The sequence below is a fragment of the Levilactobacillus paucivorans genome, from assembly GCF_001437125.1.
GTDB lineage: Bacteria > Bacillota > Bacilli > Lactobacillales > Lactobacillaceae > Levilactobacillus > Levilactobacillus paucivorans.
In genome coordinates this window covers 1-115,343 of sequence record NZ_JQCA01000043.1, presented here as the reverse complement: position 1 = coordinate 115,343, position 115,343 = coordinate 1, and the positions used below count along the sequence as shown (strand labels likewise).

Sequence of the window (115,343 nt, the reverse complement as noted above, 5' to 3'; positions counted from 1 at the left end):
GGTTGTCGTCGCGTCAAGGTCAAGCTAAAATGGAAATTAAAATAAATCGGATTCATCCCCGCCACGTTAAGGTTTCATCCGGTTAGCCAGGTCTTTGTGATTGTCACCGAATGTGATAAAATAAGGGTATTATTTGTAACTTTTAAGCCCGCTAATTTTCAGAAGCTGTTTTAGTGGGCGAACACAAATTTTTCCAGATGAATCAGATGAGGAGCAAAATGAATAAATTATTTTCGCGATCCAACATCCCCGAATTCTTACAGAATCGGCGCTTGCGCGGTATCGCTATTATGACCGCTGCTCTGGCCATCCTCGGCATCGTCCTATCCTTCCTATTGAATTGGATCTTTGGGATTGTCATTCTTGTTCTGGTGGGGATTGCCACGCTGGTTGTGTTCAATACCATGGCGGAAATTGGTGACGACACCACGCAATATATTTCCGACCTGGCATTTCGCATTCAGCAAGGTGAGCAAGAGGCCTTACTGCGCATGCCACCGGGTGTGATGATTCTGGGGGACAACGACCAAGTGGAATGGGTCAATCCCTACCTGCAGAATTACTTCGGGGACACCGACGTTTTGAGTCGGCCCATTAAAGAAGTCGACCCCGAGTTGGCAGACCTGATTAGCACGGCCGAACCGCAGACAATGACCACGATTAAATGGCAAGACCAGCGATTCACGATGTACGTGCAACCAGATTTTCATGCCGTTTACCTGTATGACATCACGCATTACCAGTTGATTCAAGAGCAGTACGACAACGAGAAGATCGCTATCGGTCAAATTTTCTTGGATAACTATGATGAGATTACCCAGTCGATGACCGACCAGGATATTTCCAATCTACGAAACTACGTGACCAATGAGCTGTCGGCCTGGGTTCAACAGTTTGATATGTACCTCAAACAGTTGGACGATGACCACTACTTCGTCCTGGCCTACGCCAAGTCGCTGGCCGCGATTGAAGCCGATAAATTCAAGATTCTCGATACAATTCGTGAGACGACGTCCAAGCAAAACTTCCCGTTAACCTTGAGTATGGGGATTGCTTACGGCGATCCCAACCTCAACAAGCTGGCTGACCAAGCCCAGAGTAATCTGGACCTGGCGCTGGGTCGGGGTGGGGACCAGGTCGTGGTGAAGGCCGCTGACCAGGCCGCCCGCTACTATGGTGGGAAGACCAACCCGATGGAGAAACGGACGCGGGTTCGGGCCCGGATGATTTCACAAGCCCTGCAAGAGCTGATGAACGAGTCCGACCAGATCTTCGTTCAGGGCCATTCGCAACCCGACATGGACTCGCTGGGGGCCTGTCTAGGGATTCGGCGGATTGCCAAGATGAACAACAAGACCTGTTGGATTGTCTTGGATAAGGAAACGGTCCACTCCGATGTTCAGCGCTTGCTGGATAACCTGAAGGACTACCCATCGATCGATGCTGCCATCATCTCGCCGGAAGAGGCGTTGGAGAAGGCCACCGACCAGAGTATGTTGCTGATGGTGGACCACTCGAAGCCGTCGATTTCCATTTCCTCGGCGCTCTACGACCGGTTGGAAAACCGCGTGATGATCATTGACCATCACCGGCGAGGCGAAGAGTTCCCTGAAAACCCACTGCTGGTCTACATCGAACCATATGCCAGCTCGACTTGTGAACTGATTACCGAAATGTTTGAGTATCAGTCGCAGGAGGGTGAGCCCATCAACAAGCTGGAAGCCACGGCCATGTTGGCGGGGATCTTCGTGGATACGAAGCACTTCTCGATGCGGACAGGGACGCGAACCTTTGATGCCGCCAGTTACCTCCGTTCTGCGGGGGCCGATGCGCTCGAGATGCAACGTTACATGAAGGAAAACGTCGACAGCTACCTGAAACGCAACCACCTGATTGAAATGGTGGAATTCGTCAATGAAGACATGGCCCTGATTGCCGGGGAAGAGGATCAAACCTATGATCCAGTCACCGCGGCGCAGGCCGCCGATGATCTCCTGAATATGTCCGGCGTGGATGCCTCGTATGTCATCACACGCAGAGACGATGGCCGTGTCGGCATTTCCGCGCGGTCGCTGGGTGAAATTAACGTCCAGCTCACCATGGAAGCCATGGGTGGTGGGGGTCACCTGTCTAATGCGGCGACCCAGATTAGCGACAAGTCCGTCGCCGAGGTTAAGCAACAGCTGATTGAGCTGCTCAACCACAGCGGCGAACCGGAACCGGCCACCACATAGTTAATTGATTCTGGTGGGGTTTCGGCGTAGGATTAAAGTTAGCATATTAAATGAGGAGTGACCGACGTGAGAGTTATTTTTACCAAAGATGTCCGGGGTAAGGGTAAGCGCGGAGAAATTAAGAACGTTCCCGATGGCTACGCCCAAAACTTCCTGATTAAGCGGGGATTAGCCAAGGAGGCTAACCAAGCTGCCATGAGTCAACTCAAGGCAGAAAAGAAGGCAGAAGACCGACGCGAGGCTGAAAACTTAGCCGAGGCCCAGGAACTCCAAAAGCACTTGGAAGACGACAAGACAGTCGTTGAAATCGTCGCCAAGGCGGGGGAAGATGGCCGGCTGTTCGGGTCAATTCCTAGCAAGCAGATTACGCAGGCCCTCCAGAAGCAATTTGGTCTGAAGCTCGACAAGCGTAAGGTGGAGCTCCCAGAACCCATTCGGGTCTTGGGCTACACGAACGTTCCCGTTAAGTTACACAGCCAAGTGACCGCGAAGATTCGCGTTCACGTGACGCAAAAGTAAGACAAGTGTTTCGGAAAGGTCGCCAGTCATGGTGGCCTTTTTATTTACGATTCTGATGGCGGGAAAACTCGGGTCACTTTTCCCCTTGGGTCGTGATACTATGGTAAAATAGAAACCTGATGTTGAACTGGTGTCCGATAAAGAGGTAAATAACCAAGCATGGATAATAACGTATTAACAGACCATACACCACCACAGAACCTCGATGCCGAAAAGGCGGTCCTCGGGGCTATCTTTTTGAGTACCGACGCGTTGGTGGATGCGTTAGAATTTTTAGAGCCGGAAGACTTTTATCGCCGGGAACACCAGATTATCTTCCAGGCGATGATCGAACTGAACGACCGAGACGAAGCCATTGATGTGGTGACGATCACGGACCGACTGACGGCTAAGAATCAGTTGGATGACGTGGGGGGCATTACGTATATCGCCGAGTTAGCCGGGGCCGTTCCGACCGCCGCTAACGCCACGTACTATGCCAAGATCGTCCAGGAAAAGTCCCTGTTACGTAAGCTGATTCAGACGGCCACGAACATCGCCACCCAGGGTTATCAACAAGATGGGGATGTTACCGACCTCCTCGATAACGCCGAACGTGACATCATGAATGTGGCGGAAACGCGGAACCAATCGGGTTTCAAACCGATCAGAGACGTGCTGAACAACTCCTTTGAAGAAATTAACAAACTCTCCGAACAGGGAGACGTGATTACCGGACTGTCGACGGGCTACGCCGAGTTGGACAAGATGACCACGGGGCTTCACGACGATGAATTAATGATTCTCGCCGCTCGGCCAGCTGTGGGGAAGACCGCCTTTGCCTTGAATATCGCGCAGAACGTGGGGACTAAGACCGACAAGACCGTGGCTATTTTCAGTTTGGAAATGAGCGCGGAGTCCCTGGTTAACCGGATGTTGTGTGCGGAAGGGTCGATCGACGCCAATCACCTGCGGACGGGGCAACTCTCCGAGGATGAATGGCAGAACCTGATCGTGGCCATGGGGAGTTTGGCCAAGGCCAGCATCTATATCGATGACACCGCCGGGAATAAGATTACTGAAATTCGGGCCAAGTGTCGTCGGCTCGCTAAGGAAAAGGGAAATCTTGGCCTCATCGTGATTGATTACCTCCAACTGATTGAAGGGACCAACCACGAAAGTCGGCAACAAGAAGTTTCCGATATTTCACGGCAATTAAAGAAGCTGGCTAAGGAACTCCACGTGCCTGTCATTGCGTTGTCCCAACTCTCTCGTGGGGTGGAACAGCGGCAAGACAAGCGGCCTGTGCTGTCCGATATTCGGGAATCCGGATCGATCGAACAAGATGCCGATATCGTGTCGTTCCTGTACCGTGACGATTACTACGAACGTGACGGGGATGAGGATGACAATAATGACAGCGACCCCCGTGATGAGGGTGACCAGGACGTGGGGGAAGTCGAAGTCATTATCGAAAAGAACCGTTCGGGTCCACGAGGAACGGTCAAATTACTCTTCGTGAAGTCATATAATAAGTTTTCATCGGTGGCCTATGTCCCCGATGGTCACTAAATCAAATTGAATTGAACTCATTTAGCCCCGTGATCATGGTGATTATGGGGCTAATTAGCATTTAAATAGTGTTTATGTGCAAAATTCATAGTGGCGTGCCAAAAAGTTCACATTTTCATCATATTTTCCGATTAGTATGTACAGTATAGAAGTTAACCGAGTGGTTGCTTCTACCAAAGATTAACAATCTTTTTTCATGTACTCCTCCTCCCCTGGAATAATGAAAAAATAGTTAACGTCATTCTTATAAATGGCGTTACCCCTACTCCGATGATCATCGCTTTCCCCGAGCGGTGGTCTTTTTTTATGGCCATTTTGGTTCAGGGGGTCGTTCAATCGGGCTGACAAACAATGTTTCACATGAAACATTGTGGTCGGCGATGATGGTTGTGGCAGGTGAGCCGGGAGTCATATTTTCGCGAAGAACGACCGGTGGCGTGGTATCTGTGGGAATGGTGACGGATCAAGGGTTCGTCTAACCAGAAGCGGGTGGCATGACATCTCGTCTTTTAGAGCATTGGCCAACCGGTGAGTGCCAAATAGTCATGAAACCAGGGCTACCGATGAATCAGGACGGCCCCCTCAGGGGATTGGGGCGGTGTTAACAAAATTTGGTGGGGTGTCTTATTAGTTTAAAGGGGGGACTGGTGGAGGCCCCCCTTCTAGTGCTAGAATAAGGCTTAACATGTTTCTGGAAAGGAGAGGCTGTATAGTATATGCAAAAAGAAATTCGGTTGCGTTGGTTAGTCGTGGGCGCTTTGTTCAGCAGTATCGGCATGAGTTTTATTTGGCCGCTGACGACCATTTACCTGCATAACCGACTGGGCGCATCACTGACAAAAGTTGGGGTGATCCTATTATTTTATTCCCTAGCAAACGTTGTCGGGAGTGTCCTCGGGGGCCGGTTGTTTGACCGCCGAAACCCTTATTATTTAACGATTGGTGGGATTTTGCTCTCACTGATCACTTTAGGGGGACTTATCATTAACCATGGTTGGCCGGCCTTCCCGATTGCGCTGATCTTCTTGGGATTGGCATCGGGCTGGACGTTGACCATGGTGAACTCCCTCGGGACGACGATTCATAGCCGCGATGGACGCTACATCTTCAACATGCTGTATTTCGCACAGAACTTAGGGGTGGTCTTGGGGACAGCCCTGGTGGGGTACGTGTACAGCACCAGTGTCACGCTATTATTTGCAATTGCCTTTGCACTTTTCGTTCTATTTCTCATCGTGGTGGTTCAACACTACAAAGCGCCTGCCGTGACGCAACCCAAGGTGGTCTCAGCCAAAGAAAAGGTTCGGATCAAGATTCCACGGCCTAATCAGCGAATTATGCTGACGTTCTTTTTCTCGTTAATGGTCATCTGGATTATGTACACGCAGTGGGAGTCTAACCTGTCCGTTTATATGACGGGAATGGGAATTCCAATGAAGAGTTATAGTCTGTTATGGACCTTAAATGGGGGACTGATTGTGGTGCTACAGGTCTTTATTAATTGGCTTGGGAACTACTTCAGTAACCTGTATCTACAGGTCTACGCGGGGATTTTCTTCCTGGCGGTTTCCTTTGTGACGTTGATCTTTGCCAAGGACTATGCCCACTTCACCATTGCCATGATTATCCTGACGATGGGTGAAGCGACGGCGTTTCCGGCAATCCCAGCGATCGTCAATAATCTCACGCCCGCCGCGGTTAAAGGGAAGTACCAGGGGATGTCCAATGCCTGGACGTCCGTTGGGAAAGCCATTGGACCGCTGATGGGGGGGATCATCATCGACCAGACTTCCTATACGTTGCTGTTCATTATTGCTGCGGCAACGATTATGGTTATTCTAGGATTGAATGTTTTCGTGGTGACGGTCAACCGGCGCCGCGTGAAAACTTTTAAATGAGTTTTCACCTGAATGGTGTATAATGTCTGATAGTAGGAGATTAATCGTACACTAGGGAAATCAGGGGAAGGCTCATGAACAGAAGAATACGGGGAATTAGCGGCCTGCTGATTGGTTTAATTGTGGGGCTCATCATTTTGGGGCACCCATCAGGAAACCGGTCAACCATTACGGATTCCGTCGTGCAGCCCACTTCGGGGCAAACGGTGGTGCAGGTTACCAATAAGAAGACAACGGGTCATGGTCACGTTGAGATTAAGACGCAGACCACGACTAGTCAAGCGGGGAAGACGGTTAGTCGTCAGACAACCACTTCACCGCAAGTACAGCAACAGACTCGGGGAAAGTAACGTTTGTATAAAAAAATAATTTAACGGCGACTTTATGCAAATAAGGTCGACGATGAGAAGAGCTAGCCATACAGCCGTATGGACTAGCTCTTTTTTTAGATTCCCAATCCATAATATACATGAAAATGAATGTTTATAAAAGGATTGACAATGAAAATGAATGATGATAAATTTAATAACAATATTTGAGACCAAGCAAAGAAGAGTAACGTCGAGGGCGGGACTAGCGAGTTCGGGAAGATGGAAGCCGAATCGACCCCTCGACGTGAAGCGCATCGGAGCGTCGTCGTCATGAAGAGAGTAGTGATGACTGGGTCGTGCCCATTACCGCACGTCGCGTTGGCTGAAGGCCGCGCGTTGAGAGATAAAACAAGGTGGTACCGCGAGTCGTTCGCCCTTGTTGGTTGTGATTAACCAGCAGGGACGGGCGACTCTTTTGATCGGGCCGGATAAGTGAGGGACTTTAAAATGAAAAAATTATTGGGATTGAGTTTTGGCTTGTTAGCAGTGGCGACTTTGGCCGGATGTGGGACGACACAGGCGGAGAGTAGTACTGACCGGACGTTAAAGGTCACCATGGTGGGTAACCCGGCAACGGCGAACCCCGCTATTTCTGGGGACAGTAACAGTTCAAGTCTGATTGCACAGACGGAAGAGGGGCTGTATACCCTGGATAAGAACGGAAAGGTAGCCCCAGGCGTAGCGGAGAAGGTGGTTAAGCCAACCCATAACGGAACGGTGTATACCTTCAAGATTAAGCAAAACGCCAAGTGGCAGAATGGCGACCCCGTAACGGCGCAGGACTTTGTCACCTCCTTTCAGTGGCAGGTCAATCCGCAATCCAAGTCCCAGGTGGCCGATAAGCTGAAATTTTTGAAGAACTACGATGCCGTTCAATCTGGCAAGGCCAAGCCGGCGACACTAGGTGTGAAGGCCCTCAACCAGAAGACCTTGCAGTTAACCTTGTCAAAGCCGCAACCTTGGCTGGGTGATATCCTGGCGACGGCAGAATACCCCATGAAGACGAGCCTTTTTAAGCAATACGGCAGTCAGTACGGGACTTCCGCCGACAAGACCTTGTCCGATGGGGCCTATAAGCTGGTTAATTGGAGTGGGACCACGGACAGTTGGTCTTATGAAAAGAACGATCAATATTGGAATGCCAAGAATGTCAAGATTAGCCAGGTAGATGTTCAGGTGGTTAAGGATCCCGGGACCTCATCAAGTCTCTTCAAATCCGGTGCGGTCCAGGAAACCACGCTGTCGGGTCAATACATTAAACAAAATGCCAATGACCCAGAGATGAAGACCACGTTGAATAGTTCGATGCGGTTCTTGGAATTTAACGACAAGAAAAAAATCACCCACAATACCAAGCTACGTCAGGCCTTCTCCTATGTTGTGAACAGACAAGCCCTTACGAAGAACGTCCTTCAGGATGGGTCCTCAGCCGCTAAGAACCTGATTCCTTATGGGGATGGGAACGACCCGCAAACGGGGAAGGATTTCTCAGAGGATGTTGGTAACCTGCTGAGCTACAATCCAGCCAAGGCCACGAGCCTGTGGAAACAAGCCAAGCAGGAGTTGGGGATTAAGACGGCCAATCTGGAGCTCCTGACGGCCGATACGGACGAACAGAAGCACACGGCCCAGTATTTACAGCAACAGTCCCAGAAATACATGCCAGGGCTTAAAATCACGATTAAATCGATGCCCCTGGCCCAACAGATTGCTAAGGGATCAGCTGGGAACTTTGACATTGACCTAGATGGCTGGAATACCGATTGGCGGGACCCTTCCGACTTCCTCCAAATGGCGGATGGCACGAGTTCGGTCAACTTCACCAAGTGGGACAATGCCCATTACAGTCAACTGATGACGGATATTGACAATACGGCCAAGTACAGCACCCAACAGCGGTGGAACCTGATGAAACAGGCCGACACGTACGTCACCCAGCAGGCGGGCCTAGTCCCTCTGTACCAGCAAGCCAAGGCCCACTTGGTTTCTAGTAAGGTTGGCGGGTTGAAGTATACGATGATGAGTGACGCACAGTATAAGTATGCTTACTGGAAGTAGAGTGCAAAAAAAGGCGCTTAGGTTCTGAGCATTAACGTCATAAAGTTCCGGTTCGGCATAGCCGGACTGGGGCTTTATGGGGTTAAGCGCAGGGACCTGCCTTGTTTTGCACGTTTCGGAAGCTGCCAGTACCAGGATATAAAGGCGAGATAAGCTAGGCTCTCCCTGCCAATGGTCATAACCGTTAATCATCGTTTCTCTCCCAATTTAAGCCCCATACGACCCTGATAACGGGCCACAGTGAATAATTAGTCCAGCGAGGCCAGATTCACGCTGAGCGGCCAATCTGGAATGCCAAAAGCCCCGGGAATTTTCCCGGGGCTTTGTTTGAACAAAATTAAGTAAGGGGTAAAAGGTTAAACGCAAAATTAATTTAAAAAACACCTGAATTTCGCCGAAAGTTTTGTTACGATAAGATTAGACCAACCAGGGGAAAACTAGAACGACCTGCGATTATGGGGAGTGATTGCTGTTCTGATCACGCAAGTGGGTGGCTCTAGACAGGTTAGGTCGGAGGAGGAGATGGCGTGAGTTTTAGAAGGATCTTACGAGATCAGATTAAACAATCGCTGGATTTGGTCGAAATCTTTATTTTCTTATTAATCCCTGTGTTCTTTATTAAGGCATTTGTGGATTTTCTGATGCAAGGGCAAGTCTTTTGGCTCAATGATGCCTTGGTTTTTCTGAGAAGTGCTAGCGGCTTTGTCTTACTCCTCTTTGTGATTGAGGTGGGAGTTGCGCTTCGCCGTTATTGGTCACGATAAGCAAAAAGCTCACGACAATTGTCGTGAGCTTTTGTATTTCTGGGACCTATTTGCCGGTCAGAATTGAAAAACGAGACTCGGCTTGAAAGCCGGCTACGAGCTGTTCCGCAATACTAGTGGCGGCATGAGTCGTTAGGCTTGGTCGAACGGTTCGAACCAGTGCGGCGACGTCAGCAATGGACGTGGGTTGCTGTTTCACAGAACGTTGGATGAGGTCCGCTTCAATCTTCTTGATTTCGCCAGGTTTGAACTCATAGTCGAGAAAAACCAGGGCACTTGATTGCAGGTCAAGCTTTTCGCAGATAGCATCCAGCACCTCAAGTGTGAGGGCATCCTTAGAGAAAACTGAGGACATGGGCGATCCTTCTTTCATATGTAAGAGTGGTTGCGAGTCCAGATTAACAGACGCCTGGCAAAAACACCAGTGGTGGTGAGCCTCCTTGCGGCCGAAAAAAAGGGCCGGCGGGGATGCCGCAATGCAGACCCGCCGATAATGAATAAACATAAGGTAAACGGATAAATATTCTTTTAGGACACAAAAAAATCAGCAACCACGAAGCCATTCCTTCGTGAAAGCTGATTAGTAATTATGGGCAGCCAGGGGATCGAACCCTGGACCCACGGATTAAGAGTCCGTTGCTCTGCCAGCTGAGCTAGCTGCCCATGTGCTAAGTTGTTGCTGTTGTATGTCTTCCATATCAACGAGAACTATCATATCATGAGGATTAGGGGTGCGCAACCCCTTTTTCAAAAAAAGTTGATTTTTATTCAAAAAATTGGTTATTTAAGAAAGCAAATCCCCGGCATTTCAAGGATTAGACGAACTTGAAAAAATAAAAGTTTTTTTACGATTTTTTGTTTAAACAGGGCATTTGGCCTGGAAAAATGGGTGACGGTGACTAAAAATAATTGAAAAAAGTTGAATGATAGACATAATCCAGCTAATTGTTTATGACCACAATGTATTTCCCAGGAAATGGTAAGTTAAAAGCACCTTAAATCCTTTGCGGCCAAGGCCTGAAAGATAGGTCATGATGTGTTATAATTTAGGCAACGTTGCTCTACCGGTCCTGGATTTTTCTCAGGCCGCGCAACGGCCTTTAATTTTTACCGAGCCAACCCGCTAAGGGGGCTCACTTCTAACTTGACTTTAAACGAGAAAAAATTGCAACACTAACTGTAGTGGCCCCGTTGTCGATGGTTTTTTGACATCCAATGGCTGGCCTGCCGATAACCCTGTAATTATCGGATCGGACTGTATTTCCCTTAAGGAGGAAATTTTTAATTATGCCTAAAAAAATTCTAGTTGTCGATGATGAAAAGCCAATCACGGATATTATGAAGTTTAATTTGGAAAAAGAAGGGTACGAAGTCGAAGTTGCCTACGATGGCGAAGCTGCTATCCAGCAGGTTGAGGACGCTGCCCCCGATCTGATTATCCTTGATTTAATGTTACCCAAGGTTGATGGCTTAGACGTTGCTCGTGAAATTCGGAAAAAGCATGACATGCCAATCATCATGGTAACAGCCAAGGATTCGGAATTAGACAAGGTTCTCGGCCTGGAATTAGGGGCTGATGACTACGTGACGAAGCCCTTCTCTAACCGGGAACTGGTCGCACGGGTCAAGGCAAACTTACGGCGCCAGAATACGGCGGCCCATGCCCAACCAGAAGAACCAGAAAACCAGGATATTGAAATTGGGGATTTAACGATTCATCCCGAAGCCTACTCAGTTTCCAAGCGGGGCGCCAACATTGAGTTGACCCACCGTGAGTTTGAATTGCTTCACTACCTGGCCCAACACATTGGCCAAGTCATGACGCGGGAACATCTGCTCCAAACGGTTTGGGGCTACGATTACTTTGGGGACGTGCGGACGGTCGATGTGACTGTGCGTCGTTTACGAGAAAAGATTGAAGATAGTCCAAGTCACCCAACCTGGCTGGTTACGCGGCGTGGTGTGGGTTACTATTTGCGCAACCCTGAAGATCAGGCCTAAGCGAGCGGTTTACCGCTAAATCTCGCATTGGAGGAGTATGTCACTTCGTGAATAGCAAAATTAAATTTTTCCAGTCGATTCACTTTAAAATCGCGCTGGTCTTCGCGCTCCTCCTGTTGTTAACGCTGGAGATCGTGGGGGCCGTGTTCGTCCGGCAATTGGAACGGCAGAACTTGAATACCTTTAAGTCCCAGCAGGTGGTTCAGACCTACATTGTGAACCGCTTGTCTGACGAGCTGTCGACGACGAATACCACGTCCGCAGATAAGAAAATCAAATCGACCCTCTCAGAGATTAACAACACCAACAATGCTCAGATTAGAGTCATTGACAACAAGGGAACCATTCGCGGAACCAACGAAGTCGATAACCAAGGGGTTGTTGGCCAGAAAACCACTGACAATAACATTAAGAATGCCATCTACAATAACCGTGACGTGGTCCGGACAACCTATAATTCTCAGAATAATAGCCGGTACTACACCACCATTACGCGAATAATTCGGACGCAAGGAAACAACAGCGAATTAGTCGGGGTTATTTCGATGCGGTCGAGTTTGGACTCCGTTTATCAGAATATTAATCAAATCACCTTAATTTACGTGTCCGCCACCTTTGTGGCTATTATCTTAGGGCTAGTGATGGCCATTATTATTTCCCGGGCTATCACGAGACCGATTGATGAAATGAAGAAACAAACCTTGCGGATCGCCCGTGGGGACTACTCTGGCCACGTGCGGGTCTATGGGAGTGACGAGTTGGGGCAACTTGCCAGTGCCGTTAACAACCTCTCTGTGCGGGTTGAAGAAGCCCAGGAATCCACGGAATCTGAACGCCGTCGGCTAGACTCCGTCATGGCCCACATGACCGATGGGGTTATCGCCACCGACCGCCGTGGGAATGTCACGATTATTAACGAAACTGCCACGAGCTTCCTGGATACTGATTCCGATGGGGCTGTTGGCAAATCAATTCTGGATTTACTGGATATCCGCGACAACTATACGTTGCGCGAACTGCTAGAGAACCCGGATGATTTAGTCTTGGACTTTTCTACTAAGGAACATGATCTGATTCTGCAAGCCTACTTCTCTTTGATTCAGCGGGAATCCGGCTTTATCTCTGGGTTGGTCTGTGTGCTTCACGATGTCACGGAACAACAGAAGATTGATCAGGATCGTAAGGAATTCGTTTCGAACGTCTCCCATGAGCTGCGGACACCGTTAACCAGTGTGCGGGCTTACATCGAGTCGCTCTCCGAAGGGGCCTGGAAGGATCCTGAGGTAGCGCCGCACTTCTTAAAGGTGACGCAGGAAGAAACAGACCGGATGATCCGCATGATTAACGACCTGTTAACCTTGTCACGGATGGATTCTGGGACCCAGAAGGTTGATCTGGAAATGGTCAACTTGAATGAACTTTTCAACTACGTGTTGGACCGTTTCGACATGATGTTGAAGCAAGATGATCGGCCAGAGAAGACCTATACCATCAAACGGGACTTCACCAAGCGGGATCTGTGGGTTGAAATCGATACCGATCGGTTCACGCAAGTGTTGGAGAATTTGATGAATAATGCCATTAAATACTCGCCAGATGGTGGGGTCATCACCTGCCGGCTGTTAGAGACCCATAACAACGTGATTCTTAGCGTCGCTGACCAAGGTTTGGGGATTCCGCGGGCGGATATTCCACGAATCTTTGATCGGCTCTACCGGGTTGATAAGGCCCGTTCACGGGCCCAAGGTGGGACCGGGCTAGGCCTGGCCATCTCCCGTGAAGTTGTCCAGTTACTGGGCGGTCGAATCTGGGTTGATAGTCGTGAAGGCAGAGGGTCAACGTTCTACATTTCCCTGCCTTACAAGCCATACGAGGAGGATGATCTCTGGGATGAAGATAACTAAAGCTCTCCTACCATTGGGATTGACCGTCGCGGTGGCCGTCAGTGTGGTCCTGTCTGCGATGATTTGGACCAACCCGGCGCAGTATGAACACAGTCGTCAGCAGAGTTCTAATACGCCGGCGACGGACCTGAACACCCGACCACAGAAGGATGTTTACCTCCCGACGCAGGTCATTTATAGCGATGGTACCGGCAAACAAGAACTATTAAACAACCGAAAAGTTAATTTGACGACCGAGATTCGCGAATCCCTGGAAAAATGGGACTTTGGTCGGATGAGTCGGGTTCGTGTGGCGTCCAAGGCGGACTACATGGCTTACCTGACGCGCAAGAACAGCCTGTTGCTGTCGTATGCGAGTCCGATCAATGGTCGGCTCTTCAATACGGTCTTTAACGGTAAACTCACGCGGACCACGACTCAATTTTCACGGATCATGGTGCCACTAGGCAATAGCGACCACATCTACCTGCTAGACGACCGGAAACAGAACGTTTATCAGGTGAAGGTGAAGTCGTCACAGGTCACGGCCATCAAGAAGATTCTGAGGGAAAACCTCTTTCGGATTGACGTTAAGATGCAGTGGCTCGGGGATTCCGCTTCGGCCTACGTCGCCAATAGCGTCACGGTGCCGTCTTACAGCTACTTGGTCAACCAGCAGTCTACGGACTACTTCACGACTCGCCTGCTAAATAAAGGGGAGTCAACCAACGTTTCGGCTAAAAAGAATAAGGAAAGCACCATTTACAGTGATGGCGCCTCGCGGCAACTCACCGTGTACAATAAGAGTGGAACCGCGTTGTTTGAGGATTACAGTGCCTTACAGGCTTCACTGAGCTTCAACCAGGCGTTAAAGGCCGGGTATGATGCGGTGAAGACGATCGGGATTCCGATGGAAAACCTACGTTACTATGGCTACAATGCTAGCAAGTCGACGGTGACCTATCGGAGTTTCGTGGAAGGTTTCCCAATCTTCAACCAAAGCAACTACGGCGCGGCGCGGATCCAGATGCTGTCGCAGGGTGTGCGGCGGTATAACTTCGCGATCTATAGTCTTCAGGTCCCCGTGCCAACCGATAAGAAACCGGTCACGTTGTCGGGGACTCAGAGCGTGATCGATCAGCTGGTCGCGGCCGGTTATCACAAGTCTAAAATTAGTAGCTTACAGATTGGATATCAGTGGCTCGCGTCCGCCTCGTCGGACAAGGTCGTCAACCTGACACCAACCTGGTACGTGCACTACGACGGGAGTTGGAAGACTGCCACGCAGATGCTTAAACAATAAACAAGAGGTAAAGGGGGCCAGTCCGGTATGGATTTTCGACGCATTGAGTGGCTATTTCTAGTCGCGTTCATCGCCATTGATATTTTCCTATTTGCCGCGTTCCAGCGCGACACCACGGGCCAGACCGAGACGGCCTCCAGCCGTTCGGTCGATAGCGACACCACGATCGTGAAGGAAATGCGGGCCGATGACATTAAGTTCTCGACACCATCTAAAAAGAGTGGCGAGGGCTATTACATCTCGACCAGCAACAACGATAGCGTGAAGAGTAGCCTGACCAGTCTGACCGACCAAACGGTGCGTTACCAGTCGGATGGGACCTTCACCTCGACCTTCAAGGCCGCCATTAACGGCGTGGATACCAAGCATCCGGATCAGGTCTTGGATGAGGTGGTCCATAACGGCTCACTGATTCTAAATGGGGATCAGTACAAGTACAACGCTCAGTTGTCCAGTCATAACACCATCGTTTATACCCAGCGCGTCACGGGCGGGCAGATTTACTCCAAGTTTGGGGAGATTCGCTTCAGCCTGACCAATACCGGGTCGGTTACCGGCTACTCGCAAGGGTATCTGCCGGGCGCCAAGACCTTGCGGGAAAAGACGGATACGATTTCTGAACGTAAGGCCCTCATCTGGCTGTATCAATACAACCAGATCGCCAATAACAGTAAGATTGTGTGGACCAAGCTGGCCTACACGCGGTACTTCAACTTGAAGAACAGTAGCGTGTATATTCCAACCTGGATCATCGCGTACAAGGCCGATAGCGGCAATAACGCCGGGGTCCTCCAGCTGAAACGGGTGAACGCCTTTACCGGCGCTATCCTGAACTCGGACAGCAGCGTGAAGTCCGTCAGTGGAACCGGGACCGCCACAACCAGTGAATAAAGATTTCTGAGGGGGCGACTGCGGTCGTCCTTTTTTGATGGCGACGTAGGCAGGCGAGAATGGCCGCTGACGGGCTGCTTGCCAAGGAACCGGTAAATCCTCACAAATGGTGGCGAGGAGGCTATCCGGTGCTGTGACGGCAGCGTAGGCCCACTTTAGCCGGGAAGTGCGGGATCCAATGGGAATGACCCCTGAATATAAGTTGTTTGATACGCGGTTAGTTACAACGGTACGGAAATGCGGTATTATTACGGTATTGAATTTAAGGAGAGGGCAGATGGAATTGCGGACAGATGCAGCAGATGATTTGCGGATCAGTGTCTTATCCAGTGGTAGCACGGGGAACGTGTGCTACGTGGAGAGCCCTAACCAGCGGATCTTAATCGACGCGGGCCTTAGCGGCAAGAAGATTGAAAAATTAATGGGTAACATTGGCCGGGACTTAAATGACGTTAACTCGTTATTGGTCACCCACGAACACTCGGATCACCGCCAAGCGGTAGGGATTCTGGCACGACGGTACCAGCAGCTCAATGTTTATGCCAACGAGGGCACCTGGGATGCGATGAGTTCCAAGATCGGCAAGGTCGACTTGGCTCAGAAACACCTCTTTGCCCCGGACACCGTTCAGACCTTTGGCGACATCGATGTGGAGAGTTTCTCGGTCTCCCACGACGCCGCGGAACCCCAGTTCTACGCCATTCACTACCATGGGAAGACCTTTGTCATCTTGACGGATACCGGCTACGTGTCCGAACACGTGGAGGGCGTCATCAAGGATGCCGACGCCTACCTGTTGGAATGTAACCATGACGTGGAAATGTTGCGGATGGGCGAGTATTCTTGGCCATTGAAGCAACGGATTCTTGGCGATAAGGGTCACTTGTCCAATGAGGAAGGGGCCGACGCCCTGATGGACGTGCTAGGCAACCGGACCAAGAAGATTTACCTGGGGCACCGGAGCCTGCATAACAACATGCAGTCCCTGTGCCACCTGACCGTGGCCTCCATGATGGAGAACCGTGATTTCGGTGTGGGGCATGACTTTCAGTTGATTGATACCAATCCGGAAGAGGCCACGCCGTTAGTCGCCCTGTAAGAAAACTTTAGGATTTCACCATCTATTTATCAAAAAAAATTCACAGGATCCGGGTAACATAGAAGTTACTAAACTAGCGGTCGGTGACCCCCGACCGATGATTGAGGAGGGTTCGCGCTTTTTGCGCAATACGATGGATAATAATAATCAGAATAATCAATCTAATGATAATAACGAAACAACACCAACACCTCAGACTCGTAAACGAGGCGGCTTAACCCTGACAAAGGTTGCCGTGACGGCACTGGTTGCCGGACTGTTAGGTGGAGGTGCGGCCTATGGCGGAATTACTTACTTTAATAATAGTGGGATTAATGATACGGCAGTTCCTAGTGGTAGTAATTCGACCGGGAATACCAAGACCTCGAATGTGACGGTCAACGTCAGCAGTCAATCCACCAAAGCCTTTAACAAGGTGAAGGGGGCCATGGTCTCCGTAGTCAACCTGCAGAAACAAAACAATAACAGCACTTTGGGCCAATTGTTTGGTCAGGAATCCTCGTCTTCGGATTCCAGTTCGTCCAAGGCAGCCTTAGAGGAAGCCTCCGAAGGGTCCGGGGTCGTTTATAAGAAGGACGGCAACACGGCCTACATCGTCACCAATAACCACGTGGTGTCCGGTTCATCCGCACTGCGCGTGGTGACGAGCTCTGGTAAGCAACTTCAGGCGAAGTTGGTCGGGAAAGATTCCGTCACCGACTTGGCAGTGCTGAAGGTTAACGGCGCGTCGCTGAAGACCGTTGCTTCATTTGGGAATTCCGATGACATCAAGGTCGGTGAAACCGCGCTAGCCATCGGGTCGCCACTGGGTAGCCAGTACGCAACGTCCTTAACCGAAGGGATCATTTCCGCTAAGAAACGGACAATTGAAACCACAAACTCCGCGGGAACTCAGACTGGGAATGCCACGGTTATCCAAACCGATGCCGCTATTAACCCTGGGAACTCCGGTGGGGCGCTGATTAACGTCGGTGGCCAGGTTGTCGGGATTACCTCGTCCAAGATTGCCAGTGATGCCGAAGGGACCAGTGTTGAGGGGATGGGCTTTGCCATTCCGTCCAACGAAGTGGTCAACATCATTAATCAACTGGTTAAGAAGGGGAAGGTTGTGCGGCCAGCGTTAGGGATTACCTACGTGGACCTCGCCAACGTTTCCAGCTCGCAACAGAAGTCAGTTCTGAAGTTGCCATCTAGCGTGGATGCCGGGGTTGTCGTGATGAGCGCGTCCGCAGATTCACCCGCTAAGAAGGCCGGATTGGCCAAGTACGACGTCATTACCGAGTTGGGTGGCCACGAGATTTCTGACCAGTCAACGCTGCGAGATCTCCTGTACAAGTACAAGTTGAACGATACCGTTTTGCTGACGTACTACCATAATGGGAAGAAGAAGACCACAAAGGTCAAGCTGACCGAGACGTCCTCACAGTTGAGTAAAACGACGAGTGCCACGTCTGAAAGCTAAACTAAATCTGTGAAATTGAAAACGTCGACGGAGTTTTTCTCCGCTGGCGTTTTTTGCTGTGATAAACTATTAATTGAAAAGCCGAAGTTTCGGGGGTGGCGAACTCGGGTGAAAGCGGTCGTCATTGGATAAGGAGCCGAACGAAGAAGTCACCAAGGCCTTGGGTAATTCAGGGCGGAAAATTTTTGAAATTTCATTTGTGGATAACTTGGGGGATAAGCACGCCAAAGTTGCGGTGGATAACTTATAAACAGGACAACACCGCGGTTGAAACCGGTGTAAAAGTTATCCACAGGTTCGGTGGATAACTGTGGATAGAAACATTTTTATTGAATAATTGATAGTCAAAAGCGCGGTGCGACGGGGATTGTAAGCGGTAGCCCCGAACGCCCGTTTCGGGGGACAACGGTGGATAACTGAAAAAGCATTGACTTTTTTCGAAAAAATAGATGTCGTAGGTCGGACATCGTTTACCCCCAATATCTAGAAACAGTGCTTGTCCACCTGTGGATAACTTTGTGGATAACCTGTGCATAGGAGGATAATTATGAACATCAAGTTTGTCGTCGTCGGAAAGTTAAAGGAAAAGTACTTTAAACAAGGGATCGCGGAGTATGCCAAACGACTCTCCCGTTTCTGTAAATTCAGCATCGTCGAGGTGCCAGATGAAAAGGCCCCAGAAAGCATGTCACAGGCCGAAATGGACCAGGTTATGGCCGCAGAAGGCGAACGTATCCTGAGTAAAATTAAGGACCGCGAATACGTCTACGCATTGGCCATTCTGGGCAAGGAACGGTCATCTGAGGAGTTTGCCAAGGAATTGAAGGACTTGACCACCTACGGCCACTCAGACATCACCTTCGTCATCGGTGGGTCCCTGGGACTGACGCCAGCCGTATTGAAGCGGGCGAACACCCAGATTTCCTTTGGTCGGTTCACGCTGCCTCATCAGTTGATGCGGTTGGTGTTGACGGAGCAGGTTTATCGGGCGTTTATGATTAATGAGGGGTCGCCGTATCATAAGTGATGCGGTTTTGAGGATTAAGTACGTGTGTTTATTCGAAAAAGAAGTCACGGACTAAGAATAGTCGTGGCTTCTTTAGCTTGTAGTTGTTTGTGGTTTCTAACCTACGCTTATTTCACGGTAGTTTGGATATCTAATAAATGTATGTACCCTTTTCTCCCAGTGCATGGGCATACAGATGCCAGTGCTTGTGTGCTTCTCCAAGGCCTTTGACATGTTTTAATTTAAAATCATATACGGGCATGTTGTTGGCATAAACACGAATGTGGTGAGAGCTATACACGCGTGAGAATCCAACTCCGGCTTTCATAGATCGTTTAGACAGATAACCAGCCGAAATGCTGTGCTTAGTCAGTTTAAACCAGTCACCATCCATTCCATACCACTTGTGGCGATATTTTTTTGGAACATATTTTACAACGTGGGAAGCAGATGCAGTAGTGGTACCAGAGTTTAGGGTAATGCCAGTTCCGAGTAGAAGACCAAAGAGCATTAGGAATACGAGTGTAGTTGTTTTTTTCATAGAAATCCTCCTCATTTACAGTTTTAGTATACAAGAGCCAGTAGGTTATTCAAGTGAACAAGCGCACGTTCTTTGCCTTATGAATGACCTAATGAAAATGAATTATCTGTGTTTTCAAATATATATTATTACTATGAAGGCTTAGTGTATCTAGCACTAGGCCTATTTTGTATACACAGGAGGATGTTGAATCATGAGCGAAAATGTCATTTATGATGCTCTGTTTCCAATTTACCAAGAATTAAGTGATCTGATTGGTGAGGAGAATATGCTGAAGGTTTATGGCTATTGGCGGGGGTCACAATTTAGTTTGCCGATGCGGTTGTATGATTCCAAGCAGTTACGACCGATTCTAAAGAAATCAAGAGCTAGCAATCAGGATTTAGCCAGACTATACGGGTACTTTGAGCGCTGGATTCGAGATAATCGTCTGTAAGAAGTGAGTGCGGAATGCAAGGAAAGTACAAGTATCTTTGTAAGGTCGTTATGCAGTTACGAAAAGAGGTGTAATAAACTAAAATTTCAATTGAGAGGTGGCGAGTTAATGGTCAAAGATGTTGAGATTAAAGCCTTACACCAGTTTTACCGGAGTCTAAGTGAAATAGTTGGCACTGAGGCCATGTTGCGTATCCATTCTCAATATAAGGGCACTCAACTGAGTATCCCGATTCATCTGTACGACCGTAGACTGGCCGCACAGTTAGTGAGAGAGGAATTTAATGGGAACAATCAATTGGCATTGGCGCACAAATATGGCTACTCCCAGAAGTGGGTCTACAAGGTCTTGAGACAGGGTGAAGTCACTAAACAAAAGGAGGAATAGGTGATGGGATTTATTTTATTGATTGTTGTCATTGTGGGTGTTTGGATTGCTCATAGTAAATTTGGTTTAGGTTGGGGTAAAATAGGAGCTGGGGTCGCGGCAGGATTCATTCTTCTGACGCGATGGGCATTTAGCCAAGACCATGAACGTAGTCAGAAGATAGATGCGTGTTTTAAGCGGTTGAGTCAACTGACCAATGAAGAGTTGAAGAATTATGCCAACGATTACACAAACTCTCCGGAAGAACGAAGCTCAGCGGCCAGAATGTTGAACACTCGTCGTGAGAATGGAACAGGACCGTTCTGATTGCCTAAATGCTAGGATTCAATATTAATAATTATTAATCTGGAGGTAAGATGATGGGTAAATTTAGTAAGATAGCAGTTACTGCAGTAACAGTTTTATTAGTAGGAGGAGCAGTGCCGACAACGGCTAGTGCAGCATCTTGGCATAAAGGAACGCCTAAGGCACTGAGAGGCTCATGGAAACGGAGCTACAAGCAAAATGGTGCAAAACAAACGATTCATTTTAAAGTGACAGCCAAATCAATTGCCGAATATCGAACTGGTTGGGCAAGTACGAACTTGACGAACGTCAAATATCAGAAGGTTAGTGCTGGTACGTATAAATTAAAAGGAACTTACCATAACGGGAATTTGACTAAGAAAAATTCTCATATGAAAATCAAGAAGAGTCATGGTAAAGTTACATATAAATTTTCTTGGTCAAGTAGCTACTCCTATCTTGGCTGGTATCACAAGTAATAATTAAACTAGTACTCAATATTTTTAAGGCCAACTGACGTTTTCTGTACAACGTCGGTTGGTCTTATTTTTTTTGCCTCTCACATCACCGCACTATCCCCAGCAAAATACCGCTCAAGCTTATGATCAATCACTTTCAGCTGTTCCTGCTTATCCGCAATCGAAGCGATGACTTGCTGACGTTGTTTGCGCATTAACTCAATTCGTTGCGGTAAGCTACTATCGCCTTCACGTACTAAGGTGGTGTAGTGTTGTAATTCAACAATCGACATGCCAGCTTCTCGCAAATAATGGAGATTAGTCATCCAGTGTAGATCTTCATCGTTGAAGATCCGCTGATTATTTTTATTGCGCTTTTCTGGTGGTAATAAGCCACACTCTAAGTAATATCTGACGGTTCGAATCGTGACATTAGCGGCTTTCGCAAACTCACCGATCCGCATCACTTGATTATTCTCCATTTCGACTTGACCTCCCGTTACGTTAGGCTGTTATAGTAAATCCATCATAACAGAAAAGGAAGCTATGGATATGACTATCAAGACATTAATTACTGGTGCTGATCGCGGGATGGGGTACGAATTAGCCCTAGAGCTTGGGTTGAAAGGCCAGTATATCTATGTTGGTTCTAGGAATTTAGCTTGTGGACAGGCCGCTGTTGCCCAGCTCGAGGCTGCTGGTATTCAAGCTCAGGCGGTACAGTTGGATGTAACCGACCATGAGTCGATTGTTGCCGCGAAAATGAGTATTACTAATTTAGATATTCTAATCAATAATGCTGGGATTGCCGTTGATCATGAGACCAAGCCATCAGAATTATCACTAGATGCAATTCGGCAAGATTTTAACGTGAATTATTTCGGTTTGATCGACGTCACGCAGGTCTTCTTACCACTTTTGAAGGCAGCGCCGGCTGGCCGGATTATCAATATTTCCAGTGCAGTAGGGTCATTGACGCTGGCCAGCGATGCCAATACCAGCATTCACAAGTTACAAGCATCTGGCTATCAGGCTTCCAAGTCAGCGGTTAATATGTTCACTATCAAACTCGCTGCCGAACTGGAAGGAACGCCGGTCACAGTAAACGCCGTCAATCCAGGCTGGGTAGACACCAGTTTTGGTGGTGGCGGTGGTAATCGGACCGTGCAAGTTGGTGTGTCGCGGACTGTGGAGTTGGCCACTTCGGATGCGTTAACTGATTCTGGCACGTTTTCAGATATTGATGGTATTGTCCCTTGGTAATCGGCTTAAATCAAGTACGACAAACCAAGCAGACAAAGGCATCTCTAGAAGGGAAAAATCAATCTCCTAGACAAGCTATCTTAACAACTTCAAATTAAAATGAAAACATAAAGTGACATTAGAATAGGCAGACTTGAATCGCAAATTTCGGTTCGAGCCTGCCTATTCTCTTATCTGGGAGAGGACGATACCTGGTAATAATCAAAAAAGACCGCCTCACTAGTTGATTGCCTAGTGAGGTGGTCTTTGATAATTAATGATAACTAAATATCACCGAATTAGTCTTGATTGCGACGGCGACGTGCGCCGAAGAACCAGAAGAAGGCAGCTGCGGCAATGGCGACGACACCACCTAAAATGTAGAGCTGGCGCTTGTCGTTAGCCTTGTTAGCGGCTGATTCATTGTGCTTAGGAGCAGCGGCTTGTTGCGTGGTATTGCTAGTGGTTGAAGTATCTTTGTTCGACTTGGACTGCTTATTAGACTTGACCTTGTTCTTAGAAGCGGTGTCTTTACCAGACTTCTTGGACGTGGTGTCGGTCGTAGCGGCCTTCGCAACGGTTGTCCCCGTGAGTTGGTCGAAACCGTTATTGACGGCTGGAATGAAGGCACTCAGGGCACCTCGGGCTTGGTTACCGGCAAAGGCTAAAATGGATGTCCCTTGGTAATTTCCGGAACGAGAAGTCGTTAATGAGGCACGGCGGCCAGTGCCAGTTGAAGCACCAGTGGCCTTGTTTGCCCTCTTATCGGCCGTGGTGGCCTTTTTAGTAGTCTTCTTGGCTGATTTATTAGTGGCCTTTTTAACCGTCTTAGCGGGCTTCTTAGCCGGGTCAGTAGCTGGCTTGTCAGTGGGGTCTGTTGTTGCCGGGTCAGTTCCAGGGGTGGTTGGCTGAGTCGGCGTCGTGGTCCCGGTTTGACCGCCATTATTGTGATTGTTATTTGCGGCGATCAGGTCGTTCAATACCTTTTGACGAACGGTGGCCAAGTTTTGGTCAGCATCAGTCTTGGCTAGCTTAGCCTTATCGAGGGTGTCATTGGCTGCGGATAAGGTCTTCTGAGCCTCGTTGAGCGTAGAGTTCGCTACAGAGTTAGCAACCTTAGCGTCATTGAGGGTATCTTCAGCAGTAGTAATTGCAGCGTCTGCAGTACTAGCAGCACTCGATGCAGCATCAAACGTATTCTGAGCGTCACCTAAGGCCTTATTGGCTAGAGAAGCAGCTTCATAAGTCTTTGTGACGTTGGCGGCAAGGGCTGCCTGGTTCTGGGTTGCTGTTTGAGCATCAGTAGCTGCTTGGGAACTAACTACAGCTGTACTTTCTGCGTCTAATTGCGCTGCGGCTGCGTCTGATGCTGCCTTGGTGTAGCTACTCAGCTTTGCCTTCAAATCATCAAGGGTTTGTTGATCAGTTTTAGCCTGAGTTTCTTGGTCAGGTAACTTTGCTTTTGATGTATCCAAGGTATCTTGAGCTATTTGGGCTTTGGTTTGCGCATCAGAAGCTGCCTCAGTGGCTATTTCTGCTGCATTGCTTGCCGCGGTTACGGCTGTCTGAGCGTCTGAAACGGCACCTGCTTTGGTTATAGTTAAATCGTCATTGGCATTGTTGTGGGCAGTTGTGGCCTTTGCAAGCACAGTCTGTTTTTCAGTGGCGGCACTTGAAGCAGCATCCATTGCAGTATTATCTGTGTTGGCAGCAATCTGTGCGTCAGAGGCCAAACTGTTAGCATTTGTCTGAGTCACTTTAGCATCGGATAAGGCATCATTAGCTGTTTTTAAGTTTGTTTGGGCAGTTTCTGCGTCCGTGTTTGCTTGGTCTAGAACCTTTTGTTGGTCACTAATCTGGGAGTTTAAGTTAGTGACAGCTTGTTGAGCAGCATCACTATCGACTACAGGTGTTGCGATGATTGTATCGGCAGACGTATCAAACTTAGTCGGGTCAATAATGTAGTCTGATTTGTCTAAAACCTGTTCAAAATGTAATTGATTAAGCGAATCTATTGAGAGACCAAAGTAATCGTTGCTGTAACCGTCGTCCAGAATTCCAATTAAGGAATTGGTATGTGCATAAGCCTTGTTAGCATCCTTGAAAAGCATATCTTCAATTGAATTATAAATGGCTTCTTTAACCCCATCGATACTGGTAACGTCGGTCAATGGTGTTGTGGGAGCATTTTCGTAATAATTAGCCCCTGTTTTAGTAGCTAAGCCCAAAGGACTAGCGGCAGTATTGATTGCAGAAACATCATAGCCTTTGTCGCTGATGGACCAATTATCGGTACCATATTGATTTGCAATGGTTTTAGCAAAATCCATCATTGTTGTGGTTAGCGTCACAGATGGCTCACCAAGCTGTGACCGTACTTGATTAATTAATGTCGTCGCATATCTAGCTAAGTCTTGGTATTGATCATCAGAGAGCGATGCTGCATTGGTATAAGTAATTGCCGCATCCGTTGGGCTAGAAACATAGGTATTATCAGTCAAGCCTTGTTGGCTTGCTGTGGTAAGAACTTTAGCGTCGTCGTCCCGCGCACTTGTTGCTTCGTCAAGTGTTGCTTTAGTAGTGCTTAGGGCATTTTGAGCAGCAACGAATGCAGCAGTTTGTTCAGCGGTAGCTGCTGATGGGGTGGCGGAGCTTACGGCATAGAATGTAGTAACCGCATTGCTGTAAGCATTGTAGGCATCATTATAGGCACTATTAGCGGTTGCCCATGCCTGTAAAGCAGCTACTGTAAAGTCTGCTGGAACTGTAATCTTATTTCTAGTTGAATCCAGAGTTACTTCAGCTGAAGCTAATTGTGCTGAAAGTGAATCAGCTGTTGATTTTGCAGCGGTTTGTGCAGTCGCAGCGTCCGCTGCTACTTGAGCCAAGGAAGAAGCTGCCGAGGCCTTTGCGATGACATCATCATTGGATTTACTTTCAGCAGCTTTCGCGGCCTTGAGAGCAACATTAGCTTGACTAGCTTGTGTGGTGGCGTCATTAAACTTGTCTAATGCAGTATCCACATCTGCCTCAGCAGCCTTCATAGCAGCATCTGTGCTGTTTGCGGTAGTTTGTGCATTAGCATAGTCAGTTTGTGCTTTAGCTAAGGCATCTTTAGCCTCCTGCAAAGCAATGGCCTTGTCACTAGCTGTTTTATTGGCAGCCGTAAGATTGGTATTGGCAGTTTCGACTGCTGTAGTTTGTGTAGAAATGTCGGAATTGGTTTGATTAACGTCAGTGTTGTCTTTGTCGACAATACCGGTTTGTGTTGTGATTTGTTGGTTCAAATCGCTAATATTATCCGGCGTGGCCTCAGAAGCAGCTGTGCTAAGACTTGTTGCGGTTGAACTGGCAGCTGCAGCAACTGAGGCGGCACTACTGGCAGTGGATTGGGCGGCCTTCGTGGACGCCTCGGCGGCTAAACTATCTTGGACGGCAGTCGAACTGGCACTATTGGTTTTTTTGCATCGTCCTGGGCAGTATCTAAAGCTGCCTGAGCCTCTGACTTAGCGCCGGAAGATTCAGTTTGCTTATCGGTCGCGTCACTAAGGGACTTTGCGGCTTTGGTTACGGCTTGTGACGTTTGGTCGGCAGTAGATGAGGCCGATTCGGCATCAGAACTAGCCTTGGTAGCGCCGGACTCGGCATCTGTGACGGCTGCGGCGGCTGAGTCAGCTGCACTGCTGGCAGTTTTGACTTCTGGTGAAGCCTCAACTTGTGGGTTTAACTCGTCTTGTGATCCCTGGTTAACGGTCGTCGCGTCACTGGTAGTGGGTATTGTGGCGGCATTAGCGATCACATTGCTGGTCATCACAGTACCGGCCAGAACGGCGGTTGTTCCCGCGACAATCTGAATAGTCTTCTTCATAAAGAATAATCTCCCTTGGAAATAAAAGTATATAAAACTTACTATTGGGACAGACGGTAACCGTCATTGACCGTTGATTAAGAATGAGTTCAAAGTCAACAATGTTAGCGGTTACAAAACATCTAAAAGTTCTAACTAACTTTGCTAATGGTCTGATGCTCCTGAATCAAATAATTACAGGGCATCTGTCGGCATTACATGAAAAAATCCTGCTTCAGGCAGTTAGTCATCATGACTACCGGCGTCCTAGTCGAGATTCCGAAATGGTCATTGTGCTGCCGTTCTAGCTAATTTATAGACTGAAAACATTTGCACTGTATATTTATTCTTGGATAAATATATTTTGCCCTCAGTCTACACCTTTTATCCCTCATAATAAATACTGTGTTTTTATAACTGGTTGAAGTATTAGCATTCAGGACTGCTTACTATTCGTCTAGGCTATGTGGCCAGGAAAAGCGTACTGGACCAGGATGATGACCAGTTGTATGGATTGTGAAAGTTAAACCGTAATGATAAAAGTCTGTTTTTTGTGATGTTCCCACGGGAACTGATCGTGGGTGGTAGATGTTACTCGCTAAGCTGGTCCATGTTATCAGAACTGAAAAAGCTGAGATGTGGAGGGAGGCACCTAGCCAGAATACTAAATTGTTGAGAGTGCCTACTGAATTGATTACTGGCGGTGTCTGTATCAGATAATCCTAATCTAAAAGCGATCGTCCTAATTTTCGGGCGATCGCTTTTGTTTATTGACGATGTTTTTTAAGAAAGACTATAGAGATTGTGCCTGTCTAGAGGTTTTAATGAGTTGTGCAGGTAGGGGGCATGTTCTGGTAGCGGGAACATTGTTGCTTAAAGGGTTTCAGTTTCTCCTAATGCGAGAATGAGTCGTGGCCTATGCTAAAATCAGCAATTGATATTGTAATTTATCAGGATATGTTGTACTATTTGTTTATAGCCTCTCCCCGAGTCATCGGGGGTGATCCCATATCTTGATAGATTGAGGCGTATTCCCCACGGATGTGGGGATGATTCATTGGTAACATGAGAAGCTCTGAGCTACCTAGCAATCTGCTACAGTGCGGGTTGTTATTTAGCTTGGAGAAAAGAGTCATGGTCGGGTAGAGCTAGCCCTTTATTCGCCAACAGAATAGGAACACCGTCTATGTTTGTGTCTTGGCGAAGCTTTGTCTAAGGTCCTAATTGGTTAGTCAGGCTGAATTCGTGGTGGTTATTAGCCCCAGTGTAGCACATCTGCCGATGGTTGCGGGTGTTTAGCCTTTAGTACCGTGGATAAGTGTCACCAAATGCAAATTTGGACGACAACTTAGATGTATTGGAGGAGAGATTCATGGATCAGGGAACCAAGATTTGTCCAAATTGTGGCACGAAGATGGCAATCGATGCAGAGATTTGTCCTAAGTGTGGGGCAATGCAGGCGCAGCCCATGGGCGGCTACACAACGGGCCCAACGCAGATTCAGTCACAAGTACAATCCCGCAAAAAGACGGGCATGTTTCTTCTTTGGGGATGGCTATCCGCAGTAGTTTCACTCTTTATTCCAATCGTTGGGATTGTTTCGATTGTCCTAGGGTCCTTAACGATTAAGAGTAAACGCGTTGCTGCAGGAGTCGTTTTGATTGTTGCAGCTGTCATCTTTATCTTTTGGGGGATGACAGGGTTTGCGCAAGGTTTCTTTGGGGCCATGTAAAGCGAAAGTCAGTGACTGAGCTTGGGGTAAGCTTAGTCGCTGGCCAATATAAATAATTCCTGCCGATATGGTGGGGTGAATCAAAGAAGGGCGTCCAATTCTACTGGATGGCCTTTATTTTTGTTTACTCGGCATTAGCGGATGAGTCAGGAGTGGCCAAGACCTGGTTGGCTTCCGGCTTGATAGCAACTCTGTGGTAGAAACGAGTGGGGACAGCTAAGTTAATAGGTATATTTAGTCACAATAGATTTAATATATAACACAACAACTAGCTTAATTGTATTACAAAATGCATATGATGTTCATAAGTTTTTCACATTTCACTGTTATTCTGGGACTATTCAAGAAAACGACAGTTCGCAACCCACTCGGATATGGAGGATCGCCCCATGAAAAAATGGCTACGAATTATTTCAATCATCGCTTGTCTCGTTGGTTTGACATCGTTATTGCGCATCCAGGCGCAGCAACGGGGCCCGGTCATGAATAAGGCAACTCTCCGGGATCAGACGGGTCGAGTTGCGAAGACAGTGACCAGCCACCAGCCAGAGGACTTACAACTGGCACTGGACCTGACGCTCCCCGCGGGGGAAACGGTTATCACATTGGCCGAACAGGACCAGGCTAAGCTGGAACCAGGTAAGCTCACTGACCTGGAGGCGGTTGAAGATGGCCAGGTCGACAACATTACGGCAGAAGTTGATGAAAAACACCGTCTTTTGCTCAATAACGATCAAGAAGATACCCAACAGGTGAAGTTGCTGGTGCCAGTGAAGTTAACTGACCCCCTCCTCATCGCGAAGTTCCAACTTGCGTTACGCGTTGCCGACTCGACTGAAGAATACCAGCTCCGTCGAATCAAGGTCGTCGCAGATGAAGAAGCCGAAGAAGCAAAGAAGGCCAAAAAGCGGAAGACTAGTAAAGTCGTGGACAACTCACGGGTAGCCGCGCAAACAGCGGGTAGTGCGGACAAGGTCACGGCCGCCGACAGCCAGACTATCAACAACAAGAAAGCTACTGAGACTGTTGAAAAGGTGACACCAGCAGATGATGTGCCTGACAAGACGGAAGCAAAAGTGAAGACGACTAATAACCATGACCGTTCGGAAAAGCAAGCATCCCTGCCAGCCATTCCCACTGAAAATGGTGCCATCAAGATTAACCGGGCACAGGTAAAATCAAACAACTGGTCCAGTGACTTACTGATTGGTGGGAGCCTGTTAGAGCACGATGGTGTTAAGAAAATAACCAAGGAGCTTGCTAATACTAAACCCAAAGGTTACTACGGCACCAAAAATAATTACTTTGACAACTATGAACATTACTATCACTCGTCCTACATGCAATCAGATACTGCGACAGCCTATGCGATTTCAATGGATGGTGAGAAAGAACCGAAAGCGAATGACAAGCTTGTCATCTACTACGACAATGTCGGGTCTTACACGGATTCACCTACTGAATCAGACCTTGACCAGCAGATGGGAGTCATCGTTGAAATCTCCAATATTGTGTTCAGTGACACTATCCGGGGCGGACGGGCCTACATCGACTTCCCTAACAACTTCTACTCCGGGTTAGTCTACAACGGGATTAAATCTTTCACCATTGATATGACGTTTACCAACTCGGATTGGACGAAGGCCCTCGAATTTCCAGGGAAAAACCAGGATGGCAAATACGACACTTACTTCACTTTCGGGTCACTGAATGGTTATCCAGGAGACCTGAACGAGTGGGCCGGTACCAGTTCAGGGTTAGGCGCTGAAATGGTTGAGGGCGCCTTCATCAAACCACGTGGCGAAGGTTGGTATGAAGGGACTGGTACTGGTTCGCCTAAAGGTGAAGAGACTGAAGAAACAAACTGGGGTGACTACCTCGGGTCTAGTGACTACGAGCTTGGGGCCGTTTCCTTCCCCATGACTGGCGTTAAGCAGCCGTTCAAACTGAGAAGTGATTTCGCGTTTACGTGGCAGTCATTCTCCACGGCAATGCTCACGCCGCTCAAGCCACCAGCACCAACGAAGACGGTCGACAAGGATGCCGAACTTGAACTAGATGACAACGACTTAGATGGTGTGACGATTGACCGGGACGAGGCGGACCAGGACAAGTTGGTCTACACGGTTTACCAGCCAACGTACAATATTCCGGACCAAACGATTGCCAAGCCGAAGAGTATTACGATGACCGACCAGTTGCCAGCAGGGTTAACGGTTAATGCTGCTGACATTAAGCTGTACAACACGGATGGTCAGGAAGTCATCATAAAAGCAGAAGATGGTGAGAAGATACCTGGTGACATCACTGTTTCTGACACAGGTCTGGTAACGTACAAGCTCTCCAAGGCGGAAATCGAAGAGTTGATTTTCGATGGCGGAAGCTTTGCCATCAGAATACGAGCAACTGTTGACGATGACTTCGTCGGAACTTTCGAAAATAAGGCGATAGTTAGCTTCCATCCTGATTGGAAGCAAGAAACGAATGAAGTGGTCACTCACTATATTCGGGGCACGTACCAATTCCAAAAGATTGATGGCACGACTGACAAGTCACTGGCCGGTGCCGAGTTTATTATCGAAAACGAGTTCGGCCAGTACCTGACGTTTGACGACAAGGGCAAGTTCAAAGATGTTGTGGAAGACCAATCAGCGGCGACGCGCCTGAAAGGTGACGAGAACGGAAACTTCAAGGTGACTGGTCTCCCATACGGCAAGTACACGTTGATTGAAACGCAAGCGCCAGATGGCTACGTCATCGGCGATTCACATGACTTCGAGATTTCCAAGGAACAGCAGGGGGCAGATCCAGACCAGATCACGAACGACCCGTACACGCTACCCGTTACTGGGGGCCACGGTATCTTCTGGTTCCTGGCTGGTGGCCTCATCCTCATCCTGATTTCTCTCTCAATTTGGCGCACACACCCTGAAGGAGGTTAAGGCCATGAAATTCACGAGATTACGACAACTAATTGTCGCGACCTTCGCGATTGGCGGTCTCGCGTTAGGTGGCCAAACCGCCGCTCACGCTAGCACCAAGGCACCAGACAAGGTCACGATTCAACTGCACAAGGTGGATAATGAATCAACACAGATGGTACAAAATACTGGGGATGAGCTGACGCTCCAGAGTGGCATGTCCGTCTATGACGCCAACAAGTATGGCGCCGTGACCTATAGCATCTACGACGTGAGTAGCCTCTTGAAGGACCGGGGCGTGGAGACTGGCAAAGTTACCAGCGACGCCTTCACCACCGAACGCGACAAGCTGATTCATGACATCACGGATGGTAAAACGGATCCAGCCGAAGTGCTCAAGGCGCAGCAGGCCTTCGTTGATGCTAATAAGTTGGACGCCGTGGTAACTAAAACGCTGAGCGACAAGAGTGGTTTCCTGACATTTGCCGACCTCCACAATCGGGGCTTTTACCTGATTATGGAAATGGCGGCGCCCACGCACCATTTAACGGGACTCTCAGCTCCGATGATTATCGGGCTTCCTCTGAATGAAAAGTCCGAGATTCACCTGTATCCTAAGAACCTCATCGCCCGAGATGTCGACCCGGAGATTCATAAGGTGGGGATCGACCCGAACGCACCAACCAGCGACACGCACGTCAATCTCGGTCAGGTTGAATTTACCCTGGAGCGCGAAGATGGCAAAGGCGAAACGCGGACGTTAGTCACTGATGACAACGGCGACATCGCCTTCGGTGGCCTGGAAGTGGGGACGGTGTATGTGTTAACGGAATCCTCAAATGCTCAGTACCCTTGGTACTACCAGAGTAGCGGCAAGACCCACAAGATTTCCCTGAAGTTCACGGTTGATAAGGACGGTAATGTCGACCCGCAAGAGATGTTACCCAGCGAGAAAGACTTCAAGATTAGCGGCACGAAGATTGGCATCCTGAATCACCTGATTCTGGGTGGAGCTAAGTTCCAGAAGGTTGACGCGACCGACTCGACGAAAGGCTTGGCGGGGGCCAAGTTCAAGGTTCAAAAGATTGACCACGCCGGCAAGATTTTCTGGGCGGTCTTCGATGGTCAGACTTTCGTCAAATGGGTCAGCGACAAGGATAAGGCTACGGCGCTAACGTCTGACAATGATGGCAAGTTCGATTTTGACGGTGTCCCTTACGTGTACGACCGGCGGGATGGCGCGGTGACTTACAACCTGGTTGAAACGAAGGCACCGAAGGGTTACGCGCTCCTCAAGCGTGCCACGAGCTTTAAGATTAACGAGCAACAAGTGCTGAAGATTAAGAACACGAAGGGCGTAGCAACTGGTCAAGATCAGGGTGGCAGTGGCGGTATCGGCGACAAGATCCGGCGCGGCTTCCTGCCAACGACCGGGGGCATGGGTATCTGGTTCTTCCTGCTTATCGGGGGACTCCTGATGGGTGGGGCCGGCTACCTGTACTACCGGCAGCGGAAGGCAAACTAATGGCAGCAGTCACTGAGATATTGGCAGAAGGAGGACCCTAACATGCGTAAATGGCTAGCAATTCTCATCTTCTGTTTAGGCTTGGGTGTCGTCGGCTACCCGGCCGCCAATAACTTGGTGACTGAATGGCGTCAAGAGGGCGTTCTAACCGCGTATAAGAGTCAATTAAAGACGGCGAGTGCTAGTCAACTCAGAGCACTCAGACGGGCCTTACAGCGACAGGAAACGCTCAATAAGACGCAGGTGAAGGATCCTTTCAAGACGCGAACAGAACGATTTGTGGAAACCACCCCACTGGCTTTAGTCGCGATTCCGAGCGTCGATGTGGAGCTACCAGTCTTTGAGGGTACCAGCGAAAAGGTCCTCCAGAAGTATGCTGGACTGGTTCAGGGAACGGATATCCCCCAGGGCAAGCAGAACCAGCACAGCCTGATCACGGCGCACCGGGGTCTGACGGGTAACCAACTCTTCACCGACCTCTGGCGGGTTGAGAAGGGTGACCGGTTCTACTTGAAAAATGCCTACGGGATGATGACCTATAAGGTCACGAGCATCCGCAAGGTGAAGGCCAATGCGAGCCGGCCCATCCAACGAGACGCTACTAAAAACCAGGTGACGCTGATGACGTGTACGCCGTATATGGTCAACTCCCACCGACTACTGGTGACGGGGCATAAGATTCCCAATGAAGTTGAAAAGATTCCTGAAGGTAAGCTGGTGTGGGACTGGTACAAGGTGATGTTGTTGGTTCTGGTAGGCGTCCTCTTCATTTGGGGGATGTGGGCCGGTATCCGGTACAATCGGCAGGCAAAGGAGGACCTCTAAATGACAACTCGAAAACGTTGGGTTAAATGGGGGTCCCTCGGGCTACTGCTGATGTTTCTGGCCGGATGTGGGCTGGTGACGCTGGGCCTCACGCAGAACTTCTCGGTGACGCATTTAGGAGATAAGGCCAAGCACGCGATGACGGCGACAAGTGTCCAAGAGGCTAACAAGCAGGCGCAAAGACGGGCGGCACGGGGGCAGACAGAGGCATTCGACTATGCCAACACGTCGCAGTTAACGCCGCTCACGGTCGCGCGTTACGGTCTACAAGAATTATTCGGAAAAAGTTCCTATCGCGCGGTCGGCGAGTTACGTGTCCCGGCAGTTGGGCTGGATTTGCCGATTGGGGTGGGCGTGAGCGACGCCGTTCTGGTCCGCGGGGCCGGCACCCTCAAGGTTGACCAGCAGATGGGTGACGGTAATTACGCTCTGGCTGGTCACTATATGACGGCCAAGCGCATCCTGTTTTCGCCACTAGCGGGGGTGCGGGAAGGCAACAACATCTACCTGACTGATAAGCAACAGACGTATCGTTATCAGGTCACGCGAGTTTGGGTGACAAATCGTTATCACGTGGAGGTCATCGACGATGTTCCTGGCAAGAAACTGGTGACGCTGGTGACCTGTGCCACGGCTAAACGGGGTGAGCAGAACCGCTTGGTGATTCGCGGGGAACTCAAATCCGTGAAACGGGTCGCGGCTTAGTCGGAAATGTTTCATGTGAAACATTGGGGCAATTCTGAAGACCGTTAAAAAGCATCGAATGGCCGTTTCGTGGCCGTTCGATGCTTTTTCAATGCGGTAATTTTTAGCGGAACTTGCGAAGCCGGATGATTTCCTGAATACCAATGACGATACCCATGCCGACGCCACTCCAGACGGAGACCCAGATGACATGGGATTGGGTGAGTGACTGGGTCAGGCTGGTGCCGTCAAACCAAAGGTTCACGACGGCCTGTTCCAGGTACATAAATATGGCGAAGTAGACACCCGTTGAAAGGCCCTTGCGGATAATACGGCGGTAGGCTTGCTTGGTTGTTCTGGCATCGATTTCGTTATCGGTTAGGTGTGCGCGACGTGAGGCGAACATGATGTAGGTACAGACGACGAGGACGAAGTAACCGAGTTGACCCAGCAGTAGGACGGCCAACGTCATTTCAGGGTCCTTAATTGCGAAGATCCCGGCGACCACGAGTGACAGTAACATGCCAGGAAAGTACAAGATGAAGGCATTCGCCGCAATTCGGTTGACCTCCTGGTGCTTGTATTCGTCGAATTCCCCGGAAACGCCGAACCAATGCTTGAAAATGTTGTCGCGTAAATTCTCCCCTTTTTCCATGAGCTATTCCTCCCAGAATAAATGATTTAAATCGGTGTTTAAGACCTTGGCCAAACGGATACAGAGATCCAGTGATGGATTATACTTGTCGTTTTCGACAAGATTAATGGTTTGGCGCGCAACCGCAATCGCCTGGGCGAGTTGAAATTGCGTCATCCCCGCGCGCTTCCGATATTCTTTGACTCGATTCAACTCGACACCTCCTAGGTGAGTGGTGGTTGGTATGTCACATATATTTGACATCATTAGCATAGCGCTTGGAGTGTGACGTGTCAACTATATATGACATTTTAAGTGGAAGTGCTTTTGGGTTGACTGTCACGCAACGTTATAGTTTAGGATAGCCTTCAATGAATAAAGTCTGAAGGTAGGTGGCAGCTTATGAAACAGGAATCGTTATTCTCGAGTCAACCAGAGAACACGCCCTTGGCGAGTCGAGTTCGGCCGCAGGACTTGGACCAATTCGTGGGCCAGCAGCATTTGTTAGGATCCGGGAAGATTTTACGTGAGATCATCGAAAATGATCAGGTCTCGTCGATGATTTTCTGGGGTCCGCCGGGTGTGGGCAAGACGACTCTGGCCGAAATCATCGCGCGCAAGACGCAGTCAAGCTTCCTGAGCTTCAGCGCCGTGGATAGCAGCATCAGTAAGATTAAAAAGATTATGAAGCAGGCCGAACTGGATCGCGAGATTGGCCAGCGCACGATGGTCTTCGTGGACGAAATTCATCGGTTTAACAAAGCCCAACAGGACGCCTTTCTCCCGTACGTGGAGCGAGGCAGCATCATCCTCATCGGGGCTACGACCGAGAATCCCTCATTTGAAATCAACTCGGCCTTGCTCTCGCGGTGTAAGGTGTTTGTGCTGAAGACTTTGAAGCAAGCGGATATTGTTCAGTTGCTGAAGAATGCCCTGACGAATCCCGCCGGTTATGGCAAACAGACCATCAAGATTGGTGAGGATGAGATTGACGCGATCGCGAACTTTGCCGATGGGGATGCGCGCATGGCGCTGAATACCCTGGAGATGGCGATCTTAAATGCCGAACCGGTTGATCAGACCACAACGATCACTATGGCCAATTTGAGCCAGTTAATTACTAAAAAATTCGTACTCTACGATAAGAACGGCGAGGAGCACTACAACATTATCTCCGCACTGCATAAGTCCATGCGAAATAGTGACACGGATGCGGCGATCTATTGGCTTTCCCGAATGTTGGAAGGCGGCGAGGACCCGTTGTACATTGCCCGTCGGCTGGTTCGATTTGCCAGTGAGGACGTGGGGTTGGCGGACACCAATGCCTTGAATGTGGCGATTAACGTGTTTCAGGCTTGCCAGTTTCTAGGGATGCCGGAGTGTGATATCCATTTGGTGGAATCCGTGACCTATCTGTCGTTGGCCCCCAAGTCTAATGCCATCTATAAGGCCCGCTTAGCGGCGGCTAAGGACGTGAAGCAGACGGCCAATGACCCAGTGCCGCTCCAAATCCGGAATGCCCCAACGAAGCTGATGAAGGACCTGGGCTATGGCAAGGATTACGAGCTGGCACACTATGCCAAGGATAAGTTAACAACCATGAAGACGATGCCGCCGTCGGTCGAAGGTCATGAGTATTATTTACCGACGAGTGAAGGGCGTGAAAGCCGATTTAAGGATCGGTTGGCTCAGATCAAGGCTTGGCATGAACAGCATGGGTAGAGTGGGACAAAAGGCGGTTAGTCGGTGAGCATTAAGGCTGATAACCGAATAATCCCGGGCTTGGATTGTTTGGTTATCAGGTTTAAGCGGAGCCGGCTGCCTTTAGGCGCACGTTTCAGCTATATTGGAGATAAAAAGGATCTGGGAAATTCCCAGATCCTTTTTAATAATTAAATTTAATTATTAAACCAGTGGCTTGCTATTATCAAACGTGGTGTCCATGGGCCGAATGACGGACCAGGTTGAGTGGATGACCTTCCAGGTTGTGCCTTCGCGCTGAAAAACTTCAATACAGTTGTAGCGCATGTCGTTCAGCGAGGTCTTCGCAAACAGTTGATACGTCAGAACCGCCATGTCATCGGTTGCCTGAACGCGTGGGGATTCGAAGTCGTAGGTGTCGGCGAAGAGCTTGCCTTCCACATTGGCTAAAACGAATTGTTTAATTTCGGCGTAGGTGTCGATTCGCTTGGGCTTGAAGCTGTCGAAGTAGGAGAAGTCCTGTTGGGACCACAGGTTGAGGTATCCGGAAGTGTCGCCTTGGAACCATTTGTCTAAGGCGTTCTTTTCTAGATTAATAATTAATTTTGATAATTCGCTATCTTTAGTTGTCATGAGTCAATCTCCTTTGTTAAGTTTGATAGACCTAGTGTAAACTGTGCCGTTGTGTTACAGTCAAGGCTCATTTTGCTAGCGGTCGTGGCGGACACCGCTTAGGGTGGCAGTGTGTATAATAAATGATAACTAAGATCAAGTGAGGGGGAGATGTCATGATTTTTGTAGGGCTAGTGGTAATTCTATTGTTGGCGGCTGGACTCGTCACAGGGATTCGGCATCGGCAATGGTGGTTGGTTATTCTGACCAGTGTGGTATTGGTGGTGATTGTGGGCTATGCGATTGCGGGCTTTATTGTGTTTAATGTTTTGGATAAATGAATGGGGATAACTTTTTTGTATTTTAGGGCTGTTTTGACAAAATTAAATTGCGAGAATGTTTCATGTGAAACATTAAAAGACACCACGATCGGCTTCCTTGGGGAAGTCAGTCGTGGTGTCTTTTATGATTAGGTTACTTTTTAGTGATTTCTAACAGGCGTTTCCGAAGCGCGTCGTCGTAGGCCGTCAGGTACAGGCCGTACTTTCCCCGCTTCATCAGAACGTTCAAGACGTTGGCGATGAACGTGCGGTACTCGTCCTGTGTAAATTTCATATCCTTACGCTTCTTGAAGATCTCCTTGTGGGAGTACTTCTCGGGGATGATGGTCATGGTGTCCGTCTGTGGGTCGTAGCCAAATGAAGGCCCGATGATCATGCCGACATAGTTCAAGTCGAAACCTTGAAGCGTGTAGATGGTACCGACTTGGGTAATGGAGCCTTCCCGCTTGGCCCAGTGGGTCCGTTGCGGGTCCCATTCGTCCCATGGCAGGTTGAAGGTGTCCATTTCAACGTTGTGGCGGCCGTCGATCCGCGGAAAGCCTGAGGTGGCAACCATCCGACTCATGCCGACCTCTTTGTTGCGCTTCTTGATGGTGTCGAACATCGCGCCAGCGGTAGCAAACATCTTGAAGTCAAAGTCACTGTTTTCGGGGAAGGGCTTCAGTGGCTTTTCAGCGGTCAGATCGTCCATCCAGGCCACTTGTTCGTCACTGGCCACCATCCGGTACTGGAAGTTCATGGTGAACGATTTGTGAGGATGAGAGCCAATCGTCCTAAATAGGAGATCCTTGTCCCAATACATCTTGGATTGGAAGACCTGATCGAAGTCGTAAACCACGACGACAACCTTAGCCAAAGCCATTAGGTCGGTTAGTTGGTTCTGCCCGCGGTAATGGGCGTAGGGTTCTGACTTCGAATAGAGCAGGTGCGCTTCGTCGACGAAAATGATGTCGTACTTCTTGTGGTTCTTTTGCGCGTAGTTAATCAGCGACGTTGGCCGGCGAATCGAGTTGACCTTCATGTTGGGAATTGATTCGGCAATATCCTGGTAAGCCTTGTACAATTCGGGGTGGTTAACCACCAGCGAGGTCTTGTAGCGCTTGTCAGTCATGTATTGGCGAACTAGTTCCATCAGGACAACCGACTTCCCAGTTCCTGCAGCACCTTCGATAATGGCGACGGAAGAGGTGTTGCCTTGCAGGCCTTGCTTGATGTAGTCGTTGATGTTGGTGATGACCCGTTTCTGGTCGTCGGAAAGGTCATCGACGAAGAATTGGGCTTTTAGAATTTCATTCATGGTAGGGCTCCTAATTTAGTTTTTTTAGCGTCATTTGGGCATTAGGCGCCTGGTAAACCTCGATAAATGGGGCATCCGTTTTGACGGCGAATGGACCATTTTGAATTTACTTTCAGCGGTGATTATATCATATTTTGGGGGTGAATAGAGAGTGGGGGAGATGGGTGTTGGCAGGAAGCCGTTGTTAAATGAGCTTATGGGATTTGGGTGAAAAAGGATGGACATATGTTATTTGTCTAGAGTATTTCGTTTGAAAAACCATGTAGGGATTAAATCAGGAAATTTAAGGTGTGTATTGCTCGCGTATTTAGAGACTAATCCTATACGATCGATTCTAGGGTGAAGGACCAAATCAATTATTGTTGGAGAGTTATCGCTAAGGTATGCTTAAAAAAGCAAGTAAAGGTTGAGATGCAAACTAAACAAAACGGACTGTTTCAGAAAATTGAAACGTTGGTGTAGCAGGGATTCTTTAGTGTACTCCCCACGTATGTGGGGATGATCCTATGCCAATAGTGATCGCCTATTACTAGAATGGGTACTCCCCACGTATGTGGGGATGATCCTCGAGGCGATGGGGATCGAGCATGCAGAAAAGGGTACTCCCCACGTATGTGGGGATGATCCTCATCTTAAATGGCGCTTCATCAATATAGTCTGGTACTCCCCACGTATGTGGGGATGATCCCGCTTGTCCTCATCGCTCAGATCTAACTGATCGGTACTCCCCACGTATGTGGGGATGATCCTCACAAAAAACGATTATCCTTCTTCGATCTTTGGTACTCCCCACGTATGTGGGGATGATCCCATGAACTTCCAGTACCGAATGGTGGCCAGTGAGCACTCCCCACGTATGTAGGGATGATTTTTTACGATCCCTTTCGAGTCACAAGAGAGTTACTCACATATGTGGAAAAGCTTAAGAGTATTTATTCATTAAGTGAGAGATGTTTCTAAACAGAAATGTGTAGAAATAGAAGCTAGGTTAGTTGGTACGCTAAATATCTAGAAAGGTGCCGCTACTGTTTAAGGTGTGAGAATGCTCAACCGGGTATCTCTAGATATGATAAAATGAGTGCACATGCCTACAGTGGTTGATAATACTGGGTTTAAGGCTACAAATTTCGATATTAAAATAATTAGAAAACACTACTTATTATTTCGTAAGACGTCTATATTGACTTAAACCGTCTTTATCTGTATCTTCAAAGATACGATGGCATCAGGCTTTCGACGTCTTATTGAACGGCCTACAATCGTTAAAAAGAAATAGTTAAGAGGATGTACATATGGCGATAAAGATATCTGATCGAACATCGGTACTTTGGGCTAAGAAACGTACTGAGGACGGGCATCAATCCTGGTTGCCCTTGATTGTGCATTTAATCGACACACAGAACACGATTAACTATTTATTTGCTAACTGGTTGAGCCCAGACCAGCAGCGGTTATTGACGGGACGATTGTCAGAGGAAGAGACACAGAGACTGGTTAAATTTGTAGGTTTTATACATGATATCGGTAAAGGCACCGCAGCCTTTCAAACTAAGAAATCCTATGATCACGACGATTCGTTGGAGGAGGATCTTAGATCTCGGCTGGCTCAAGGTGGATTTCGAGGACTAGAGGAAGTCGTACTTGCTTCTGCAAGTCAGTCTCCTCACGCCCTAGCTGGTGAGGCTATTATTGAAGGCCTTGGCGTCCCTGAGTCCATCGGGGCTATCATTGGTGGCCATCACGGGAAGCCGGCTAAAGAAGCACCAGAGAACCAAATTGACGATTACACAGCAAACTTCTATCAAGATGATGTCGACCCTAAGGTTCAGGAACCATGGAAAGCTGCGCAGAAAGAGTTATTCGAGTATGGGCTGATCACTTCAGGCTATCAAGAAGTGGCGGACATTCCTGATATTACGCAACCGCAGGCCGTTGTCTTAGAAGGCTTGTTGATTATGGCTGATTGGCTGGCATCAAGTGAATATCTAGATTATCAACAGGAAAAGCCGCTTTTTCCACTGATTCCGTTGGACCAGGCATATCAAGATATTGATGTGAGTTCACGCTTTAGACGAGCTATGGGGAACTGGTCCATCGGTGGGGAGTGGCAACCACAACGAATTGAACTAAACGATCTGAATCAGGTCTATATGGATCGTTGGAAATTCAAGCCACGCCCCGTACAGAGGTCCATGAGTCAGGCAATTGGAAAAGCACTCGATCCGGGTATGGTGATCGTTGAGGCACCAATGGGACGGGGAAAGACTGAGATTGCGTTACTTGCTGTCGAACAATTGGCGTATATGACAGGGAGCGATGGCCTGTTCATGGGACTACCGACTCAAGCAACAACCAACGCGATGTTTAACCGAGTTAATAAATGGTTAAAATTTTTAGCTGAGCTTCAAGATGAAAAGTTTGAAATCAAGCTGATGCACAGTAAGGCACAATTTAACAAAACATATCGAAGCCTTCCAGATGCTTCAAACGTCTATGGTGAGGCAGATGGCCATGGGGATGTTGTGGTTAATAGTTGGTTTTCTGGCAAAAAGTCTATTCTATCGAAGTTCACGGTTGGCACAATTGATAATCTCTTGCTAATGGGGCTGAAACAAAAGCACCTGTTCTTACGACACCTGGGTTTTAGTGGCAAAGTGGTCGTGATTGATGAGGTCCATGCCTATGATGCCTATATGAATCAATACTTGTATAAGGCAGTCAATTGGCTAGGGGCTTACCATGTGCCCATCGTCATTCTGTCAGCGACCTTGCCGAAAGCAAAACGCAATGCACTTCTAGAGGCCTATCTACTTGGGAAGTATGGGAAAAAGTATGTTCGGAAATTGGTTGTACCGGAAGGCTGGAAAGAGACACAGGCCTATCCATTACTAAGCATTTTGGATGGTCGTCAGATCAAACAGACGACATCATTTCTAGGTAAAAGTGACCAGCAACCAGCTCACATCCAAGTTAAGCGGTTGGATCTTCTAGACGAGGATCTCATTGCTCACGCAGTACATAAGATTAGTGATGGCGGTGTTGCAGGAATTATTGTTAACACAGTTAAACGGGCGCAGAGACTGGCGCAATTAGTGCCACCTGATATTCAATTGATGGTGATGCATTCAGCATTTCTGGCTAATGATCGGTCGGTGCAGGAAACTAAAATACAGGATGCAATCGGTGGAAAAGGCATACGTCCAGATAAAATGATCGTGATTGGAACGCAGGTTCTAGAACAATCACTGGACATTGATTTCGATGTTATGTATACGGATATCGCGCCAATGGATTTGATCCTTCAACGGGCTGGACGGCTTCATCGACACCAAATTGAGCGACCCGCGGCACTACAAAGTCCACAACTGTTTGTCATGGGGATTGAAGGAACAAATGAATATGAGTCCGGCAGTGGGACTGTTTATGGTCAGTACCTCCTCATGAAGACGGATCACTTTTTAAAGGATGAGATCACCTTACCAAACGACATTTCACCACTAGTCCAGGAGGTTTACGACCCCAAGACGGATAGTGAAATTGCAGATATCGATGAGGCTAAAGCTAAGTTCAAAAAAGATCTTGAGAATGAAAAAGGAAAAGCTCATCGTTTTCAAGTGGGGGCACCGAAACTCAAAGTTGGAGCCACAATTCATGGCTGGCTGAGTCGCGATCTGGGCAATACTGGTAATGATGATCAACAGGCCAGTGCAGCTGTTCGTGATATCAAAGAAACCTTGGAAGTTATTTTGGTTCAGCACACGGAGGAAGGAAATTTCTTACTGGATGGTCGACCTCTGACAGATGTTCATTCAAAAGAGATCGCTCAGCAAATTATTCGGCTTCCGTTTGTGATTACACCAAGTCCTGATAAGGTTGATAAGGCGATTAAGGCTCTCGAGACGCTAACCAGCCGCTACTTTTTAGGCTGGCAAAGTGATGTCTGGCTCAAGGGATCGCTAGTATTGCCGTTAGACAAGGACCTCTCAGTAACCTTTGAAGGCTGGCACCTAACGTATTCTTCAAAACTAGGACTTAAGTATGTACAGGAGGATGACAATCGTGGACAATGAAAGTTTTAATTTAACCACGGAGCCGTGGATCAAAGTCATCACGCTAGACGATAATCAAGAACGAACAGTATCACTGATTGATTTATTTGAAAATGCGCACCGCTATCGTCAATTAGCTGGCGACATGCGGAGCCAAGATTTAGCGATCTTACGGCTTCTACTAGCTATCTTGACAACTATCTATTCGCGATTCGATACCGAGGGTAAGCTGTATAACTGGCTCGCAATAAATGAAAAGTCAGAAGTTAACATTGATGCAGATGAATTTGATGAAGATGACAGCGAAGATGACTTATTCAAGACCTGGCAGAATTTGAGCCAAGCCGGCAAATTTTCATCAGTGGTGACGCAGTATCTAAAGACGCATGCTGATGAGTTTGATTTCTTTGGCCCCCATCCGTTCTATCAAGTGACCACGGAAGATTACGATGCCTTGGTTCCCGAAGTAAAGCGCGTTGCCGGGGGTAAGGGGCAGGTTGCCATTAAGCAACTTAATCGTCAGGTTTCAGAAAGTGGGCATACGCCGGCCATCTTTGCGCCGAGAGCAGGAGAAACTAAGAATGACTTACCATTGGATGAACTGGTTCGTTGGATTATCAGCTATCAGAACTTTACCGGCGTGACCGACAAGTCCAAGGTTGTGACTGATGAAAAATTTTCGAATTCAGCAGGTTGGATCTATCGAATTAATCCCGTATTCGCTAAGGGAAAGTCTCTTTTTGAAACGTTATTGCTGAATTTAATTCTGGTGAATGAGTGGCAGGATGAGGTTGAATACACGTTACCTAAGCCGGTTTGGGAATACAAGTCCGTTCGAGACTATGTGACGCACCGAAAGGCCCAGCTTCTGCCAGATAATTTGGCTGAACTGTATACGACCTGGTCGCGGATCTTACATATCGAGTGGGACGAATCTGGTATTCCTCATATTTTCAGTGCGGGGATTCCGATATTTGACTATGAAGACGCTCTGATTGAGCCGATGACGACTTGGCGTTTTGATAAAAAAGAACATGCCTATCGGCCGGCGGTCAAGGGATTACGGTCTTTAGGAATCGCGATGTGGCGCAACTTTGGCCAATATGTCAAGGTTCGGCAGTCAGACGATGTCCATGAACCAGGAATTGTCGTTTGGTTACACAAACTGAAAAAGAAAAAATTGATTTCACGTAAGGCTCCGTTGATTTTGAATTCAGTGGCATTGATTAGCGATGGAATTGCGACCTCGCAATCACCAGCGGCGGAGGTCGTTGATGACATGCAGCTGCAGGCTGATGTCCTGTTCCCCAGCGATGATCAGAATGAATCGTTGAGACGGTGGCCAACACGGATTGAAGACACCATTGCCCTCACACAAATAATCGGGACGGACTACTTCCATTTTGCCAGTGACATTGGCAGAATCCGTAGTTTAGACGTTCGGCCGTTTGCCAGTGGGATGAGTGCGAAATTCTACGAACAGTTGAATGCGCCCTTTAAGGAATGGCTAGAAGGCCTGACCGATCTGGATAATCGAGAAGAAAAAATCACCTTATGGAAGCAGACGTTGCAAAGAATTGTGGTGGCATCGGTTAATGATGTGATGCAGGCCAGTTCGCCCAGAGATGTTAAGGGGATTTCTACTGACCATGGGCCTTTGAATATTTTTACGGCCAAGAACCGCTTGATGGGGAATGTCCGGAAACATCTTGAGTTGAAGAAGGAGTGATGAGGGTCTATGGCAGATGAACTTAAACAGATTGCCGGTCGAATAATTCACTCGATTTATCGAGACGGCGCGGCAGATAAGGCAATGTTAGCTAATTTGAGAAATGCACCGACTGTGACGAGTCAACGGGCGCAGAAGGTGTGGCCACTGTTAATGGCCAACTTAAGTGGTCATCAACTTAGCAAGAATGGAGTGCCAACGCGAGAAGAAGTGGCGGTGTACACGGCCATTCGGTTCTATGCGGTTTATCAACAAGGAAACCAGGAATTCTGTGTTTATGCACCAGCTCAAGGTGCGGATGCCAAAGGGCAAACACTCTTTGGGGCCTTAGGCAATTTACGAGGAAATGACGATTTACGAGTTGCCATGGACCGCCGCGTGCAGCCACTTTTAGCGACAACGAACGTGGCTGGCGTGCTTAACGAGTTGTCTCACTTGATTAGCATTTTGAAATCGCATGGGAATAACCAGCGGATTGACTTTGCTCAGCTAGCACATGACCTCTATTGGCTACAAGTGAATTACGAACAAGCCAGCCGAATTCGGTTACTTTGGGGACAACAGTACTTCAGACAAGCAGATAACGCTAAGGGAGAGAAAAATAATGACTAACTTATATGTTGATTTGAATGTGTTACAAACCGTGCCATCATCCAACATTAATCGTGATGATACGGGTGCTCCTAAGACGGCCTTCTATGGCGGTGTGACGCGGGCTCGGGTTTCCTCCCAGAGTTGGAAAAAAGCCGTTCGTGACCGTTTCAGCAAAGAAAACGTGGCTACTGGAAAACGGACAAAGAAGGCCGCTACCTTACTGGCTGACGAATTAAAGACGCTGGATCCAAGCTTAGATGACGACGTAGCCATGGGCAAGGTCGGTGATATCTTCAAAGCAGCTTCAATCAAGTTGAATAAGGAAAACGAGACCGGTGCGCTGCTGTTCGTTAGCGAGGGTCAGCTTCGCAAGTTGGCGCAATATGCCCTAGATAATGAAGAACTGGATAAAAAGGATGTTAAAAAAGTTCTGAAGGGTGACCAATCACTAGATTTGGCCTTGTTTGGCCGGATGGTAGCGGACAATCCAGAATTAAATGTGGATGCCTCAGCCCAAGTTGCTCATGCTGTTTCCACGCATGAAGTGATTCCAGAATATGATTACTTTACGGCGGTCGATGATGCTCAGGCCGATGACACGACCGGTGCGGCTATGCTAGGGACGATTGACTATAATTCAGCAACCCTCTACCGTTATGCCAATGTGAATATGAACGAATTGGTCTACAACCTTAATTCGGAAGATGCCATCCATGGGGCAGCGGATTTCATTAAAGACTTCGTCCTCTCGATGCCGACTGGGAAGCAGAATACCTTTGCGAATAAGACGTTGCCAAGCTATGTCATGGTTACGATTCGAACCGACACGCCGGTTAATTTGGTTTCGGCCTTCGAGAACCCCGTTCATTCAGACGGCGGGTATGTTGAACCTTCTATTAAGCGGTTGGACGATGAGTACGACCGCACAAAGAGCTTTGTTGAGGAACCCCTCGCAAACTTCATCTTAGGCAAGCCAGATTCACAAATTGGTGATAGTGTGGCCAATTTATCTGAACTTTTAGACAAGGTCACTGAGACGTTATCGAAGGTGGTTCCAGATGAAAACACTAACGATTAAACTCACCGCACCCTTACAGTCGTACGGAAATGAAGCGTCATTTACGCGACGGACAACGAATGATTACCCCACAAAAAGTGCGGTGATCGGGATGGTTGCGGCTGCCTTAGGATACCGCCGGAATGATGAGCGGATCGTGGCATTAAATGATTTACGTTTTGCCGTTAGAATCGATCAAATTGGTCGGAATTTGACGGACTTCCAAACGGTTGAATGGAAAAAAGATACCCGTAAGATTACCTATCGGGATTATATTCAAGACGCGGTGTTCGTTGTTGCGCTGGGTAGTGATGATAGTCAGCTGATTGAAAAAATCAATGTGGCCTTACATCACCCACACTTCCAATTATTTCTTGGTCGTCGTTCGAATGTTCCAGCCGGTGTTCTCGAGACGCAGGAGTTCCCAGACAAGACTCCCGTGGCGGTGTTAGAACAGCTTCCGTGGCAGGCAAACAAACGGTATCAGAAACGAAGCAAAAGCCGTCGCTTAGAAATTGTGGCCGATGCCAACTTACTCTCGGGTAAGCAGAGTGCCATGGTCAAAGACCGCGTCGTCTCCTTCGATCAACGTGATCGGCGCTACGGCTTTCGGGCGATTGCCAGAACAACGGTTGATCTAACTAATTTAAATTCTCAGGAGAGCGAACCGGAAACGACCCATGATGCTTTCGGCGCAATCTAGGAAGGAGTCAGCATGTACTTATCAAGAGTTGAAATTGACGTGAATAATCGCGCTAAAACCAAAGATTTAACGCACCTTGGTGCCTATCATAACTGGGTTGAGCAGAGCTTCCCCCAAGAGATTGCGGCGGGACAACGGACGCGACACTTATGGCGGATCGACCGGTTGGCCGGCAAGAAGTACTTGCTAGTCCTCAGTGAATCGGTTCCAGATCTCGACCAATTGGTGACCTATGGGGTAGCCGGAACGGCGATGACTAAGTCTTATGATCGCCTGTTAGACAGTATTCATGAAGGACAGATTTTCCAATTTCGTTTAACGGCAAACCCCACGTATTCGATCATTAAGCCTGGCCAGAAGCAGGGACGAGTGGTTCCCCACATTACGGTCGCCCAACAGCGAGGCTGGCTGGAAAAACGAGCTGAAAAGGCCGGGTTCCAGATCGTCAAACAAGAATCAGTAGATTCAGATGATCCAGAGTCAACGTTGGCCTTTGATATTGTGAACCGGGAGTGGCCAATGCTCCATCGGAAGGCTGGTCATGGTGTGCGATTGAGCCGCGTGACCTTTGAAGGTCTGCTGCGGGTGGCTGATGTGGACGAATTTAAGCAGACGCTGACCAAAGGACTTGGACGTGAAAAAGCCTTTGGTATGGGGTTAATGACGGTGATTCCGGAGGCTTGATAGAATGGGTAAGCAAGTTGGGGCTAAAAAGCCAGAACGGCGTGAGTTGGGCCGAGTTGGTGATCGAACAACTTTCTTATACTTGGAACACGTAAAGTTAAATCGGCGGGACAGTGCCATTCAGGTGATGGATTCCCGAGGAATTGTCTATGTTCCCGCAGCAGTTATCAGTGTGCTGATGCTGGGACCAGGTGTGGATATGACCCACCGTGCCATGGAACTGATTGGTGAAGCCGGATTAGGGGCAATTTGGGTCGGAGAGCGTGGGGTTCGGCAGTATGCTTACGGCCGGCCACTGAACCACTCTTCGGCTCTAATCGAGGCCCAAGCTCGGCTCGTTTCGAATAAACGTACTCGGTTAATGGTCGCCAGGCAGATGTATCAGATGCGTTTTCCTAATGACGATGTTTCGGGGTTAACCATGCAACAGCTACGAGGAAAGGAAGGCGCACGGGTTCGTCGCGTCTACTTGGAACAGTCTCAGGCAACTGGGGTGGCATGGTCGCATCGCGAGTACAATCCGGATGACTTCGATTCGGGGACGCCGATTAACAAGGCGTTGACGGCGGCACATCAAGCTGTTTATGGTCTGAGTTACAGTGTTATTTCAGCGTTAGGTGCTTCGGCCGGGCTGGGCTTCGTCCATACGGGCCATGACCTTTCTTTCGTTTACGATTTTGCCGATCTTTACAAGGCGGAGTATTCCATTCCGATTGCCTTTCAGGTGACGGCCAAGTTCGGTAACGACCCGGATATTGGGGCCAGAACGCGGCGGGCCATGCGCGATGCTTTCGTAGATGGCAAGTTGCTAGCTCGCATGGTACGAGATTTAAAAGCTTTGCTAGGTATGAGCGACGACGAGAGTGAAATTGATGTCGTGAGCTTGTGGGATGATCGGATGGGACTCCAGAAGTTTGGCGTTCAATACCATGAGCTTCAGGAAGATGGTCGCTCATGATTGTAGTGACGTTAACAAAAGTCCCCAGGTCGTTACGAGGGGACCTTACCAAGTGGTATCAAGAGATCCAGACGGGAGTCTACGTCGGCAACGTGAGCGCTCGGATTCGGGATATGTTGTGGGATCGAATCATGAAAAATATAGGCCATGGTGAAGCCACCATGGTCTATAATGCTAATAATGAATTAGGATATACCTTTCGTACCACGCGTAAAGATCGCGACGTGGTTGATTTCGATGGAATTCCATTGATGATGCATCTGAACGAGGCGACTGGCCCGGTAAAGCACGGGTTCAGTAATGCCGCCAAGTTCCACCAGGCTAAGGTGATGACGCGTAAGCTGGCCAATAAAAAGCCAGTAGGTGCACCACCAACCCTGATTGCGATTGATCTTGAGACGACTGGTTTGGATCCCATTGAAGATGAAATTATGTCGATCGGTGCCGTTAAACAGGTAAAGGGCGAAGCCATTGAGAGCTTTTACCAATTAATTCAGATTGATAAACCAATTCCTAAAAATGTGGTGAGCCTAACTGGACTAACTTCTGAATTATTAAATGAAAAGGGAGTTAGTTTGGCTGCCGGTTTGCGGGACTTTAAGGCGTTCATTGGTGATAGGCCACTGATCGGGTATAACCTACACTTTGACGAAACTTTCTTGACGGCTGGTTTTAAAAGGATTGATTCAACAGATCTAGGTAATCAAATGGTAGATCTGATGCCGGTAGTTAAGAAAGCTAACAAGTTTTTGGATAATTATCGGTTAGAGACGGTGCTGGATGATTATGGTATTGAGAATAAGACCCCTCATCAAGCGTTAGCCGATGCTCAAGCGACTTTGGATTTAGCAACCAAACTGAATGAAACAGGCGTTTTGAAAATTTGAGAACCGCGGTATGACTGCGTTTCTTTAGTGTACTCCCCACGTATGTGGGGATGATCCCCAGTAGCTCCAATGGAATTTGTAGCGCTTGGAGTACTCCCCACGTATGTGGGGATGATCCCAAAGGTAAAGCGCTTTTTCAAATAGACGTGATGTACTCCCCACGTATGTGGGGATGATCCAGACCGCTGCGGAATCGTCACTTCTTTCACCAAGTACTCCCCACGTATGTGGGGATGATCCTCCAAGACCTTCCCGCATTTAGGGAAAGTGTTTGTACTCCCCACGTATGTGGGGATGATCCCCAAGAAAAATTTAAAGCACCTGTTAGCCCTGGGTACTCCCCACGTATGTGGGGATGATCCTAATTTGGCCTCATGGTATGGTTATAGAGATACGTACTCCCCACGTATGTGGGGATGATCCTCTAAATCACTTACTAAGCTAATTGAGTTACTTGTACTCCCCACGTATGTGGGGATGATCCTTGGCCCCAGAGGCGTGTTTAAAAGTCAGATCCGTACTCCCCACGTATGTGGGGATGATCCTAATCGTTCGGAGCGTTTCCATATAATCATTACGTACTCCCCACGTATGTGGGGATGATCCTGATTCCGAAATTATTGCTAACCTCAAGGCGCTGTACTCCCCACGTATGTGAGGATGAATTGAAAAGTAACAGCTTTTACCGGTAAGAGTTCCTTGTTGATGAGGAATTTTTACCGGTTTTTATATGTACCAATAGATGATGAATATCTAGTGGAGAGTATAGATAATGACACATGATCACCTCAAATCACAGTGAGTGAAACAATGATGATAAAAAATTGAGACTTAGAAATAAACACTATAAGGACACTGTTACACCAACACTTTAGGCTCAATCTATGACTGATATTACATAACACCTAATTTAAACCAAAATTATCTGAAATTCCTGCTATCCCTTGGCACAGTAGTGCTGGATTGGTTTCATGAAGAAAAAGTGACGTAGAATGAACGTTCACAGTATTGTTAAAAACAATTAACGGTGTTATATTAAATGTGACCATTAAATAAACTACATATTGCTGACTAATAACGACTAGGGAATTGTCATTAACGACAGGGGACTTAAAAATGAAAATGGATCAGAAACTAACAAGAAAACAACATCAAAATCGGTGGCTGCTCACAAGCGCAGTTGCGTTAACACTGGGAACCATGGGATTAGCGACAACTGAAGTCGCACATGCCGATACTGCTAGTGGAGCTAATGATACAACGGGAAAGACTGTGACTGGTCAAGAACAACAGCCACAGGTCCCGCTTAAGAAGCCGGCCACAGATACTAAGTCTGAACAGGGCCCCGTTGCCCCCTCAGTTCCCGAGACCCCAGCACCTACATCAGATTCCGACACAACAAAAGATGAAACGATCCCTAAGGATCAGGAAAACAAAGATCCTGAAGACCCCGCTAAGAAAGATGTTGAAACGCCAGCTGATACTACGAATGCGTCGAATACGGGTAAGCAGCAACCTGAAAATACACTAACAACGCCAAAGCGATCCAGTATGTTGAGATCTATGCCAACTCCAAAGGTAGCCACGCCGACAGTGGATGATCTTATCCCAGATAAGAATCTTCAACAGGTGGTCTTATATGCTATTCAACAAACACATCCGGAGATCACAGATGTCTCGCAGATCAACACGGATCTTTTGGGAGAGTTGACAAAGATCGATCTGTGGAATGACAAAGCTAATAAGCAACAGAATGATCAAGATTTCTATAATGCAGTTATCAATGTCAAATCTTTAGAAGGTCTGCAGTACGCTAAGAGTCTGACAACGTTGGCTATCGTACCCGACTCGGCTGCCAGCAAGAAGTGGGGGAAGAGTGGTCAGCACGGGGAGTTATCAGACATTTCGGCTCTTGCAGGGCTTACCCAGTTAACGAGTTTAAATTTGAGCGGGAATCAAATCTCTGATAGTGATACGGCGGCACTATCTGGTTTGACAGGACTTACTACGCTTAACTTGTCCAATAATGATATTACGAACATAGATTTTGTGTCTAACTTAACAGCTTTACAGACAATTAACTTCTCGCAAACGCAGACCGATAGTCCTTATAAAATTACGAGTTTGAAGCCTTTAGCCAAGTTGGTTAACCTGTCCAGTGTTTCCTTTTCAAACAACAATATTTCTGATCTTTCTCCTCTTCGTAATATCACGGCGACGCCACGTAATATGAGTTTCGGTGGTAACCATATTTACGATATTACGCCGGTCCTAGGGCTTGATTGGAAGCCGTTTATTGGGACGGATCCTTATTATATGATTTCAGCAGGCAACCAAACTTGGACGACAGATCAAGTTGCCTTAAATCCTGCGACGTCTGAATTATCGACCTGGTCCTTTGCCTACGACAATCTGTACGACTTTAATGAATTTATGCAAGGTGATCCGCAATCAACTGGAGTTGAAGGCATGATTGGTGCCGGAAACTGGTCGACTTGGAGTCAGCTAACGACGAATGCTGATGGGACTGGCCGAGTGAAATTGATCTGGGATCTCAGTCGGCACAATGACCTCACGACTCCAGCTGCACCCAATGGTCTGACCTTTGGCGGAAGTATCGTCGTCCCTTACACCTTAGATGCTAGCGTTGGCGCTGTGACAGTTGCCTTCCAACTCGACGGTGGCGTTAAGATTGCGCCATTTACTATCCTGAGTGGTAAAACTGGCTCAACCTTGGATGTCTTGAATGACGCCTCGGTTCAAAAGGCTATCGCGGATCTCGAGGATCGTGGATTCACCTATGAAAAGCCCGCTAAATACAACCAGGCTCTCACGGCGACTACCGAGAGTTCGACGGTGACTTATGACAGCGATGCCCAAAATATCACGCTACTCTTCAACCCGCTACAGAAGATTTACCTGGTTGATGAAGACGGCAACGCGATCGGTGACAAGATCGTCAAGGAATCCGGGAAGAAAGATACGGCCTGGAGTGTTGACCTACCTAAGGTTGACGGTTATGACTTCGACCGGGTTGAAGGGAATGGCACACTGACGGATCAGACACTCAGCGGGACCATCCAAGATGTTAACAGTGATATTTATGTGTACTACAAGGCGAATGGTAAGCCCGTCACACCACCTGTTACTCCAGTCGATCCCGGCCAACCCGTTACGGACGGTACAGTTACGGTCCACTACCAAACGGTAGCCGGCAAGCAACTGGCACCCGATGATACGTTAACTGGGACAGTTGGTCAGGCCTACACGACAGTTCCTAAGAGCCTCGACGGTTACAAGCTGGCTACAACGCCAGCTAATGCCAGCGGTGTTTACACGGCAGCTAGCCAGGACGTGATCTACACCTACCAAGCTGTTGAAAATGGTGGTAAGCCTGCAGTCGTGACGCCTAACAAGCCTTCTAAGCCAACGACACCGGCCAAGAAGGGCAGTCAGGCTGCCAAGGTAACGACGAACAAGCCGGCTAAGAAGACGGCCGTTAAGGGCTCGGGGGCCAAGGCAACACAACTGGCAACCAAGGGTCAAGCAGCGGCTAAATTAGCTCCTGCCAAGGCCACAACCTTGCCACAAACCAGTGATCAACAAACCTCATCCTGGTGGGGGCTGGCACTGCTGGCAGTGATTGGATCTCTGTTTGGGTTCAAGCGCGCCAAGCGTCAAGACTAACAATTAAATACCAGAAAAAAGGTCCTCCAGAGGCGACGAAAATGTCGTGGCTGGAGGGCCTTTTGCGCGGTATAACAGTATTTATAGCACGTTCTGATTGACGCTGGTTGGGCCACAAGTTATAGTGAGAGCAACAAGTCGTTAGCCCTGTTAATGATTATTTTAATAAAGGGGCGAGACCCAGTCAGGCAATCCTTGGAGGAAAAATAATGACAAAATTCGGTAAAGTGGTGTTTGTCACCCTGGCGGCACTCTTAGTAGGTGGGGCGATTCCCACGTCGGCCAGCGCGGCCAAGTGGCACAAAGGCAGCCCCAAGGCCTTACGCGGTAATTTTCAGGCCAAACGGACCTCTTCGGCAGAGGGGTTCGGAGCCGCATTCACGCTGACCAAGTCGCGGTTTGAGATGGGCGTCTCCAACATGCCAGTTCAGATCATGTCCCACCTCAAATACAAAAAGGTTGGGAAACATCTCTATCGTCTCAAAGGCCATATCGCGAAGAATGGCTTCGTCCTGGCACGAAACGCGGATTTTGCCGTGTACCGCAAGGGAAAGACCTTTGCCTGTACCGATTACGGTTATCATAAGAAACACGGGTTTGCCAAGGTAAACTATGCCAAACAGGTCAAACATTTCAAGAATGGTGGGCCTATCTTAAAGTCATACTAAGGTGCCCAAAAGCGATCATTTCATAAGGATGGAATCACTGTTTTTTCGTCAAGTTGTCTGAATTGGTGAAAGAGTGATTCTTATTTAGCGCCTTATAAAGTATCCGACTAGGGCGGCCAAACTGATCGTCTTGTTGGTCAACTAGTTGGTAGTCTAAGTGCTCGTAAAGCCCGACGTGCCGGGTGACGATGTACAAGCCGGTAATATCGGCTGCGACCGCTGCCTGTTCAGCCGTCTGGACCAATTTCAAGCTGATCCCACGCTGGCGATAGGTGGGATCGACGTAGACGGTACTGATAAATGGGGTGTAGTCGGTGGCTGGAACGATATCGTTGGCCAACAGGGCACAACACCCCACAAAGCGGTCTCCGTCAGTGGCGTAAATGACCCGTTCCCAGGGTTGCCAGGTAACGGTGGTCATCACCTGGGCGAGGTGGGGCCCCGCTGACCAGGAGATCGCGCCAATTTGCGTAGCGGCCGTGGTCCAAAGGGAACTTGCAGGGGTCAAAGTTTTCAGAGTGATCATGCTTTGGCCGTCCCTTCTGGCAGATTGCCCAAGTCTTTAGGGTCGGCACCATCCGCTACTAACTGATTAAATTCAGCGTGCACAGCCGGGTCGACGTGATTGGTGCCAGGCAGGTAGTGAATGCTTTCTGTCCCGGCCTGGAGCGCTGTCTTGTAGTACCATTTTTTCCAGCGCAGAAAGTCCAGGGTGTGTTGAAGACGGGCCATCTTTGCTTCCAGCTTGGCCTCGTGTTCATTGAGAAAGTCGTAGCGGTCTTGAAGGGTGGTATCACCGGTCATACAGAGGTCGATAAAATTACCAATTTGTTTGACCGGGACGCCGGCTTCCTTGAGACAGACGATGACTTCTAGAAAGTTAAAGTCATTGTCTTTAAACCGCCGTCGTCCCGCCGGATTACGGTCGACGAAGGGCAATAGACCTTCCTTATCGTAATAACGCAAGGTGTAGGGGCTGATCGATAGCTTATCGGCAACCTGTCCAATTGAATAGCTCATGGCAATTTCTCCTTTATTTTTAAATTAGTACTTGACCTAGAGTTAGCTCTAGATTCTATACTACCATTATTGCTTGAGGCGTGGCGGTGAAATCGTCACGTCCCATGGACTGTTAAAAATTTAGGAGGAATTATCTTATGACTAATACGAAACCTTTAATCGTCATCACGGGTGCCAGCTCAGGCTTTGGGGCCGAAGATGCCAAACTCTTTAATGCGGCGGGCTATCCCATGTTGTTACTGGGTCGGCGAGTCGAGAAGATTCGCGAACTGCCATTAAACTTTGATAATGTGATGGTCGCTGCTGTCGATGTGACCGATCAGACCGCCCTGGCCGAAGCGATCCACGCGGCCGAGACCAAGTACGGTGAGACGGATCTGCTAATTAACAACGCCGGTGTGATGTTGCTAGGAAATGTTCAACGGCAGGATCCGAAGGAATGGCAAACGATGCTCGACACCAACGTGATGGGTGTGCTCAATGGGACCCAGATTGTCTTGCCAGCCATGGTTAAACGTCATCACGGCACAATCATCAACATGTCTTCCATCGCCGGATTCAAGGCCTTCGCCAACCACGCGGCTTACGTTGCCAGCAAGTTTGGTGTCCACGGCCTATCGGAAACGATTCGCCAAGAAGTGTCTAACTACAACGTTCGAATTTCCCTCGTGGCGCCCGGTGCCGGTGAGACAGAACTGTTGACGCACGTGACCGACGCTGCAGCCCTGAAAGACTACGAAGCGTGGAAAGAGACCATGGGCGGCTTAACCATGGATCCCAAGTACGTGGCCCAGACGGTGAAATTTATCTATGATATGCCGCAGGAAGTTAACGTTCGTGAAATTGACATCGCGGCAACCCGTCAAGACAGCTAATCATAGCGTGTTCCACGTGAAACAGGGTTGCTCACAATCGATAGTAAAGGTCGTCCACCGCTTAGGGGGTCGGTCAAGTTCTCCTTGCGTTCTGGTAGTCCGATGCGCTACACTTTGGATAACTTAATACACTATCGGAAGACTATTTAGTTAGATAAGGTACTCGTCAGGGTATCGGAGGGTTAAGGCCAGATAAGATGATCGCTCATCTTATTTGGCCTTTTTTGTCTTCCAGGGGAGGAATTTTGACATGCAAACGTCGTACTGGAGTCGTAATTTTATTTTAATTTTAATCGGGAATGCCTTGCTATTCATGGTTTACAACATGCAGGTGCCAGTCCTGCCCCTCTACGGAAAGCACTTGGGGATGTCACCGGCGCAAATTGGAATCTTTGTGGGGGCGATTATGTTTGCGGCCCTGATTACGCGGTTATTCGTACCGTGGTTCTCGGATCGGTTCAGTAAAAAGGTCCTCCTGGTCGTCGGAATTCTCCTCTACCTTTTGGCGGCGGTCGGGTACCCGCTACTCGGTAGCTTTGGCTTGCTGGTATTTCTGCGATTGTTCAACGGTCTCGGACATGGGATCACCACGACCTATTTCGCCACTTCAGCGGCAGCCGAACTGCCGAATGACAAGATCGGTGAGGGGATGGGGTACTTCGGGATCGGAACCATGGTGACGGCCTCGCTGGCGCCGCTGTTGGCCTTGGATCTGGTCCATCGCCGCGGGTTTGCAGTTTTCTTCCTGGCTTGTATCGGGATTCTCTTCGCGGCGATGTTGGCCATCTTTGGTACCAGCAAACCCACCCAGCCGGCCGTAGAGACGGTGGAAGCCGCACCTGTATTCGACAGACAGTTTCTCCCCCAATGTGGCTTAGTCTTCGTCCTAGGGGTCTTAATGAGTGGCGTGATGACCTTTACACCAATTTACGCGGAGATTCGTCATTTGAGTGTCATCTCCGGGTTCTTCTTCGTGGCCGCCATTGCCGGGGTCGTGATTCGACCGATCGTGGGTCGGACCTTCGATCACCGCGGACCACGGGCAATTCTACTGTTGAATACGGTACTTTTGACTGCAGGTGTGTTGATGATTGCCTTTGTCGATCGCAACTGGTTATTGTTGGTGGCGGGTGTCCTTTACGGTGTGGCCGATGGGGCCATTTATCCGACGCTTCAGGCCTGGATCTTTAAAGAAACGACGTTGGCCAATCGAGATACAGCGACGGGGATGTTCCTGAATTCCTACGACCTGGGGATGGGCCTGGGTGCCGTCATCTTGGGCTGGGTCGTCGAAGCTGTGGGTTACCAGGGTATGTTCCTAGTGCTCACGGCAGTCGCGACTATTTACATTGTCTTGGCGTTACTGTTGAGCCGTCATTCCCGCGAATTAGGCGCGGCCTAAGTTAATATAAGTGGAAGCCGGTTGAAACTTGACCGGCTTTTACTGATCCTATGGCCAAAACCCGGTATAATTAAGAAGATATTGGCATTAATGCCGCAAGACTAGACAATTAAAGAATCAATTAGTAGAAAGGAGTCCTGACCCATGCCAAAAATCACAGCGGGCATCGTCGCCCACGTTGACGCCGGGAAGACAACACTCTCGGAGGCTCTGTTATACCAAGCTGGCGCCGTGCGGGAGTTAGGCCGCGTTGATAACGGCGACGCCTTTCTGGACTCGGACACCCTCGAAAAACAACGGGGGATTACCATCTTTTCCCATCAAGCTAGCCTGACCATGCAAGACTTGACCCTAACGCTTCTCGATACTCCGGGACACGTGGACTTTGCCTCTCAGACGGAACAGGTGCTCAGCGTGCTGGATTACGCCATTCTGGTGGTCTCGGCCACCGATGGCATTCAGGGGTACACGCGCACCCTGTGGCGCTTGCTGGATCACTACCAGGTTCCCACGTTTATCTTTGTAAATAAAATGGATGCCGTGACGGCCGACCGGGATCGGGTCCTCGACCAGCTGCAAACGACCTTTTCGCCGGGCTGCTTGGCCTTTGACCAGGGAGCGGCGACGACGCTTCCCGAGGACGCCTATGAGGACGTCGCAATGCAAGACGACACTGTCTTGGAACAGTTCTTGGATACGGGTGAGGTTGCCGACCCGACCGTTCGGCAGTTGATTCGTCAGCGCAAGGTATTCCCTTGTTACTTCGGCTCGGCCTTAAAGCTCGAGGGTGTCTCCGCCTTTCTAACGGGCTTGGCCCATTGGACCAGCAATCCTGTGGTGACGCCAGACTTCGGTGCCAAAGTTTTCAAGATTTCGCACGATGACAAGGGGGTGCGGCTGACCTGGTTACGGATTACCGGGGGACAGCTGGCCACCAAGACCGTGCTACTCGGCGAACAAAAGGTCAACCAACTCCGGGTTTATAACGGAACCAAATTTGAAATTCGGCAGAGTGTCGCAGCCGGCGAGGTCTGTGCGATCCCCAATCTAACGGACACGTATCCCGGTCAGGGACTGGGAAATGTGGCGGATGAACGCACCCCGGAGATTCAGCCAGTGCTGACCTATGCGGTGGATCCGCAAGGGCACGACCTGCATGACTGCCTCACGATCTTCCGGCAACTAGAGGATGAGGATCCCCAACTCCACGTCACGTGGTCCAGCCACCTGCAGGAGATTCGCGTGCAGATCATGGGGAGCGTTCAGCTGGAGATTCTCCAACAGATTTTGCACGACTGCTTTCATTTGGACGTCGGTTTCGATGCCGGAAGCATTCTGTATAAGGAGACCGTCACGAAGGCCGTCGAGGGGGTCGGTCACTTCGAACCCCTCCGGCATTACGCGGAGGTCCACCTGTTGATTGAGCCGGCGCCCCGGGGGAGCGGCCTGACCTTTGCGGCGGACTGTTCGTTAGAGATCCTCGGGAAGAATTGGCAACATCAAGTGTTGTCGAATCTTCGCGCCAAGGAACAACTGGGCGTTCTGACGGGATCACCCCTTACGGATGCCAAGATTACCCTCGTGACTGGTCGCGCCAGCATTGTCCATTCGGTCGGTGGTGACTTCCGTGAAGCCACGTGGCGTGCGGTTCGTCAGGGCCTGATGATGCTCCGTGAAAATGACGGTCTGCAATTGCTGGAACCCTGGTATCGTTTCCGGTTAGAAGTGGGTCAGGATCAAGTGGGTCGCGCTATGACGGATATTCAGCGGATGAGTGGCGATTTTGACACACCGACGGATGCGGGCGAGATGACCGTTCTGACGGGAACTGCTCCTGTGGCCGCCATGCAGGACTATGCGCAGGAGGTCAATGCCTATACGCATGGCAAGGGCCAACTGGAATGCCTGATCGATGGCTATCGACCATGTCACAATGCCGATGAGGTGGTGGCGGCTCAGGCGTACGATCCGGTTGGGGATTTGCCGAATACCCCGGGTTCTGTGTTCTGTGCGCACGGTGCCGGTTATCCTGTCCCCTGGGATGAGGTTCCGGGGATGGCGCACGTGGATTATGCCTATACGCCGGCCGAATTGGCCAAACTCAGCTAGGATGTTTCATGTGAAACACCGACAGTAATTAACAAGTATAAAGGGCCACCACGGTTAGTTTTGACTAACTGTGGTGGCCCTATTTTGTGAGAACTTATTCTAAATTAATGGTGACCCGAATGGCTTTACCGAGAATGCGGTTTTCATTGCTTCGGTCGAGTAGAATCGGGGGATAATCTTTGTTGTCGGGAATCAGAATATATTTGCCATCCTGAATGGTGACGCGTTTCAGTGTGGCTTCATTGTTAATGAGGACGGCCGCAATGTCGCCGTCTGAGACCTCTGGTTGGCGATTGATGAGGACTAGTGATCCATCTTTAATGGTGGGTTCCATCGAGTGGCCCTTAACGCGTAGATAGAAGAGTTCGCCAACGGGGAGGCCAGCCTTAAGCTCCTTGACGTAGCCCTCGATGTGTTCATCAGCTAAGATGGGCGAGCCCCCCGCGATTGTCCCGATAATGGGAATGGAAACGACACCTTGTAAAACTTCACTGGGTTCCGTGCTATCCACAATAGCGGAAGGAGAGACGTTAAAGTAGGTGGCTAGCTGGGTGATAGCCCCAACACGTGGGTAGGTCCGCCCATTCAGCCAATCAGACAGGGTGGAATACTTAATCCCCAAGTCGTCGGCGAGCTTACTCCGCGTGACACTATGGCGGTGCATGAGATTATCCAAGTTCTGTGCCACGACTTCTTTGTTATTCATTGGTAGTTCCTCCTGATCCTTTGGTGTGAGCTGTTTGATTATCATTAAATGTGTTGGTTCACTACACCTTATATTATAGAACTTTAACGGATAAAAGCAATATTTCGCTGATAAAAAGATTATTTTTCCGGTAAAAAACATTGTAATTACGGTTAAACCGTTATATAATCAATTTGTTAAACGGCGTTCCTGTAAATAGGATGACTAGCCTGATGGGGTTAAACATTGTCGTGTCAATACTGACAGCGGTGTGGTCAGAAGTCGGGATTGATTGGGAGGTGACCTAAATTGAAAACCGAGAATAACCGTTATGAAGATAACGGGGTACTTTGTGTACATTTGTTAACGGTTAAACCGTCTGATTGCATTTTGTTTTAGCTTATTAAACGATGAAAAAGAGGTGGAAAGATGAAATTAAACCGACTTTTAGCATGTTATGTCCAACGTAAAAAACGGTATCCTCAGCTGGCATTGACTTATCGGCGGGCAATCATCAAGCAGATTGACAATGTTGAACGTCGTCACGGGTGTTCGTTGGTGGCAATTCCGGATGGAGATAAGGAACTCAAGACGTTACAAAGTCTAGCTTGTCGTGGTGTCCCAGTCCCCTATCGGCATCGGTCGTTGCAAGAACTTCCGGTAGATGAGGCCAATCGGATCAGCGAAAATGTTTTTCAATTACGATTGGCGGGGTATAGTCATCGAGAGGTTATGGCTATTTTGGAAATCGATGCCCAGTGGTTGCAGCCAACGTTTCAACTGGTCGATTACCTACAACTTGGATCAAAGGAAATCAAGGTTACTGAGCCTAAAGGTAGGGGATACCAACTTAACGAGAAAGGATGATGTCATGAATGACAACAAGTGAACTTGTTCGTAATTTAGAGGAGACAGAGAGCCTGCGACACGCCCATCCGCGGGTGATTGAATCGACGCTGTATCTGAATGGTCAGCGAACGATTACGTTTGACGATCAACAATTATTATTTTGGAAATGTGAGTCAACGGTGCTGACGATAACCAACTTAAAGGCTATCTATGACTACGCTTTGAGTGAGAGTCGGCAGGTTAAAGATTAATGATCACTTGGAGAGGTGGGGGTAATTTGAGAATTGGGACATTTCGTTACATTGAAGACATCCTACATGATTATCCGAGTACGGATCGGTACATTCGGGAACGTGAGCAGCAGATCGCAGTGCCTTACTGGCCGGCAGACGAGGTCACGACTGAACGATCGCAAGGTGGGGGCAAGCATCCGCAGACACGGGTAGCCATAACGATTGCCACAGATCGCTATCTGCGGTTATTACGTGAGAATCAAGCAGTGATTGCAGAAACGTTGGCGGAGAGTGATGAGGATACACAAGCAATCATAACGGCATTGTACTTCAAACGGAATTCGATACTAACAATTACAGGGGTCGCGTATCAGCTACACATCGGTCGTAGCGCCGCGAGTCGTAAGCGGACCCGTTTCTTCAATACGGTAGCGAAGCGACTGGGATTTCGATGCTAGGGTAAAAAGCACAAAAGTCGCACGGATGATAGTAAAGGATTCTCTAGAATAGTGCTAGGGCCAGGGCAGACTGATGGGTCTGTCCTTTTTGCTAGGGCCCGAGAAGAAGGAGGTGAATGTGATGATGGCACAGACGATAGATTCAACAGCCTGGTTAACGTTTGGTTTAACGGTTATACCCGCTGCTTACGCTTTGCTACGGCCATGGATTAAAGCCAGAATTGCGGCTCAGAAGGATAAACAACTGAAGCGAGATCTGGAAATTGCTGATAACTTTGCCCAAGCGATTGTCGCTGAGATGGCTGTGATGTCAGGAATGAGCAATGCCGATCGCCGGGAGGCAGCCGTTCAATTTTTGATTAATGAGATGGCAAATCTTGGCAAGGCTATTTCGAAAGAAAATGCCGCGGCGAAGGTGGAGGCGGCTTACCAAAAATATAAACGGCAGGTCAATAATAATCGGTGATCACTGATTATTCTGGAGGGAGGTGATTGGGATGCAAGTCTTCGGACTAAATATTGAGGACTGGGCAAGTCTATTAGGACTTATGGCAACGATATGCGGTGGAATATTTTATCTCTTTCGGATGATTATTTTAAGGCCGCTGAATGAACAGAACCGAGATCTTAGCGAGGCCGTCAAGTCGCTAGCCCATGAGGTTCATGTGAATCGGGAGCACGAGGATTGGGAACATAGGGCGATTGATGGCAAGCTCCACGAGCATGAGGTGACCTTAGCTCGGCACGATGAGGCGTTAAAAACGTTGTTCAAAGGTGAGGAGGAATAAGAAATGTGGACCAGAAGAGTTTTTCTGGTCCATTCTTTTCGCTTAAAAAGGCACAAAATACGCACGTGCTACGGTTTAAAACTAGATATACTTATCACTGTTATCGGCGCTGATGACAAAAATAAACTGTAAAGGTGAATGATAAGTATGACTATTACAACACATTTATTATCTGATTTTGAGAAGACGGATTTGGTGCCGAACAACGCGATGCAAAACTTCGTGCTAGATCCAGCACAGAGCAATATTGGCTATGGAATTTTCGTTTCTAAAGGGAAGTCTCAGCAAGAAATTGTTAAGTATAACTTCGTCGAAGGTGGTACCAGTACACCGATCTCCATGTTGACAATTAAAGGTTATACGGATGGTGATAAAACTTATCTCGCAGGTCATTGTGAATCGATGGATGTGTACGATGACAATGGTGAAACGTACCTTTTGATCACGACTAAGGGGAGTAGTGATGGTAGTTATGGTACTCAGTTAACGCAGGTACCTGTGTCCTTGATTGATCAGAATACAACAGTTTCTTACCATGATCTGCTGCGCATTGGGTCTATGAACAATGTTGGCTCTAAGAAGAGTTGGGGAACGCCTGATCGGGTAGAATTTTCTGTGGATAGTGCCAAAGCCAATATTGTATTATGGGCGTTTGATGCAGATACTAGAAGTCACATGGCACTCTATGCGATGTCTGACATTAAGTCTTTATTCAAGGCTGCTGGAAAGTCGAACACGAGTGAAGTGTCAATTGCGAGTGCAAATTATCGTAATGCGAGTGATTTTGATGGTAATAAAAAGGGAAAGCTATTTGAAGTAGCTAAGTCAAAGGACATCAAAGTGAAGTGCCTTTTACAAGGACTTGTATTAACTAATAATGGAAATGCGTATGTGACGTGTGAATCTGGGATTGGAAGTCCGGAAGGTCCAGTAATTGGTATCAAAAAAATCTGGAAATTTGAAGTTGGCTCAAAAAGTGTTGGGACAGCGAAAGCTTTTGCTAATAAGTATTGGGCATCGTATTCTATTGATCAAGGTCATGCTGGTGATGCTGGCGTCGAACTAGAAGGCATTCATATTGTAGGTGGTAACATTTACATGGGAGTGACATACCACCCTTGGGATGCAGATTCTAATGCCGTAGGTGATGCCAGAAATCGGTTATATTATTTTGATAAAACGTTGGTGTAGTGTTGTTAAGTAGATTTTAAAACTAAGGCCGGGCAAATGATCTTTGATCATTTGCCCGGCCTTAGTTTTGATATTTTTAGTTATTATGAGTAGTGTTTCTTCCACGTAAAATTCTCTTTAATCATCATAGAAAACCTTACCATAAGAAGTGAAGAAAGTCTTACCACCAAAGCTCATAACGCCATAACAACTCATTGGAAGCTTATCATCATCACTTGGAATTGTAACCGTGTAAGTTTTTTGCTGGTTAACAAAAGCAAGTCGGTACTGATGTTTGCCATGATAACGAACTGTTGTTGTTTTGAAGCCAGTCAGAGGTTTCGCCAAGTACAGGTATCGGGTGTGTCCTTTGATACGAGTGCGCTTGATTTTAACCGAAGTTTTTGGTTTCCCGGTGTATTCAATGGGTCGGCCCCAGGGCTGATTCTGATGAACTTCAACGTAGCCATTGGAGGTAATTTGTACACTTTGTTTTGTTAGTGTGCTATAAGAATGTCGAATGGCAGAGAGCCCTCCTAGATATAGATCGCCATGGCTAATACTTTTAGGAAGATAGGCCGGATGACTAACGCGTTTGAAGAATTTAGCTTTCGCGTAGGAAATGCCATCAGTTTGCGCCCACAAGCCTTGGGAATAACCTGGATTCAGGATTTTTTGATCTAGAGTAGTACCGTTGATACACATCTGATTAGAGTAACGATAGGCGTCAACCACAGTTCCAGCCGGGAGTGATACAGATACCTTAACAACGCCCATTCCCAGATAGGGTGTGAACGGCACTTTAATTTTTAGCTTTTTAGTCGTTTGATAGTAGCGAGCCTTGCCTAATTGTTTGTTCAGTTTAGGGAAGGCTTTTGGGGTAACGGACTCAACGGAAACCGTCGCCGTTCCTGTCCATGGCGACTGAGGTTCTGGTTGATAGACATGCTCATCGTCAGTAGGATTGGCGCCCTTGATCAAACTATTTGTCGGAACATAGCCCTTATCCCAGCCATAGGTATCCGCAACATGATAGTAGGTGGTCTCCTGCCCATTATGTGACATTGTGACTTTTTGGGTAACGTAAAGACTAACGGCACCTAACTGGTTTAAAAGGGTCATTTTCTTTGTATGTGTCTTGTCCCAAGAATAGCTTGATTTTATGTTATCGGCCACGTGGTATGCTTCCGGGGTTACGTCCTGAGTCGATGTAATCTTGTAGCCCGATTGAGCGTGAGCGGTGATTGGGCTGGATAAGCTTACTCCCAGTAGCAGAGCCATGAACGCGGTTATTTTGATTGCTTTGTTAAACATTTAAAAGCATCCCCTAACTCCTTAACGATGTGATTATTACTAATAATTATTGAAAGTTTATTTCTCGTTCGAAACCGTTCCATAAGAAGTGTAAAATGTCTTGCCACCGAATGTTAGGCCATCATAATAGGTTGTTCTGGTGAATTCGTCGGTACCGGGGTCCTTGATGGCGTAAGTCTTTTGCTGATTAACTAAGGCCAAGCGGTATTGTCGTTTGCCGTGATAGCGAACCTTGGTGGTTTTGTAGCCCTTTAAGGACTTGGACAAATACAAATAACGCGTGTGGCCTTTGATTTTGGTTCGCTTGATTTTCACTGAGGCCAGTGGCTGCGAGTGGTATTCGGTAGCCTGTCCGTGAGGATTGTTCTGCCGGATTTCTACATAACCGTTGGAAGTAATTTGAACACTTTGTTTTGATAAAATGGCCTTCTGATTTCGAATAGCGTTGATTCCGCCGGAGTACAAGAGGCCAAAGCTGTCATATTTGGGAAGATAAGCGGGGCGTTTGATTCGTTTGAATGCCTTAATTTTAGCGGGGCTGGTGATCAGTTCCCCACCAGCGACCCACAGCCCTTGCCGATAACCTGAACGTAAAAAGTTTTGGCTTAAAGCGTCTGTGTCAATTGCTAGGTCGTTAGATGCTCGATAGCCACCGACGACAGTTCCAGCCGGGATTGTCGTTGAAATGGTTGTAGAACCGACATTCATGTAGCTAGTAGAACCGACATTCATGTAGCTAGTAAAATCGGCATTAAGTTTCACTTTTTTCGTCGTGCGGTAATAAGTAATCTTATTTAGTCGTGAACTAACCTTGCTGAAGGCTTTTTTAGATACACGGTTAACGGTCATGATTTCTGGGGATTGGGACTCCTTGGCAGGTTGGTAAGGTTGAGGATCAGTATCGGTAGGATTGAATCCCTTGCGTAGACTTTTTGCGGTGACATAGCCGTAATCCACGCCATAGTTATTCACAATATGTAGGTAGGCTGTCGCTTTACCTTTGTAGGTCATGGTAACCTTTTGGGTCACATAGACGCTGTAGTTTTTTTGAAACTCATTTAGAAAGGTTAATCGTTTGGTGTGGGTCTTGTCCCATGAATAGTGTGAGCTGATGTTACGTGCGACATAGTATGGTTCCGGCGTCACGTCCTGAGTTGACGTAATCTTGTAACCCGATTGAGCGTGAGCGATAGTGGGGCTGAATAGACCGATCCCCAGCATTAGTGCCGCAATAGCGGTCACTTTGATTCCAGTTTTAAACATTAGAAAAGCCTCCCCTGACTTTTGAAGATAAATACTCCTGTCTCAATAATAAGCCGTTTCGCAAATTGGAACAAGGGGCGCCGTGACGGCATTAGTAGGGAGGGCGACAATCAAAAAAGTATAAAAACGCCTTCCCGATTGGCGACGAGCAAATTGGGAAGGCGTTAAATGACTTTAACTAATCAAAGGTGACGACTACCTTATCCGCGGCACCAGGGGTTCGCGCCATCTTTAAGGCATCGAGGGCCTGGTCGAACGGGAAGGTATTACTGATAATTTTGGCGTATTTGTCGGGGCGATCGATGATGTCGTCGGTAACTTCGAAGATTTCCGTCGGGTAGCCCATGGACCAGACCACATGGAGTTCCGAGGTCAGAACGTTGGCGAAATTCAATTCCACCGGCTTCGTGTAGACGGCTACCACACCTAGCGTGGCCCCGTGCTTGGCGATGTCGAGTACGGTTTGGAAGACTGGCGTAGCGCCGGCGGCATCCAGATAGATGTCAGTTGCGGGATGGACACCCCGCATGAAACCACTGGCACCGTTACCTTGCAGGGCCACTAGCCGTTCGCCGACGTTTTCCTTGGCGGAATTAATGACGGCGTCGGCGCCGATTTCTAGGGCTTTATCCAAACGCGATTGGATGATGTCCACGACCACAACACTGGCCACACCCTTACGCTTGTAGCTGAGGAGGGCCCCAAGGCCAATCGGACCTGCACCGAAGACGACAACTTTGTCACCCGGTTTAGGTTGCGTCTGATTAACCGCGTGGGCTGCGACGGCCATAGGTTCATTTAAAGCGGCCACTTGCCACGGAATGTTCTTGGGGATGACCCGAAGTTGGTGTCCCGGCTGGAAGTACTTGACTAGGACAAAGTCAGAGAGACCGCCCTGAGCACCACCACTGCCTAACAGGCCATCGGTGAATTTCAAGGTATCGACAACCACGTGATCGCCGACCGCGATGCCTTTGACGTTGGCGCCAATCTGGCTAACTTCTGCGGCGGGTTCATGGCCTAGCGGTGTGGCGCCCTGACGAGGTGGAATCCCGCCGATACGGGTGTACATCGCATCCGACCCACAGATACCACACGCTTTCATCTGCAACAGCACATCATTTGGGCCCACTTGCGGGGCGTCGATGGTTTTCCAATCGACTTTACCAGGCCCCGTAACATAAACAGATTTCATGCTGGAACCTCCTTAACTGACGAGGGTTAGTGCCTACATGTGAATGTTAGCACAAATAATTTGATGGTGAAAGGGCTTTCCGTAGTAGTGATACGGTTGATTTGTCCCGGTTAGTGAGGTTTCTCTTGCACGTAACGGCCTCATCCCGTAAACTATCCTAATTAGACACTATTTCTGCGGACAAGTGGTTATAAGGTAAAGGAGAATCATCTTGAAAATTAGTAAAATGCTCTGGGTCGATGCCATCGGGGTCGGCCTTTTCACCCTAGTTTATAGCCTGATCATGAGTGGTTTCTCACTGTGGATGGGATCGGCGGCTTTCGTCGCGGTCTCGTATTTCTTTGGGGCCGGGTTCCCGAGGGATAAGGTTTGGAATATTCTGTTGAGTTTTGCCTTGGGCATTGGTTTTGGACTGATGACCTATCGGCTTATGCAGATTCCCTTTCTCGGGCAGATGTGGCCCAGTGCCATCATGTTTGGCATCCTGACCACGATTGTTCTGTTACTGCAAGGGACGATCATGAAATTCACCCTGGTGCCGGCCTGGCTGATCGCTTGGGGAACCACGATGCTTATCATCACCAACGTTCCGGTTCATCACTGGGGTCTCTTCGTAGGACAACTGTATGGGTCGATGATCCTTGGCATCTTCGTCATTGGTTACGCCTCTGATTACTTCTATCGCGCGGTGTTCAAGCTCTTTCCCGATCGGAAGTCGGCAAATAGCGACGAAGATTAGCGAGGTTATTGACCACCACATAGAAACACAAGGACCCTGTCCACAGACCGTTTACATAATTCGGTCTGTGGACAGGGTCCTTGCGTTTTTAAACTTATATCGCCAGCTGACTGTCGCTTGCTGGTCTTAATTATACTGGACGGCGGAGTTGAGTTTACGCCGATTACTTAAATACAGAATGGCCGTTAAAGGCACAATAAGTAACATCACTGGGTAAAAGAATTTGAGTGGGAAAATTGTCGGCAAGATGCCGCCAATGATAGGTCCCAGTGACATCCCAATGTCGCTTCCTAAATAGTAAGTTGCGTTCGCCAGACCCTGTTCCTTCATGGGTGCCAGTAGGAGGGCGGTTGATTGGGAAACGGAAACCATCACGCCAAAACCCACGGCCATTAATCCAGCTGCTAAGATCATTTCAAAGTTGTTTTGCATGATGGTGAGTAGGAGAATATAGCCGATTGTGGCCATGATGCAGATAGAAAACCAAATACCAAAGGAAATCGTGTCAAAGTAATTCTTTAGTAGTATGCGAATCACAATCAAGACAAGTGAGTAACAGAGAAAGAATAGACTGACGGTAATATGCAGGTGACGTTCTTGAACGTACATGACAATGTCGGCCTGGGTAACGAAGTAGGGGATCGACAAAAGTGAAAAAATGATGGCGACGGGTAAGGCATCGCGTTGAATAATCTTAAAGTGTTGCTCTTTTAAGTCAATTGAAGATTCTGCACGGTTGTCGATTAATTGGATGACCACGACCATAGTTATAGCGCTCAGGGCTGCCAGAATGATAATGAATTTATAGCCTAACAGTTGGTAGATACTGATTGCTAGAGCCGGTGCAATTGCCATTGCCAGAGCATTCAATAAACCGTAATATCCCATCGCGGCACCAAGATGTTGTCGGGGGACTAAGAAGGCCATCCAAGTTGCTAGACAAACGGTGCATAGGACGAAGCCTATGCCATTGACGATTCTAAAAATTAATAACCAAGTGGCATTGACAGCGAACAAGTAGCCAAAATCACTAATTGCACACAAACTACCACCGATTAGAGCTAAACGATATTTAGAAATCCGATCGGTTAAATTACCCGCAAAGGGTCTTAATAACATTGACGTAATACTCATAGTACCGACAATGACGCCGGCAAAAGCACTAGTAATTCCTAAATGACGAGCGTAGCCGTTCATTAGCGGGTTAATTGCCTGAATACTGAATTGATAAAAGAAGGTTGCCAACATGACGCAAACAATATCTTTTGAAAAAAATGAAAATTTCTTTGTCAAAATTAAATCCTCTCTTGTATCGGCTTTTTTTGCCAAATAAAAAGGCGATTATCACCGCCTTTTAAATAGTAATTATGGACGAGGGATGCCGTTAAATAGTTGTAGTACAGTCTTGGCATGTTCAACACCGTTATAAGGTCGTTGACCAATATCTTTGATAACTAATTGGTCGGCCTTCACTGGTGACCATAGTTTTTCATACTGATCGGTTGCGAAGTTCAGCAAGGTCTGGCTAATAAAGTGATCACGATCGCGTTGTTCTTGACTCGCTTCAGGGGCAGTTTGGCCGACGATTCCGTACATGTCAGTCCCATGATAAGCGGGAGAACCTTCAGCGGGGCCAACACTTAACTGATAAACTCGACCACCGGCTTGGGCATGATCGCGGGCTTCCCGGATAGCTGGCAAGGTGAAGTTGTAATCGGTAAAGAAACGCGTTCTGACGGTAAGGGGTGAGTCCTTGCCGGCACCACAATGTAATGCGATGGCTTCGGCTTGTTTCCGTGGAATGTGGCAATCGTAAACCATTTCATCAATGACGGCTTCGATATTTTTAGGATCAACATTGTCTGGAATATGAGCGGCATACCAGCTTGCTTCGGCCGTGGTTGACGTGATGATTAGGTCTACATCCTTATGCGAGCCACTCTTAATAACATCGGCAGGGTTAGCCTTTAGAATGCCATTTGGTAAAAATTCATCATCGACAATCCCAATTGAAAGGGTGTTTAAATTCCCACGTTTCAAAACGTCAGTTGGTAGAACTTGATTAACGGCAGTCGTTAATGATTTTGCGTCAACCGTCAATAGCTGGTCTGGTGAGGTTAAGTACAATGTCTTTAAAACTTTATCTGCTAATTCTTCGGCCCACCAAGCTGGAATATAACGGGCGGCGTAACCAGAAAATGCGGCCAACTTGTGATATAAGCCCTCAGCTTCAGGTACCGCCAAGAGCGTTAACAGTGAAAATGAACCGGCACTGTGACCGGTAAGTGTCACTTGGTTGGCGTCACCACCGAATAAACCAATGTATTGTTGAATCCACTTCAAGGCGAGGATCATATCTTGCAAGCCTAAGTTGCTGGCATCTTTGAATTTTCCGCCATATTGGGAGAGTTCTAGCCAACCCAGTGCGCCTAGACGATAGTTGATGGAAACCCCGATGACTTTGCCACTGGCGACCAAGCCGGATAAGTCTGACGTGTCTTGGGAATTAGCCCCATAAGTCCAACCACCACCGTGGATATAAACCACAACGGGGAGCTTTTCTTGGACGTTATCTGGTGCCCAGATATTCAGATTCAGGCAGTCTTCACTTTCACCTTTATCGGCAGTTAAAAAGGCCGGATCTGTAAATTGAACGGATGCTGGTCCACTTTGGCTGTAGTCTTGGTTGGGTTCAAACGGAACAATTTGTGCCTTTTGGAACCGGCTAGCCGTCCCATAAGGAACGCCAAGCCATTCTTGAACATTGCTAAATTTTTTATTTGGATGGGACATCTTAAATTCCTTCTTCCGCGTTTGAGTATCGCCTGTCGGTATGTTCGCATTATAAACTGTACCGCAACGTCACAGTCAAGCGGAACTTTATTGTGGTCGCGGTGTTTAAGCTCTTTCCCGATCAGAAGTTGGCAGATAGCGGCGAGGATTAGCGGTATAATGGGCGCAAAGTGAGGTGCCGTCAATGACTATTCAAGAAGGCTTTATGCCATTTCACAACTATCAAACTTATTACCGGATCGTCGGGGACCTAGCCGGGGGTCAGACGCCGTTACTTCTACTACACGGCGGTCCTGGGTCGACTCACAACTACTTCGAGGCCTTCGACCAACTAGCTCAGACCACCGGCCGGCCGATCGTCATGTACGATCAGCTGGGTTGTGGGCGGTCATCCATGCCGGACGATCCCAGTCTCTGGCGGGCGGAAACCTGGGTCGCTGAACTCAAGGCCCTGCGCGAGTACCTGGGACTCAAACGGGTTCATTTGTTGGGGCAATCCTGGGGCGGTATGTTGGCGATCATTTACCGCTGTGATTACCAGCCCCAGGGGATTCAGAGCCTGATTCTGGCCAGCACGTTGTCCTCAGCCAAGCTGTGGCAACAGGAACAACACCGGTTGATTGGGTTCATGTCGGCGGCGGACCAAGCGGCGATTGCCCAGGCGGAGGCCAGTGGGGATTTCACCACACCGGCCTACCTGGCAGCCAATCAGCGCTTCATGCTGAACAACGCTGCGGGACCCGTCACGGCCGATTCGCCCGAATACCTCCGTCGGTCCAAGCGAAGCGGAACCGTGGCTTACACGACCGCCTGGGGCCCTAATGAGTACTGTCCGACGGGAACCTTGGGGCAATATGACTATACCGCCAAATTAGCGCAGGTGACGACACCAACGCTGGTAACCAGCGGGGTTAATGACCTGTGTACCCCGCTAATCGCCAAAACTATGGTGGACCAGTTGCCATATGCCGAGTGGACGCTCTTTGCCCACAGCCGGCACATGGCCTTCGTGGAAGAGACGGCGGCGTATATGGATCGGCTGACGCGGTGGCTAGCGGCACATGACTAAGAATTGAAGGTTAAGTAGTATCCCGAGAAGCAAGTGGGATGACGTTTTAAGACAAGCGAAAGCCAGTGAAACCACTATTTGCGTGATTTCACTGGCTTTTTGTTGGTTCATTTTTTCTGAACGAGGGTCTTGTTGGCGGTGACGTATTGGCCATTGTTCAAGACGAGTCGTGTTGTTAAGTGATAAGTTTTGAGCGCCTTAACTTTGAGGATTGACCCGTGCTTAAAGTGCCGGCGGGCCTTACCAGTGAGGTTGATGTGGGTGTAGGCATTGACTCCTTTGGTACCAATGACGAGAACAGTCTTGGGATTTTTAAGATAATAGTTGTTGGAGACGTCGGCAACATCTGTGGTGATGTAGCCCCGTTGCTTGAATGTCTTGGACTTTCGATTGATATCGCGAACCTTGTAGCGAAGAATGCCCGCTTTATTCCGAGCATAACCGATCACTATAAATTGCGGCCGTTTAGTCCGAATTTGTTTGGCATACCAGAACTTGCGCGTGGCTTTGGAGAAGTTCGGGCTGTTGTAGAGACCGATCTTCTTAGTTGCATAGACGGCAAAGTCAGAAAATGGTTTAGATTGAGAAGGGACCTTGACCTGACTAGTAGTCGTACTTGAAGACGTTGTTTCTGAGGTACTATTCGCTGAATTCGTGTTGTCGGGAACAGTTGCGTCCTTTGAATAGTACCAAGTGAAGCTAGGTTCATCATTATTATTAGTAGGACTAGTGAAAGAATAGCCAGGGATTGTAGCACCAACAGCACTCTGAAGCCCAGAAATCAGAAGACTATAAGGTGTTGAAGCAGTGTTACCAATACTGCCAGAGAAGTTTTTGTCTAGGCCAGAATTAATGCTTATCTCGGAACCAATTGTAGTTTGAGCATCGATGTTGACAGGCTGAAAAGTAAATGTAACAGGATCGGTGATAAATTTAAAGGTGCCTTGATCGTCAGTTTTACCACCGATAGTCATGGTGTTAGGGTCAAATTCAAAATAGCTATCAGGAATGGATAGACCATTGGCAGAACTGATTTCCTGTAGATAAATCTTATCTGTATTTAAATCAAGAATATAATTGCTAAATTGGTAGATCCTAGAATTGGCCGTTGGAAGCGTCTCAGTAACTGTCTGTCCATCCTGGTCGTAGAGTGTCGGCGAGACGTTATCGTTGATCTTAACATAGAGTTGATTTTGGGACATATCTAGCGATAAGACACTAGGATCATAAGGGCCATTTAGTCTTTTAGCAGTTGAGGCAAAACTAGTGTCAGTCGTTGAGTTTGTGGTGGTAGCGGTGGAATCAGTTGTTGTGGCGTTGGCTACTAATGAAGTTGATCCCCCCAGTGAAATGAGAGCGGTGGAACCCAATAGTAATGAGAACAAAAATTTTTTGACTGTCATATAAAGCGGACCTTTCGTTGTCTAACAACTCTTACATACACAGTATAAGCGCGATTAGGAACGATAATAATGGGACAGAACATCTTAGTTGAGCAAGGATTATCTCTGATAGATGAAAACGATCTGCTCCGCCGTCGACCGAGCCCCGGCAAATTGCCAGTCCGGATGATCGAAGTGTGTGACACCAGCAATCGTTGAGACATTGTGCTCCGCCAGATAACGAACCATGGACCCACGCGCCATTTTGGCTAGTGTGGCTTTAGTCTTCAGCCGCCCCTCGACAAGACTGGCAAAGGTAACGGTTACGAAGGATTGCCTAGGTTGAAGGTAGGGAATAATGGTTTTCGCATATTCCTGGGAAGCCAAGTTAATGATGGGTTCCGAGTCACTTACGAGAGCATGGTAGAGCCGGTCATCCCAGAAGGCGTACAGGTTTTTGTGACCAGATACGGCGAGCTTGGCTTGCATTTCCAAACGGTAAGGGACGATGCCATCGAAGGGCCGCAGAATGCCGTAGAAACCAGAGAGAATCCGTAAATTGGAACGGACATAGTCGAGGGCGGGGGCCGTGAACAGGTCTGGGGCCATGTACTGATATTGAATACCGCTGAAGGCCAACAAGGCTGGTGTGAGGGTGTGTGTCAGGTCGAGTTTTTGAAGCCAAGCGTAATTTGGTTGCGCGAGTTTGTCGCTACAGTGCCAGAGGGCCTTGGCTTCGGGATAGGTCAGTTGCCGGAGGGCGTTTAAAATTTCAGTCGTCTGGGGCAGGTATTGAGGCAGCTGCTCAACGGCAAAGGTGTCGGTATCGATGACCATCTTCTTAGCTGGCGCGATAATGATTTTCACGAGAACCCCTTCTTTCACAGAGATATTACCCTTAGCGTAGCATGCCAGAAACGGAAAGCAACGGTGGATTTTGGCAGAGCAGAATGTTTCATGTGAAACATCTGGAGCTGAGTAACACTTAATTATTAATAATTAGATTTAATAATTAAGCATAGAAAAACAGCCCTACGCAAAGCGCAGAGCTGTTTTAGTGGTGAGGTGCGGCGACCTTCGGAATGCTTGCGCACCGATCGCGTACCCCCACCTTGGTTTGGCACCAGGAGTAGTATCGCACGTTGACTGCGACACGTCAACCTTATTTTTTCGGGTCGATCAGGTAACGGAGCCAGACAAAGTTGTCGTGCGCCTCGACGTTCTTCAAGGTAAAGGTCCGGGGCGTCGTTGATGAGAGCCCTGGGACCGCGGAAAAGAGCGTTGGGGTATCGGTTGAACCGTCGGCGGCATTGCTCAGGACGAGACTGAGCTCATCACAGAGGCCCTGTTGGATAAAGGACCAGTTGAGCACGCCCCCACCACCCAACATGACCGTTTCCATGTGGAAGAGGTCTTTGAGTTTCTTCATGGCCAATGGCGCATCTAGTTCGGTGTCACCCGCGATAATGTAGGGAATATCGAGTTGCCGCAGGAAGGCCTTGTAGGCGTTGCTGACTTGGCTGGTCAAGACTTCCAAGACCTGAGCCGTCGTGGCCATGAACGTCATTTGGTTGGTCGTCCAGGCTAATTTGCCGTGAGGATCAATCGAAATGTAGTATTGGGGCGCGATGGTTGTGGGGATGAAGTCGCCATCAGGGACCGGTGCGGCATTTTCATCCAGCTGGGGCTTGGCATAGTGGGTGAAATTATCGTCGGTCGTGGTGCGCCCGGACAGCCAACCCTGGGGATGGTAGTAACCGTCATCGTCAAAGGCAATGTGGTAGAAGAGATCGCCGTCACCCTGGTAGTTGTCATCAGCGGCCTGCATGAAGGGACCGGTGATCTTGCCGTCTAGTGACGTTTCCATGTGACAAAAAATATAAGGTCGATCCAAAATAATCGACTCCTTTCTAAGTGTTTACCCCTTTAGTATAAGGGGTTGAGGTCGCTCTAAGGCAAGTAAAGTGGTTATCTTTCTTGCCGTGAACATTAGTTGCCGTGAGAATTTCTGATAAAAAGGTCTCGGGTCAGGGAGGTTCGTAAGGTCACTCTCTTGAGTGGTGGCGGAGCCTGGATGGAGCTGATGTGTAGGCGTTAAATGGAGTCAAGGAGGCGGATCAGAGATGACCGATGAAGAAAAATTAGAACGTGTGTATGCCGCGGCGAGTGAACTGTTCATTCAGCCGGGCTATCACGAAACACAAATGCAGATGATCGCCCAGCGATCCCAGCTGGCGGTGGGGACACTCTACCGGTTGTTTGCCAGTAAGGCCGCGCTGTTGGACTATGTCTTTCTATCGACACTTCCGACGCAAACGCCGACGACACTAGACTTTCCACTAACTTCGGTGGACCTGCGTGAGCTGGTTAAGCAGACTGAACAGGCCTATACCGTCTGGAATCATCAGTTGGCGGATCAGCATATTCAATCATTGGATGACCTCCTGACGGCACTATTCGCGGCCTTTCAACGCTACGGGCGTTACTTCTTGATCTTAGAGCATAATCCGACGGTCAATCCTGCGTTGACGGCCTTGTATCGCCAGCAACGGCAGGCCTTGTATCAACGGGTCGGTGAATTTCTAGAACACCTTCAGCCAGACCTGAAGGATCCTTTACGAAATGGCGTTGTCGTAGTTGATCTGATTTTCTGGTGGTGTGCGCACAAACGGTTTGACAGTTTTGAAAAGGAGATGGCAAGTGGCACAGAGGCCGAAATGCTGGCTGTTGTGCGGGATCTTCTGCTACGTAGTTATCGCTAATCATTGTAATTTCACCAACCAAACGTTGCTGAATAAAGTCTGAACCCGTGAGCTTTAGCTCATAGTGATTAGACTGGTGGCAATTCGAATGAATGATTCGTTCATTCGGCTTGGGAGATGAGAGATATGAAATTTAGGGAATGGCAGTATTTACGGGAACATCCAGCAGTTTGGCGGATCTTATTGGGAATTATGGTGATTCCACTAGTTTATGCCGCGACTTTCTTGGCGTCAGTTTGGAATCCGTACGGGGAACTTCATCGGTTGCCCATGGCGGTGGTGAACCAAGATCGCCCGGTTGAGGGGGTAGATTGGGGACAATCTGTCACCCGGTCATTGGTCCGGAGTCATACGTTACAATTTCATCGCTTTACCGAAAAGCGCGCCCTGCAGGACCTCCACTCTGGCAAGGTTTATCTGATTCTGCGAATTCCGAACGACGCTTCCTGGCAGTTGCGCCATTTGGGGAACCGGGCACGGGTCCTGAAGGTTACCTATGAAACGAACGCCGGGCAAAGTGCCGTTGCCGCTAAGATGGGAAACTCGGCGATGCAAAAGCTTCAGGCGACTCTCAACCGGGAGATCGTGCAGAGTGAGCTGGCGCAACTACAGGCGTCGTCAGCTAAGCTGGGACGACAACTCGGTGAAACCTCTCAGCAATTGGCCCAAACCACCCAGGCCGTGGCAGCGGGGATGACCAGTCCTCAGGTAACCGCCGCTGACTTGGCAATTAGCCAAGGCCTGAAACAGGGAAGCCGTCAGATTACCGCACAGGCCCAGACGTCAGCAAAGTTAAAGGCCTTATCCGCCCCAATCAAGTTGGTTCAACATGACGTGGCTCCGATTGCCAACAACGGGACGGGGATGGCGCCATACTTCATGGCAATTTCACTATTCGTTGGCTGCATTACGTTAAATATTATCTACGATGCGGGCAAACGCCATGGTCAAGCCCGAAACTTCCTGACAGCTTGGATAGATAAGATGGCCTTTCTCTGGGGATTTGTGATCTTGGCCGCCTCCGGCATGTGGTTAGGTGTCTGGTATATCAACGGGTTGCGGCCATTAGAGCCGGTTAAGACCTACCTATTTGGTTTGCTAGTTATCGTGGCTTTCTTCAGTATTGTGACTTGCTTCCGGCTGTGGTTCGGGCTCACTGGGGCTTGGTTGATGTTACTCTTCATGCTCTTTCAGATTGGGTGTTCGGGTGGCACTTATCCGATTGAATTGACCAACAAACTATACGAGACCGTTCACCCCTATTTGCCGATGACAATTGCGATGGCGGGGTTCCGACACACCATTTCATTGGGTGGCTCGATTGCCCCAATTGCTGGTATTTTAGTAGGAATTATCGTTGTCTTTAGTTTGGGGACGTTGGGTTACTTTTACGCGCACCGGCAAGATCCGGTTAACGACTAAATAGAATTGGACTGGGGATTCGCTTCGGGCGAGTCCCTTTTCTTTGGTAGGCTCTCGTATTTCTGAGGAGGATATGGAATAATGACAGTAAATGAGACGTATGAAAGGAAGACACAATCATGGATCTGACGGCGACCCAATGGACACCAGCAAGCTATACCGAATTTCTCACATTCTTAGAGTCAAAGCGCAATGAAAAGGCTCAGGCACGAGCCACTAAGATTGTTCGGACCAACTACCCACTGCTAGGGATTTCGATGGCCGATCTCAAGGCCTGGGGGACCGCGATTAGCAAGGGTGATCCGATGGGATTCCTCGCAGTGGCGGGCACGGAGGTTTACGAAGTGATTTTAGTTCGAGCCTACGTGATTAGTCGGCTACGGCTGAATTTGCCAGACTTTGTGGCAGCCTGTGACCGTTACTTTGCGACCGCAGACTGTTGGGCCATCTGTGATATGGCGATTCATTTCAAGCAGGTCAAACGGTATCCGGCGGAATTTTTGGCGACTATCGATCGTTACTTGCAGAGTGGTCAACCGTGGCTTCAGCGAAGTGGGCTAGTGTTTTTATTAAAGTTCTATCTGACGCCGGATTTTCGGGATCAGGCCTTTACACGTGTTTTGAGTGTGACCAGTGACGACTACTACGTGCAATTGGGACAGGCCTGGTTCTTGGCGACGGCATTCAAGGATGATCCGGATCGCATCTATCAAATTTTAGAAACGTTGCCAGTTCCTTTAGTTCAACGAACGGTGCAGAAGATTAAGTCGCTCAGTCGGACGACGCCAGACCAGAAGCGCGTGTTAACGGGAATTTTGGCTCGACGACGGGCAGAGTAGGTAGTTTGAGGCGTCAAAAAAAGACTGATCGGTTGATCAGTCTTTTATAATTGCGATTTATTTATGATAGCGTTGCGCCAAAATCTTAACGTTGGCTGCCTGCCAAGGCTGGCCTAGGATCAGTCGGGTTACTTTGGCTTTCATCGTGCCATTTTCAGCAGTAACCGTAAGGTGGTAATCGAGTCCAAAGTTTTTGAAAGAAATTTTTTCCAAGTCATTGAAGTTTATAAAGGAGTTTTCACCTGTAAAGTGCGATGAAAGGCCGATACCGAGAAAGAGAATACCATCATCTTCGAAACTAATCATATAATATTTATTTGCCAACATACCTACAACACCAACGAGGACAGTCATTCCCATATTCAGCATATAACCATAAACAACTAAGTTATCGGTACTAGTGTACCCTAGGGCTTGTCGGTAACGGTTGACGGCCTTAATGTTGAGGGCTTTGCCGAAGCTTTTAGGATCCACTGCTTGAGGTTCACGGGGTGTTACAGGTTGAACGGGGGCCTGTGACGTCACAGAAGTAGCTGGGGTCGCTGACGTTGCAGTTTGAAATTGAGGCTGTCTTTGTCCACAATTAGGGCAAAAAATAGCAGAAGCAGGAATTGATTGTCCACACGAGACACAAAACTTTTGATCTGACATATGTCTGGAACCTTTCTAAAATGAAGTGGCTTAGAGCTGCATAACGGCGTAAAGAATATTAAAAATACCGGATGCTAATCCGATAATTGCGAATGTTTTATCCGTGCCAGAGACATGGCGGTTCAGAGCGATTGCACTGAAGACAACCGCAGTAATACCTACGATTCCCCAGAAGTTTAGAAGCCAAGAAATTAGTCCGAGAATTAGGCCGATCAAAGCAAAATGATCAACACCTTTTTTTACGATTGTGGTTGGATGAACGGCAGTCGTTTGCGATTGTTGAGATGCTTGCACAGGCTGGACAGGGGCCGTTGGTTGTTGAGGCTGGCTTTGTGTCAGTTGGGTACCACACTTGGGGCAGAACTGAGTACCCACTGCGACGGCTTGACCACATTTAGGACAAAATTGAGTTCCTTGTTCAGATGAATTATTCATGGCTGTATTTACTCCTAGATTGGTTTAGTGAAGATAATGAAATGATTTAACTGAATTTTAGTATAGCACATTCATTTTTTGTGGTTCCGATATTTCTAATGGGATCGTAGGTATCTGTTAGTGATGATATAACCAGAATATTACCGGGGGTAATGTAGCAGCGACCTGGACGAAAAAAATAGGACCGATCTGTTAATCGGTCCTGGTATACTGTAATTTATTTATGATAGCGTTGCGCCAGAATCTTAACGCTGGCACCCTGCCAAGGACGGCCCATGATGAAGCGATTGACCTTAACCTTCATGGTGTTGTCGCCATCGCTGAGCATGAGCGTGTAGCTGAGCCCAAAGCCCTTGAAGGTAACCTTTTCCAAGTCGGTAAACTTAATAAAGGCATTTTCACCGGTAAAGTGTGAGGTAATGTCCAGACCTAGGAAGAGAATCCCGTCGTCTTCAAAACTAATCATGTAATATTTGGTTGCTAGCACCCCGGCGACGCCGATGAGCAGGGTCAGTCCGGTGTCGAGCATATAACCGTAAACGACAGGGTTGTCAGTACTTGTGTAACCCAGCGCCTCACGGTAACGCTTAATGTTTTCAAGATTGGGGGCTTTGCCAAAACTGCGGGGATCGGGGACTTGAGATTGGTTTTGCGAGTCTGATTCGGGTGAGTTATTCATAGCAAGGTTTACTCCTAAATTGGATTAGTGAAGCCGATGAAGTAGTTTGATTAGTTTTTAGTATAGCATAGCCGGCGGTGTTGAGCCTGTTGGGTTCTTGAATAACAGCGATTATTATCACTGTGACATAATGGATTTATAGGACAAATCAATTGTAGACTTAACCGCAATGCGTTGGATGAGGCGTCTAAACGCCGCGTGCTGGGTAGTATCAACATTTAAGCTGACAGTGACCGGGAAAGTCGCTGTGCGCGGGTCTGTGATCTCATGGTAAGATAAGCTATGAAAGCATTTCGGGGAAACGGAGCGTCAGGGTGACCCCGGCCCTTGTTTGGTAAACGTTGTAAAAGAGGTAATGGTTCATGAAGAGATTAGCACCCTTGTTTGTTGCGATTGGGGCGGTAAGTTTCGGGATCTCCGCATCGATTGTGAAGATGGCCGGAAATGCCGGAATCACCAACGGGCCACTGTTGTTCTGGACGTTTCTGAGTTCGGTGGTGTTATTGGGAATCGTCCACGTTGGTCGGCGAAATTGGCTCAGTCACCAGCACACGAGTTGGCGTCAGGTGGTTGCGGTGATTGCGGCTGGTACGACATCGGGGATCACAGAAACCCTCTACATCGCGGCACTTCATCATATTTCGGTGGCAATTGCGGCAGTGATGCTGATGCAATCGGTTTGGTTATCCGTTTTGATCGGGGCCGTGGTCCAGCGCAAGTGGCCGTCCAAGCTTCAGGTCATCAGTATTATCCTGGTACTGGCCGGGACGGTCTTGGCGGCGGAACTCTTCCCAATGACTCAGGCTGTTTCGCTGTGGGGACTGTTCCTCTGTTTTCTGTCGGCGGTCTCCTACGCTTTAACGATCCAGTTTACCGCTAGCCTCGGGAATAATTTGGACCCACTAACGAAGACTTGGTTGATGTGTATCGGGGCGCTGGTTCTGGTGACGGCGGCCTGGGTACCACAACTACTAAGCACACCAGTGACCTGGTCTGCCGTGGGTTGGGGGGCTTTGTCGTCAATCTTCTCGATGACGTTACCTCTGATGTGCTACTCGATATTTATGCCGATGCTCAAGCTGGGTGTTGGACCCATCCTGTCGTCGTTGGAACTGCCGGCGTCGGTAGTCTTTGCCTTTCTCTTGTTGGGTGAGGGTGTCACTTGGCTACAGATCGTTGGGGTTCTTGTGATTATCGGGGCGGTTATCCTGAGTAATGTCGGGGACAAGGCGGCCACAGAACGTGAAATGCAACAGGCATCGAATGAATAGTGATTGAGGAGACGATGGTTTGAAGAAATTAGCCCCATTTTTTGTCGCCATCGGGGCGATTAGTTACGGGATTCCGGCATCCTTATTCAAATTAGCCGGACGAGATGGGGTGGCTAATGGGCCGCTCCTCTTTTGGTCCTTTCTGATTTCGGCGGTAGTCTTGACCGCCATCCACTTGGTTCGGGGGCCCCGTTTGTCGGCCCAGGCCACGAGTTGGCGTCAGATTCTCTTGGTGACAGCGGCCGGGACCGCTTCTGGGTTGACCAATACCTTCTATATCACGGCGTTGCGGTCGATCCCCGTAGCCGTGGCGGCGGTCATGTTGATGCAGTCCGTCTGGTTGTCGGTCTTGTTGGGGGCAGTCATTCATCATCGCTGGCCGTCACGACTACAAGTGATCAGTATTGTCTTGGTTCTTGGGGGCACGGTGCTGGCGGCCGGACTCTTGCCATTGACAGGCAGTTTGTCGCTAGCTGGTGTCTTGTTGAGCTTCCTAGCAGCAGTGGCCTATGCCGCCACACTACAGGCCACGGCTAATCTGGGCAACAACCTCGATCCCTTGAGTAAGACCTGGCTAATGGCCGTCGGCGCCTTTATCCTGATTGCCATTGTCTGGGGGCCACAACTCTTACAGGTTCCCCTGACTGGGACAGCCGTGGGTTGGGGTGCGCTGGTGGCGGTGTTCTCAATGATTTTGCCACTGGCCTGTTATTCAATCTTTATGCCCCGGCTACTTCCGGGCGTGGGTCCCGTGCTATCTTCGTTGGAACTCCCGGCATCGATTGCCGTGGCCTTTCTGTTGCTCGGCGAACAGGTATCGATAAGCCAGTTACTCGGCGTCCTCGTGATTATTGGCGCGGTCACGCTCAGTAATGTTGGGTCACGTCTTTGGCACCATTAACTATTAGAGAAATAAAAAATGGACCTGGGGCAAAAGTCCCAGGTCCATTTTGCGGCTCCGTACATCTATAGTCGAAACGTGTGATAAAGTGGAAGCGCACTGGCGATCGTTCCCCAGTGACGGAGGCAGATGCTGGCGGTAGCTCCCAAAATGAGAATGGCCAAGATGATTTTAATTACCCGTTTATTCACGGCCAGGGCCTCCTTCGAGATTTTGTCTTCAGTATAGCATCTCTGCGAAAGTGGGCTAAATAAAAGGTGACTAACGAGTAGTATTTACTCGTCAGTCACCTGTCGCTTTAATTAACCACTGATACCATCGTACCCGATAAACGTGTAGTATTGTTTACCGTCTATCAGATACAGACTGTTAAAAGTTCCGGCAATACCGGCGTCCTCGTTACCCCAGGTATGTTGTGGGGTATGCAGGTTCTTCAACGTGAGTTTGTACTGCTGATTACCCGCCTGGGACACGCGTTTGAGGCGGAGTCCCGTGATCGGTTCCTTGAAATAGAGATCACGGTAGGGGTCATGGAAGTCTGTCCGGGTGATCTTAGCCATGCCAGTTGGCCGTTGCATGAAACCCAGACCAGGGTTGACGGTGCCGTTATAAGTAATATATTCCAGGTAGCCATCCGGGGTGATCCGAATGCTCCGGCTGTGAGGTTCTTGGGTACTGAGCGCTGACTTGGCGCCCCCCAGATAGAGATCACCGTGGCTGTAGGCTGGCATGTAACGGGGAGCTGGAACTCGTTTGAAGGCCGAGAGCTTATCCGTAGCCTTCAGGGTTACCTGGGCATCATAGGCCCCCGCACCTGGGTCAATCGTGTAGCCCATGGGGGCTTCGCGATGAACCAGAGGGTAGCTGAGTCGCGCCAAGTAGAGTTGCAAAGTCGGCACTAGAAAGTCTCCGGACTTGGTCGTCGTGAGAGAACCGGCAACGATTGTGCCTTGGGGCAAGGTCAGGGTTCGCCGTAACGGATGACCAACCTTGGTGGTTGGAACGTAGTTAACTTTGACCTGTAGTGGGCTGGTCAGCTGAAAGTATTGACTGAGATTAAGAAAATCGGTACTAGCGGCATATCGGCCGACTTTGACAATGGCACTCGGCTTTTCGGTTTGTGCCCGAGCGGCGGACCAGCTCCCGATAAGAGCGATCACGGCTACCATGAGACCGGCGCCAAGGCTGAACCATCTTCGTTTCGTTGTCAAAACCTCCCTTGATTAAGAATCATTAGTCTCTAGTATACCGAATTTCAGAACTAAATGATCGGTAAAATTGAAAGGATTAGTTGCGGGTCCTCACCACTCACAACCCGGGTTATATTTTGGCGGAGTATTTTCCAGTTCGAGAAATTTTCCGGCCGAGCTATTTCGGCCACTAGGCTGTTGCAATTAAAGCCACAGATGATACACTGGATAAAATGAGTTGAGAGGAGCGGTTCCCATGAAGTATTCCTACAAGTTGAGTGATGCTGTCCACATTCTGGCATACATCGAGATTGCACCAACGGTGGCCTTAGATAGCGTGACCATTGCTACCAGTGTGGAAGCCAATCCGAGTGTGGTTCGACGACTGATGGCTAGCTTGAAGAAAGCCGGGCTGTTGGTCAGTCGGGCCGGGGCGGCGAAGCCCCATTTGGCACGACCAGCGGGTGAAATTAGTCTCCTCGATATTTTTAAAGCAGTCGAGGTGAACAATGATCTGCTACACGTTGATCCCAAAACGAATATGGCTTGTCCGGTAGGGGCACATATCCAGCAGACGTTGGATCAGGCCTATGATCGGGTCCAACAGGCAGCGGAAGCCGAGATGGCCCAACTGACCTTGCAGATGATGATTGATGACTTACGACAGCGGCAAGCAGACACGTCTGCCGTTTAAACTAAATAAGGGTCCACTTCGATTATTTTCGAAGTGGACCCTTATTGTTTGGAGGAGTTAGGGGGTCACAGCTAATTTAACGTAATGTAGTAGCTAGGCTTCCAATTAGATTGACTGAAGACGCCGATACCATCATGTTCGTTCTGTGCAGCGACGTGGGCCGCGTCGGTGTCCCACAGAAGGCTGACATTCACCCTGGCAAGGTCTTTACCAAGCGTTTTGACCTCGACCATGTGGCGGAAGCTTACGACGCTATGGACAAGCGTGAAGCCATTAAGTCGTTGTTAGTTATCAGTGACTAAGTTTGAGAATTTAAATTTAAGCAAATGAAGGGGTCGTGACGATTATGTCACGACCCCTTTTTACGATCTTATGAGTTAATTGAGGAGCGTTAAGCCCTTGGTTCCCCGTGATGCAGCGACATAGCGGCGGTTATGGCCATGTTGTGGGTCAGTATAGAAGGCCGATTGCCAATGCGTGACGACAGCAAAATCGAACTCTAAGCCCTTGGCCAAGGCGAGGGGCATAATATTTAACCCCGGACGAACGGTGTGGAAGGCCTGTTCTTTGAGGAACTGAGCAGCGGGATACTGGGTAGCCAGTTCAGCGGCAATCTCAGCCGTTGGGGTGATGATCCCCAGACTCTGGGTTGCCGAGAGGGATTGCTTGGCCAGCACCCGTGAGAGCGCGCTAGTCGACCCAATTTCTGGCGCTATGCCTTCCTCCTGGACCGCCGAGATTTCATCTTGCCAGTCGCCAGCAAACTGGGCAAAGAACCGGGTGATTTGGCCGGTGGCCCGGTAGCTGGTGGTGAGGCGCAGCTGCGCGGTCTGGTCCGGGTCAAAGAAGTCTGAAATGGTCGTTGCCTGGCCACTTAGCCGTTGACGATGATCCCCCACGATGGTAATCGCCGTCTTCTGGAAGAGCGTCGCGATAAAGAGCCAGGCATCCGGGCCGTAGTCTTGCGCCTCGTCGACGAAGAGGGCTTGCGTAACTGTTTGTTGGTAAGCGGTGAAGTTCAGCAGGAGGTACAGCTGATCGTAGGTCGTGAGGGGCGTGATTCCCAGGTCGCGGCCAAATTGGTCCCAGTCTAGCCAGTCAGTGAGATCTTCTGGAGCTAGATTGACGGCATTTAGCCACCGCCAAGCGGTCTGCATGCGGTTTACGAGAGGCACACGATCGTTTGATTGGTCGTAGGCCCGTTGGGACAGGCCGGCTGGCGTCTGGGTATAGGGCTGCTGGAGCCGATCGGCGAGTTCCGCTAAGTGATTGTCGGCTGTGGTTGAAATGGTCAGACCAAAGCGCTGGCCCCAAGATTGGATTAAATTGAGGTAGGTGGTGCTCAGCGGTTCGGCCTCGCCTAAGGCCGGCAACACGCCACGAATGTAGCGGCTGAAGGCCGTATTCGGGGTGAGAATCAGAATGTCTGCGGGCGTCCAACTGTCACGATGGCGATAGAGCTGGTAGGCCACGCGCTGAAGGAGCACGGAAGTCTTGCCACTCCCGGCGACCCCGTCAACAATTACGATGGGGTGGCGGCTTTCTCGGATGATGGCGTTTTGTTCCTGTTGGATGGTGGCCGTGATTTCTTGTAAGCCACCGCTACGATTGCTGGCGAGAACTTCCAATAACAAGGGGTCGCCGATAGCGGCATCGGTGTCGACCACCTGAAGTAAGTGGTCGTGGTCGATGACAAATTGTTGGCGTTGCTTGATAGTAACAGGAATGTCACGGCCGTTGGCGCGGTAAGTGGTGGCCCCTGTTCGGTTGGCGTAATAGGCATCGGCGACGGGCGACCGCCAGTCATAGACCAGGTCACGAGTATTCTCATCGGTGTAGCCCACTTTACCTAAATAGAGTTCCTCGAGGTCATCGTCGCCAAAGTCTAGGCTGAGCTTGGCGAAGTAGGCCTGTGGTAACAGTAATTTGGCGTGCTTCAAACGGGTCACCGCGGTATCATGGCGGGCATTCAGCGTATCGATCTGCCGATTGTTGGCCTCGATGCTGGCAAAGGTTTCCAACTGATCACTGAAAGTTCCAAGATCGAGATGGCCCTCGCTATTGAGTTGTTGTTTCATGGACCGAGCAGATTGGGCGAGATCAGCCAGCTGCGTCGTGAGTCGGTCGATGTCGCGGGTTAAACGTTGGTAGATTACCTGTAGATGGTGTGCCTCATTTTGTCCCATCCAATCACCTCCGGATTCCCTAGTCTACGCGCTTTAGCGACAATAACCAGTCTGTTTTTAAGATGCTAGGCATGCTATAATAGATATGGGAAAAGAGTTAGTGAGTCACAGATGATTTCGGAGCAAGAGTAAAAAAGGGCACCGCGTTAACTTAAGGTTGACGGGTGTCCTTTTGGGTCTAAAGCTTGCAGTTACGGAGAATCGCTTCCCGTTGGGCCAGGGTCTTCTTTTCCACCTGAGCGAAGTTGTGCCATTTGAAGTGCCGGAGTCGGGTCTTGAGAAACGTTCCCCGGAAGAGGAGCTTGGCCAAGGGGCCCGAAGATCAACTGGTAAATCCAGTTGGGGGTACTCATGGTGGTTACGATGTCGATTCGGGGTTGCTTCGTCAGTTTTGTTTTCATGGTATCGGCTTGGTAGAGTTCCCCCTTAGCGTAAACCTTGTCATGAAAGCCCTTCGTCATGGCTGGCATGACTTCCCACCAGACGGGAAACATGAAGACAATGTGGTCCGCGGCTAACAGGCGTTGTTGATAGTCGGCGACCATGGGATCGGTGCTCTGACCCCGGCACCAACTTGGGAGATCGGCGGCGGGGCACATTGTCTCCGGCAGTGGCGGTGTATGGATGATCAAAGATAATAAGTGTTTTCATTTTAAACCCTTGTTTTTTATATGAAACACAAAAAGGGCGCTACCGCAGTGGTAGCGCCCTTTGTATACTCCCCCAGAAGTTAAGAAACTAGATGAATTGAATCAGTGACATCAGAATTGGCACCACGATGATGAATAACACGGTACTGGTGGTCACGATGTTCGTGGCATATTCCACGTCACCGTGGGCTTCGTTAGCCAGGATTGGTAAGACCGCAAGCATTGGCGTTGCGGATTGTACAATCAAGGTTTGAGAAGCCAACGTTGGGAAGCTAGCACCGAAGTGACCAGCAGCCAACAGAACCGCTACCATCAAGATTGGTGACATGACGAACCGACCCAGGAGGGCCACGATCGTGTCACGGTCAAAGTGAATACTCTTCAGCCCTGCGTCCGCCAAGACAATCCCAATGTAGATCAGGGAAAGTGGGGTAACCAGGTTCCCAACGTAAGTCAACGTCGAGTTAACGAAGCTGATCTTTAAGATTGGGATGTTGAGGAGTAAGAAGATTAAGGCCACTAAGAAACCAACCAGTGGCATTGGGATAACTTTCTTCCAGTCGATCTTGTTATGATGTTTTTCCTTAGGCATCGTTGGATCGTCATTGGAGATCAGGAAGACCCCGAAGGCCCACGTCGAAACGGTGTTGACGATATAGTAAACCAGGAAGTAGGTCATACTCTTATCCCCAAACAGCGCGATGTTCAAAGGCAACCCAATGAAGATGGTGTTGGCGTTGACGATGGCGTTGATGAAGATCCCTTTACGACCGGGCTTCACATGCATGATCCGAACGAGGCCAAACGCAATGATATAGCCAATGATGACGGCGATAAAGGCGTAGACCAGGTAGCCGGAGAAGGAGACCAGTTGGCCCCGAGTTAACCGACTCAGTACCGAAACGAAGATTGATGCTGGCAGTGCAATGTTCTTGATAAATTTAGAGATGGTACCGCCGAACTTGTCGTCGAACCAACCTTGCCGCCGGAGAACATAACCAAGAATCATGATTAAGACTACGACGAGGACACTTTGAATTGAATTCCATAAAACAGCCACGAGAGACGTCCTTCTTTCAAGTAATGTTAGAGTAACTCACGTGCTCGTGGTCAGCGAGAAGTCACCGACAAACTAGCACGTGAGGGGATTACTATTCAGTTTTCGGTGAACCTAATGCTAGAAACGCGGCGTCTTAGTCGACGCTCTTGTATTCTGGCACCCACTTCATGTCAGCAACAGCTTGCTTGGCATCAGCGATAGGTTCCTTGTTCAGCTTTTGGTCGAGGACACTTTGGGCCACGATTTCAGCTAATTTTTGTGAGAAGCTGGTTAATTGGGAAACGGGTGGTAAGACTGCGGCACCGGCTTGCGTGGTGTCCACAATGCCACCAAGGGCGTGGCAAGCAGCGGAGAGCGTTTCACCGTTTAAGACCTTAGCAGTTGAAGCGATCAACCCGAAGCCTAAACCAGGGTACATCAGGGCGTTGTTTCCTTGACCAATGTGGTAAGTGACACCCTTGTAGTCAACGTCACCGGCTGGAATTCCAGTGGCGATGAGGGCCTTTCCGTCGGTCCACTTGATCAGGTCGGCAGCAGTTGCTTCAGCCAACTTGGTTGGGTTAGACAGCGGGAAGATGATTGGACGTTCCGTGTGAGCAGCCATGTCCTTGACGATTTCTTCCGTAAAGGTCCCAGGTTGGGTGGACGTTCCGATCATAACCGTTGGGTGCACCGTCTTCACGATGGCAGCCAGGTTAGTCAGTTCATCAGCATTGTCGAATTCGCTACGTTGACGCGTGAAGTCCTTTTGAGCGGCTGTTAAGTCAGGGGTGTCATCGAAGAGCAGTCCTTGCTTGTCGACGGCGTAGAAGTGCTTACGGGCTTCTTCGTCAGAAAGACCGGCGCGCTTCAATTCATCGAGGATTTGGTTGGCAATTCCCATGCCGGCAGTCCCAGCACCGAAGGTTAAGAACTTTTGGTCCTTGATGTCTTCCTTAGAGATGTTCAGGGCACCCAGGATTCCGGCCAGAACGACCATCCCAGTTCCTTGAATGTCATCGTTAAAGGTGGCAAATTGGTCCTTGTACTTGTCCAAGATAACTTGCGCGTTGGAGCGTCCGAAATCTTCCCAGTGCAAGAGTGATTCAGGGAATAACTTCTGTTCTGCGTTTACGAAGCGGTCAATCACGTCGTAGTAAACGTCGCCGTAGACCCGCTTGTGGTGGTTACCTAAGTACAGTTGGTCATCCAACAAGGTTTGGTTGTTGGTCCCAGCGTCGATACTTACAGGTAATACTTGGGCAGGGTCAATCCCGGCTGCGGCGGTGTAAACCATCAGTTTACCAACGGCGATATCAACACCGTTGACACCCCAGTCACCCATACCAAGGATTCCTTCGGCGTCGGTGACAACGACCAGGCGAATGTCGCGGCCGTCAGCGGCGTTCTTCAGAGTTGCTTCAATGTTGTCGGGGTCATCGATTGAGATGAAGGCGGCGTTTTGAGGATCGGTGAAGAGGTGGCTGTATTGTTCGATGGAGTCTGCAACCGTTGGGTCGTAAACGATTGGCATGAATTCAACGACATGTTCGTCCATCAAACGGAAGAATAGCGTCCGGTTTTCATTGAACAGGTTCATTAAGAAGAGACGTTTTTCTAAGTCGTTAGCTTTGCTTTGGAATTGTGCGTAGGCTTGCGTTGCCTGTTCGTCCAAGGCTTGGACGTGGCTAGGAAGCGTCCCAACGATTCCGAGGGCCTTACGTTCGGCCTGAGTGAAAGCAGTTCCCTTATTTAAGAAGGGGTTATTTAAAATTGAGGCAGTGGTTGTCATAAATTGTTTCCTCCAATCGCGAATTAAGTTTACGAGTCATACTATAAATCGCTAACAAAAGTATAGTCAAATGTGGCATCCGTTATAAAATTATTTTATAATAGACCCATAAAAGCTGATTTAGAGGGGATAAATTGTGAACACAAAAGATTTGGCCTATTTTGACCAATTAATAAAACAAAAAAACTTTTCCAAGGTCGCCGCTTCGTTTGGGGTGACGCAACCCACAATTACCATGGCCGTCAAGCGTTTGGAGACGGAATTCAATACCAAACTCTTTTTACGTGATCGCGCCCACCACGAGTTGATCGTGACGGACAGCGGCCAACAATTGGCGGCTCATGCCCAGTCCATTTTGGGAGAGTTAGACATTGCGCATCAGGAGTTGGATCACCTGACGCAACAGCGAATTATCTTAGGCTTGCCCCCGATTATTGAAAATCACTACTTTCCCCGGGTGGCGGCCCGGTTACAGGAACTGGGAATGCTCGAAAATATTCAGACGTTGGAGGGTGGCTCTGTGTGGCTCCGCAATGCGTTGCGGGATGGCCAGGCCGATATTGCCTTGTTGGGATCGGCTGAACCCTTGTCCTACCAAACGCTACTGGCCGAGGAGTTCGACCGCAAGCCCTTCAATATCTTTGTCTCGGCCCAGCATCCGTTGGCGAAACGTAAACGGATCTACTTTAGTGAACTCAAAGGCGAAAAATTTGTCTTGTTTACCAGTAGTTTTGTGCATAACACGGCCTTCAATAAGCTGACGCGCCGGAATCATTTCCGTCCCGATGTGGTCTTTCGGGCCGCCGATACCCACGTCATCATGAACCTAGTGGCGGAGAATGTCGGGGTGACCTTCCTGACCGATATCGTGGACCAACACCGTGACGATGTGGTGCGTTTGGAGTTGTTGGATGACGAACAACCGGCCTTTATCACCAGTATCGTCACCCGGACTTCGCACGTCTTAACGGCAACGCAACAGCGGGTGCTGAAGGTTCTGCGTGAAACGCTGGAAGAGTGACCCGACTTAAATGTAATGATCCAAAATTCAAAAAAGTTGCCAAATAAAAACCGTTCGATCAACAACCTTGTTGGTCGAACGGTTTTTTACAGTTAATGTTTGGTCGTCCAGAGGTGGTGGTCGTTCGCGAAGGCGAAGAGGTCAGCCACGGCCTGACGATTGTGGGCCGTGTCGCTCAGGGCTAGGGTGAGATTCGCTTCATCTAAGAAGTAGCGAAAGTCCCGAATGCCCAGTGTCTGTTGAGCGGTACGATAGGCCCGGCCGGAGATGATGCCGAGCACGTGATCTTGAAGGGTCAGGTGCGCAAGCTGTTGGTCACCAGTTAATAAGCGGAGATCCGTCAGCGTCAGCGTGACCCGATCGGGACGCCGCGATCGAACATTGGTGCCGGTTAGCGTTAGGGTAGAAATTGACATGGGGCCTCCTTGAATGTTTCACATGAAACATGGCTTACTATAGTAGAATTAATAATCCGATCCCAATGAAGAGGAGCGGTGACAGCCAGGCCCCAAAGCGGGCGAAGAAGTGGCTGGCAACAGTTGATTTAGCCAGCTGATGACTCAGCAGGAGCCACAAGCCCACCATAATCAAGAAGATCAGGCACACGCTGGCAAGTTGCGGCGTGGTGAGGTGGGTGAAGTAGGGAATATAGATGCTGAGATTGTCGCCACCATTACTGACGGTGAGGGCCAAAACGAGTGGCCATCGAATCGATTTCGTCAGCTGTGGGGGCAGGCCGGTAGCATCGCGATGCTGCCACCAGGTCTTTAGACCCCAGATCCCGAGAAATAAGGGGATGAGGCCAAACCACCGGGTCCAATGGACGACGTTAAAATGAATGATTCCTCGGCTGATAATCCAGGCGACCGCAATGAGAGTCATGATTCCCAGATATTGACCGATCACCACGGCATGTTTCTGCCGGGCATTCTTGGCCGTCAACCAAAGCAGGAGTAAGACGATGAGGTCATCGGTGTCGGTAACGAAGAAGACGCCAATGCTGGTGAGGAGAAACGTTAGAGGCATGGCTACACGGTCCTTCTGTTCGGAATACCTTCTATCATACACCAGTTAACAGGTCGATTTTATACAAAAATTGAATAAAAAAAACCGAGGCCAGCTGGTCTCGGTTTTGACGATTAAATTTAGTCGGCAGGTGCGGGTTGGTTCTTGAAGACCAACTTCTTGGAAACGAAGAAGTTCAGAACTAACGCGATGATGTGGCCGATAACCTTCACGATGGTCTTATTGCCACTGAGGACGGAGACACCGAACCACAGAAGGACCGTTTCAATTAAGAAGGTAATAATCCGGGTCATGTAGAATGTTCCCATTTCCTTAATTGACTTGTGCATGAAGACAAACTGCCGGTCTAACCAGAAGGAAACCTGAACACTAATCAACCAGTCAATAAAGTTGGCGATTTGGTATTCGATACCCATGGTGTGATAGAACAGGTAGAACAAGACGATGTTGACGACCACTGAGACGGCACCGAACAAGAGGTACCGGGAGACTTGTCCCTGGACCTTCTGCTCAACCTTTTGGAGCTCGGCGGCGTGTTCGTTTTCTGTTTCGGTTAATTCGGCTTCATACTCCGCTTTCGTCGTTGGGTAATGATCGTGGCGTAGAGGGGTTTGATTATCCATAACTTTAGGAACCTTTCTGTAACGTTTTTTCGCCGGGTGAAACCGTAAAAGAAAACGTCAGCGGTCCACCGAAGTTATGAAAACGCGTAATTGTCGTATCACACTCAATTATACCGTAATTTACGGTCACTGCAATGCAACGTCCCTCTAATTTTAGTGGTTATTTGGCAACAGAAGCGGTCCGATAGTCTGCGCTCCCGTTAAATTGATTATAGACGACCCCTTTTAGCTTAGGGTTGACCAAGACACCAGTCCGGCCTTCGTAGAGTGGGGTGACGGCTTGGTCCTTAAGCGCGATGTGGGCGGCCTTAACCAGGTCGGCATAACGCGCCGTTGGCTTGAGGGCGTCGGGGCCTTCAGCGGCATCTAAGGCACTGTCGTAGGCCTTGCTGCTGTAATGACCCATGTTGGAGTTGTTTGTCGATTCCAGAATCTGTAAGGATTGAATGGGGTCGGCGTAGTCCATGCTCCAGCTGGTCAGGTTGATCTGGAAGTTCCCCTTGGAAACGTTGCTGAGCATTGAGGTAAAGGGCATGGATTGCACGGTAACCTTTAAGCCCAACTTAGTAGACAAGGCACTCTGGATGAATTCGGAAAGTTTCTTGCTGGCGTCATCATCGCCACAGGTGATGGTAACCGTCAGACTCTTCTTACCCAATTGCTTTAGAGCCTGTTGGTACAGGGATTTGGCCTGGGTAGGGTGATAGCTTACGGTACTGGTTTCCGCAGCGTCATGAGTAAAGTCGGCGCCGGTCTTGGGGTTCTTGAGCATGCTCTTAATCCCAAAGGTCTTGGCGGGAAGTGACCCGTTCTTTAAGACTTGGTCGGCCAGTTGTTTCCGGTTAATAGCCAGTGAAATGGCGGTCCGGAGGTCACGATTAGCGGCGACCTTGTCCTTCTCGTTGTATTGCATGAACCCAATCCGACCTTGCGAGAGGGACTTCAAATTAGGGTTGTTCTTGTTCTGAGTGGTTTGTTCGCCATCCAGGGTGACCGCGTCCAGACGCTTGGACTGGTAAAGATTGTAGGCCGTTGCCGTTGATTTAATGACCTTGTAGTTGAGCTGTTGTAGCTTAACGGCTTTGGCATTGGCGTAGCGGGCGTTTTTCTTTAAAGTCCAAGTGTCGCTGGTTCCGGTCCAGTTGGTCAGGACGAATGGCCCATTGTAAACGGTGGTCTTAGCGGACGACCCGTACTGTTTGCCGTACTTGTTCACGGCTTTTTTATTCAAAGGATAGTAGGTGGTGCTGGCCAGCATTTGCTTGAAATAAGCGGCTGGTTGACTGAGGGTAATTGCGAGGCGATACTTGCCCACGGCCTTAACCCCGAGGGATGATGGGGATTTCTTGCCGACGGCGATGGCCGTGGCATTTTTAATGTTGGCGAATTGATAGGTGAACTCCGACTTGGATTGCGGGTTCAGGGTTCGTTCCCATGAATAAACGAAATCCTGGGCCGTTACCGGGTCGCCATTGCTCCATTTGCCGTCGTGACGCAGGTCAATCGTGTAGCGATGACCGCGATCGGAGACCGTGGTCTTAGTCGCTAAGGCGTTCTCTGCTTGGCTCTTGGCATTCAAACGGTAAAGACCTTCACCCACCTGACTCAGGGCGGTACTGGAGACGCTGTCGGTAATCTTGGCAACATCGAGACTGGTGATGGGTGCCGTCTGTGACAGGTTCAAGGTCTGTTGAGTTGCCGACTTAGTGGTCTTAGAGTGTGCTGTGACGGCGAAGATGCCGCCCCCGATTAGGATAACGCCGCAAAGTAGTAAGGTTTGTTTCTTGGTTAATAGACTCATTATAAATTCCTCCAAAAGTTAGTTTAGTTGGGTTTAGAAAGAATAATGAGCTTTGCCATCGTGTCAACATAAGTGAATCCCCCTCGGTTAAAATTGGATACAAAAAACCGTCCTCAACAGCCAATGCGTTAAGGACGGTTTTAACCGCGGTGCCACCTTAATTAGACGGGTCCCGAAAAAGAGACCGCGCCCCTCTCCACAGGAAACTAACATTTCCCTGACAACTGACGTATGTCGCACGTCTTCCCGTACTTCTAATGGTTCGGGGAAGCCCTCGGTGGTCCATTTAACTATCTGCGTTCGGCCGTACTCTCAGCAACGACGGCTCTCTTGACGTGCACGATAATCTTGATCTCCACCTCAATGGTTTGTTTCGGACGATTTATTGAATTGAGGCTAGTGTACCCCTGAGAAAAAATACTGTCAACTGGAAATTTAAATTGAGTGGAACGCCCTCACGGCTGAGACCGTCGTGATAAATTAAGCTGTATTTTTCTGGGAAGGCACAGCGTGTGGCGTGGACAGACAGCCTTATGTTAATGCAAAGTTGTGTTTAAATGTGACCTAATAGTTATAACTAATTAATTATTAACATTTAATAACCGATTGATAACTACTATCCAGTAGTTGGAACAGCGAGTCGTGATCCGTGTCCTGATCCAAAATGATTGAGATCCAGTGTTCCTTGTTCATGTGGTAGCCTGGGAGGTAGCCGGGCTTGCTACGTAGGATGCTGCCAAGTTCGGGATCGACCTTGACGTCGAGGATGTCAACCTCCTCGGTGCCTTCCAGTCCCAGCTTATTTAGGGGGACATTCATGATTAGCCCAAACCATTTGCCCTGACGATTCTTGAGGGCCGCGTACTTCGGGAAAGACTTGAAAGTGTACTCTGGGGTCACGCCGTAGTTATCTTCTGTATAGGTGAAAATTTCTTTGCGAGTCACCATCTCAAAACCTCCTCATGGGATTAACCAACTCCAGTTTACCGCCTAGACAAGGGGAGGGCAACGAAACGAGGGAAAACAAAAACTGACGGCCAGGTGGTCGTCAGTTTTTAATAAATTACTTTTTAGGTTTAGGCGTAACATCGGCGAGACCGCTCTTCAGTGCAGCGCCGATAGCGGGAATCTGACCCAGGTCGGCCACGTGATCACTAGGAACGACCACGACATTGGCCGGTGAATTGGCGAGGTCGCTGAAGGCCGAGATCGATTGATTCTCGAAAAATTCCTTGGTGGCCGAGCTCAGACTGGAGTTTACCGTGTCGATCCGATATTTTTCGGCGTCGGCGCGGGTCCGCGTCGCGGTGGCTTGGGCCGTGGCGGTAGCCATCAGGGCATCGTTCTTGGCCTTGGTGGTCAGCTCGATGGATTTGGCTTCCCCTTCAGCCTTAGCGATGGCGGCGATTCGTTCCCGGTCGGCCGTCAGTTGCTTATCCATCGCGGATTGGATGGCCTTGGATGGTGTCAATTCGTCGATATTGGTTCGGTCAACGTTGATGCCATAGGTATCGGTCAAATCACCAATGGCCGTGGCCAACTCCTGGTTAATTTTGGCCGTGGATCCCAGCGCTTGGTTCAGGTCCATCCGCCCGATGATATCCCGCAGGTGGCCCCGTACCAGCTGAGCCATGGATTCGACGGAGTCGGTGTTTTCATATTGATATTTGACGGCGTTCGTGACGTGATAATTCAGCGTCAGGCTCGCCGAAACGTCCGCGTTATCCTTGGTGATGACCGAGTAGTTTGGCAGGGCTAGTGGCGACATAGCCAGGCTGACGGTCCGGATCTTTTGAATGCCGGGGATGTAAAAGTGAATCCCTGGTAAGACGGTGTGCTTGTACTTCCCCAATGTTTCTACTAAACCTTCGTTGTTTTGTCGAACAATTCGAATACCGAACATGTTCATTCCCCCTAGATTTTTTTCAACGTCAAAATATTCCCGTGGCTCTCGATGATTGTATACTTTGCGGCTTTATCTGGTTTCTCTGGTGACTCCAACAGATACCGATAGTAAATTCCGGCGACTAAGACCAGGCCAGATTTAACGTCTAATTCCTTACCTGGGATAGCGCGGCCGATCAACTGTCGCTGTTCCCAGTTCCCCGCTGGAGCGGCCTTAGAGAGCACCTGAACGATGTAGGCGTTGATGCTCCGGCCATCGGCGTCCGCGGCGTCCGAAATACGGTTGAAAAGACCTTCGTCGAGTCGTAAGAGAAAACGCTTCTGTGATTCTTTTGCCATGATAAGTGCCTCCTGATGATAGCTTTATGATATCACCGTGATATCATAAGAACAAGATTTTAAGTCGACCTTTTTTGAACGATTGTTGGCATTGTAAAAATAACAAAGTCGATAATTCCTTACGTTTAAAACGATTTTTCTAAACTGAGATGATAAAGAACGGGATGCCTTGTAGGTTGTCCCGTTTTTTTGCTAGATAAGCTTAGAAAAGGGGTCCGGCAAGCCATTGGCAGTCTTTTCTTTCCGGGCGGCCGCCAGCTCCAGACCAACCAGATCGGTGGCGATCGGCGAGTCGTAGAGACTGAGTTTGCGGTCGACTTCTTGGAGATTGCGGGCAATTGCGCGCTGTTGTGCCAGCACTGCGTCACGATGGGTCCGCAACAACTGTTGACGTTGGGGAATCGAAGCTGGTCCCTGCATGACCAGAGTCATGTACTGACGAATATCACTGATCTTCATCCCGGTATTCTTGAGGCAACTGAGGGTGTGGAGGAGCAGGAGATCCCCATCAGTGAAGGCCCGGTAGCCGGACTGATCACGACTGACAAAAGGGAGCAAGCCCTGTTTATCATAAAAGCGGAGCGTGTAAATCGATAAGTGGGTCTTTTCCGCCACCTGTTTGATGGTATAAGTCATAAAAGTTCCTTCTTTCCGGTTGCCCTAGAGCATGGTCTAGGGTTTATGCTGAGCATAATCAAAATTACCGAAATAAGCAAATAAGGAGATTTAACGATGCAGCCATTAGTCTTAGTTACCGGCGGAAATGGATTCTTAGCCCGCCACATTATGCACGAGTTATTACGTCAGGAATATGCCGTGCGGGCAACGCTCCGGTCCTTGGATCAGGCGGAAGCCGTGCGAACAGATTTGAAAATTGCTGGGACACCACATCTTGATCGGCTGAACTTTGCGGCCGCCGATCTCACTCAGGATGCCGGATGGTCGGCGGCGATGGTCGGGGTGACAACGGTTATGAGCGTTGCTGCACCAGTCTTTGTCAATGAGACTAACGTGGCCGATCAGGTGGCAACAGCGGCTGAAGTTGGCACGAAACGAATCTTACAAGCCGCAGAAAAAGCCGGTGTTAAGCGGGTGGTCATGACGGCTAATTTGGGAGCGGTGGGCTTCAGTAGCTTTGGCGATCACGTCGTCACCGAGGCGGATTGGACGGATCCCGAACAAGCCGGACTTTCCGCTTATGAACGGGCCAAACTATTCGCAGAACGAGCAGCTTGGCAATATACCCAACACCATCCAGTAGCCCCCGAGCTGGTTACAGTTAATGCTGGCGCCATGCTAGGCCCGTCGTTAGGTGGTCACGTCACCAGTAGTTTTGGCCTCTTGACGCGGCTGATCGCGGGCAAACCGACACCGAATCTTGTGGTCAATGTCGTCGATGTTCGCGATGTGGCGGATCTCCACGTTCGAGCCATGCAAACACCCGAGGCCGCCGGACAGCGGATCCTAGCCGTTGAAGATACCGCAATTTCCATGCAGGAGATTCTCACCTTGATTCGGAACCAATATCCAGAAATGTCAGAAAAGTTACCGCACCGGCTACTGCCAACCTGGTTGGTAAATGGTCTGGCCCCCTTTAACCAAGCGGTCAAGGAGGCCCAACTGATGATGCGGGTCAGTCATCGGGTCAGCAATCAGCGAGCGCGACAATTGTTGAACTGGCAACCAGTTAGCAGTAGTCGCCAGGCAGTTTTGTCAGCCTTAGCTAGTCTGCAAGAAATGAATTAAACCATTTTAAATGATCACAAAAAAACGAGATACCTCACAGGATATCCCGATTTTTTGTAACTAAATTTTTAAACGCTTATTTACCGGGAACGTAGCTGTCATCAATGACCAGAACGGGCTTGATGGTCTTCCCGGAAACGGAGTCAGCGTTGGCTTCGTTGATTTGACTGAACTTGTAGAACTTTTCAGTCTTGTCAAAGTCGAACATACCAAGCTTGTAGAATTCGATCAAGCGTGGAATATCGATTTGAGGAATGGAGTCACCCATGTTAACCCCGATGACACTCTTGTCGTTGACACAGAGGTCATTCCAAGTGTCGAGGTCAATGTGGTGGTTGGTAACGGCAATGGCAGCCGAAGTCCCACCTTGAGCCAAGGCAGCGATGGAGTTGGAGATGACGCTGGCAACACCGGTCGTGTCAACCGCGTAGTTAACCCCGTAGCCGCCAGTCAAGTCTTGAACAGCCTTGACTACGTCGTCAACATTCTTACTGTTGATGACATCGGTAGCGCCAAGTTCCTTCGCTAATTCCAAACGAGAATCAACGATATCGATGGCAATGACCTTGGTACAGCCGGAAATCCGGCCGGCCATCATGGCAGCCAACCCAATGGCACCCGTCCCGAAGACGGCGATCGTGTCACCAGGCTTTGGCTTCAAGGTGTTGAGCACAGTCCCGGAACCGGTAACGTACCCACAGCCCAGTGGCCCAAGTTTCCGTAAGTCGAGGTCCTTATCAACTTTGACGGCGTTCCGTTCACGAACCACGGTCGTGGAGGTGAAGGAACTTTGGTCAAACATGTCGGCAACTTTCTTGCCGTTTTCCGTAAAGTGCGCACTGCCGTCGGGACGAACCCCAGAGAGGTTGTTGGCCGCGTAGTTTTCACACTGGGTTGGAATCCCCTTGAGACAACTCTTACAATTCCCACAGCCGTAGAAACTCAGAACGACGTGGTCGCCTGGCTTAAACTGGGTAACTTCAGGGCCGACCTTTTCGACGATCCCGGAACCTTCATGCCCTAAGACGATAGGGTAGTCGATAACGGCAACCCCGGTCCGTAAGGCTTCATCGGAGTGGCAAATCCCACTAGCAACCATGTGGACCTGAATATCATCAGGACCCATGTCCGTCAGTTCAACGTCATCACGAATTTCAAAATCAGCATTTTGCTTATCAACAACTGCAGCTTGAATCTTCATAATTGGCACCTCGTTTAGTAGATTTTAGTGTTTGCCTGTACAATGATCATTATCACACAAACAGGTGAAAAAGCAAGCGCTTTCAAAATGGCTTTCAGCACTTAAATTGGCGGTGAACGCCACCACTATCACGTTTATATCGATTGGAATTTAATGAGAAAAGTTCACGAACTCACCGTAAAACCTCCATTTTCACAGAAAAAGTTTGGGCATGAATCCCAAACTTTTTGGTAAGACAGATTAGCCTTGCGCCTTCTCAGGATGACCTTGCAGGTAGATGACGTGAGTGTTCAGGAATTCTTCGATCCCGTGCTTCCCGTCGTCCCCACCAATGCCAGATTCCTTCCAGCCAGAGTGGGACCCATTCATGGCTTCAAAGTTGAACCGGTTAATATAGGTTTCCCCGTCTTCCAGCTCGTTAGCGGCGCGCATGGCATTGTCGAGGTTCTGGGTGAAGATGGACGAGGTCAACCCGAAGTCGCTGTCGTTGGCCATATTAATGGCATCATCTAAGGTCTTAAACGTCAGGACTGGCAGAACCGGTCCGAAGATTTCGTCTTGGACAATCTCGGAGTCCTGGGTCACGTTGGTAATGACCGTTGGTTCGTAGTAGAAGCCGTTGGCGATGTTTAAGACGTGGCCCCCGGCGACGACCTTTCCGCCGGCTTCGACGGCCCGATCGACCATTCCAGCAACCTTATCCAGGGCGGCCTGGTTGATCAGCGGTCCCATGCCGACAGACTCGTCAGCCATCGGATCACCCACCGTGACGGCGGCCATCTTGGTGGCTAATTTCTGGGTAAATTCTTCGGCGACATCCTCCTGAACGTAGATCCGTTCACAGTTGTTGCAGAGCTGCCCGTTGTTGTCGATCCGGGAGTCAATAATGGCTTGGACGGCCAGGTCGATATCGGCGTCCTTGCAGACGATAGCTGGCGCCTTCCCACCGAGTTCCAAGGAAACCTTGGCCATGTGCGTTGCGGCCGCGGCCATGACGCGCTTCCCGGAATTAACGGAACCGGTCAGGCTGATGATGCCAATCTTCTTGTTCTTGGAGAGTTCGTCCCCAATGACCGCACCAGGACCAGTGACGATGTTGACGACCCCCTTAGGGATGCCGACACGATCACAGATCTTCCCGAATTCCAGCCCTAAGTTTGGCGTATCGGTACTTGGCTTCATGACGATAGTGTTCCCGGTGACCAGAGCTGGCCCCATCTTTCTGGCGATGAGGAAGAATGGGAAGTTCCAGGGGAGAATCCCGGCGGCAACCCCGATTGGCTGTTTAGCAATCATGATATTTTCATTGGCGTTGTCGGACTGAACGATTTCCCCTTCGTAGGTCCGCGCCGCACTGGCCATGTAATCGAAGTAGTCCGCGGAGAAGAGAATTTCAGTAGTGGCCAGCGACTTAATCTTGCCTTGTTCCTCTTGGAGCATGGCGATCAGGTGGTCTTGGTCCTTACGAATCTCGGTTGCGCAGTCGTGGAGATACTGTCCCCGAGTTGCGGCTGGCACCTGTTTCCAGGTCTTCTGAGCCTCATAGGCGGCGTCGATGGCCTCGCGGGTCTCGGCGAGCGTGGCACTAGGAACCGTAGAGATAGGTTCCCCAGTAGCAGGGTTAATGACGGTGATGAGATTGCCGGAAGCGGAGTCTCTGAACTCACCATTGATGTACATCTGATAGTGTTTTAACGATACGGAATTTTGTGACTGTGACATAAGCGAGAAGCCTTCCTTTCCAAAATTGAGAACGAAAACGACTGCCAACAGGATCACCCGGAATGAACAGGTACTTTCGAGTGATCGGGTGAAAAATCGAGCAATTAGAGTTGTTAATAAATCACCCGTATATTTGCTTACCCATGATTAGTTATAACGTGAAAAAAGATAGATTGCCAAACATATCACAAATAATTGTTTCCCAACAATTTGCTGAGCATGCGTGTTGCCCGGGAGCCTAGACGTGAGCGATTTTGGTAAGAAACTTACTAAACTCAATGACGCAAGTCGCATCGCGGTGGGGGATGGTTGTGGCTGTAAATGAGGATGACTGCCAATTGTGAAACACTTGACGGATCGAATAAACGCGATTGATGATCATAGATTCACAAATAATTTCAAAAAAATCCCCTGATCGAGTTTGATCAGGGGATTTCTGACATATTGTGACAGACCTACTTGATATTCTCATTGGTGATAGCTTCGATGTAAGCTTTCGCAATCTTGGCCCGGTTCTTCTTGAGGTGCTTGAAGTTGGACTTGTTGGTAATGAAACCCATTTCGACCAGGCTGTAGTCGATGTGCCGGTGGCGCAGCACGTTACAGTTCTTGAGGTCGGTCCGGTAGCTGTAACCGTTGTAGGCGTGGTTCAAGCCCACGTACTTCTTGATGACCTTGGCCATCCGCTTGTCACGAGCCGTCGGGTGTTTCTTGTGAATGATGACGTGACCACCGCGACCGTATGGGGCATCGAGATGGAACATGATGACCGTTGTCTTCTTATTAATCTTGTATGACCCCTTGTGGTGAACCAGGGTGTCACGAACGATGTCGTGCTTTGAATTGTAGAAGACGACCTTGCTGTTCTTGATCTTTTTGGCGTATTTCTTCAGTTGTGGTAAGTAGTACTTTCGTAAGAACTTGGCCTCGCTAGTCCCGTTACCGCGAGCACCGGGATCGCCGGCACCGTGACCCATCACGATGAGGTAGGTGTGTTTAGCCTTCTTCTTTTTCGTGACCTTCTTGGTTGTCTTGGTAGTCGACGTGCTGGCAGCTTTGACCGACGTTTCGGGCGTCGTGGCCAGACTGATTGGTAAGAGTAATAGGGCGGCGGTGAGCAAACTTAATTTCCATTTCAAACGCATATTTAACTCCTCTGGATATGTATTGTCTTAACTAATTTAATCATACATCAATCTGGCGTTGGCCGGTAGTGACATTTAGACCGAAAACTGGTCTCTAGATAGCGGCAAACGATGGGGTTAGAAAAATATTCGTAGAACTTATGGTGGTAAAACAGCGAGCTAATCCTCGGCGCTTCCAGATTAGTTCTGTGGAAGCAAGTTGCTCGATTGGCGATAGACCGCTGAATAAAGGGTCTCAAGATTTAAATGTTTAGCTTAGCAACAATACCAAGCCGCTGATTATTTTAGGTGATATAGACATTTGTCGTGAAAAGGTCAACAGAAATGGCCAACCCAACCGGGTAAGCTAAGCATTAATAGAACCGCGCCGTAGCACGGGTTGGGTCGCGCTGTTAAGTGGTCTAGAGATAAAAGAAAGGGGTCGTGAGAACGCCTTTTTCGGTGACATAATTCAGATTTCTAATGTGAAGTAAGGGTGGTTAAGAAAATATGGAAAAGACGGAAAATTGGCAAACACTTTACCAGGAGATGGCTCGGATCATCGGAGCGGCGGCAACGGAGGAGCTCTTTAAGCACTTCACGGGGTCCCAACTCTATTTTCCCACCCGATTACTCGACCCTAAGAAAGAAGCCGAGATGATTTGGCAGGAGCGGCAACATGGGGTTCCAGTCGATGTGTTGGCCCAGTCCCATGGCTATTCAGCCCGACATATTCGCCGATTATTGAAAGAAGTTGAATCGGAGAAAAACGATGATCAACACTAGGAATCTAATACTTATGATTGATAATGCGGGACGAGCAGACTGTGGCAAGCCCAGGGCGGCGACCAAGACAGCTTGCCCCGAAACAATAATTAAAGAAGATCCTAAAAAGCGTCACAACCGAAATCTAACGGTTGTGACGCTTCTATTTTTCGTTGGCGTGGGTCCACTGAAAATATAAAAACGTCCCCACTACTGATTGGTAGCGGCGACGTTTAGTTAGGGTTAATCTTCTACTGATTCGGTTTCCATCTTGGCTGCCTTGAGAGCAGTCTTCTTTTGAACAGCGCCCAGGATTGCCCGAGCGATGGGGCCGACCACGATAAGTTGGAGTGGTAGGGCCATAAATAAATTAAAGATCCAGGTGTGCAGGTAGGTCAGGAAGAAGTTCCCGCCAAAGTTCTGGGTCACGATGATCCCAAACAGAGACATCAAAGTGACCATACCGGCAACCATCATGACGGAGATCGTCAAGGCAATCCGGATTTGCTTCTTTTTCATGTAATCATTAATAATGAAGTGGAAAAAGATGTATTTAACGCCGGGGCCGATAATCCCCAGGTCGCAGATAGCGGCTACCAGTAAGGCTAGCGGGTAACCCGTCAGGACCTCACGGATGAAGTGGTTGGAAAAGCCATCGGCTAAAGCGATGTTGTAGCCAGCCATGACCAGGACCATCAGTCCCGCCATAACGGCAGTGAAAAGTAATTCTTCTTTGAAATTTTTAGGCATTGTGTTGCTCCTCGTTTAAATTTCCCACGAGATGCTAGCATAACACGTTTTCAGAACTGTCGTAAGGATTATTTTTAATTGTTGGGGACTAAAACGTCTTCATTTGAAATGAGTGGCTTGAGTGCCGGTCACTCGTACGTTTATAGCGTGTCAATAAGTTCAGAATGGGGCGTTAGTAGCGGTCCAAAGTGCGTTGCAGTTCAGTTCGGATGTCCGCGACAAAGTCACTGGGTGCTTGAACCTGAACCAAAGAACCTTGGCTCAGCAACCACATTTTGGCCCCGCGGTCGAACGCGATGGCTTCAATCAAGACGGCCCTTTCGTTGGGGTAGCGGTCCACTACTTTGGCAGTTGGAAAACGGTCGAGGGCCGCCTCCACGATACCCCAAAATTTAAAGCGTAATGTGAGTTTCTTCCCTGGCTGCATGTAGTGGACGAGTTGACGTAGCTCCCCATCTTCGACGCGTTCCGCGCGGGTCCGGGTGATCGGCTGTTGATGATTGACTTGAATATGGCGAATTCGGTCGACCCGGTAGAAGAGGTTGCTCTTGTATTTGGCATTATAAGCCACCACGTAGAAATAATATTCGGAAAAAATGATGGCCTCAGGCAGGATGGTTCGCGTCACGATTTCGCGGTGCTGTCGTTGATAGGTAATGGTGATGGTCTGGCGCTGACTGATGTAGCCGCTGAGTTGCCAAACGATGTCGAGTAGTGGTTGTCCGTGATGGACTGGCTGGTAGTAGAAGCGTTCGTTCTTGATGATGGGGCGGATTTCGTTCTGATCGGTGACGGGGATGAGCTGGAGTAAGCCGTCGATGGTTTTGTTCATCTCGTCTTTGGTGAGGGCCCGACTGGCCAGGACAATCTTTATCAGGAGGAGTAGGGCCTGCTTGGAAACAGTGGCCTGGGTGGTCTCTAGTTGGTAGCCACCGGACTGGTAGTCATAAGCCAATTGATAAAAGAGATGTTGATCAGTGATAAACTGACGAATTTGACTGATATCTCGTTGAATCATGCGGGGACTGATGTTGAACTGGTCGGCCAGCGAGGCTTTTTGGACCAGATGATTAGTTATTAATAATTGAAAAATGGTTAATTGACGGTAGGCGGCATTCATTTGGCGGCCTCCTTTTTTGTAGGTGGACATATATTGTCTATTTGTCATTGTAAACTCAAGTCAATTAGGAAGCAATGGAGTTGATGACAGTGGACGGAATTGAAAATTGGCACGCGGTCTATCAGAAGCTAGCACGAGTTGTTGGGGTCGAGGCTACGAAAAAGATGTGTGCCTACTTTGGCGGATCACAGATCACCTTTCCGAGACGGCTGCTGGACCGGAAGAAGGAAGCAACGGCGATTCGGCGGGCCTACAAGCAGGGGGGTAGCGTGGTGACATTGGCCCACGATCACAATTATTCGAGCCGGACGATTCGCAGAATCTTAGCAAAACCGGAGGCATAATTCGGGGAAGATTGCCGGTATCGTGTACGGCTAAGGCCATTTTAGCAAAACGTGCACATTTGCTACGCTGTGAAGTGTAGAAGTCAATGAAGGAGGAGTTTTAAGTGAAGATGCGAGTGGATTTATTACAAGATACGTACGCCCAGTTGGTGGATTTGGTTGGTGAGGATCTGACTGAGAAAATCTACCAGTTATATCGTGGTCAGCAGGTGTCGTGTCCCATGCGACTCTACAATCGGGACAAGGTTGCCAAGCAAATCCTAACGGAGTACAACGGCCACAATATTGCGGAGTTGACCAGAAAATATGATTATTCACAGCGTTGGGTGCGGCAGATGATTCAGTTGGGGCGGGAGAAATAAATTGCTAAGTAGTTTTTCAGAGGAATCAATCTTTTCTTCCAATTGTAAAGCGGAAGAACTATATTTATGGTAAAGGAAGATGTTTCTCAAATAACTCAAGAAAAGCGGAGTGAGGACAGTGGATAATCAGTCTCCAGAACTTAGAAAATTACAGCTTGCTTTAGACGAATCACCAACTGTGTCAAAGAAACTGGCGGAGGTCAATAATAAGAACAATTTATCAGTCAGTACGGCTGACTTAGTAGATCAAGTAAGCCAAGAGGTTTCTCGTGATAGTATTGAGGCAGTCGTTAATGTCGTTGTGGCTCAAAATAAAGCAGATCAGATAGCACCATCCGAGGATGAATTAGTTTTACAATCGTTAGAAGCTTATCAAAAATTGACTAAAAAGCGATTTATGAAATCGATAATTAAACATGCTATTAAGAAGCAAAAAAATAAAGTGAGGAGGTAAATACGATGGGATTATTGAGTGAGGCTTTTAAAAAGTTGGAAAAGCTGTTGAAGAAGGTTTGGGATGATCAGGACTTTAAGAACGCCATGTCAGATTTTGTGTTAGCAGCGTTTAGAACCGTCGTGCATGAGATGATTAGTGGTGAAGGAAATTCGAAGAGTGAGTCACAAGGTGGAACACAGAACTTCTGAATCTGCTTATTTTTAGTTCAATATTAGATGTGTTCAATTCAGGTAATTCTACATAGTTGGGTCCACTAGATTCGGAACGACTCTCTCTATTTTTAGGTCTATTCGTTTAATGACGAATGGACCTTTCTTTTGACCAAATCTAACTGAAAGTCCATTCTGAAAACAAGACCTTTACCAATAAAATACAGAGAATTTGCTGAAAAGTGATCTGGGCTTGCTACACTGAGGCTGAAAATGATGTCGGGGCTAAACCTTAGGAGGAGTCTGATGAAAAGTTCAGTCGTACGATCATTGGGATTGGTGTGGGTCACGTTGACATTGGCGGGATTGGGCGGACCGCGGGCCTTTATCGCGGCGGCAACTGCCGCCAGTCTGCCACGGCCGACGTCGAGTCCGGCCAGTGTGGCTTTACTGACGCTGACCGCGACGGAATTACGACAACAATTGTCATTTGACACGGATGGTCCGCATTTATTAGTAGTGAAGGCCCCGATTGCCGCAGAAATGCCGCAACCGATGTCGTTACCCGCGGAAGGCAACCGCACGGCCGACAAGCTGGCCAAGCGAGCCGGGCAACTGAAGTTGGGTGCTGAAGACATGACCGATGAGCGGTTAGCGCGATAAAATTTAACGGCTCCAGTTATCAAATAAATTATGGAAGAGCTGAGTCGTTTTCAGCTCTTTTTCTGCTTTCACGAATCCGTCAACAGTTTTCATTCTCGGTAAAAAAGGCTAAACTGCTATGAGGAGGTTTTTCTAGTGAATACGCAAACAACACTGTCGAAAAAGACAGTCCTACTCATGGCGGTGGTGACCGGGGTCATCGTTGCCAACTTAAACTTTATCCAACCGATTGAGAACCTGATTGCCGCGGACTTTAACCTGTCAAAGGCGGCAGTTGGGACGCTTGCCATGGTGACGCAGCTCGGCTATGCGTTTGGCTTGCTACTGATTGTCCCTTTGGGCGACATCTTTGATCGCTATCATCTCATTCAAGTCATGATGATTCTCTCGATTGGGTCACTCTTGCTGGCGTTCTGGGCACCGACGGCCGGGGTCTTTGCCGTTGCCACGGCCTTGGTGGGGATCACCTCGGTGGCGCCACAGATCATCATCCCCTATGCAGGCTATTTGGCGCCTGCGCTTCAACGCGGCAAGGTCCTGGGTATCGTGCTCAGTGGCCTGTTGACGGGGATCCTGTTATCACGGTCATTCAGTGGTCTCCTTGGGAGTATCATGCCGTGGCAGGATATCTATTTGCTGGCGGCGGGAATCGACCTCGTGTTTCTTCTCATCGTGCATGCCAAACTACCGCAAGATGAACGAGGTCACCAGAACTTGAGTTACTTAAAGGTCATTGGGATGTTACCGAAACTCTTTACCAGTCAACGGGCATTACGCGGGTCGGCCATCAATGGGTTCTGCCTGTTTGGCATGTCGAACGTTCTGTGGTCGACGCTGGCCTTTTATTTGGCAGACACCTATCACCTGGGAAGTAGCGTAGCAGGTCTTCTGGGGCTGTTAGGCATCGCTGGGGTGTTGGCGGCCCCGATGATTGGGAATCTTGTCGATCAGCGCTCACCGCGGCTGACAGTGGGTCTGGGGATGGTCTTCTCGGGGGTCGCCTTCGTGCTCTTCTGGTTAATTGGCCACTGGATGCTGGGCCTCATCGTCGGCATTATTCTCCTGGATCTGGGAACACAATTCAGTCAGGTCTCCAACCAGGCCATCGTACAGTCCCTGAATCGCCAGCAGAGTAGCCGAAACAATTCGGTCTTCATGTTCAGCTATTTTCTGGGCGGATCGATGGGGACGCTGTCGGCCACCTGGGCTTGGGGTCATGCGGGTTGGACGGGTGTCTGTGGCGTCGCCATGGTCTTCTTGTTCCTGGCCTTACTGGGTCACTGGCTGATCGGTGAACCGCAGAAACTAGCACAAGATTAGGTTGTTCTCCGGTCTTACCCTGACGGTAGGGCCGTGTTTAATGGGCAAATGTTGACACGGTGTCACCTGTGTGATAGACTTCTTAACAGTGACATGATGTCACTAATTGGTGAAAGGAGTTTTAACGATGCCATTATCTACCTTTGAAAATTTACCACAACCTAAAAAAGACCGCATTACCGCGGCGTTACTAACCGAATTTTCGGAACACAGTCTTGCTGAGGCCCAGGTCGCTCGGATCGTGACGGGCGCCGACATTGCCCGCGGCGCCTTTTATAAATACTTTGCCGATCTGACCGATGCCTACCAGTACCTTTATGGCGTGGCGCTCACCCATATTCACCACGAGTTTGGCCGGCCAACTGGCACGGCATTTAATCCTGACAGTTACTATGAGGCGGTGGCTAGCTTCGTGGACCACGTGGCGGCCAGTCCTTACGACCACCTGATTAAGCGCCACTACCGGGAGAATGAGAGCCTGGTTCCGACCCGGGTCTTACCGGAGGACTTACCAGTGGCAGATTGGGCAGCGATGACGCTGAGTCACGCGACAATTAAAGAGATTATGTTACAGCCGGACCAGCAAACTGCGGCCCTGGCACGTTTCCGCCAAGCCTTAACGTTACTGGCGGGTTAGGAGGGCCTATGTTTTTAGCCTTAAGAGAGATTCGACATGAAAAATTACGTTACGGGCTGATCATTGGCATGATTGTTCTGGTGAGCTATCTGGTGTTCATTTTAAGTGGTCTGGCATACGGTCTGGCCCAACAGAATACCCAGGCCATCAGTAGTTGGCGGGTCGATCGGATTGCCCTGAACAAGGACGCCAATGACAGTCTGTCGCAGTCGGTGATATCGAAACAGGCGGCTGACAAGGTCAAGCTGACCAGTCACGAGGCTTATTTGGGACAGACGGGAGTTGTCGCTAAAGCCAAGGGCCAAGCCAAACTCTCAGCTCAGTTTCTGGGCATTGACCGCGACCAACTGATCTACCGGCGTCTCAAGGTTACTGCCGGGCACAAGCCGACCAAGGCCAACCAGATTTTAGTCGACGATAGCTTCAAGGATAATGGCTACCGTCTAGGGGACAAGGTGACGTTGAACGCCGCCGATGGCCAGTACCGCATCGTGGGCTTCACGCACAATGCCAAGCTTAGTGTCGCTCCCGTCATCTATGGATCGCTGGGAACCTGGCGAACTCTGAGTCACTTGACCCCAGACTTTCAGGCCAGTGGGATTGTCTCGGCGCGCGCTAATTTCCAGGCTAAGGGTCTCAGTACATTACCGATGAGTCAGTTTATCAACAAATTGCCCGGCTATTCCGCCCAGAACACCACCTTTTCCTTTATGATTGGCTTCCTGATGGTGATCGCCATGGTGGTGATTGCGGTTTTTCTCTACATTCTCACGATGCAGAAGTTACCAAACTACGCCGTCTTACGGGCTCAAGGAATCCCAGCTAAGGTGTTGGTCACGACAACCGTCACCCAAGCGTTGTTGCTAGTGGTTGCGGGACTGCTTATTGGTGCCGGGCTGACGCTAGCGACCGTTCTAGCGGTGCCAACGGGTGTTCCGATGAGCTTCAATTTACCCTTATTGGGCGCAGTCACCGGGGGAATTCTGTTAACTGGGGTCGTCGGGGCCTTGATTCCCGTCAAAGTCATTTTAAACGTTGACCCCGTCAGCGTTATGGGAGGTTAGACTATGCCAGCATTAGCGTTACAACACGTCAATAAGGTCTTCGGCCACGCGACCAATGAGGTGACGGTTCTCGATGATATCAATTTCGAAGCCGTCAGTGGGGAGGTCAGCTTGGTTATCGGGCCCTCGGGTTCCGGGAAGAGTACCTTCCTGACAATTGCTGGGGGAATTCAGACCCCAACTTCCGGGTCCGTGATGGTACAAGGACAGGCGCTTGATGACTTGTCCGGTAAGGACCGCGACGCCCTGCGGTTGAACCGAATTGGGTTTATCTTACAAGCCTATAACTTGGTTCCGTATCTGACGGTTCGCGACCAATTTACGTTGGTTGATCAGGTGAAACCGACCGGTAATTTGGACGAGTCAGCTCTGCGTCACCTATTGGAGCAACTGGGGATTGCCGCCTTGATTGACCAATATCCGGCAGAACTTTCCGGGGGGCAAACGCAACGCGTGGCGATCGCTAGAGCACTCTACCAGAACCCCGACATCGTGTTGGCCGACGAACCCACGGCGGCCTTAGACAGTGCCCGGGTAAAAGTGGTGGGGCAGTTACTCCGCGACTTGGCTAAGGCCCACAACAAGGCCATCGTAGTGGTGACTCATGACCTACGTTTACAGGAATTTGCTGACCGCACCTACGCCATTATGGATGGTCAGATGAGCTTAAATTAAAGCACGCTGTAACCGTGATGTAGCGCGGTTACGGCGTGCTTTTGTTTCACATGAAACATCTTAGGGCAGGTTCGCCAACAGGTCGTTGGCGAGTTGGCGTAAATCATCGGTAACGGTGGTTGGCGCCATTTCTAGCCGTGCGCTTGGCCCTAAGTAACGAAACCAGTTCGAGAAGTCCCGGACCGCTTGGGCATCCGTAGTCTCGACGGTACATTCCAACAACGCGGTCTGTTGAAAGAGATCGCGATATTGGAGGACGGCCGTGGGATGGGGATGATTGTGGAATTGCTGAATGGCGGGGGCGGTCAGGCTGATGCGAATGTTCACGGCAGGTTGGGCCTGTCGGATGGCCGCGTTAATGACGTCAGGATTAAGGGACTGTTCCTTGGCCACGGGTTGGACGTCCTGCATGTCCGCCACAGCTAATTGGCAGAAACGCTGGGTCGTCAGATCCCACGCGGCGATGTACCAGGTGGTTTGGCGGGTAAAGACGTGTTGGACCCAGACCGTGTGACGACCAGTAGAATCCGTGATGACCAGCTGCCGCGTTCGCAGACAGGTGTTGAGTAAGGGTTTTAAGAGGGCCGGGGCGAAGTCTGTGAGCTCGGTTAGTTTTGGATTACGAGGATTCGTGTGGTCGAAGACCAGGAGTTCCTGTAGCGTGAGCAGATCGTCCTGTTGGGTCTGCGAGGCAATGGCCACGAGTTTCTCGGTCAGCGTATTTCGATTTTCAAGATAGGGCAGTTGCGTATTGAGGGTGGCGAGGAAACTCACGAAGAGGGCTTTCAATTCCTCATTGTTGAACTGCACGGCGGGTAGGAGGCGATTGGCGAGAACGGCATAGCCACCGTCACGCCCTACCGTGGCGGTCAGGGGCATGCCGAGTTCCTGAATGCTGTTGAGATCGCGAATCACCGTACTCCGTGAGACTTGAAACTGGGTCATCAGTTCACGAATGGTAAAGACCTGGCGATTGTTGATATAACGCATCATGGTGTTGATGCGCGATGTTTTTGTCATGGTTGCCTCCAAATAGTGTCAGTTTTTGGTACGTTTAACAGTTATACTCAGTGTATCAAGAAATGGAGGTCACGAACATGACAACTTATGCAATCGAAGAAAAACCAGCTTTTACAGTTTTAGGTATTGGGATGGTGTTGACCGGCGGCTTCCCTGAAATGGGCCAACAGAAGGCCAATTTCTGGCAGAAAATTAACGCCGAACACGCCTTAGATGATTTGGCCGGCATTACCGACTATCCCTATGCGGTTAACGAAGCCGTTAACGGGGAATTCCATTACTATGCTGGCAAGCAGGTTGACCCTAGTGCGACGGTAGCGACTGGGCAACGGCTGATTGCCTTTCCAGCCGGAAAGTACCTGGTGATCCAGGGAACAGCCAGCGATCAGATGGGGTTGTATAATGCGTTAGAGGGACCGGCCTTCGGTGAAATTCTCCCGCAACTCAAGGACTACGCTTACGTGGGCGGGCCCAACACTTCCTACATGACGGGGCAAGATGCTGATGGTGTGCATGGTGAAATGTTAGTTCCTTTGGTGGAAAAATAAGAGTGTGACAAAAGGCGGTTAGCTGGCGAGCATTAAGGCTGGTAACCAAATAATCCTGGGCTTGGATTATTTGGTTACCAGTTTTAAGCGGAGTTGACTGCCTTTTGTCACACGTTTCAGCTAGATAAACTTGAAGATTCTTTTACCACCAAATGAAACGGAGGGTTTCACGTGAAACACGAGTGGCGAAAAGCCGAAAAAGAGTGGTATCTCCCGAAACAGCCGACGATCCTAACGTTACCGCAGATGAATTTCATCACACTGGCGGGAGCTGGTGATCCAAACCGCCCCGAATTCAGCGAGCAGATTGGGGCGTTGTATCCGGTCGCTTATGACCTGCGGATGGCCTTGAAGCGCGGTGAATTGGGGGATCCCTACGAATATACCGTTTACCCCTTGGAGGGCGTCTGGACGACCGATGATGGGTCTAAGGGAGCCGATCTGAATAAATCTGCGTTACGTTATCAGATCATGTTGCGCCAGCCAAACCGCCTGACGGAGGCGGATTTCCAGGCGAGTCTGGAACGGGTGATGCACAAGAAGGACAATCCCTGGTTGTCCAAGTTGAAATGGACGGCATATACAGAGGGTCGGGTTATTCAAGCGATGCATCACGGGGCCTTTGACGATGAACCCGCGACCTTTGCGAAGATGCAGGCCATCGTCAGCGAACAACACGAGCAGGTCATCCCCACGATGGGGGACTATTGGCATCGTGAAATTTATTTGACGGACACCCGGCGCACTGCGCCAGAGAAGGCCAAGACGGTGTTACGTTACCGTTTGGCGGACAAAGATTAACTAAAAATGCACGTCCATCAAGTGGTGGACGTGCATTTTTAGTTGGTTGCAAAACAAAAACGCCACCCGGCAAGGTGGCGTTTAGGATTGGTCCGCAATTCATGGACCTAATGGCTATGTGGTAGTTAGGCGCATAGCCTTCGCATGAGTTGTTGTTGTTGAAATATCGAACGAAAGTGCTTATTCAGCGTCGTAAGCAGCTTGGAAAATCTTGATGATATCTTCCTTTGTTCCCTTACGAGGGTTAGAGAAGGCGTTCCCGTCCTTCAAGGCGTTTTCAGCCATCAGTTCGAAGTCTTCTGGCTTAGCACCGATTTCCTTGATGGAAGCTGGGATACCAACATCTTGTGACATTTGCTTCATGGCCTTGATGGACAATTCGGCAGCGTCACGCGTGGACAAACCGGTGGTATCTTCACCCATGATTTCAGCTAATTCGGCAAAGCGTTCTGGACAAGCGATGATGTTGTATTGTTCAACGTAAGGCAGAAGCAGTGCACAGCAGACACCATGTGGGGCGTCGTATTGGCCACCGAGTTGGTGAGCCATGGCGTGAACATAACCTAAGTTGGCGTTGTTAAAGGCCATCCCGGCTAACATTTCAGCTTCGACCATCTTGGTCCGGGCTTCCAGGTTATGGCCGTTAGCAACGGATTCACGTAAGGAGCCTTCAATTAACTTGATGGCTTCGATACATTGTGAATCGGTGATGGGGTTGTGGTCAACGGACACGTAGGGTTCGATGGCTTGGACGAAGGCGTCCATCCCAGTTGCGGCAGTCAAGTTCTTAGGAATGTCGAGCATCAAAGTTGGGTCGTTGAAGGAAACTAATGGAATGTTCCGCCATGAAACGACAACGAACTTCAAGTGGGTTTCTTCATTAGTGATAACGGCGTGACGGGTTAATTCGGAACCAGTCCCGGCAGTCGTGTTAACAGCAATCAGTGGTGGCAAAGCGTGGTCGAGCGTCTCGATCCCGGCTAACTTGGTAATGTCGTCGCCGTTGGTCAAAATGTCACCAGCACCTTTACCAGTATCGTGAGCGGAGCCCCCACCAATGGTGATGATGGAGTCGGCACCAGATTCTTGATAAAGCTTCTTAACTTCTTTGATATTCCGGATCTTGGGGTTAGGTTCAACGTTATCGTAAATAACGTAGTCCACACCGGCCGCTTTAAGAGAAGCAATGGTTTGTTGAACGGCACCATTTTCCATGTTTTCGAGAATCTTTCCAGTCACGAGGACGGGCTTCTTCATCCCTAACATCTTTGCACGTTCACCAATCTTGCTAATTACGCCAGGGCCAAAAAAGTTGACACTGGGCATAAGAAAGTCATAACTACGTTCAGTCATAAGTCTATTTTCCCTCTTTCAGAAGTTTTGAAAATCTTTAACATCTATTTCACAAAGTAATTATAACGTAGGCACTTACAGTTTTCAATAACTTTTCTAAAAAGATTAGTTCGGCCATTTAACGATGGGGTCTTAGACGTTGGGACGACTCACTTTTTGGCTATCACTGGAAGTAAAAATAGCCGTTTCCATCGAAAAGAATTAATTAATGAAAAAACGAACAAATTTCATTACTATATCGGTAATGGAGGCCCTGACCTGCTCGCTTCCGACGAAAAATACTATAATGAGAGTATTGAATTAGGAGCAGGGGGTTAGAACATGAAAGACCTAAAGGCACACCGGCAATCCGAACAGATTGCGTGGGAGGAACGTCAGGCGGCGGAATTGAAGAAGCTCAAGGGGGCACGCCTTCATCTGTCGATGAATGTCGTGGCCTATATCGGCATCTCAATCGTCGAGTTTTATCTGGCGGTTGTCGGGCGTTCGCAAACTTTGCGCGCGGATGCTTTGAATAATCTATCCGGAATTATCTCGACCGCGTTGCTATTAATGGGGAACCACATCGCCAGTGATATCGACGACGATGACCTAATTGGTCAGCCGCTGTCTGCGGAATTACAACAGGATGACCAGCGTTTGCAACTGACCCGTTTTCGTTACGAGACGGTCTTTACATTAATTACCGGGATTGTGATGGTCGCCATTGCCGGGAGTGTCATGTTCAGTGGCGTGAAGAGCCTGCTGCATACCGGCACCCAGACGATTCCGCAGCCGATTACCTTGGTTGGGGCGGGGATTGCCGCGTTAATCATGTTGATTGTTTGGTGGTCCAATCGACGTGCCGGGCGGAAGTTGCAAAATGCCTCATTGACCGCGGCCGCTCAGGACAGTTTGAGTGATGCCGTGACGAGTGTCGGGACCCTGGTCGCCATTGCTGGGGCGCTACTCTTTCAGTTTGAATGGTTGGATGGTGCCGCCAGTATCGTGGTTGGGATTTTTATCCTGACAGCCGGCGTCAAGATCTTCCGGGAGAGTAGCCTGAACCTGGCGGATTACTTTGACCCCAAGGCTGAGGAACAGTTCCGTCAAGCCGTATTGGCCTTTCCCGCGGTTCAGGGGGTTCAAGAACTGAATGCCCATTACAATGGGAATGTCGTCACGTTAGATTTGATTATTGAGGTGGATCCTCATATGGAGGTTCAGGATAGTTATCGGTTGGGTGAAGAAATTGAGGCCACGATGCGTCGTCAGTTTGGAATTGTGGATACGGACGTTATGGCGGTGCCTAAAGGTTAGTGAACATGTAGAGTTGCTGGATCTGACAGGATCGGCAACTTTTTTATTACCCACGTTTTTTGATTTAATTATTACCTCAATTGTCAAATCAAGTGCAACACTAAGAATCTATTCTTAGAAGTGGTCTAG

At 49.0% G+C, this 115,343-nt stretch carries 112 protein-coding genes, 1 tRNA gene, 1 pseudogene and 2 CRISPR repeat arrays; of the genes and pseudogenes, 69 read left to right on the top strand and 45 right to left on the bottom strand.

Going from position 1 to position 115,343, the window contains the following annotated elements; translation table 11 throughout:
- Nucleotides 1-218 precede the first annotated feature (218 nt).
- From IV54_RS04495 to IV54_RS04465, 7 genes are all read left to right on the top strand, one after another.
- Nucleotides 219-2,234 (top strand): DHH family phosphoesterase, encoded by a 2,016-nt coding sequence (locus IV54_RS04495; protein WP_083488501.1) that lies wholly within the window; start codon nt 219-221, stop codon nt 2,232-2,234.
- A gap of 66 nt (nt 2,235-2,300) precedes the next feature.
- Entirely contained in the window at nt 2,301-2,753 is a 453-nt protein-coding gene (gene rplI / locus IV54_RS04490) for a 50S ribosomal protein L9 (protein ID WP_057878208.1), read from the top strand.
- A gap of 159 nt (nt 2,754-2,912) precedes the next feature.
- Nucleotides 2,913-4,304, top strand: coding sequence for a replicative DNA helicase (gene dnaB / locus IV54_RS04485; RefSeq protein WP_057878207.1), 1,392 nt, complete (start codon nt 2,913-2,915; stop codon nt 4,302-4,304).
- A gap of 716 nt (nt 4,305-5,020) precedes the next feature.
- Nucleotides 5,021-6,202, top strand: coding sequence for an MDR family MFS transporter (locus IV54_RS04480; RefSeq protein ID WP_057878206.1), 1,182 nt, complete (start codon nt 5,021-5,023; stop codon nt 6,200-6,202).
- A gap of 74 nt (nt 6,203-6,276) precedes the next feature.
- Entirely contained in the window at nt 6,277-6,552 is a 276-nt protein-coding gene (locus tag IV54_RS04475) for a hypothetical protein (RefSeq protein WP_057878205.1), read from the top strand.
- Between the two features lie 468 nt (nt 6,553-7,020).
- On the top strand, nt 7,021-8,631 hold the full coding sequence (locus tag IV54_RS04470) for a peptide ABC transporter substrate-binding protein (RefSeq protein WP_057878204.1): 1,611 nt from the start codon (nt 7,021-7,023) through the stop codon (nt 8,629-8,631).
- 527 nt (nt 8,632-9,158) lie between these two features.
- The gene (locus IV54_RS04465) at nt 9,159-9,395 is read left to right on the top strand and encodes a hypothetical protein (protein ID WP_057878203.1); all 237 of its coding nucleotides are present in this window, start codon (nt 9,159-9,161) and stop codon (nt 9,393-9,395) included.
- A 46-nt stretch (nt 9,396-9,441) separates the two neighbouring features.
- On the opposite strand, the gene IV54_RS04460 is transcribed toward IV54_RS04465, so the two are convergent.
- Together IV54_RS04460 and IV54_RS04455 are read right to left on the bottom strand one after the other, a co-directional pair.
- The gene (locus IV54_RS04460; protein ID WP_057878202.1) at nt 9,442-9,750 is read right to left on the bottom strand and encodes a hypothetical protein; all 309 of its coding nucleotides are present in this window, start codon (nt 9,748-9,750) and stop codon (nt 9,442-9,444) included.
- Nucleotides 9,751-9,985: 235 nt separating this feature from the next.
- A tRNA-Lys gene (locus tag IV54_RS04455) sits at nt 9,986-10,058 on the bottom strand.
- Nucleotides 10,059-10,682: 624 nt separating this feature from the next.
- On the opposite strand from IV54_RS04455, the gene yycF reads away from it, so the two are divergent.
- The 7 genes from yycF to rlmH all read left to right on the top strand — a co-directional run bounded on the left by yycF (nt 10,683) and on the right by rlmH (nt 19,061).
- A complete protein-coding gene (yycF, locus tag IV54_RS04450) occupies nt 10,683-11,396 on the top strand; it encodes a response regulator YycF (protein ID WP_057878201.1) in 714 nt (237 codons plus the stop codon).
- Between the two features lie 47 nt (nt 11,397-11,443).
- A complete protein-coding gene (gene walK, locus IV54_RS04445) occupies nt 11,444-13,300 on the top strand; it encodes a cell wall metabolism sensor histidine kinase WalK (protein ID WP_057878200.1) in 1,857 nt (618 codons plus the stop codon).
- A complete protein-coding gene (locus tag IV54_RS04440; RefSeq protein ID WP_057878199.1) occupies nt 13,287-14,582 on the top strand; it encodes a YycH family regulatory protein in 1,296 nt (431 codons plus the stop codon). The genes walK and IV54_RS04440 overlap by 14 nt, the downstream gene beginning before the upstream one ends.
- Before the next feature lie 27 nt (nt 14,583-14,609).
- Entirely contained in the window at nt 14,610-15,473 is an 864-nt protein-coding gene (locus tag IV54_RS04435) for a two-component system regulatory protein YycI (protein ID WP_057878198.1), read from the top strand.
- Between the two features lie 277 nt (nt 15,474-15,750).
- The gene (locus tag IV54_RS04430; protein ID WP_057878197.1) at nt 15,751-16,572 is read left to right on the top strand and encodes an MBL fold metallo-hydrolase; all 822 of its coding nucleotides are present in this window, start codon (nt 15,751-15,753) and stop codon (nt 16,570-16,572) included.
- Nucleotides 16,573-16,705: 133 nt separating this feature from the next.
- A complete protein-coding gene (locus IV54_RS04425) occupies nt 16,706-18,034 on the top strand; it encodes a S1C family serine protease (protein ID WP_083488507.1) in 1,329 nt (442 codons plus the stop codon).
- 547 nt (nt 18,035-18,581) lie between these two features.
- Nucleotides 18,582-19,061, top strand: a complete 480-nt coding sequence (rlmH, locus tag IV54_RS04420) for a 23S rRNA (pseudouridine(1915)-N(3))-methyltransferase RlmH (RefSeq protein ID WP_057878196.1) — start codon at nt 18,582-18,584, stop codon at nt 19,059-19,061.
- Nucleotides 19,062-19,191: 130 nt separating this feature from the next.
- Here rlmH and IV54_RS04415 read toward each other — a convergent pair whose 3' ends face one another.
- Nucleotides 19,192-19,581: a hypothetical protein gene (locus tag IV54_RS04415; RefSeq protein WP_057878195.1), complete on the bottom strand. Its 390-nt coding sequence runs from the start codon at nt 19,579-19,581 to the stop codon at nt 19,192-19,194.
- A gap of 193 nt (nt 19,582-19,774) precedes the next feature.
- On the opposite strand from IV54_RS04415, the gene IV54_RS04410 reads away from it, so the two are divergent.
- The 4 genes from IV54_RS04410 to IV54_RS04395 all read left to right on the top strand — a co-directional run bounded on the left by IV54_RS04410 (nt 19,775) and on the right by IV54_RS04395 (nt 21,168).
- Nucleotides 19,775-20,017 (top strand): hypothetical protein, encoded by a 243-nt coding sequence (locus IV54_RS04410; RefSeq protein WP_057878194.1) that lies wholly within the window; start codon nt 19,775-19,777, stop codon nt 20,015-20,017.
- 108 nt (nt 20,018-20,125) lie between these two features.
- Nucleotides 20,126-20,404, top strand: coding sequence for a Mor transcription activator family protein (locus IV54_RS04405; RefSeq protein ID WP_057878193.1), 279 nt, complete (start codon nt 20,126-20,128; stop codon nt 20,402-20,404).
- A 3-nt stretch (nt 20,405-20,407) separates the two neighbouring features.
- Nucleotides 20,408-20,710: a hypothetical protein gene (locus tag IV54_RS04400; protein WP_057878192.1), complete on the top strand. Its 303-nt coding sequence runs from the start codon at nt 20,408-20,410 to the stop codon at nt 20,708-20,710.
- Between the two features lie 53 nt (nt 20,711-20,763).
- Nucleotides 20,764-21,168 (top strand): hypothetical protein, encoded by a 405-nt coding sequence (locus IV54_RS04395; RefSeq protein ID WP_057878191.1) that lies wholly within the window; start codon nt 20,764-20,766, stop codon nt 21,166-21,168.
- Nucleotides 21,169-21,248: 80 nt separating this feature from the next.
- Here the strand turns inward: IV54_RS04395 and IV54_RS04390 are convergent, their stop codons facing one another.
- Entirely contained in the window at nt 21,249-21,629 is a 381-nt protein-coding gene (locus IV54_RS04390) for a MerR family transcriptional regulator (RefSeq protein ID WP_057878190.1), read from the bottom strand.
- 70 nt (nt 21,630-21,699) lie between these two features.
- Between IV54_RS04390 and IV54_RS04385 the strand changes: the two genes are divergently transcribed.
- Nucleotides 21,700-22,410: an SDR family NAD(P)-dependent oxidoreductase gene (locus IV54_RS04385; RefSeq protein WP_083488500.1), complete on the top strand. Its 711-nt coding sequence runs from the start codon at nt 21,700-21,702 to the stop codon at nt 22,408-22,410.
- Nucleotides 22,411-22,688: 278 nt separating this feature from the next.
- Here the strand turns inward: IV54_RS04385 and IV54_RS04380 are convergent, their stop codons facing one another.
- Entirely contained in the window at nt 22,689-25,676 is a 2,988-nt protein-coding gene (locus IV54_RS04380; RefSeq protein ID WP_057878188.1) for an SEC10/PgrA surface exclusion domain-containing protein, read from the bottom strand.
- 131 nt (nt 25,677-25,807) lie between these two features.
- Entirely contained in the window at nt 25,808-26,257 is a 450-nt protein-coding gene (locus IV54_RS04375; protein WP_057878187.1) for a hypothetical protein, read from the bottom strand.
- 1,351 nt (nt 26,258-27,608) lie between these two features.
- Between IV54_RS04375 and IV54_RS11685 the strand changes: the two genes are divergently transcribed.
- The 5 genes from IV54_RS11685 (at nt 27,609) to IV54_RS04350 (ending at nt 33,944) form a co-directional block, all read left to right on the top strand.
- A complete protein-coding gene (locus tag IV54_RS11685; RefSeq protein ID WP_125545637.1) occupies nt 27,609-27,968 on the top strand; it encodes a zinc-ribbon domain-containing protein in 360 nt (119 codons plus the stop codon).
- A 389-nt stretch (nt 27,969-28,357) separates the two neighbouring features.
- The gene (locus IV54_RS04365) at nt 28,358-30,910 is read left to right on the top strand and encodes a SpaA isopeptide-forming pilin-related protein (protein WP_057878186.1); all 2,553 of its coding nucleotides are present in this window, start codon (nt 28,358-28,360) and stop codon (nt 30,908-30,910) included.
- A gap of 4 nt (nt 30,911-30,914) precedes the next feature.
- Nucleotides 30,915-32,414, top strand: a complete 1,500-nt coding sequence (locus IV54_RS04360; RefSeq protein WP_057878185.1) for a SpaA isopeptide-forming pilin-related protein — start codon at nt 30,915-30,917, stop codon at nt 32,412-32,414.
- Nucleotides 32,415-32,456: 42 nt separating this feature from the next.
- Nucleotides 32,457-33,239 carry a class C sortase gene (locus IV54_RS04355; RefSeq protein WP_057878184.1) on the top strand — a complete coding sequence of 261 codons (783 nt, stop codon included), beginning with the start codon at nt 32,457-32,459 and terminating at the stop codon, nt 33,237-33,239.
- Nucleotides 33,240-33,944: a class A sortase gene (locus IV54_RS04350; RefSeq protein WP_057878183.1), complete on the top strand. Its 705-nt coding sequence runs from the start codon at nt 33,240-33,242 to the stop codon at nt 33,942-33,944.
- A gap of 103 nt (nt 33,945-34,047) precedes the next feature.
- Here the strand turns inward: IV54_RS04350 and IV54_RS04345 are convergent, their stop codons facing one another.
- Nucleotides 34,048-34,578 carry a DUF3278 domain-containing protein gene (locus IV54_RS04345; protein WP_057878182.1) on the bottom strand — a complete coding sequence of 177 codons (531 nt, stop codon included), beginning with the start codon at nt 34,576-34,578 and terminating at the stop codon, nt 34,048-34,050.
- A gap of 3 nt (nt 34,579-34,581) precedes the next feature.
- Complete coding sequence (locus tag IV54_RS04340) at nt 34,582-34,770, bottom strand: helix-turn-helix transcriptional regulator (RefSeq protein ID WP_057878181.1); 189 nt, start codon at nt 34,768-34,770, stop codon at nt 34,582-34,584.
- Between the two features lie 189 nt (nt 34,771-34,959).
- Here IV54_RS04340 and IV54_RS04335 point away from each other — a divergent pair, with 189 nt between their 5' ends.
- A complete protein-coding gene (locus IV54_RS04335) occupies nt 34,960-36,279 on the top strand; it encodes a replication-associated recombination protein A (protein ID WP_057878180.1) in 1,320 nt (439 codons plus the stop codon).
- A 183-nt stretch (nt 36,280-36,462) separates the two neighbouring features.
- On the opposite strand, the gene IV54_RS04330 is transcribed toward IV54_RS04335, so the two are convergent.
- Nucleotides 36,463-36,891 (bottom strand): nuclear transport factor 2 family protein, encoded by a 429-nt coding sequence (locus IV54_RS04330; protein ID WP_057878179.1) that lies wholly within the window; start codon nt 36,889-36,891, stop codon nt 36,463-36,465.
- Between the two features lie 155 nt (nt 36,892-37,046).
- Between IV54_RS04330 and IV54_RS11680 the strand changes: the two genes are divergently transcribed.
- The gene (locus IV54_RS11680; RefSeq protein ID WP_157054351.1) at nt 37,047-37,211 is read left to right on the top strand and encodes a hypothetical protein; all 165 of its coding nucleotides are present in this window, start codon (nt 37,047-37,049) and stop codon (nt 37,209-37,211) included.
- 133 nt (nt 37,212-37,344) lie between these two features.
- Here IV54_RS11680 and IV54_RS04325 read toward each other — a convergent pair whose 3' ends face one another.
- The gene (locus IV54_RS04325; RefSeq protein ID WP_057878178.1) at nt 37,345-38,508 is read right to left on the bottom strand and encodes a DUF2075 domain-containing protein; all 1,164 of its coding nucleotides are present in this window, start codon (nt 38,506-38,508) and stop codon (nt 37,345-37,347) included.
- Between the two features lie 477 nt (nt 38,509-38,985).
- Nucleotides 38,986-39,380: direct repeats of the CRISPR family, unit length 29 nt; unit sequence GTACTCCCCACGTATGTGGGGATGATCCT.
- Between the two features lie 420 nt (nt 39,381-39,800).
- Here IV54_RS04325 and IV54_RS04320 point away from each other — a divergent pair.
- The 10 genes from IV54_RS04320 (at nt 39,801) to IV54_RS04275 (ending at nt 53,524) form a co-directional block, all read left to right on the top strand.
- Nucleotides 39,801-42,578 (top strand): CRISPR-associated helicase/endonuclease Cas3, encoded by a 2,778-nt coding sequence (locus IV54_RS04320; RefSeq protein ID WP_057878177.1) that lies wholly within the window; start codon nt 39,801-39,803, stop codon nt 42,576-42,578.
- On the top strand, nt 42,559-44,286 hold the full coding sequence (locus IV54_RS04315) for a type I-E CRISPR-associated protein Cse1/CasA (protein ID WP_164478997.1): 1,728 nt from the start codon (nt 42,559-42,561) through the stop codon (nt 44,284-44,286). Before IV54_RS04320 ends, IV54_RS04315 begins: the two co-directional genes overlap by 20 nt.
- Before the next feature lie 9 nt (nt 44,287-44,295).
- The gene (gene casB / locus IV54_RS04310) at nt 44,296-44,898 is read left to right on the top strand and encodes a type I-E CRISPR-associated protein Cse2/CasB (protein WP_057878175.1); all 603 of its coding nucleotides are present in this window, start codon (nt 44,296-44,298) and stop codon (nt 44,896-44,898) included.
- On the top strand, nt 44,888-45,958 hold the full coding sequence (gene cas7e, locus IV54_RS04305; protein WP_162259315.1) for a type I-E CRISPR-associated protein Cas7/Cse4/CasC: 1,071 nt from the start codon (nt 44,888-44,890) through the stop codon (nt 45,956-45,958). The genes casB and cas7e overlap by 11 nt, the downstream gene beginning before the upstream one ends.
- Nucleotides 45,939-46,640 carry a type I-E CRISPR-associated protein Cas5/CasD gene (gene cas5e / locus IV54_RS04300; protein ID WP_057878173.1) on the top strand — a complete coding sequence of 234 codons (702 nt, stop codon included), beginning with the start codon at nt 45,939-45,941 and terminating at the stop codon, nt 46,638-46,640. The genes cas7e and cas5e overlap by 20 nt, the downstream gene beginning before the upstream one ends.
- Before the next feature lie 12 nt (nt 46,641-46,652).
- Nucleotides 46,653-47,324: a type I-E CRISPR-associated protein Cas6/Cse3/CasE gene (cas6e, locus tag IV54_RS04295; RefSeq protein WP_057878172.1), complete on the top strand. Its 672-nt coding sequence runs from the start codon at nt 46,653-46,655 to the stop codon at nt 47,322-47,324.
- A gap of 4 nt (nt 47,325-47,328) precedes the next feature.
- Nucleotides 47,329-48,282 carry a type I-E CRISPR-associated endonuclease Cas1e gene (gene cas1e, locus IV54_RS04290; RefSeq protein WP_057878171.1) on the top strand — a complete coding sequence of 318 codons (954 nt, stop codon included), beginning with the start codon at nt 47,329-47,331 and terminating at the stop codon, nt 48,280-48,282.
- Nucleotides 48,279-49,169: a type I-E CRISPR-associated endoribonuclease Cas2e gene (gene cas2e / locus IV54_RS04285; RefSeq protein ID WP_057878170.1), complete on the top strand. Its 891-nt coding sequence runs from the start codon at nt 48,279-48,281 to the stop codon at nt 49,167-49,169. Before cas1e ends, cas2e begins: the two co-directional genes overlap by 4 nt.
- Before the next feature lie 29 nt (nt 49,170-49,198).
- Nucleotides 49,199-49,836: direct repeats of the CRISPR family, unit length 28 nt; unit sequence GTACTCCCCACGTATGTGGGGATGATCC.
- Between the two features lie 449 nt (nt 49,837-50,285).
- Complete coding sequence (locus IV54_RS04280) at nt 50,286-52,856, top strand: MucBP domain-containing protein (protein WP_057878169.1); 2,571 nt, start codon at nt 50,286-50,288, stop codon at nt 52,854-52,856.
- A gap of 209 nt (nt 52,857-53,065) precedes the next feature.
- The gene (locus IV54_RS04275) at nt 53,066-53,524 is read left to right on the top strand and encodes a hypothetical protein (protein ID WP_057878168.1); all 459 of its coding nucleotides are present in this window, start codon (nt 53,066-53,068) and stop codon (nt 53,522-53,524) included.
- A 34-nt stretch (nt 53,525-53,558) separates the two neighbouring features.
- On the opposite strand, the gene IV54_RS04270 is transcribed toward IV54_RS04275, so the two are convergent.
- Both IV54_RS04270 and IV54_RS04265 read right to left on the bottom strand, forming a co-directional pair.
- A complete protein-coding gene (locus tag IV54_RS04270; protein WP_057878167.1) occupies nt 53,559-54,050 on the bottom strand; it encodes a GNAT family N-acetyltransferase in 492 nt (163 codons plus the stop codon).
- Nucleotides 54,047-54,544: a MerR family transcriptional regulator gene (locus IV54_RS04265; RefSeq protein ID WP_057878166.1), complete on the bottom strand. Its 498-nt coding sequence runs from the start codon at nt 54,542-54,544 to the stop codon at nt 54,047-54,049. Before IV54_RS04265 ends, IV54_RS04270 begins: the two co-directional genes overlap by 4 nt.
- Before the next feature lie 137 nt (nt 54,545-54,681).
- On the opposite strand from IV54_RS04265, the gene IV54_RS04260 reads away from it, so the two are divergent.
- From IV54_RS04260 to IV54_RS04250, 3 genes are all read left to right on the top strand, one after another.
- On the top strand, nt 54,682-55,419 hold the full coding sequence (locus IV54_RS04260) for an SDR family oxidoreductase (RefSeq protein ID WP_057878165.1): 738 nt from the start codon (nt 54,682-54,684) through the stop codon (nt 55,417-55,419).
- Nucleotides 55,420-55,669: 250 nt separating this feature from the next.
- Nucleotides 55,670-56,821: an MFS transporter gene (locus IV54_RS04255; RefSeq protein WP_057878164.1), complete on the top strand. Its 1,152-nt coding sequence runs from the start codon at nt 55,670-55,672 to the stop codon at nt 56,819-56,821.
- A gap of 144 nt (nt 56,822-56,965) precedes the next feature.
- Entirely contained in the window at nt 56,966-58,930 is a 1,965-nt protein-coding gene (locus IV54_RS04250) for an elongation factor G (protein WP_057878163.1), read from the top strand.
- A gap of 94 nt (nt 58,931-59,024) precedes the next feature.
- Here the strand turns inward: IV54_RS04250 and IV54_RS04245 are convergent, their stop codons facing one another.
- Nucleotides 59,025-59,636, bottom strand: a complete 612-nt coding sequence (locus IV54_RS04245) for a LexA family protein (protein ID WP_057878162.1) — start codon at nt 59,634-59,636, stop codon at nt 59,025-59,027.
- A gap of 408 nt (nt 59,637-60,044) precedes the next feature.
- Between IV54_RS04245 and IV54_RS04240 the strand changes: the two genes are divergently transcribed.
- The 6 genes from IV54_RS04240 to IV54_RS04215 all read left to right on the top strand — a co-directional run bounded on the left by IV54_RS04240 (nt 60,045) and on the right by IV54_RS04215 (nt 63,134).
- Nucleotides 60,045-60,482 carry a hypothetical protein gene (locus tag IV54_RS04240; protein WP_057878161.1) on the top strand — a complete coding sequence of 146 codons (438 nt, stop codon included), beginning with the start codon at nt 60,045-60,047 and terminating at the stop codon, nt 60,480-60,482.
- An 8-nt stretch (nt 60,483-60,490) separates the two neighbouring features.
- Nucleotides 60,491-60,715, top strand: a complete 225-nt coding sequence (locus IV54_RS04235) for a hypothetical protein (protein ID WP_057878160.1) — start codon at nt 60,491-60,493, stop codon at nt 60,713-60,715.
- A 26-nt stretch (nt 60,716-60,741) separates the two neighbouring features.
- Nucleotides 60,742-61,155 (top strand): hypothetical protein, encoded by a 414-nt coding sequence (locus IV54_RS04230; RefSeq protein WP_057878159.1) that lies wholly within the window; start codon nt 60,742-60,744, stop codon nt 61,153-61,155.
- 121 nt (nt 61,156-61,276) lie between these two features.
- Nucleotides 61,277-61,621 (top strand): phage holin, LLH family, encoded by a 345-nt coding sequence (locus tag IV54_RS04225; RefSeq protein WP_057878158.1) that lies wholly within the window; start codon nt 61,277-61,279, stop codon nt 61,619-61,621.
- A gap of 31 nt (nt 61,622-61,652) precedes the next feature.
- The gene (locus tag IV54_RS04220) at nt 61,653-61,943 is read left to right on the top strand and encodes a hypothetical protein (protein ID WP_057878157.1); all 291 of its coding nucleotides are present in this window, start codon (nt 61,653-61,655) and stop codon (nt 61,941-61,943) included.
- A 147-nt stretch (nt 61,944-62,090) separates the two neighbouring features.
- Nucleotides 62,091-63,134: a helveticin J family class III bacteriocin gene (locus IV54_RS04215; protein WP_057878156.1), complete on the top strand. Its 1,044-nt coding sequence runs from the start codon at nt 62,091-62,093 to the stop codon at nt 63,132-63,134.
- 117 nt (nt 63,135-63,251) lie between these two features.
- Here IV54_RS04215 and IV54_RS04210 read toward each other — a convergent pair whose 3' ends face one another.
- The 3 genes from IV54_RS04210 to IV54_RS04200 form a co-directional block, all read right to left on the bottom strand.
- Complete coding sequence (locus tag IV54_RS04210) at nt 63,252-64,427, bottom strand: hypothetical protein (RefSeq protein ID WP_057878155.1); 1,176 nt, start codon at nt 64,425-64,427, stop codon at nt 63,252-63,254.
- Between the two features lie 57 nt (nt 64,428-64,484).
- Nucleotides 64,485-65,690 (bottom strand): hypothetical protein, encoded by a 1,206-nt coding sequence (locus IV54_RS04205; RefSeq protein ID WP_057878154.1) that lies wholly within the window; start codon nt 65,688-65,690, stop codon nt 64,485-64,487.
- A gap of 178 nt (nt 65,691-65,868) precedes the next feature.
- Nucleotides 65,869-66,885: a zinc-dependent alcohol dehydrogenase gene (locus IV54_RS04200; RefSeq protein WP_057878153.1), complete on the bottom strand. Its 1,017-nt coding sequence runs from the start codon at nt 66,883-66,885 to the stop codon at nt 65,869-65,871.
- A 211-nt stretch (nt 66,886-67,096) separates the two neighbouring features.
- On the opposite strand from IV54_RS04200, the gene IV54_RS04195 reads away from it, so the two are divergent.
- The gene (locus IV54_RS04195; protein WP_057878152.1) at nt 67,097-67,624 is read left to right on the top strand and encodes a DUF1097 domain-containing protein; all 528 of its coding nucleotides are present in this window, start codon (nt 67,097-67,099) and stop codon (nt 67,622-67,624) included.
- 126 nt (nt 67,625-67,750) lie between these two features.
- Here IV54_RS04195 and IV54_RS04190 read toward each other — a convergent pair whose 3' ends face one another.
- Nucleotides 67,751-68,917: an MFS transporter gene (locus IV54_RS04190; RefSeq protein ID WP_057878151.1), complete on the bottom strand. Its 1,167-nt coding sequence runs from the start codon at nt 68,915-68,917 to the stop codon at nt 67,751-67,753.
- Nucleotides 68,918-68,989: 72 nt separating this feature from the next.
- A complete protein-coding gene (locus tag IV54_RS04185) occupies nt 68,990-70,417 on the bottom strand; it encodes a carboxylesterase family protein (RefSeq protein ID WP_057878150.1) in 1,428 nt (475 codons plus the stop codon).
- Between the two features lie 184 nt (nt 70,418-70,601).
- On the opposite strand from IV54_RS04185, the gene pepI reads away from it, so the two are divergent.
- Nucleotides 70,602-71,486: a proline iminopeptidase gene (gene pepI / locus IV54_RS04180; protein WP_057878149.1), complete on the top strand. Its 885-nt coding sequence runs from the start codon at nt 70,602-70,604 to the stop codon at nt 71,484-71,486.
- 107 nt (nt 71,487-71,593) lie between these two features.
- On the opposite strand, the gene IV54_RS04175 is transcribed toward pepI, so the two are convergent.
- From IV54_RS04175 to IV54_RS04165, 3 genes are all read right to left on the bottom strand, one after another.
- Nucleotides 71,594-72,688 carry a DUF5776 domain-containing protein gene (locus IV54_RS04175; protein ID WP_157054349.1) on the bottom strand — a complete coding sequence of 365 codons (1,095 nt, stop codon included), beginning with the start codon at nt 72,686-72,688 and terminating at the stop codon, nt 71,594-71,596.
- Between the two features lie 300 nt (nt 72,689-72,988).
- Nucleotides 72,989-73,735, bottom strand: a complete 747-nt coding sequence (gene yaaA, locus IV54_RS04170) for a peroxide stress protein YaaA (protein WP_057878147.1) — start codon at nt 73,733-73,735, stop codon at nt 72,989-72,991.
- 295 nt (nt 73,736-74,030) lie between these two features.
- Complete coding sequence (locus IV54_RS04165) at nt 74,031-74,762, bottom strand: dihydrofolate reductase family protein (protein WP_057878146.1); 732 nt, start codon at nt 74,760-74,762, stop codon at nt 74,031-74,033.
- 229 nt (nt 74,763-74,991) lie between these two features.
- Here IV54_RS04165 and IV54_RS04160 point away from each other — a divergent pair, with 229 nt between their 5' ends.
- From IV54_RS04160 to IV54_RS04150, 3 genes are all read left to right on the top strand, one after another.
- Nucleotides 74,992-75,630 (top strand): TetR/AcrR family transcriptional regulator, encoded by a 639-nt coding sequence (locus IV54_RS04160; RefSeq protein WP_057878145.1) that lies wholly within the window; start codon nt 74,992-74,994, stop codon nt 75,628-75,630.
- Between the two features lie 126 nt (nt 75,631-75,756).
- The gene (locus tag IV54_RS04155) at nt 75,757-77,052 is read left to right on the top strand and encodes a YhgE/Pip domain-containing protein (protein WP_057878144.1); all 1,296 of its coding nucleotides are present in this window, start codon (nt 75,757-75,759) and stop codon (nt 77,050-77,052) included.
- Between the two features lie 119 nt (nt 77,053-77,171).
- Nucleotides 77,172-77,891, top strand: coding sequence for a DNA alkylation repair protein (locus IV54_RS04150; protein WP_057878143.1), 720 nt, complete (start codon nt 77,172-77,174; stop codon nt 77,889-77,891).
- Nucleotides 77,892-77,948: 57 nt separating this feature from the next.
- Here IV54_RS04150 and IV54_RS04145 read toward each other — a convergent pair whose 3' ends face one another.
- From IV54_RS04145 to IV54_RS04135, 3 genes are all read right to left on the bottom strand, one after another.
- Complete coding sequence (locus IV54_RS04145; RefSeq protein WP_057878142.1) at nt 77,949-78,542, bottom strand: zinc ribbon domain-containing protein; 594 nt, start codon at nt 78,540-78,542, stop codon at nt 77,949-77,951.
- Between the two features lie 30 nt (nt 78,543-78,572).
- Complete coding sequence (locus IV54_RS04140; RefSeq protein ID WP_057878141.1) at nt 78,573-78,977, bottom strand: zinc-ribbon domain-containing protein; 405 nt, start codon at nt 78,975-78,977, stop codon at nt 78,573-78,575.
- Nucleotides 78,978-79,194: 217 nt separating this feature from the next.
- A complete protein-coding gene (locus IV54_RS04135) occupies nt 79,195-79,656 on the bottom strand; it encodes a hypothetical protein (protein WP_057878140.1) in 462 nt (153 codons plus the stop codon).
- Nucleotides 79,657-80,018: 362 nt separating this feature from the next.
- Here IV54_RS04135 and IV54_RS04130 point away from each other — a divergent pair, with 362 nt between their 5' ends.
- Together IV54_RS04130 and IV54_RS04125 are read left to right on the top strand one after the other, a co-directional pair.
- On the top strand, nt 80,019-80,927 hold the full coding sequence (locus IV54_RS04130) for an EamA family transporter (RefSeq protein ID WP_057878139.1): 909 nt from the start codon (nt 80,019-80,021) through the stop codon (nt 80,925-80,927).
- A gap of 19 nt (nt 80,928-80,946) precedes the next feature.
- Complete coding sequence (locus tag IV54_RS04125) at nt 80,947-81,828, top strand: EamA family transporter (RefSeq protein ID WP_057878138.1); 882 nt, start codon at nt 80,947-80,949, stop codon at nt 81,826-81,828.
- A gap of 65 nt (nt 81,829-81,893) precedes the next feature.
- Here the strand turns inward: IV54_RS04125 and IV54_RS12180 are convergent, their stop codons facing one another.
- Together IV54_RS12180 and IV54_RS04120 are read right to left on the bottom strand one after the other, a co-directional pair.
- The gene (locus IV54_RS12180) at nt 81,894-82,019 is read right to left on the bottom strand and encodes a hypothetical protein (RefSeq protein ID WP_272947291.1); all 126 of its coding nucleotides are present in this window, start codon (nt 82,017-82,019) and stop codon (nt 81,894-81,896) included.
- A gap of 111 nt (nt 82,020-82,130) precedes the next feature.
- Nucleotides 82,131-82,997, bottom strand: coding sequence for a hypothetical protein (locus IV54_RS04120; protein WP_057878137.1), 867 nt, complete (start codon nt 82,995-82,997; stop codon nt 82,131-82,133).
- Nucleotides 82,998-83,274: 277 nt separating this feature from the next.
- On the opposite strand from IV54_RS04120, the gene IV54_RS04115 reads away from it, so the two are divergent.
- Both IV54_RS04115 and IV54_RS11475 read left to right on the top strand, forming a co-directional pair.
- Complete coding sequence (locus tag IV54_RS04115) at nt 83,275-83,712, top strand: Rrf2 family transcriptional regulator (RefSeq protein ID WP_057878136.1); 438 nt, start codon at nt 83,275-83,277, stop codon at nt 83,710-83,712.
- A 185-nt stretch (nt 83,713-83,897) separates the two neighbouring features.
- Nucleotides 83,898-84,014: pseudogene (locus IV54_RS11475) on the top strand (Zn-dependent alcohol dehydrogenase); the annotation flags it as partial.
- Between the two features lie 75 nt (nt 84,015-84,089).
- Here IV54_RS11475 and IV54_RS04110 read toward each other — a convergent pair.
- The 4 genes from IV54_RS04110 to IV54_RS04095 all read right to left on the bottom strand — a co-directional run bounded on the left by IV54_RS04110 (nt 84,090) and on the right by IV54_RS04095 (nt 89,379).
- A complete protein-coding gene (locus IV54_RS04110) occupies nt 84,090-85,898 on the bottom strand; it encodes a UvrD-helicase domain-containing protein (protein ID WP_057878135.1) in 1,809 nt (602 codons plus the stop codon).
- A 191-nt stretch (nt 85,899-86,089) separates the two neighbouring features.
- Nucleotides 86,090-86,530, bottom strand: a complete 441-nt coding sequence (locus IV54_RS04105; RefSeq protein WP_157054348.1) for an NAD(P)H-dependent oxidoreductase — start codon at nt 86,528-86,530, stop codon at nt 86,090-86,092.
- 106 nt (nt 86,531-86,636) lie between these two features.
- Complete coding sequence (locus tag IV54_RS04100) at nt 86,637-87,608, bottom strand: AEC family transporter (RefSeq protein ID WP_057878133.1); 972 nt, start codon at nt 87,606-87,608, stop codon at nt 86,637-86,639.
- Nucleotides 87,609-87,741: 133 nt separating this feature from the next.
- Nucleotides 87,742-89,379, bottom strand: coding sequence for a malolactic enzyme (locus tag IV54_RS04095; protein WP_057878132.1), 1,638 nt, complete (start codon nt 89,377-89,379; stop codon nt 87,742-87,744).
- 136 nt (nt 89,380-89,515) lie between these two features.
- Here IV54_RS04095 and IV54_RS04090 point away from each other — a divergent pair, with 136 nt between their 5' ends.
- A complete protein-coding gene (locus IV54_RS04090; protein ID WP_057878131.1) occupies nt 89,516-90,400 on the top strand; it encodes a LysR family transcriptional regulator in 885 nt (294 codons plus the stop codon).
- A gap of 92 nt (nt 90,401-90,492) precedes the next feature.
- Here IV54_RS04090 and IV54_RS04085 read toward each other — a convergent pair whose 3' ends face one another.
- The 8 genes from IV54_RS04085 to IV54_RS04050 all read right to left on the bottom strand — a co-directional run bounded on the left by IV54_RS04085 (nt 90,493) and on the right by IV54_RS04050 (nt 96,730).
- Complete coding sequence (locus IV54_RS04085; protein ID WP_057878130.1) at nt 90,493-90,816, bottom strand: hypothetical protein; 324 nt, start codon at nt 90,814-90,816, stop codon at nt 90,493-90,495.
- Between the two features lie 37 nt (nt 90,817-90,853).
- Nucleotides 90,854-91,426, bottom strand: a complete 573-nt coding sequence (locus IV54_RS04080; protein WP_057878129.1) for a cadmium resistance transporter — start codon at nt 91,424-91,426, stop codon at nt 90,854-90,856.
- Between the two features lie 119 nt (nt 91,427-91,545).
- The gene (locus IV54_RS04075) at nt 91,546-92,049 is read right to left on the bottom strand and encodes a GtrA family protein (RefSeq protein WP_057878128.1); all 504 of its coding nucleotides are present in this window, start codon (nt 92,047-92,049) and stop codon (nt 91,546-91,548) included.
- 160 nt (nt 92,050-92,209) lie between these two features.
- Nucleotides 92,210-93,850, bottom strand: a complete 1,641-nt coding sequence (locus tag IV54_RS04070) for a peptide ABC transporter substrate-binding protein (protein ID WP_057878127.1) — start codon at nt 93,848-93,850, stop codon at nt 92,210-92,212.
- Nucleotides 93,851-94,438: 588 nt separating this feature from the next.
- On the bottom strand, nt 94,439-94,798 hold the full coding sequence (locus IV54_RS04065; RefSeq protein WP_057878126.1) for an MmcQ/YjbR family DNA-binding protein: 360 nt from the start codon (nt 94,796-94,798) through the stop codon (nt 94,439-94,441).
- A gap of 115 nt (nt 94,799-94,913) precedes the next feature.
- Nucleotides 94,914-95,753 (bottom strand): SPFH domain-containing protein, encoded by an 840-nt coding sequence (locus IV54_RS04060; RefSeq protein ID WP_125545508.1) that lies wholly within the window; start codon nt 95,751-95,753, stop codon nt 94,914-94,916.
- An 11-nt stretch (nt 95,754-95,764) separates the two neighbouring features.
- Nucleotides 95,765-96,094 (bottom strand): toxin-antitoxin system HicB family antitoxin, encoded by a 330-nt coding sequence (locus IV54_RS04055; RefSeq protein ID WP_057878124.1) that lies wholly within the window; start codon nt 96,092-96,094, stop codon nt 95,765-95,767.
- A 192-nt stretch (nt 96,095-96,286) separates the two neighbouring features.
- Nucleotides 96,287-96,730 carry a MerR family transcriptional regulator gene (locus IV54_RS04050; RefSeq protein ID WP_057878123.1) on the bottom strand — a complete coding sequence of 148 codons (444 nt, stop codon included), beginning with the start codon at nt 96,728-96,730 and terminating at the stop codon, nt 96,287-96,289.
- 96 nt (nt 96,731-96,826) lie between these two features.
- Between IV54_RS04050 and IV54_RS04045 the strand changes: the two genes are divergently transcribed.
- Complete coding sequence (locus IV54_RS04045; RefSeq protein ID WP_057878122.1) at nt 96,827-97,840, top strand: NAD-dependent epimerase/dehydratase family protein; 1,014 nt, start codon at nt 96,827-96,829, stop codon at nt 97,838-97,840.
- 76 nt (nt 97,841-97,916) lie between these two features.
- Here IV54_RS04045 and IV54_RS04040 read toward each other — a convergent pair whose 3' ends face one another.
- From IV54_RS04040 to IV54_RS04030, 3 genes are all read right to left on the bottom strand, one after another.
- A complete protein-coding gene (locus IV54_RS04040; RefSeq protein ID WP_057878121.1) occupies nt 97,917-99,041 on the bottom strand; it encodes an NAD(P)-dependent alcohol dehydrogenase in 1,125 nt (374 codons plus the stop codon).
- A gap of 240 nt (nt 99,042-99,281) precedes the next feature.
- A complete protein-coding gene (gene aldA / locus IV54_RS04035) occupies nt 99,282-100,763 on the bottom strand; it encodes an aldehyde dehydrogenase (protein ID WP_057878120.1) in 1,482 nt (493 codons plus the stop codon).
- A 455-nt stretch (nt 100,764-101,218) separates the two neighbouring features.
- A complete protein-coding gene (locus IV54_RS04030) occupies nt 101,219-101,908 on the bottom strand; it encodes an N-acetylmuramoyl-L-alanine amidase (protein ID WP_057878119.1) in 690 nt (229 codons plus the stop codon).
- Nucleotides 101,909-102,397: 489 nt separating this feature from the next.
- Here IV54_RS04030 and IV54_RS04025 point away from each other — a divergent pair, with 489 nt between their 5' ends.
- Nucleotides 102,398-102,673, top strand: coding sequence for a Mor transcription activator family protein (locus IV54_RS04025; RefSeq protein ID WP_057878118.1), 276 nt, complete (start codon nt 102,398-102,400; stop codon nt 102,671-102,673).
- Nucleotides 102,674-102,895: 222 nt separating this feature from the next.
- Here IV54_RS04025 and IV54_RS04015 read toward each other — a convergent pair whose 3' ends face one another.
- Both IV54_RS04015 and IV54_RS04010 read right to left on the bottom strand, forming a co-directional pair.
- Entirely contained in the window at nt 102,896-103,402 is a 507-nt protein-coding gene (locus IV54_RS04015; RefSeq protein ID WP_057878116.1) for a DUF2798 domain-containing protein, read from the bottom strand.
- A 172-nt stretch (nt 103,403-103,574) separates the two neighbouring features.
- Nucleotides 103,575-104,522, bottom strand: coding sequence for a helix-turn-helix transcriptional regulator (locus tag IV54_RS04010; protein ID WP_057878115.1), 948 nt, complete (start codon nt 104,520-104,522; stop codon nt 103,575-103,577).
- Between the two features lie 89 nt (nt 104,523-104,611).
- On the opposite strand from IV54_RS04010, the gene IV54_RS04005 reads away from it, so the two are divergent.
- From IV54_RS04005 to IV54_RS03965, 9 genes are all read left to right on the top strand, one after another.
- Nucleotides 104,612-104,866, top strand: coding sequence for a Mor transcription activator family protein (locus IV54_RS04005; protein ID WP_162259314.1), 255 nt, complete (start codon nt 104,612-104,614; stop codon nt 104,864-104,866).
- Nucleotides 104,867-104,976: 110 nt separating this feature from the next.
- The gene (locus IV54_RS04000) at nt 104,977-105,228 is read left to right on the top strand and encodes a Mor transcription activator family protein (protein ID WP_237756666.1); all 252 of its coding nucleotides are present in this window, start codon (nt 104,977-104,979) and stop codon (nt 105,226-105,228) included.
- A gap of 118 nt (nt 105,229-105,346) precedes the next feature.
- A complete protein-coding gene (locus IV54_RS03995) occupies nt 105,347-105,682 on the top strand; it encodes a hypothetical protein (RefSeq protein ID WP_057878112.1) in 336 nt (111 codons plus the stop codon).
- Between the two features lie 5 nt (nt 105,683-105,687).
- On the top strand, nt 105,688-105,873 hold the full coding sequence (locus IV54_RS03990) for a hypothetical protein (RefSeq protein ID WP_057878111.1): 186 nt from the start codon (nt 105,688-105,690) through the stop codon (nt 105,871-105,873).
- A gap of 267 nt (nt 105,874-106,140) precedes the next feature.
- Entirely contained in the window at nt 106,141-106,497 is a 357-nt protein-coding gene (locus IV54_RS03985; protein WP_057878110.1) for a hypothetical protein, read from the top strand.
- Between the two features lie 135 nt (nt 106,498-106,632).
- Nucleotides 106,633-107,817 (top strand): MFS transporter, encoded by a 1,185-nt coding sequence (locus IV54_RS03980; RefSeq protein WP_057878109.1) that lies wholly within the window; start codon nt 106,633-106,635, stop codon nt 107,815-107,817.
- 127 nt (nt 107,818-107,944) lie between these two features.
- Nucleotides 107,945-108,454 (top strand): TetR/AcrR family transcriptional regulator, encoded by a 510-nt coding sequence (locus IV54_RS03975; RefSeq protein WP_057878108.1) that lies wholly within the window; start codon nt 107,945-107,947, stop codon nt 108,452-108,454.
- 8 nt (nt 108,455-108,462) lie between these two features.
- A complete protein-coding gene (locus IV54_RS03970; protein ID WP_057878107.1) occupies nt 108,463-109,518 on the top strand; it encodes an FtsX-like permease family protein in 1,056 nt (351 codons plus the stop codon).
- Nucleotides 109,519-109,521: 3 nt separating this feature from the next.
- Nucleotides 109,522-110,193 carry an ABC transporter ATP-binding protein gene (locus tag IV54_RS03965; RefSeq protein ID WP_057878106.1) on the top strand — a complete coding sequence of 224 codons (672 nt, stop codon included), beginning with the start codon at nt 109,522-109,524 and terminating at the stop codon, nt 110,191-110,193.
- Nucleotides 110,194-110,253: 60 nt separating this feature from the next.
- Here IV54_RS03965 and IV54_RS03960 read toward each other — a convergent pair whose 3' ends face one another.
- A complete protein-coding gene (locus IV54_RS03960; protein ID WP_057878105.1) occupies nt 110,254-111,213 on the bottom strand; it encodes a helix-turn-helix transcriptional regulator in 960 nt (319 codons plus the stop codon).
- Between the two features lie 77 nt (nt 111,214-111,290).
- Between IV54_RS03960 and IV54_RS03955 the strand changes: the two genes are divergently transcribed.
- Both IV54_RS03955 and IV54_RS03950 read left to right on the top strand, forming a co-directional pair.
- Nucleotides 111,291-111,761 (top strand): GyrI-like domain-containing protein, encoded by a 471-nt coding sequence (locus IV54_RS03955; RefSeq protein WP_057878104.1) that lies wholly within the window; start codon nt 111,291-111,293, stop codon nt 111,759-111,761.
- Nucleotides 111,762-111,932: 171 nt separating this feature from the next.
- Nucleotides 111,933-112,562: a GyrI-like domain-containing protein gene (locus IV54_RS03950; RefSeq protein WP_057878103.1), complete on the top strand. Its 630-nt coding sequence runs from the start codon at nt 111,933-111,935 to the stop codon at nt 112,560-112,562.
- Nucleotides 112,563-112,742: 180 nt separating this feature from the next.
- On the opposite strand, the gene IV54_RS03945 is transcribed toward IV54_RS03950, so the two are convergent.
- The gene (locus IV54_RS03945) at nt 112,743-113,915 is read right to left on the bottom strand and encodes an iron-containing alcohol dehydrogenase (RefSeq protein ID WP_057878102.1); all 1,173 of its coding nucleotides are present in this window, start codon (nt 113,913-113,915) and stop codon (nt 112,743-112,745) included.
- A 321-nt stretch (nt 113,916-114,236) separates the two neighbouring features.
- Here IV54_RS03945 and IV54_RS03940 point away from each other — a divergent pair, with 321 nt between their 5' ends.
- On the top strand, nt 114,237-115,214 hold the full coding sequence (locus IV54_RS03940) for a cation diffusion facilitator family transporter (RefSeq protein ID WP_057878101.1): 978 nt from the start codon (nt 114,237-114,239) through the stop codon (nt 115,212-115,214).
- Nucleotides 115,215-115,343: the final 129 nt, after the last annotated feature.

Coding starts and splice junctions, on each gene's coding strand:
- IV54_RS04495 (WP_083488501.1), top strand. CDS start 219: ATGAATAAATTATTTTCGCGATCCAACATCCCCGAATTCTTACAGAAT.
- dnaB (WP_057878207.1), top strand. CDS start 2,913: ATGGATAATAACGTATTAACAGACCATACACCACCACAGAACCTCGAT.
- IV54_RS04480 (WP_057878206.1), top strand. CDS start 5,021: ATGCAAAAAGAAATTCGGTTGCGTTGGTTAGTCGTGGGCGCTTTGTTC.
- IV54_RS04475 (WP_057878205.1), top strand. CDS start 6,277: ATGAACAGAAGAATACGGGGAATTAGCGGCCTGCTGATTGGTTTAATT.
- IV54_RS04470 (WP_057878204.1), top strand. CDS start 7,021: ATGAAAAAATTATTGGGATTGAGTTTTGGCTTGTTAGCAGTGGCGACT.
- IV54_RS04460 (WP_057878202.1), bottom strand. CDS start 9,750: ATGTCCTCAGTTTTCTCTAAGGATGCCCTCACACTTGAGGTGCTGGAT.
- yycF (WP_057878201.1), top strand. CDS start 10,683: ATGCCTAAAAAAATTCTAGTTGTCGATGATGAAAAGCCAATCACGGAT.
- IV54_RS04440 (WP_057878199.1), top strand. CDS start 13,287: ATGAAGATAACTAAAGCTCTCCTACCATTGGGATTGACCGTCGCGGTG.
- IV54_RS04435 (WP_057878198.1), top strand. CDS start 14,610: ATGGATTTTCGACGCATTGAGTGGCTATTTCTAGTCGCGTTCATCGCC.
- IV54_RS04430 (WP_057878197.1), top strand. CDS start 15,751: ATGGAATTGCGGACAGATGCAGCAGATGATTTGCGGATCAGTGTCTTA.
- IV54_RS04425 (WP_083488507.1), top strand. CDS start 16,706: ATGGATAATAATAATCAGAATAATCAATCTAATGATAATAACGAAACA.
- rlmH (WP_057878196.1), top strand. CDS start 18,582: ATGAACATCAAGTTTGTCGTCGTCGGAAAGTTAAAGGAAAAGTACTTT.
- IV54_RS04415 (WP_057878195.1), bottom strand. CDS start 19,581: ATGAAAAAAACAACTACACTCGTATTCCTAATGCTCTTTGGTCTTCTA.
- IV54_RS04410 (WP_057878194.1), top strand. CDS start 19,775: ATGAGCGAAAATGTCATTTATGATGCTCTGTTTCCAATTTACCAAGAA.
- IV54_RS04405 (WP_057878193.1), top strand. CDS start 20,126: ATGGTCAAAGATGTTGAGATTAAAGCCTTACACCAGTTTTACCGGAGT.
- IV54_RS04400 (WP_057878192.1), top strand. CDS start 20,408: ATGGGATTTATTTTATTGATTGTTGTCATTGTGGGTGTTTGGATTGCT.
- IV54_RS04395 (WP_057878191.1), top strand. CDS start 20,764: ATGGGTAAATTTAGTAAGATAGCAGTTACTGCAGTAACAGTTTTATTA.
- IV54_RS04390 (WP_057878190.1), bottom strand. CDS start 21,629: ATGGAGAATAATCAAGTGATGCGGATCGGTGAGTTTGCGAAAGCCGCT.
- IV54_RS04385 (WP_083488500.1), top strand. CDS start 21,700: ATGACTATCAAGACATTAATTACTGGTGCTGATCGCGGGATGGGGTAC.
- IV54_RS04375 (WP_057878187.1), bottom strand. CDS start 26,257: ATGAAGAAGACTATTCAGATTGTCGCGGGAACAACCGCCGTTCTGGCC.
- IV54_RS11685 (WP_125545637.1), top strand. CDS start 27,609: ATGGATCAGGGAACCAAGATTTGTCCAAATTGTGGCACGAAGATGGCA.
- IV54_RS04365 (WP_057878186.1), top strand. CDS start 28,358: ATGAAAAAATGGCTACGAATTATTTCAATCATCGCTTGTCTCGTTGGT.
- IV54_RS04360 (WP_057878185.1), top strand. CDS start 30,915: ATGAAATTCACGAGATTACGACAACTAATTGTCGCGACCTTCGCGATT.
- IV54_RS04355 (WP_057878184.1), top strand. CDS start 32,457: ATGCGTAAATGGCTAGCAATTCTCATCTTCTGTTTAGGCTTGGGTGTC.
- IV54_RS04350 (WP_057878183.1), top strand. CDS start 33,240: ATGACAACTCGAAAACGTTGGGTTAAATGGGGGTCCCTCGGGCTACTG.
- IV54_RS04345 (WP_057878182.1), bottom strand. CDS start 34,578: ATGGAAAAAGGGGAGAATTTACGCGACAACATTTTCAAGCATTGGTTC.
- IV54_RS04335 (WP_057878180.1), top strand. CDS start 34,960: ATGAAACAGGAATCGTTATTCTCGAGTCAACCAGAGAACACGCCCTTG.
- IV54_RS04330 (WP_057878179.1), bottom strand. CDS start 36,891: ATGACAACTAAAGATAGCGAATTATCAAAATTAATTATTAATCTAGAA.
- IV54_RS11680 (WP_157054351.1), top strand. CDS start 37,047: ATGATTTTTGTAGGGCTAGTGGTAATTCTATTGTTGGCGGCTGGACTC.
- IV54_RS04325 (WP_057878178.1), bottom strand. CDS start 38,508: ATGAATGAAATTCTAAAAGCCCAATTCTTCGTCGATGACCTTTCCGAC.
- IV54_RS04320 (WP_057878177.1), top strand. CDS start 39,801: ATGGCGATAAAGATATCTGATCGAACATCGGTACTTTGGGCTAAGAAA.
- IV54_RS04315 (WP_164478997.1), top strand. CDS start 42,559: ATGACAATCGTGGACAATGAAAGTTTTAATTTAACCACGGAGCCGTGG.
- casB (WP_057878175.1), top strand. CDS start 44,296: ATGGCAGATGAACTTAAACAGATTGCCGGTCGAATAATTCACTCGATT.
- cas5e (WP_057878173.1), top strand. CDS start 45,939: ATGAAAACACTAACGATTAAACTCACCGCACCCTTACAGTCGTACGGA.
- cas6e (WP_057878172.1), top strand. CDS start 46,653: ATGTACTTATCAAGAGTTGAAATTGACGTGAATAATCGCGCTAAAACC.
- cas1e (WP_057878171.1), top strand. CDS start 47,329: ATGGGTAAGCAAGTTGGGGCTAAAAAGCCAGAACGGCGTGAGTTGGGC.
- cas2e (WP_057878170.1), top strand. CDS start 48,279: ATGATTGTAGTGACGTTAACAAAAGTCCCCAGGTCGTTACGAGGGGAC.
- IV54_RS04280 (WP_057878169.1), top strand. CDS start 50,286: ATGAAAATGGATCAGAAACTAACAAGAAAACAACATCAAAATCGGTGG.
- IV54_RS04275 (WP_057878168.1), top strand. CDS start 53,066: ATGACAAAATTCGGTAAAGTGGTGTTTGTCACCCTGGCGGCACTCTTA.
- IV54_RS04270 (WP_057878167.1), bottom strand. CDS start 54,050: ATGATCACTCTGAAAACTTTGACCCCTGCAAGTTCCCTTTGGACCACG.
- IV54_RS04265 (WP_057878166.1), bottom strand. CDS start 54,544: ATGAGCTATTCAATTGGACAGGTTGCCGATAAGCTATCGATCAGCCCC.
- IV54_RS04260 (WP_057878165.1), top strand. CDS start 54,682: ATGACTAATACGAAACCTTTAATCGTCATCACGGGTGCCAGCTCAGGC.
- IV54_RS04255 (WP_057878164.1), top strand. CDS start 55,670: ATGCAAACGTCGTACTGGAGTCGTAATTTTATTTTAATTTTAATCGGG.
- IV54_RS04250 (WP_057878163.1), top strand. CDS start 56,966: ATGCCAAAAATCACAGCGGGCATCGTCGCCCACGTTGACGCCGGGAAG.
- IV54_RS04245 (WP_057878162.1), bottom strand. CDS start 59,636: ATGAATAACAAAGAAGTCGTGGCACAGAACTTGGATAATCTCATGCAC.
- IV54_RS04240 (WP_057878161.1), top strand. CDS start 60,045: ATGAAATTAAACCGACTTTTAGCATGTTATGTCCAACGTAAAAAACGG.
- IV54_RS04235 (WP_057878160.1), top strand. CDS start 60,491: ATGACAACAAGTGAACTTGTTCGTAATTTAGAGGAGACAGAGAGCCTG.
- IV54_RS04225 (WP_057878158.1), top strand. CDS start 61,277: ATGATGGCACAGACGATAGATTCAACAGCCTGGTTAACGTTTGGTTTA.
- IV54_RS04220 (WP_057878157.1), top strand. CDS start 61,653: ATGCAAGTCTTCGGACTAAATATTGAGGACTGGGCAAGTCTATTAGGA.
- IV54_RS04215 (WP_057878156.1), top strand. CDS start 62,091: ATGACTATTACAACACATTTATTATCTGATTTTGAGAAGACGGATTTG.
- IV54_RS04210 (WP_057878155.1), bottom strand. CDS start 64,427: ATGTTTAACAAAGCAATCAAAATAACCGCGTTCATGGCTCTGCTACTG.
- IV54_RS04205 (WP_057878154.1), bottom strand. CDS start 65,690: ATGTTTAAAACTGGAATCAAAGTGACCGCTATTGCGGCACTAATGCTG.
- IV54_RS04200 (WP_057878153.1), bottom strand. CDS start 66,885: ATGAAATCTGTTTATGTTACGGGGCCTGGTAAAGTCGATTGGAAAACC.
- IV54_RS04185 (WP_057878150.1), bottom strand. CDS start 70,417: ATGTCCCATCCAAATAAAAAATTTAGCAATGTTCAAGAATGGCTTGGC.
- pepI (WP_057878149.1), top strand. CDS start 70,602: ATGACTATTCAAGAAGGCTTTATGCCATTTCACAACTATCAAACTTAT.
- IV54_RS04175 (WP_157054349.1), bottom strand. CDS start 72,688: ATGTCCCAAAATCAACTCTATGTTAAGATCAACGATAACGTCTCGCCG.
- IV54_RS04160 (WP_057878145.1), top strand. CDS start 74,992: ATGACCGATGAAGAAAAATTAGAACGTGTGTATGCCGCGGCGAGTGAA.
- IV54_RS04155 (WP_057878144.1), top strand. CDS start 75,757: ATGAAATTTAGGGAATGGCAGTATTTACGGGAACATCCAGCAGTTTGG.
- IV54_RS04150 (WP_057878143.1), top strand. CDS start 77,172: ATGGATCTGACGGCGACCCAATGGACACCAGCAAGCTATACCGAATTT.
- IV54_RS04145 (WP_057878142.1), bottom strand. CDS start 78,542: ATGTCAGATCAAAAGTTTTGTGTCTCGTGTGGACAATCAATTCCTGCT.
- IV54_RS04140 (WP_057878141.1), bottom strand. CDS start 78,977: ATGAATAATTCATCTGAACAAGGAACTCAATTTTGTCCTAAATGTGGT.
- IV54_RS04135 (WP_057878140.1), bottom strand. CDS start 79,656: ATGAATAACTCACCCGAATCAGACTCGCAAAACCAATCTCAAGTCCCC.
- IV54_RS04130 (WP_057878139.1), top strand. CDS start 80,019: ATGAAGAGATTAGCACCCTTGTTTGTTGCGATTGGGGCGGTAAGTTTC.
- IV54_RS04120 (WP_057878137.1), bottom strand. CDS start 82,997: ATGGTAGCCGTGATCGCTCTTATCGGGAGCTGGTCCGCCGCTCGGGCA.
- IV54_RS04115 (WP_057878136.1), top strand. CDS start 83,275: ATGAAGTATTCCTACAAGTTGAGTGATGCTGTCCACATTCTGGCATAC.
- IV54_RS04110 (WP_057878135.1), bottom strand. CDS start 85,898: ATGGGACAAAATGAGGCACACCATCTACAGGTAATCTACCAACGTTTA.
- IV54_RS04095 (WP_057878132.1), bottom strand. CDS start 89,379: ATGACAACCACTGCCTCAATTTTAAATAACCCCTTCTTAAATAAGGGA.
- IV54_RS04085 (WP_057878130.1), bottom strand. CDS start 90,816: ATGTCAATTTCTACCCTAACGCTAACCGGCACCAATGTTCGATCGCGG.
- IV54_RS04080 (WP_057878129.1), bottom strand. CDS start 91,426: ATGCCTCTAACGTTTCTCCTCACCAGCATTGGCGTCTTCTTCGTTACC.
- IV54_RS04075 (WP_057878128.1), bottom strand. CDS start 92,049: ATGGATAATCAAACCCCTCTACGCCACGATCATTACCCAACGACGAAA.
- IV54_RS04070 (WP_057878127.1), bottom strand. CDS start 93,850: ATGAGTCTATTAACCAAGAAACAAACCTTACTACTTTGCGGCGTTATC.
- IV54_RS04065 (WP_057878126.1), bottom strand. CDS start 94,798: ATGGTGACTCGCAAAGAAATTTTCACCTATACAGAAGATAACTACGGC.
- IV54_RS04060 (WP_125545508.1), bottom strand. CDS start 95,753: ATGTTCGGTATTCGAATTGTTCGACAAAACAACGAAGGTTTAGTAGAA.
- IV54_RS04055 (WP_057878124.1), bottom strand. CDS start 96,094: ATGGCAAAAGAATCACAGAAGCGTTTTCTCTTACGACTCGACGAAGGT.
- IV54_RS04050 (WP_057878123.1), bottom strand. CDS start 96,730: ATGACTTATACCATCAAACAGGTGGCGGAAAAGACCCACTTATCGATT.
- IV54_RS04045 (WP_057878122.1), top strand. CDS start 96,827: ATGCAGCCATTAGTCTTAGTTACCGGCGGAAATGGATTCTTAGCCCGC.
- IV54_RS04040 (WP_057878121.1), bottom strand. CDS start 99,041: ATGAAGATTCAAGCTGCAGTTGTTGATAAGCAAAATGCTGATTTTGAA.
- aldA (WP_057878120.1), bottom strand. CDS start 100,763: ATGTCACAGTCACAAAATTCCGTATCGTTAAAACACTATCAGATGTAC.
- IV54_RS04030 (WP_057878119.1), bottom strand. CDS start 101,908: ATGCGTTTGAAATGGAAATTAAGTTTGCTCACCGCCGCCCTATTACTC.
- IV54_RS04025 (WP_057878118.1), top strand. CDS start 102,398: ATGGAAAAGACGGAAAATTGGCAAACACTTTACCAGGAGATGGCTCGG.
- IV54_RS04015 (WP_057878116.1), bottom strand. CDS start 103,402: ATGCCTAAAAATTTCAAAGAAGAATTACTTTTCACTGCCGTTATGGCG.
- IV54_RS04010 (WP_057878115.1), bottom strand. CDS start 104,522: ATGAATGCCGCCTACCGTCAATTAACCATTTTTCAATTATTAATAACT.
- IV54_RS04000 (WP_237756666.1), top strand. CDS start 104,977: ATGCGAGTGGATTTATTACAAGATACGTACGCCCAGTTGGTGGATTTG.
- IV54_RS03990 (WP_057878111.1), top strand. CDS start 105,688: ATGGGATTATTGAGTGAGGCTTTTAAAAAGTTGGAAAAGCTGTTGAAG.
- IV54_RS03985 (WP_057878110.1), top strand. CDS start 106,141: ATGAAAAGTTCAGTCGTACGATCATTGGGATTGGTGTGGGTCACGTTG.
- IV54_RS03975 (WP_057878108.1), top strand. CDS start 107,945: ATGCCATTATCTACCTTTGAAAATTTACCACAACCTAAAAAAGACCGC.
- IV54_RS03970 (WP_057878107.1), top strand. CDS start 108,463: ATGTTTTTAGCCTTAAGAGAGATTCGACATGAAAAATTACGTTACGGG.
- IV54_RS03965 (WP_057878106.1), top strand. CDS start 109,522: ATGCCAGCATTAGCGTTACAACACGTCAATAAGGTCTTCGGCCACGCG.
- IV54_RS03960 (WP_057878105.1), bottom strand. CDS start 111,213: ATGACAAAAACATCGCGCATCAACACCATGATGCGTTATATCAACAAT.
- IV54_RS03955 (WP_057878104.1), top strand. CDS start 111,291: ATGACAACTTATGCAATCGAAGAAAAACCAGCTTTTACAGTTTTAGGT.
- IV54_RS03945 (WP_057878102.1), bottom strand. CDS start 113,915: ATGACTGAACGTAGTTATGACTTTCTTATGCCCAGTGTCAACTTTTTT.
- IV54_RS03940 (WP_057878101.1), top strand. CDS start 114,237: ATGAAAGACCTAAAGGCACACCGGCAATCCGAACAGATTGCGTGGGAG.